The organism is Sphingomonas paucimobilis NBRC 13935, assembly GCF_000739895.2.
GTDB lineage: Bacteria > Pseudomonadota > Alphaproteobacteria > Sphingomonadales > Sphingomonadaceae > Sphingomonas > Sphingomonas paucimobilis.
In genome coordinates, this window is sequence record NZ_BBJS01000012.1 from 1 (window position 1) to 115,343 (window position 115,343).

General features: G+C 64.8%; 95 protein-coding genes, 3 tRNA genes and 1 pseudogene (1 of these 99 running past the window's edge). 53 read left to right on the forward strand and 46 right to left on the reverse strand.

All coding sequences use genetic code 11. The features are described 5' to 3' along the window. The 4 genes from SP6_RS03430 to SP6_RS03445 all read left to right on the forward strand — a co-directional run. Positions 1-2,083 (forward strand): TonB-dependent receptor (locus SP6_RS03430; protein ID WP_042468551.1); only part of this gene is annotated, 2,083 nt, incomplete at its 5' end. 186 nt (positions 2,084-2,269) lie between these two features. Then, the gene (locus SP6_RS03435; protein WP_007404206.1) at positions 2,270-3,658 is read left to right on the forward strand and encodes a zinc-binding metallopeptidase family protein; all 1,389 of its coding nucleotides are present in this window, start codon (positions 2,270-2,272) and stop codon (positions 3,656-3,658) included. Between the two features lie 4 nt (positions 3,659-3,662). Further along, positions 3,663-5,267, forward strand: coding sequence for a long-chain-fatty-acid--CoA ligase (locus SP6_RS03440; protein ID WP_227876646.1), 1,605 nt, complete (start codon positions 3,663-3,665; stop codon positions 5,265-5,267). Beyond that, the gene (locus tag SP6_RS03445; RefSeq protein ID WP_007404106.1) at positions 5,264-6,838 is read left to right on the forward strand and encodes a hypothetical protein; all 1,575 of its coding nucleotides are present in this window, start codon (positions 5,264-5,266) and stop codon (positions 6,836-6,838) included. Before SP6_RS03440 ends, SP6_RS03445 begins: the two co-directional genes overlap by 4 nt. Before the next feature lie 504 nt (positions 6,839-7,342). Here SP6_RS03445 and SP6_RS03450 read toward each other — a convergent pair. From SP6_RS03450 to SP6_RS03460, 3 genes are read right to left on the reverse strand one after another with little or no spacing between them, the layout of a single operon-like run. Continuing rightward, on the reverse strand, positions 7,343-8,773 hold the full coding sequence (locus tag SP6_RS03450; RefSeq protein ID WP_007404173.1) for an efflux transporter outer membrane subunit: 1,431 nt from the start codon (positions 8,771-8,773) through the stop codon (positions 7,343-7,345). Next, complete coding sequence (locus tag SP6_RS03455) at positions 8,766-11,843, reverse strand: efflux RND transporter permease subunit (protein ID WP_007404181.1); 3,078 nt, start codon at positions 11,841-11,843, stop codon at positions 8,766-8,768. Before SP6_RS03455 ends, SP6_RS03450 begins: the two co-directional genes overlap by 8 nt. 5 nt (positions 11,844-11,848) lie before the next feature. Then, positions 11,849-12,985, reverse strand: coding sequence for an efflux RND transporter periplasmic adaptor subunit (locus SP6_RS03460; RefSeq protein WP_227876645.1), 1,137 nt, complete (start codon positions 12,983-12,985; stop codon positions 11,849-11,851). Between the two features lie 93 nt (positions 12,986-13,078). Between SP6_RS03460 and soxR the strand changes: the two genes are divergently transcribed. Further along, on the forward strand, positions 13,079-13,540 hold the full coding sequence (soxR, locus tag SP6_RS03465; protein WP_037567951.1) for a redox-sensitive transcriptional activator SoxR: 462 nt from the start codon (positions 13,079-13,081) through the stop codon (positions 13,538-13,540). Here soxR and SP6_RS20245 read toward each other — a convergent pair. From SP6_RS20245 to SP6_RS03495, 6 genes and pseudogenes are all read right to left on the reverse strand, one after another. Continuing rightward, positions 13,537-14,174 (reverse strand): annotated as a pseudogene (locus tag SP6_RS20245) (transposase). The gene soxR and the pseudogene SP6_RS20245 sit on opposite strands and share 4 nt — an antisense overlap. Before the next feature lie 136 nt (positions 14,175-14,310). Further along, positions 14,311-15,165: a DMT family transporter gene (locus SP6_RS03475; protein ID WP_007404113.1), complete on the reverse strand. Its 855-nt coding sequence runs from the start codon at positions 15,163-15,165 to the stop codon at positions 14,311-14,313. Between the two features lie 317 nt (positions 15,166-15,482). Further along, positions 15,483-16,088: a DNA-3-methyladenine glycosylase I gene (locus SP6_RS03480; RefSeq protein WP_007404041.1), complete on the reverse strand. Its 606-nt coding sequence runs from the start codon at positions 16,086-16,088 to the stop codon at positions 15,483-15,485. Beyond that, positions 16,085-16,378 (reverse strand): YciI family protein, encoded by a 294-nt coding sequence (locus SP6_RS03485; protein WP_007403960.1) that lies wholly within the window; start codon positions 16,376-16,378, stop codon positions 16,085-16,087. Before SP6_RS03485 ends, SP6_RS03480 begins: the two co-directional genes overlap by 4 nt. Positions 16,379-16,391: 13 nt before the next feature. Further along, a complete protein-coding gene (locus tag SP6_RS03490) occupies positions 16,392-16,973 on the reverse strand; it encodes a TetR/AcrR family transcriptional regulator (protein WP_007403986.1) in 582 nt (193 codons plus the stop codon). A 237-nt stretch (positions 16,974-17,210) separates the two neighbouring features. Further along, positions 17,211-18,521, reverse strand: coding sequence for an SLC13 family permease (locus tag SP6_RS03495; RefSeq protein WP_037567949.1), 1,311 nt, complete (start codon positions 18,519-18,521; stop codon positions 17,211-17,213). Positions 18,522-18,621: 100 nt separating this feature from the next. Here SP6_RS03495 and SP6_RS03500 point away from each other — a divergent pair, with 100 nt between their 5' ends. After that, positions 18,622-19,530 (forward strand): LysR family transcriptional regulator, encoded by a 909-nt coding sequence (locus SP6_RS03500; RefSeq protein WP_042468554.1) that lies wholly within the window; start codon positions 18,622-18,624, stop codon positions 19,528-19,530. A 559-nt stretch (positions 19,531-20,089) separates the two neighbouring features. Further along, a complete protein-coding gene (locus SP6_RS03505; protein WP_037568140.1) occupies positions 20,090-20,842 on the forward strand; it encodes an SDR family oxidoreductase in 753 nt (250 codons plus the stop codon). A 465-nt stretch (positions 20,843-21,307) separates the two neighbouring features. On the opposite strand, the gene SP6_RS03510 is transcribed toward SP6_RS03505, so the two are convergent. The 3 genes from SP6_RS03510 to moaA form a co-directional block, all read right to left on the reverse strand. After that, positions 21,308-21,382 (reverse strand) — tRNA-Asn (locus SP6_RS03510). 111 nt (positions 21,383-21,493) lie between these two features. Further along, on the reverse strand, positions 21,494-22,273 hold the full coding sequence (locus SP6_RS03515; protein WP_007404406.1) for an NAD kinase: 780 nt from the start codon (positions 22,271-22,273) through the stop codon (positions 21,494-21,496). Beyond that, entirely contained in the window at positions 22,270-23,283 is a 1,014-nt protein-coding gene (gene moaA, locus SP6_RS03520; RefSeq protein WP_037568141.1) for a GTP 3',8-cyclase MoaA, read from the reverse strand. Before moaA ends, SP6_RS03515 begins: the two co-directional genes overlap by 4 nt. A gap of 179 nt (positions 23,284-23,462) precedes the next feature. Here moaA and SP6_RS03525 point away from each other — a divergent pair, with 179 nt between their 5' ends. Both SP6_RS03525 and SP6_RS03530 read left to right on the forward strand, forming a co-directional pair. After that, positions 23,463-25,076 carry a putative bifunctional diguanylate cyclase/phosphodiesterase gene (locus SP6_RS03525; RefSeq protein WP_161797728.1) on the forward strand — a complete coding sequence of 538 codons (1,614 nt, stop codon included), beginning with the start codon at positions 23,463-23,465 and terminating at the stop codon, positions 25,074-25,076. Then, positions 25,064-25,489, forward strand: coding sequence for a YybH family protein (locus SP6_RS03530; protein WP_037568144.1), 426 nt, complete (start codon positions 25,064-25,066; stop codon positions 25,487-25,489). The genes SP6_RS03525 and SP6_RS03530 overlap by 13 nt, the downstream gene beginning before the upstream one ends. Positions 25,490-25,533: 44 nt before the next feature. Here SP6_RS03530 and mfd read toward each other — a convergent pair whose 3' ends face one another. Both mfd and SP6_RS03540 read right to left on the reverse strand, forming a co-directional pair. Continuing rightward, positions 25,534-29,001 (reverse strand): transcription-repair coupling factor, encoded by a 3,468-nt coding sequence (gene mfd / locus SP6_RS03535; protein WP_007404482.1) that lies wholly within the window; start codon positions 28,999-29,001, stop codon positions 25,534-25,536. Positions 29,002-29,138: 137 nt separating this feature from the next. Then, positions 29,139-29,405 carry an FAD assembly factor SdhE gene (locus tag SP6_RS03540; RefSeq protein WP_007404480.1) on the reverse strand — a complete coding sequence of 89 codons (267 nt, stop codon included), beginning with the start codon at positions 29,403-29,405 and terminating at the stop codon, positions 29,139-29,141. A 75-nt stretch (positions 29,406-29,480) separates the two neighbouring features. On the opposite strand from SP6_RS03540, the gene recG reads away from it, so the two are divergent. Beyond that, the gene (gene recG / locus SP6_RS03545; RefSeq protein WP_007404473.1) at positions 29,481-31,535 is read left to right on the forward strand and encodes an ATP-dependent DNA helicase RecG; all 2,055 of its coding nucleotides are present in this window, start codon (positions 29,481-29,483) and stop codon (positions 31,533-31,535) included. 34 nt (positions 31,536-31,569) lie between these two features. Further along, positions 31,570-32,010: a DMT family transporter gene (locus SP6_RS03550; protein WP_007404314.1), complete on the forward strand. Its 441-nt coding sequence runs from the start codon at positions 31,570-31,572 to the stop codon at positions 32,008-32,010. Here the strand turns inward: SP6_RS03550 and SP6_RS03555 are convergent. From SP6_RS03555 to SP6_RS03590, 8 genes are all read right to left on the reverse strand, one after another. After that, on the reverse strand, positions 32,007-34,304 hold the full coding sequence (locus SP6_RS03555; protein WP_007404306.1) for a family 43 glycosylhydrolase: 2,298 nt from the start codon (positions 34,302-34,304) through the stop codon (positions 32,007-32,009). The two genes, SP6_RS03550 and SP6_RS03555, sit on opposite strands and share 4 nt — an antisense overlap. Continuing rightward, positions 34,301-35,944: a family 43 glycosylhydrolase gene (locus tag SP6_RS03560; protein WP_007404418.1), complete on the reverse strand. Its 1,644-nt coding sequence runs from the start codon at positions 35,942-35,944 to the stop codon at positions 34,301-34,303. The genes SP6_RS03555 and SP6_RS03560 overlap by 4 nt, the downstream gene beginning before the upstream one ends. 202 nt (positions 35,945-36,146) lie before the next feature. Next, positions 36,147-36,533 carry a response regulator gene (locus SP6_RS03565; RefSeq protein WP_007404435.1) on the reverse strand — a complete coding sequence of 129 codons (387 nt, stop codon included), beginning with the start codon at positions 36,531-36,533 and terminating at the stop codon, positions 36,147-36,149. Next, the gene (locus SP6_RS03570) at positions 36,526-39,942 is read right to left on the reverse strand and encodes a CheR family methyltransferase (protein ID WP_037568145.1); all 3,417 of its coding nucleotides are present in this window, start codon (positions 39,940-39,942) and stop codon (positions 36,526-36,528) included. Before SP6_RS03570 ends, SP6_RS03565 begins: the two co-directional genes overlap by 8 nt. Positions 39,943-39,988: 46 nt before the next feature. After that, on the reverse strand, positions 39,989-40,549 hold the full coding sequence (locus SP6_RS03575; protein ID WP_037568147.1) for a PAS domain-containing protein: 561 nt from the start codon (positions 40,547-40,549) through the stop codon (positions 39,989-39,991). Positions 40,550-40,684: 135 nt separating this feature from the next. Further along, positions 40,685-42,547, reverse strand: coding sequence for a M61 family metallopeptidase (locus SP6_RS03580; protein ID WP_007404475.1), 1,863 nt, complete (start codon positions 42,545-42,547; stop codon positions 40,685-40,687). A 136-nt stretch (positions 42,548-42,683) separates the two neighbouring features. Beyond that, positions 42,684-42,757 (reverse strand) — tRNA-Cys (locus SP6_RS03585). Positions 42,758-43,216: 459 nt separating this feature from the next. Continuing rightward, a complete protein-coding gene (locus tag SP6_RS03590) occupies positions 43,217-43,423 on the reverse strand; it encodes a hypothetical protein (protein WP_007404302.1) in 207 nt (68 codons plus the stop codon). 225 nt (positions 43,424-43,648) lie between these two features. Between SP6_RS03590 and SP6_RS03595 the strand changes: the two genes are divergently transcribed. The 5 genes from SP6_RS03595 to SP6_RS03615 all read left to right on the forward strand — a co-directional run bounded on the left by SP6_RS03595 (position 43,649) and on the right by SP6_RS03615 (position 50,874). Next, positions 43,649-44,317 (forward strand): protein-L-isoaspartate O-methyltransferase family protein, encoded by a 669-nt coding sequence (locus tag SP6_RS03595; protein WP_007404390.1) that lies wholly within the window; start codon positions 43,649-43,651, stop codon positions 44,315-44,317. After that, positions 44,317-45,843: a TolC family outer membrane protein gene (locus tag SP6_RS03600; protein WP_007404389.1), complete on the forward strand. Its 1,527-nt coding sequence runs from the start codon at positions 44,317-44,319 to the stop codon at positions 45,841-45,843. The genes SP6_RS03595 and SP6_RS03600 overlap by 1 nt, the downstream gene beginning before the upstream one ends. A gap of 50 nt (positions 45,844-45,893) precedes the next feature. Next, the gene (locus SP6_RS03605; protein ID WP_007404394.1) at positions 45,894-46,457 is read left to right on the forward strand and encodes a DUF2497 domain-containing protein; all 564 of its coding nucleotides are present in this window, start codon (positions 45,894-45,896) and stop codon (positions 46,455-46,457) included. 73 nt (positions 46,458-46,530) lie between these two features. Next, on the forward strand, positions 46,531-48,156 hold the full coding sequence (locus SP6_RS03610; protein ID WP_050794139.1) for a histidine kinase famiy protein: 1,626 nt from the start codon (positions 46,531-46,533) through the stop codon (positions 48,154-48,156). 45 nt (positions 48,157-48,201) lie between these two features. Then, positions 48,202-50,874, forward strand: a complete 2,673-nt coding sequence (locus SP6_RS03615) for a valine--tRNA ligase (RefSeq protein ID WP_007404338.1) — start codon at positions 48,202-48,204, stop codon at positions 50,872-50,874. Between the two features lie 40 nt (positions 50,875-50,914). Here SP6_RS03615 and SP6_RS03620 read toward each other — a convergent pair whose 3' ends face one another. Beyond that, positions 50,915-52,693, reverse strand: coding sequence for a cation:proton antiporter domain-containing protein (locus tag SP6_RS03620; protein WP_007404323.1), 1,779 nt, complete (start codon positions 52,691-52,693; stop codon positions 50,915-50,917). A 133-nt stretch (positions 52,694-52,826) separates the two neighbouring features. Here SP6_RS03620 and SP6_RS03625 point away from each other — a divergent pair, with 133 nt between their 5' ends. After that, positions 52,827-53,255: a c-type cytochrome gene (locus tag SP6_RS03625; RefSeq protein WP_007404455.1), complete on the forward strand. Its 429-nt coding sequence runs from the start codon at positions 52,827-52,829 to the stop codon at positions 53,253-53,255. A 293-nt stretch (positions 53,256-53,548) separates the two neighbouring features. Here the strand turns inward: SP6_RS03625 and SP6_RS03630 are convergent, their stop codons facing one another. After that, positions 53,549-54,769 carry an NADP-dependent isocitrate dehydrogenase gene (locus SP6_RS03630; RefSeq protein ID WP_007404436.1) on the reverse strand — a complete coding sequence of 407 codons (1,221 nt, stop codon included), beginning with the start codon at positions 54,767-54,769 and terminating at the stop codon, positions 53,549-53,551. Positions 54,770-54,911: 142 nt separating this feature from the next. On the opposite strand from SP6_RS03630, the gene SP6_RS03635 reads away from it, so the two are divergent. The 16 genes from SP6_RS03635 (at position 54,912) to SP6_RS03710 (ending at position 70,656) form a co-directional block, all read left to right on the forward strand. Next, a complete protein-coding gene (locus tag SP6_RS03635) occupies positions 54,912-55,634 on the forward strand; it encodes a phosphatidylserine decarboxylase (protein ID WP_007404274.1) in 723 nt (240 codons plus the stop codon). Positions 55,635-55,637: 3 nt separating this feature from the next. Continuing rightward, on the forward strand, positions 55,638-56,450 hold the full coding sequence (pssA, locus tag SP6_RS03640) for a CDP-diacylglycerol--serine O-phosphatidyltransferase (protein WP_007404420.1): 813 nt from the start codon (positions 55,638-55,640) through the stop codon (positions 56,448-56,450). A 543-nt stretch (positions 56,451-56,993) separates the two neighbouring features. Further along, the gene (gene rpsB, locus SP6_RS03645) at positions 56,994-57,803 is read left to right on the forward strand and encodes a 30S ribosomal protein S2 (RefSeq protein ID WP_007404486.1); all 810 of its coding nucleotides are present in this window, start codon (positions 56,994-56,996) and stop codon (positions 57,801-57,803) included. Positions 57,804-57,962: 159 nt separating this feature from the next. Beyond that, on the forward strand, positions 57,963-58,898 hold the full coding sequence (gene tsf / locus SP6_RS03650) for a translation elongation factor Ts (RefSeq protein ID WP_007404374.1): 936 nt from the start codon (positions 57,963-57,965) through the stop codon (positions 58,896-58,898). 351 nt (positions 58,899-59,249) lie between these two features. Continuing rightward, entirely contained in the window at positions 59,250-59,975 is a 726-nt protein-coding gene (pyrH, locus tag SP6_RS03655; protein WP_007404426.1) for a UMP kinase, read from the forward strand. 3 nt (positions 59,976-59,978) lie between these two features. Continuing rightward, positions 59,979-60,536, forward strand: coding sequence for a ribosome recycling factor (frr, locus tag SP6_RS03660; RefSeq protein ID WP_007404456.1), 558 nt, complete (start codon positions 59,979-59,981; stop codon positions 60,534-60,536). Between the two features lie 41 nt (positions 60,537-60,577). Further along, positions 60,578-61,294 carry an isoprenyl transferase gene (locus SP6_RS03665; protein WP_007404387.1) on the forward strand — a complete coding sequence of 239 codons (717 nt, stop codon included), beginning with the start codon at positions 60,578-60,580 and terminating at the stop codon, positions 61,292-61,294. Between the two features lie 65 nt (positions 61,295-61,359). Beyond that, positions 61,360-62,127, forward strand: coding sequence for a phosphatidate cytidylyltransferase (locus SP6_RS03670; protein WP_007404450.1), 768 nt, complete (start codon positions 61,360-61,362; stop codon positions 62,125-62,127). Beyond that, the gene (gene dxr / locus SP6_RS03675; protein ID WP_037568149.1) at positions 62,127-63,284 is read left to right on the forward strand and encodes a 1-deoxy-D-xylulose-5-phosphate reductoisomerase; all 1,158 of its coding nucleotides are present in this window, start codon (positions 62,127-62,129) and stop codon (positions 63,282-63,284) included. Before SP6_RS03670 ends, dxr begins: the two co-directional genes overlap by 1 nt. Next, complete coding sequence (gene rseP / locus SP6_RS03680; protein ID WP_007404282.1) at positions 63,281-64,417, forward strand: RIP metalloprotease RseP; 1,137 nt, start codon at positions 63,281-63,283, stop codon at positions 64,415-64,417. Before dxr ends, rseP begins: the two co-directional genes overlap by 4 nt. Before the next feature lie 70 nt (positions 64,418-64,487). Continuing rightward, complete coding sequence (gene bamA, locus SP6_RS03685; protein WP_037568150.1) at positions 64,488-67,220, forward strand: outer membrane protein assembly factor BamA; 2,733 nt, start codon at positions 64,488-64,490, stop codon at positions 67,218-67,220. After that, positions 67,220-67,894, forward strand: a complete 675-nt coding sequence (locus SP6_RS03690; protein ID WP_037568152.1) for an OmpH family outer membrane protein — start codon at positions 67,220-67,222, stop codon at positions 67,892-67,894. Before bamA ends, SP6_RS03690 begins: the two co-directional genes overlap by 1 nt. A gap of 32 nt (positions 67,895-67,926) precedes the next feature. Then, positions 67,927-68,376: a 3-hydroxyacyl-ACP dehydratase FabZ gene (gene fabZ / locus SP6_RS03695; protein ID WP_037568154.1), complete on the forward strand. Its 450-nt coding sequence runs from the start codon at positions 67,927-67,929 to the stop codon at positions 68,374-68,376. Between the two features lie 110 nt (positions 68,377-68,486). Then, positions 68,487-68,717, forward strand: a complete 231-nt coding sequence (gene rpmE / locus SP6_RS03700; RefSeq protein WP_007404343.1) for a 50S ribosomal protein L31 — start codon at positions 68,487-68,489, stop codon at positions 68,715-68,717. 137 nt (positions 68,718-68,854) lie between these two features. Next, a complete protein-coding gene (locus tag SP6_RS03705; protein WP_037568155.1) occupies positions 68,855-69,169 on the forward strand; it encodes a PilZ domain-containing protein in 315 nt (104 codons plus the stop codon). Positions 69,170-69,252: 83 nt separating this feature from the next. Next, positions 69,253-70,656: an L-serine ammonia-lyase gene (locus SP6_RS03710; RefSeq protein ID WP_007404304.1), complete on the forward strand. Its 1,404-nt coding sequence runs from the start codon at positions 69,253-69,255 to the stop codon at positions 70,654-70,656. On the opposite strand, the gene SP6_RS03715 is transcribed toward SP6_RS03710, so the two are convergent. The 5 genes from SP6_RS03715 to SP6_RS03735 all read right to left on the reverse strand — a co-directional run bounded on the left by SP6_RS03715 (position 70,657) and on the right by SP6_RS03735 (position 76,186). After that, the gene (locus SP6_RS03715) at positions 70,657-71,451 is read right to left on the reverse strand and encodes a ThuA domain-containing protein (RefSeq protein WP_232252406.1); all 795 of its coding nucleotides are present in this window, start codon (positions 71,449-71,451) and stop codon (positions 70,657-70,659) included. A gap of 163 nt (positions 71,452-71,614) precedes the next feature. Then, the gene (locus tag SP6_RS03720) at positions 71,615-73,171 is read right to left on the reverse strand and encodes a DHA2 family efflux MFS transporter permease subunit (protein ID WP_007404393.1); all 1,557 of its coding nucleotides are present in this window, start codon (positions 73,169-73,171) and stop codon (positions 71,615-71,617) included. Then, complete coding sequence (locus SP6_RS03725; RefSeq protein ID WP_007404403.1) at positions 73,171-74,340, reverse strand: HlyD family secretion protein; 1,170 nt, start codon at positions 74,338-74,340, stop codon at positions 73,171-73,173. The genes SP6_RS03720 and SP6_RS03725 overlap by 1 nt, the downstream gene beginning before the upstream one ends. After that, positions 74,337-75,740 carry an efflux transporter outer membrane subunit gene (locus SP6_RS03730; RefSeq protein ID WP_007404413.1) on the reverse strand — a complete coding sequence of 468 codons (1,404 nt, stop codon included), beginning with the start codon at positions 75,738-75,740 and terminating at the stop codon, positions 74,337-74,339. Before SP6_RS03730 ends, SP6_RS03725 begins: the two co-directional genes overlap by 4 nt. Next, positions 75,737-76,186 (reverse strand): MarR family winged helix-turn-helix transcriptional regulator, encoded by a 450-nt coding sequence (locus tag SP6_RS03735; RefSeq protein WP_232252405.1) that lies wholly within the window; start codon positions 76,184-76,186, stop codon positions 75,737-75,739. Before SP6_RS03735 ends, SP6_RS03730 begins: the two co-directional genes overlap by 4 nt. A 148-nt stretch (positions 76,187-76,334) precedes the next feature. Here SP6_RS03735 and SP6_RS03740 point away from each other — a divergent pair, with 148 nt between their 5' ends. Both SP6_RS03740 and SP6_RS03745 read left to right on the forward strand, forming a co-directional pair. Beyond that, positions 76,335-77,882 (forward strand): alkaline phosphatase D family protein, encoded by a 1,548-nt coding sequence (locus tag SP6_RS03740; protein ID WP_007404292.1) that lies wholly within the window; start codon positions 76,335-76,337, stop codon positions 77,880-77,882. A 265-nt stretch (positions 77,883-78,147) separates the two neighbouring features. After that, a complete protein-coding gene (locus SP6_RS03745) occupies positions 78,148-80,286 on the forward strand; it encodes a TonB-dependent siderophore receptor (RefSeq protein WP_007404332.1) in 2,139 nt (712 codons plus the stop codon). Between the two features lie 42 nt (positions 80,287-80,328). Here the strand turns inward: SP6_RS03745 and SP6_RS03750 are convergent, their stop codons facing one another. Together SP6_RS03750 and SP6_RS19970 are read right to left on the reverse strand one after the other, a co-directional pair. Continuing rightward, positions 80,329-82,815 carry a glycoside hydrolase family 9 protein gene (locus tag SP6_RS03750; protein ID WP_007404286.1) on the reverse strand — a complete coding sequence of 829 codons (2,487 nt, stop codon included), beginning with the start codon at positions 82,813-82,815 and terminating at the stop codon, positions 80,329-80,331. A 324-nt stretch (positions 82,816-83,139) separates the two neighbouring features. Continuing rightward, positions 83,140-83,778: a tetratricopeptide repeat protein gene (locus tag SP6_RS19970; protein WP_007404279.1), complete on the reverse strand. Its 639-nt coding sequence runs from the start codon at positions 83,776-83,778 to the stop codon at positions 83,140-83,142. Positions 83,779-84,017: 239 nt separating this feature from the next. On the opposite strand from SP6_RS19970, the gene SP6_RS03760 reads away from it, so the two are divergent. Continuing rightward, positions 84,018-84,710, forward strand: coding sequence for an Npun_F0296 family exosortase-dependent surface protein (locus SP6_RS03760; protein ID WP_007404336.1), 693 nt, complete (start codon positions 84,018-84,020; stop codon positions 84,708-84,710). 123 nt (positions 84,711-84,833) lie between these two features. Next, positions 84,834-85,514 (forward strand): Npun_F0296 family exosortase-dependent surface protein, encoded by a 681-nt coding sequence (locus tag SP6_RS03765; protein ID WP_158005304.1) that lies wholly within the window; start codon positions 84,834-84,836, stop codon positions 85,512-85,514. A 286-nt stretch (positions 85,515-85,800) separates the two neighbouring features. Here the strand turns inward: SP6_RS03765 and SP6_RS03770 are convergent, their stop codons facing one another. The 6 genes from SP6_RS03770 to paoA all read right to left on the reverse strand — a co-directional run bounded on the left by SP6_RS03770 (position 85,801) and on the right by paoA (position 92,425). Beyond that, positions 85,801-87,165, reverse strand: a complete 1,365-nt coding sequence (locus SP6_RS03770) for a cation:proton antiporter (RefSeq protein WP_007404373.1) — start codon at positions 87,163-87,165, stop codon at positions 85,801-85,803. Between the two features lie 73 nt (positions 87,166-87,238). Further along, entirely contained in the window at positions 87,239-87,679 is a 441-nt protein-coding gene (locus SP6_RS19975; protein WP_007404464.1) for a Rossmann-fold NAD(P)-binding domain-containing protein, read from the reverse strand. Positions 87,680-87,919: 240 nt separating this feature from the next. After that, complete coding sequence (locus SP6_RS03780) at positions 87,920-88,393, reverse strand: DUF6265 family protein (protein ID WP_050794140.1); 474 nt, start codon at positions 88,391-88,393, stop codon at positions 87,920-87,922. A 203-nt stretch (positions 88,394-88,596) separates the two neighbouring features. After that, on the reverse strand, positions 88,597-90,816 hold the full coding sequence (gene paoC / locus SP6_RS03785; protein WP_007404316.1) for an aldehyde oxidoreductase molybdenum-binding subunit PaoC: 2,220 nt from the start codon (positions 90,814-90,816) through the stop codon (positions 88,597-88,599). Then, positions 90,813-91,763 carry an FAD binding domain-containing protein gene (locus SP6_RS03790; protein ID WP_007404396.1) on the reverse strand — a complete coding sequence of 317 codons (951 nt, stop codon included), beginning with the start codon at positions 91,761-91,763 and terminating at the stop codon, positions 90,813-90,815. The genes paoC and SP6_RS03790 overlap by 4 nt, the downstream gene beginning before the upstream one ends. Next, a complete protein-coding gene (gene paoA / locus SP6_RS03795) occupies positions 91,760-92,425 on the reverse strand; it encodes an aldehyde dehydrogenase iron-sulfur subunit PaoA (protein ID WP_086011106.1) in 666 nt (221 codons plus the stop codon). The genes SP6_RS03790 and paoA overlap by 4 nt, the downstream gene beginning before the upstream one ends. Before the next feature lie 374 nt (positions 92,426-92,799). On the opposite strand from paoA, the gene SP6_RS03800 reads away from it, so the two are divergent. The 7 genes from SP6_RS03800 to SP6_RS03830 all read left to right on the forward strand — a co-directional run bounded on the left by SP6_RS03800 (position 92,800) and on the right by SP6_RS03830 (position 99,191). Continuing rightward, positions 92,800-93,144 carry a hypothetical protein gene (locus SP6_RS03800; protein ID WP_126053334.1) on the forward strand — a complete coding sequence of 115 codons (345 nt, stop codon included), beginning with the start codon at positions 92,800-92,802 and terminating at the stop codon, positions 93,142-93,144. Positions 93,145-93,397: 253 nt separating this feature from the next. Then, entirely contained in the window at positions 93,398-94,999 is a 1,602-nt protein-coding gene (locus SP6_RS03805) for a DUF5597 domain-containing protein (protein WP_037568163.1), read from the forward strand. 108 nt (positions 95,000-95,107) lie between these two features. Continuing rightward, positions 95,108-95,197, forward strand: a tRNA-Ser gene (locus SP6_RS03810). A 126-nt stretch (positions 95,198-95,323) separates the two neighbouring features. Next, positions 95,324-96,340: a lytic murein transglycosylase gene (locus tag SP6_RS03815; RefSeq protein ID WP_007404319.1), complete on the forward strand. Its 1,017-nt coding sequence runs from the start codon at positions 95,324-95,326 to the stop codon at positions 96,338-96,340. Next, a complete protein-coding gene (locus SP6_RS03820) occupies positions 96,324-97,007 on the forward strand; it encodes a septal ring lytic transglycosylase RlpA family protein (RefSeq protein ID WP_007404407.1) in 684 nt (227 codons plus the stop codon). Before SP6_RS03815 ends, SP6_RS03820 begins: the two co-directional genes overlap by 17 nt. A 31-nt stretch (positions 97,008-97,038) precedes the next feature. Then, a complete protein-coding gene (locus SP6_RS03825; protein ID WP_007404423.1) occupies positions 97,039-98,211 on the forward strand; it encodes a D-alanyl-D-alanine carboxypeptidase family protein in 1,173 nt (390 codons plus the stop codon). Between the two features lie 5 nt (positions 98,212-98,216). After that, positions 98,217-99,191 (forward strand): DNA polymerase III delta subunit-related protein, encoded by a 975-nt coding sequence (locus SP6_RS03830; protein WP_007404347.1) that lies wholly within the window; start codon positions 98,217-98,219, stop codon positions 99,189-99,191. 110 nt (positions 99,192-99,301) lie between these two features. On the opposite strand, the gene SP6_RS03835 is transcribed toward SP6_RS03830, so the two are convergent. Continuing rightward, positions 99,302-100,009 carry an SDR family NAD(P)-dependent oxidoreductase gene (locus SP6_RS03835; protein ID WP_007404400.1) on the reverse strand — a complete coding sequence of 236 codons (708 nt, stop codon included), beginning with the start codon at positions 100,007-100,009 and terminating at the stop codon, positions 99,302-99,304. Further along, the gene (purF, locus tag SP6_RS03840) at positions 100,009-101,460 is read right to left on the reverse strand and encodes an amidophosphoribosyltransferase (protein ID WP_007404378.1); all 1,452 of its coding nucleotides are present in this window, start codon (positions 101,458-101,460) and stop codon (positions 100,009-100,011) included. The genes SP6_RS03835 and purF overlap by 1 nt, the downstream gene beginning before the upstream one ends. A 144-nt stretch (positions 101,461-101,604) precedes the next feature. Here purF and SP6_RS03845 point away from each other — a divergent pair, with 144 nt between their 5' ends. From SP6_RS03845 to SP6_RS03860, 4 genes are read left to right on the forward strand one after another with little or no spacing between them, the layout of a single operon-like run. Beyond that, the gene (locus tag SP6_RS03845; protein ID WP_007404445.1) at positions 101,605-101,856 is read left to right on the forward strand and encodes a DUF7218 family protein; all 252 of its coding nucleotides are present in this window, start codon (positions 101,605-101,607) and stop codon (positions 101,854-101,856) included. Positions 101,857-101,898: 42 nt separating this feature from the next. Next, positions 101,899-102,261 carry a phosphoribosyl-AMP cyclohydrolase gene (hisI, locus tag SP6_RS03850; RefSeq protein WP_007404284.1) on the forward strand — a complete coding sequence of 121 codons (363 nt, stop codon included), beginning with the start codon at positions 101,899-101,901 and terminating at the stop codon, positions 102,259-102,261. 29 nt (positions 102,262-102,290) lie between these two features. Next, positions 102,291-102,767, forward strand: a complete 477-nt coding sequence (locus tag SP6_RS03855; RefSeq protein ID WP_007404440.1) for a hypothetical protein — start codon at positions 102,291-102,293, stop codon at positions 102,765-102,767. Between the two features lie 32 nt (positions 102,768-102,799). After that, complete coding sequence (locus tag SP6_RS03860) at positions 102,800-103,210, forward strand: MerR family transcriptional regulator (RefSeq protein WP_007404337.1); 411 nt, start codon at positions 102,800-102,802, stop codon at positions 103,208-103,210. Between the two features lie 5 nt (positions 103,211-103,215). On the opposite strand, the gene SP6_RS03865 is transcribed toward SP6_RS03860, so the two are convergent. The 3 genes from SP6_RS03865 to SP6_RS03875 are packed head-to-tail and all read right to left on the reverse strand — an operon-like array spanning position 103,216 to position 106,762. Further along, positions 103,216-104,496, reverse strand: a complete 1,281-nt coding sequence (locus SP6_RS03865) for a cell wall hydrolase (RefSeq protein ID WP_007404365.1) — start codon at positions 104,494-104,496, stop codon at positions 103,216-103,218. Continuing rightward, positions 104,493-105,413, reverse strand: a complete 921-nt coding sequence (gene cysK, locus SP6_RS03870; protein ID WP_007404288.1) for a cysteine synthase A — start codon at positions 105,411-105,413, stop codon at positions 104,493-104,495. Before cysK ends, SP6_RS03865 begins: the two co-directional genes overlap by 4 nt. Continuing rightward, on the reverse strand, positions 105,410-106,762 hold the full coding sequence (locus tag SP6_RS03875; protein ID WP_007404422.1) for an MFS transporter: 1,353 nt from the start codon (positions 106,760-106,762) through the stop codon (positions 105,410-105,412). The genes cysK and SP6_RS03875 overlap by 4 nt, the downstream gene beginning before the upstream one ends. A gap of 171 nt (positions 106,763-106,933) precedes the next feature. Between SP6_RS03875 and pdhA the strand changes: the two genes are divergently transcribed. The 4 genes from pdhA to SP6_RS03895 all read left to right on the forward strand — a co-directional run bounded on the left by pdhA (position 106,934) and on the right by SP6_RS03895 (position 110,940). After that, entirely contained in the window at positions 106,934-107,977 is a 1,044-nt protein-coding gene (pdhA, locus tag SP6_RS03880) for a pyruvate dehydrogenase (acetyl-transferring) E1 component subunit alpha (protein ID WP_037568169.1), read from the forward strand. A gap of 1 nt (position 107,978) precedes the next feature. Beyond that, positions 107,979-109,409 (forward strand): pyruvate dehydrogenase complex E1 component subunit beta, encoded by a 1,431-nt coding sequence (locus tag SP6_RS03885; RefSeq protein ID WP_007404366.1) that lies wholly within the window; start codon positions 107,979-107,981, stop codon positions 109,407-109,409. 88 nt (positions 109,410-109,497) lie between these two features. Then, the gene (locus tag SP6_RS03890; RefSeq protein ID WP_007404377.1) at positions 109,498-110,190 is read left to right on the forward strand and encodes a squalene/phytoene synthase family protein; all 693 of its coding nucleotides are present in this window, start codon (positions 109,498-109,500) and stop codon (positions 110,188-110,190) included. 258 nt (positions 110,191-110,448) lie between these two features. Then, positions 110,449-110,940, forward strand: a complete 492-nt coding sequence (locus tag SP6_RS03895; RefSeq protein WP_037568170.1) for an EF-hand domain-containing protein — start codon at positions 110,449-110,451, stop codon at positions 110,938-110,940. On the opposite strand, the gene trmFO is transcribed toward SP6_RS03895, so the two are convergent. Then, entirely contained in the window at positions 110,849-112,243 is a 1,395-nt protein-coding gene (gene trmFO, locus SP6_RS03900) for a methylenetetrahydrofolate--tRNA-(uracil(54)-C(5))-methyltransferase (FADH(2)-oxidizing) TrmFO (RefSeq protein ID WP_007404439.1), read from the reverse strand. The genes SP6_RS03895 and trmFO overlap by 92 nt on opposite strands. Before the next feature lie 74 nt (positions 112,244-112,317). Here trmFO and SP6_RS03905 point away from each other — a divergent pair, with 74 nt between their 5' ends. Further along, positions 112,318-112,755 carry a DUF488 domain-containing protein gene (locus SP6_RS03905; protein ID WP_037568172.1) on the forward strand — a complete coding sequence of 146 codons (438 nt, stop codon included), beginning with the start codon at positions 112,318-112,320 and terminating at the stop codon, positions 112,753-112,755. Positions 112,756-112,768: 13 nt separating this feature from the next. Here SP6_RS03905 and SP6_RS03910 read toward each other — a convergent pair whose 3' ends face one another. From SP6_RS03910 to gyrA, 3 genes are all read right to left on the reverse strand, one after another. Then, positions 112,769-114,055, reverse strand: coding sequence for a methyl-accepting chemotaxis protein (locus SP6_RS03910; protein WP_007404461.1), 1,287 nt, complete (start codon positions 114,053-114,055; stop codon positions 112,769-112,771). 77 nt (positions 114,056-114,132) lie between these two features. Beyond that, positions 114,133-114,483, reverse strand: a complete 351-nt coding sequence (locus tag SP6_RS03915) for a DUF952 domain-containing protein (protein ID WP_007404434.1) — start codon at positions 114,481-114,483, stop codon at positions 114,133-114,135. Then, positions 114,480-115,343, reverse strand: partial view of a DNA gyrase subunit A gene (gene gyrA, locus SP6_RS03920; RefSeq protein WP_007404437.1) — the end only. 1,887 nt of this gene lie beyond the right edge of the window; 864 of the gene's 2,751 nt are visible here — the last part of the coding sequence; the start codon falls outside the window, past its right edge — the gene reads right to left on this strand; the stop codon is at positions 114,480-114,482. Before gyrA ends, SP6_RS03915 begins: the two co-directional genes overlap by 4 nt.

Below are 115,343 nucleotides of genomic sequence, written 5' to 3' on the forward strand. Positions count from 1 at the left end.
GGTTCTAAGCAACCCGACCGTGCGCGGACAGCTCATCTTTCGCGACGACGTGCGTGCGGCGACCGGCTCGCCTGGCGGACTAATCCTGAGCGGTCCGCTGGCGCTCCAGCAGTTTGCCCCGGGCGGTACCCTCGTGCCGTTCTCGCGGGGATCGGTCCAATCCGGTCTGGTACAGGTTGGAGGTGACGGCGCGCAGATATTCAGCAATCTGTCTGCCGCCATTCGCACGCAGAGCTACTACACGCATGCGGAATACGATCTCACGCCGTCCTTGACCGTATTCGCGGAAGGGAGTCTGGCGCTGGCTCGTAACCATTACAATCAGGTACAGCAGTTCAATCTGGTCGGCTTCAACGGCTTCACCATCTACAGCGGCAACGCCTTTCTCAATCCGGCCGTCCAGCAGATCCTCACCAACACTAACACGCCGGCGTTCGCAATGGGACGCGTGAATTTTGATTTTGGTGATCCCGCTAACGCGACGGCGAACGCCCGAACCACCGACATCAAGGCAGGCTTCCGCTACTCCGGCGGAAAGGCGTTGGAAGTGGAGGGCTATTTCAGCCGCGGACGGAACCGTACCAATATCCGGACCGATAACAATATCATACTCGAGCGACTATACGCCGCAGTCGATGCGGTGCGGAACCCCGCGACCAACGCCATAGTCTGCCGGGCGACGCTGACCAATCCCGGACTGTACCCAGGTTGTATCCCGATCAATCTCTTCGGAGTGGGGGCGCCCTCGCGCGAGGCGATTAGCTATGTCGAAGGGAGCGCGGCGTTTCAGACCGTCTTCAAGCAGGACGTCGCGGATTTCACGATCCGTAGCCAGCCGTTCGCGACGTGGGCCGGTGACGTCTCTCTTGCAGCCGGTGGCCAGTATCGGCGCATCAGGCTCGATCAGACGTCTGACGACATTGCGACAAGCATCAACGACGCGACAGGTTTGCGCGGTTTCCCAGCCGCCTATCAGAACCAGCGGGGTGGATATCTGCTAACGAACGTCTCCCCGGTGTCGGGCGGCTATCATCTATGGGAAGTCTTCGGAGAGGCTGCAGTTCCACTTGCTCGGAACCTGCCGTTCTTCGATAAGCTCGATCTGAACGCCGCAGTTCGCTATACCAAGTACAGCACCAGCGGCGGCGTGACCACGTGGAAGGCGGGCCTTGTCTGGCAGCCGATCGAGGATGTTCGGCTTCGCGGAACGGTTTCCCAGGACATTCGTGCGCCGAACGTACCGGAATTGTTCGCCGGAACGGTGCAGAATACCGGATCCGTCGTCGAGAACGGCGTAACCGTGCCGATCATCCAAGTGACGCGCGGTAATGCGGCGCTGAAGCCGGAGCGGGCGAAGACCTATACTGCGGGCATAGTCGTCGTCCCGCGTGCGGTTCCCGGCCTGACGATGTCGGTCGACTATTACCAAATCGATCTGAAAGGGGTGATTTCGTCGCTGACGCCGCAGATCACGCTCGATCAGTGCCTCGCTGGAGCGGCCAGCCTGTGTACCAACATCCTGCGCAATTCAGCCGGGCAGATCACGCGGATCGAATCGCCGACGCTCAACCTCAATCGCCTCAAGACCGCGGGGATTGATTTCGAGGTCGGTTATCGTCCTTCATCTCCGATACTTGGCGGCAGGATGGCGGTTCGCGCGGTGGCGAGCTACCTCGAGGAGCAGCGGCAAGATATCAGCGGCGGTACATCGATTGATCGAGCGGGCGAGGTGGGGCTGACCGCGAACCCGCATTGGTCGGCGACGGCCAATATCAACTGGGCAAGCGGCCCGTTCGAACTCTTCGCGCAGGAACGCTTTATCAGCGCCGGTACGTATGACGTGACTCGTATCCAGCCTACGACGATCGAGAACAACAGGGTTAGACCGGTGTTCTATACGGACGCAACCATGTCGTTCCGGGTGGAAAAGTCTTTCCGACTGTTTTTTACCGTCAACAATATTTTTGACCGCGACCCGCCGCTGGCGCCCAATGGTGTGCTCTCAACGTTCACGCCGACAAATCCAGCGCTTTACGACGTCGTCGGCCGTCAGTTCACCGCAGGCGTCGATGTCAGTTTTTAAATCGCAATAGGTTTTGCTTGGAGATACTCCATGTCCGCTTCCTCCATCCTGTCGCGTCGGTCCGCCTTGCTGATGGCAGCGATTTCCGCGACTGCCCTCAGTTCGGCCGGGCGGGCGTTCGTCCCGGCGTCGCGTGCGCCCGTACCTCTGCCTTCGCCGGACCAGATCAGGCGGGATTACCAGACAATGGTCGATTTCGGCCCGCGGTTGCCCGGGAGCAAGAACCATCTCCGCTTCGTCGATTGGCTCGCGCGGGAGTTTCGCGCGGCCGGGCTCTCAACGGGCCCATGCGAGAGCTATGCCTATACGCGCTGGGAGCCGAAGCGTTGGGGGCTCGACATCCTCGAAACTGATGACACGCGTAGCGTTCGCGACGTGGCCTATTTCGTCCGTTCGAAGCCGACCGGATCGGCAGGGGTCGAGGGGCCTTTGGTCTATGCTGGGGACCTCAATCCGCAAGGCCCCGCGCACATGCCGGACTTTGCCAAGGGAAGCATCCTCGTTTTCAACGCCCGCCTGCCTCAGAAGACGCTGCATGACATCGTCCGTCCGCACTTCATTCATTTGCGTGATGAACGCGAAAGCGACGTACTCGACGTTCCCTATCATCGACTATGGACGATGCCGTCCTTTCAGATGGACGAATTGGCGGCGCGGGGGGCGGCCGGGGCAGTCATCGTTATCGATGCGTCATCGGCGATGATCGCTGGCAATTTCTCGCCGCACGCTTCTTCATATAAATCGCAATTGCCAGCTCTATTCGTCGGCGAAGATCAAGGTGATTGGGTCCGATCGGCGGCGAAGGCCGGACGGACGGCGCGTTTCACGCTCGACGCACAATGGATCGACGGAGTCGTACCGCAGATCACCGCCGTGTTACCTGGCGAAACCGACGAGATCGTAATCGTCGACAGCCATACGGACGGCCAGAATTTCATCGAGGAGAATGGTGCGATCGCCATGCTCCAGTTGGCGCGGCATTTCGCGAGCTTGCCAGTCGGGCAGCGTCTTCGTCGAACCCTCGTGTTTGGGGCTTGGCCCGGTCACATGAGCGGATCACTCCCGGAAGCACCGGGATGGGCGCGGGCGCACCCCGAACTGATGCGGCGGGCGGCGGCGGCATTCACGATCGAGCATTTGGGCGCGAGTGAATGGGCCGATATCCCGGGCAAGGGGTATGCCGCGACGGGCCACAACGAATATATGAACTGGCCGGCCACCGCAGGGCCTCTCACTGAGCTACTGATCGACGGGATCAAACGGCACGATCTGCTCCGTCATGCAGTCGAGGCTGCACCCGGCTATACGACCGGCCGCGTCTTTCACGAAAGCGGCATCCCGATGATCGCCTGCATCGCCGGCCCCAATTATCTTCTGAGTGTGGCGCCGAACGGTCACATGGACAAGCTCGACGCTGGGCTCGCATCGCGCCAAACCGCGATGATAGCGGAGATCATCAAGGCGATCGATACGCTCTCGATAGCGGAGCTCAGACGGGCGGACGCCAGCTTGGGTGCCAATCCCGTCTCCGGACCGAGCGGCACCCGCTCGGCATCCTGCACCAAAATCGGGTGATTGCATGACCATGTCTACCGCCAATGGGACATTAGCTGCATTGCCTCGTTTTGTTGATGTACCGGCCGCCCAGGCTTACTCCTATCCATTGTTGATCCGCCACCTCCTTGCCAATGCCAGTAGTAGCGATGCGGTGATCGTCAGCGGCGCCCACCGATTGACCTACCAAGACCTGGCAGACCGCATTGCACGGCTCGCGTCGCTGCTGGCGGCCAAGGGGGTCAAGCCAGGGGATACCGTGGCGGTGATGGACTGGGACAGCCATCGCTATCTCGAGTGCTATTTTGCGATCCCGATGATGGGAGCCGTGCTGCAGACCGTAAATGTGCGCCTCTCACCCGAGCAGGTCGTCTTCACGTTGCGGCAGTCAGAGGCGTCGCTGCTACTGTACAATACCGACTTTGATGACCTCTGCGCCGATCTCCTGCCCGCGCTATCGACCATTCGCGCCACGATCCGGATGACGGACGCGGGTGGCGAGGACGATTACGAAGCGAACCTCGCCGAAGCCTCGAATCAATTCCAGTTTCCCGATTTCGACGAGAATGCGGTCGCGACCACCTTTCATACCACCGGTACGACCGGCGATCCCAAACAGGTGTTTTTCACCCACCGGCAGCTGGTTTTGCACACGCTGGCGCTCTCCTCGGCACTGGCCAACCAGCCTGACGGGCAGGGGATGCGTCGATCAGACGTCTACATGCCGATGACACCGATGTTTCACGTCCATGCCTGGGGCATGCCATATGTGGCGACGATGCTGGGGCTCAAGCAGGTGTATCCGGGTCGCTACGATCCACGCCGATTGCTGGCGTTGCGCCATCGCGAGGGTGTAACCCTTTCGCATTGCGTGCCTACGATTCTGCGCATGCTGCTTGATGCCAACCCGGGCGAGCAACTGTCGCCCTGGACAATCATCATTGGCGGTGCCGCGCTTCCCGAAGGCCTCGCACGCGATGCCGCCGAGGTCGGCATCGTCACGGTGGCGGGATATGGCATGTCGGAGACCGGGCCCGTCATCGCGCTCGCGCGTTCCGGCGACAGCAGGGGTGGAAAAGGTGGTACGACCGCACAACTCTCCCGCGCCGGCTTTCCCATTCCCCTCACTTATGCACGCGTCGACCCGCGCAACGGCAACGAACTGCTCCTGCGAGCGCCATGGCTAACCCAGGGCTATTCGGATCCCGTCGCGTCGGACGATCTTTGGGCAGGTGGTTGGCTGCACACCGGGGATGTCGCCTCAACCGATGCCGAGGGCGCATTGCATATCGTCGATAGGCTGAAGGATGTCATCAAGACCGGAGGCGAATGGGTGTCTTCCGTCGCGCTGGAGGCCATGCTGGCGGCACAGGACGAGATCAGTGAGGCGGCAGTGATCGGTGTGCCCGACCAGAAATGGGGTGAAAGGCCGTTCGCCTTCGTAGTTGCGACGGATAATTTTGATCCCGCCAGGACGAGTGAGGTGTTGCGCCGAGAGGCCGCAGAGGGGCGGCTTAGCCGTTACGCTATTCCGGAACATATCGTCCGCCTCGACGCGATGCCGCGGACGAGCGTCGGCAAAGTCGACAAGAAGCTTCTGCGCCTCCGAGCGGGCGCCCGGTCGCTATGACTCGCGAGACTTCGGGCACCGGGATCGGCCGCCGGACCTTGCTGTGCAGCGGGCTAACCGGCGTCGCCGCGCTTGGTGGATGCCACCTGATCCGGAATCACCGTCTCGCGCCGCTTCCGCCGGTGGACGGTTCCTGTCCTATGCCCGAGGCACCCAAGCTATGGCAGCACATCGAGCGGCTGAACGCCTTCGGACCGCGTCTTACCGCCAGCCCAGCGCATCAGCGTGCGGTGGATTATATTGCCACGGAACTGGAAGCACTGGGATTTTCCGCGCAGCGCCAAACCCATCGCATTCAGCGCTGGACGCCGAAGCGGACCAGCCTGACCTTGGATAACGGGACGGCCATTCCCGTCGCTGCACCTTATCCCTATTCGGGCCGGACATCGTCCGCAGGGGTCAGCGGAGAGCTTGTCTGGTTCGATGAACCGCCAAAGGATTTTTCAAAAGCCCGCGATCGGATTGCGGTACTTCCCGTGAAACCCTTCGATCTCACACGATTCAAAGCGTGGATGATGTTCGAACGGAAATCACGCCTGCCGGATGGGAACTCCGATTTCGCTGAAGGCGAGGCACTTCCCCTGCTGGGGCCGTTGACAACGATCTTCCTGCCTCGCGCTCGCGCGGCGGGCGTTCGCGGCGTGATTTGTCTGTTCGATGGAATGTCGGAAGAATTGGCTCGAGGTCAGGTGCTACCGTTCACCACGCCCTATGCGGATATTCCCGCCTTGTGGGTGGCAAGCGATCAGGAGGCCCTATTACGCGATGCAGGGGGCGGGGGAAGATCGGCGACGCTGGTACTCGACGCTGCGCTCGAGATGGCCGAAACCGACAGCATCCATGCGGTCCTGCCCGGGAGGGTTCGGGACGAGACGATCATCGTCAACACCCACACCGACGGGCCGAATGCGTGCGAGGAGAACGGAGCTGCAGGATTGCTTGCGCTGGCCCAGGCCCATCTGCAGCGCAAGGAGAGACGGCGCTCGATTGTCTTTGTGTTCTCGACGGGACATTTTCAGATACCCCAGATCGTCAAGGGACACGGGCAGGCGACGCTGGCATGGCTGCAGCGCCATCAAGAATTGTGGGATGGAAAGGAGGGTCACGCGCGCGCAGTCGCCGGACTGACGCTCGAGCATCTCGGATGCCTCGAATGGAAGGACCACGGTCAAGTGCAGCGACCGCAACCGACCGGACGACTGGAGCGCGAGATCGTCTATACGACCAACCCGGTCATGGAACAGATTTACCGGGCGTCGGTGCAGGGGCGCTCCAAGTTGCGCAGCCTGACGGTTGCGCCGCGGCTGAGCGGTGTTTTCCTGGGAGAAGGCGCTCCGCTGTATCAGTGCGGCATACCGTCGATATCGCTGGTCCCGGGGCCGGACTATTTGTGCCAGGAACTGCCGAATGGCGGCATCGACAGGATCGATCGCGATTTTGCTTATCAGCAAGTAAGTAGTTTTTCCAAGGCCCTGACGATCCTCGATGCTCTGACGGCGGAGCAGATCGGCAACATCTCTCCCTCGGTCAATCAGATCGGAAGACAAGTGCGCGGCCTGCTGGGCCTATGAGTGTAGCCGGTTCTCGCTCGATCGGGGCGTGGCGACGATGGCGGGTGTCATTTGGTTCCGGAGAGGTGCCGCGTCGCGACGCTGATACGCGGATGCAGGTCTGGATTTTGATCCTAGCCTGCTGCCAGTCGATCTGACCTGGAATTGTCGTAGGGCGGTGGCCACGGAACCAATGCCCGGACGCATCGGCTCGCATGGCCTCGGTTGAGCGCAACGGCAAGCAGCTTCGCATCCCGGTCGCGCTTGCGAGGCGCGTGTAACTTACCCCGAGTGATAGTGATAAAAGGCCGACGTCTCCCAAACATGGATTAACAGCAGCCCGCCTCTCCTCGTTTCACCGGTGGAAGTGGAGTACCCCGGCTGCAGGTGTTTCGTTGGAAGTCATTCGCATATGCTCTGCATGTCGCCGATGCCGATCAACGTCCTTGCTCTCTCGCACCTGCTGTTGAGTGAACGCTTCGCGTGGCGGAGCGGCCTATGCCGCCCCGCCAGACGCTAAATCACCTATTGCGCTGGCGCGCTCCGTGACGACGTGTTGATCGGCGCGGATTGCCAGCCTCCTCCCAGTGCCTTGAACAGATCGACGCGCGTAGAGCCAAGCGTCTGGATCGCCTCGCTCCGCGCACTCTCATCGCTGACAAGTTGACGCTGGCTGTCGAGCAATTCCAGGAAGGAGATCGCCCCGGCCCGATAGCGCCTGTCCGCGAGCCGGTAGGCCGCGTCGGCGCGGCGCACGGCTTCGTCCAGTGCCTCGGCGCGTCGCCCGGCAGCGGCATAGGCGGCAAGCGCCTGCTCGACCTCCTTGAGCGCCGTCAGCATGATGCCATCGAACCGGGCCAGCGAGCCTTGCGTCTGGGCCTCAGCCTGCGCGATGCGCGCGCGGGCCACCGCGATGTTGGGGAAGCTCCACGAGAGCAGCGGGCCGATGGAGAAGCTGAACGAGTCGCTGCCCTTTACCTGATCGTTGCGGAAAAAACCGCCCGATCCGCCCAGCGAGATGCGCGGGTAGAGATCGGCGCTCGCTACCCCGATCCGTGCGGTATCGGCCGCCAGTTGCCGCTCGGCCTCGCGCACGTCGGGCCGGCGCGCAAGCAGTGCCGCGCCATCACCCACCGGAATGGTGGCGACGGGCGCAGGCGGAACGACACATCGCCTTGCGTCCTCGGGCACCTGCGCCGGCGGCAGGCCGAGCAGCGCCGCGAGTTCGAACAGTCGCGCCTGCCGCCTGCCGGTGAAGACGGGTAGGGTCGCCCGCGTCTCGGCCAATGCGGCTGCCGACCGTTCAACATCGAATTGGGTCGCGGCACCCGCCCCTTGTCGCGTTTCCGTCAGGTCCAGCCCTCGTTGCGCGATCCCGATCGAACGGCGCGCCACCTCCTCCGCCTGGGCGAGCGCGCAAGCATCGGCATAGGCGCGCGCGGTCTCCGCCGCGATCGTCACCGCGACCCGGTTTTGTGCTGTCGCGCTCGCCTGCGCATCGGCGCGGGCGGCCTCGATCGAGCGACGGATACGACCGGACAGATCGACTTCCCATGCGACGTTGAGCGCGGCGTCATACGACCATTGCGCATGGCCGCTACCGCCCTGTCCGGGAACTGCATCGCCATGGGAGACGCCTCCGCTCAGGCTTGTGGAAGGCAGGCGGGCCACGCCCGCTTCCCGCAACACCGCTTGCGCCCGGTCCAGATTGGCGGCGGCAATCCGCAGGTCGGTGTTGGCGGCGAACGCCTGTCGGACAAGCCGATCGAGCACCGGATCGTCATAGAGCCGCCACCATTGATCCTGTGCCGGACGGGAGTCCGTCCCGGCTGCGGCGGACACGAAGCTTCCCGCGGACGAATTCGCCGGAAGGGCGGGCGGGCGATAGTCCCGACCCACCGCGCAGGCGGCGAGCAGCAGCGGCAGTGTCGCTGCGTGCAGGTTGGGCTTACGCATGAGCGATCCCTCCTTCTTCGATCTGGAGCGCCTGCTCTTCCTCGGTCGCCGCGCCATGGTCACGCGCGACGAAGCTGTAGATGGTCGGCAGCACGAACAGGGTGAACAGCGTGCCGATCAACATCCCCATCACAACGACGATGCCGATGGCGAAGCGGCTTGCCGCCCCCGCGCCGCTGGCGAACAGCAGCGGAACCAGGCCCGCCACCATCGCGGCGGTGGTCATCAGCACCGGCCGCATGCGGATTGCGGCCGCCTTGCGGATCGCGGCGATCCGATCGAGGCCCTCGCGGTGCTGGATCTCGTTGGCGAACGACACCATCAATATGCCATGTTTCGAGATCAGGCCGATCAGCGTCACCAGCCCGATCTGCGTATAGATGTTGAGGGTCGCATAACCGAGATAGAGGGGCAGCAGAGCGCCGCAGATGGCGAGCGGGACCGTCACCAGGATGACCAGCGGATCGCGGAAGCTCTCGAACTGCGCGGCAAGCACGAGGAAGATCACGACTAGCGCGAAACCGAAGCTGATCGTCAGCCGGTTGCCCTCATGGACATACTGACGGCTGTCCGAAAGCCAGTCGATCGTCATGCCGGGCGGCAGCGGCTGCGCCTGCAGGAAGGCCACCGCCTCACCCATGGTGACGCCCGGGGCAAGCACTGCCGACAGTGTCGCTGCGTTCATCTGGTTGAACTGCGGCAGCCGGTTGGCCTGGGGGCGCATGTCGATGCTGACCAAGGTGGCGAGCGGCACCTGCACGCCGGACGCGGCCTTCACATAGAAGCGCCCCAGACTGTCGGGCGTCAGCCGGCGGTCGCGCGGCACCTGCGCGATCACATCATAGGACCGGTCGTGCCAGTTGAAGCGGTTGACGTAATTCTCGCCGACAAGGGTTGCGAGCGTGTCGGCGATCGCAGCCATCGATACACCCATCTGGCCTGCCTTGGCGCGGTCGATCGCGATATGCGCTTCCGGGCTGTCGAAGGCGAGGTCGCTGTCGACGAAGACGAACAGGCCGCTGCCCCACGCCGCGCCCTTGATTCCCTCCAGCGCGCGGTAGAGTGCCGGGAAATCGTCGGGTGAGCGGATCACCATTTGCACCGGCAGCCCGCCGCTGCCGGCGGGCAGCGGGGCGGGCTGGAACGCTGTGGCATAGACGCCGGTGATATCGCCGCCCTTCGTATTGAGTTCGGCCTGGATGGTATCGGCGGTGCGCGCGCGCTTTCCCCACTCCTTCAGGATGACGCCGCCGAACCCGTTGTTCAGACCGTCCATGCCGTTGCCGAAGAAGGAGCCGGTATATTCCGGCAGCGATCGGAACATCGCCTCCACGGCATGCGCATAGCGCGCCGTATAGTCGATGTTGGCATATTGCGGACCCTTGGTCTGGACATAGACATAGCCCTGATCCTCCTGCGGTGCGAGTTCGCGCCGTGCGCCTGCGAACAACAGGACGATCCCTGCCAGCACCGCCACGCCCAGCAGTAAGACCGCACCGCGTGCCGCGAGGGTACGTCCAAGTAATCGGTCATAACCCGCTGTGATCCGCGCCATGTTATGCTCGATCGCTTGGGATAGCCGCCCTTCGGTCAGTTTCGCGTTGAGCAGATACCGGCTCATCATCGGCGACAGGGTGAGCGCGATCATGCCCGAGACGATCACTGACCCCGCCAGCGTGAAGGCAAACTCGCGAAACAATGCCCCAGTCAGCCCGCCCATCAGGCCGATCGGCGTGTAGACCGCCGCCAGCGTGATCGTCATAGCGATCACCGGCCCGACGATCTCCCGCGCGCCCTGTATCGCCGCCCGGAACGGCGACAATCCTTCCTCGATATGGCGATGGATATTCTCAACCACGACGATCGCGTCGTCGACGACCAGCCCGATCGCCAGCACCATCGCCAGCAGGGTGAGCAGGTTGAGCGAGAAGCCGAAGGCCAGCATCAGCGCCGCCGTGCCGATCAGCGACAGCGGTATGGTCACGACCGGTATGATGACGGCGCGCAGCGACCCGAGGAACAGGAAGATCACGATCACGACGATTACGATCGCCTCGGCCAGCGTGTGGATCACCTCCTCGATCGAGGCGTTGACGAAGTGTGCGACATCGAACTGGTTGATGACAGTGACGCCTGGCGGGGCGACACGCTGGATACGCGGCAGCAAATCGTTCACCGCCTTCACGATCGTCAGCGGGTTGCCGTCCGGTGTCGGAGCGATTGCGACATAGACGGTGGTATGGCCGTTGCGCAGCGCACTGGCGTCGTAATTCTGCCCGCCCAGTTCTACCGTCGCGACATCTTGCAGTCGGACGATACCGTCGGCGGCAGACTTCAGCACCATGTCGCGAAATTCGCCGACATTTCGCAGATCGCTCGCCGCGGTAATGTTGATGGCGGTGTCACTGCCCTTCAACTGGCCCGGCGCTGACTGCACATTGTTGCTGCGCAACGCCTGCGCCACATCGTCGGCGGACAGGCCGCGCGCGGCGAGCTTGTCGGGATCGAGCCAGATGCGCATCGCCAGCGTCTGGCCGCCCATTATGTTCGCCGATGCGACCCCGGGCACAGCCGTGATGAGCGGCTGCGCGACACGGGAGACGAAATCGGTGATCTGGGGGATCGACAGCGTGTCGCTCGTGAAGGCGACATACTGGATTTCCGAGGCGCCGTCGGTGATTTTGGTGATAACGGGATCGGTGGCGCCGGGTGGCAGGCGGAACTTCACCTGCTGCACCTTGGCCAGCACTTCCGTCATCGATCGGTCGGCATCGGCATTGAGCACCAGCTTGGCCTTGATCTGGCTGCGTCCCTGTGTGGAGGTCGAGGTGAGATATTCGATGCCACTGGCCGTCGCGATCGCCTGCGCGATCGGCGTGGTGACGAAGCCCTGCATCACGTCCTGCGTCGCGCCCGGATAGGCCGTGTCGACGACGATCGTTGCGCTTTGCATCTCGGGATACTCGCGCACCTGGAGCAGGACCAGCGAGGCCCCGCCGACCAGCAGGATCAGCAGACTGACGACGATCGACAGGATCGGGCGGCGGATGAAGAGATCGGTGAACCGCATGGCCGTCACACCCCCGATGCCTGGATCGTCGCCGAAACGAGCCGGACGACGCGCACCTGCGCGCCGGGCTGCACGCGAAGCTGCCCTTCGGCCACCACCACGTCGCCCGGCCTGATGCCGCTGGTCACAATGACGGAATTGCCAATCCTGCGTCCGATCACGACCGGTACGATCTCCGCCTTGCCGGCTCTGCTTGGCACATGCCCCCGGATCACCGTCACGCTGTCACCGGATGCCGATGTCTGGATCGCGGTTGCGGGGACCACAAGCGCATTGGACCGTGGCGGAAGTTCCAGCGCTGCCGTCACATACATTCCCGGGCGCAGTGCGCTGTCGGAGTTGATGACGAGCGCCTGCACCATGACGTTGCGGCTGTCCTCACCGATGCGCGGTTCGATTGTCGTCACCCGACCGCGAAAGGTGCGACTAGGCCATGCATCGGTGGTGAGACGTACGGTCGCGCCGAGCCTGAGCTTGCCCAGATCCTGCTGGGGAACGGTGAAATCCGCATAAAGCCGATCGATCGCCGTCAGCGTGGCAACCGCATCGCCGGGATTGAGATACTGCCCCAGGTTGATCCGGCGAATACCGATCTGTCCGCTAAAAGGTGCCCTGATGCGCTTTTGCGCAATCCGCGCGTCGAGTTGACGCACGGCGGCGGCGGCCTGGTCATACTCCGCTTGACGCTGCTGCAGCAGCTCCTGCGATTCCGCTCCGCCCGGGACCAGTGAGCGGGTGCGGGCCAGTTGGGCGGCGGCGAGCTTCATCCGGGCGAGTGCCGCGACGCGATCGGCCTGCTCCGGTGCATCATAGAGCTGCACCAGTGCGGCGCCGCGCGACACGCGCACGCCGGGTTGAAGGGCAATGGCCGTAACGCGACCGGCAACTTCCGGCGCAAGCGTCACTTCCTGCACTGCGCGGAGCGAGCCGACGGCTTCGAGGGCGCTTGGCACCTCACGGGGGGTCACCGCCGTCGCGACGACCGCGACCGCGGGTGGTGCCGCCTGGGGAGGAATGCCCACGCGTAGCCAACGCCATCCGAAGAAAAGCCCGAATGTCAGGCCGACGATTGCCAAGGCGATCAACGCCTGACGCCATGACAAGACCTGACTGTCGCCCGTCCTTTCCGTCGCATCGTTCAAGAAACTGCTCCCCGTTATGATTCCGGAAAGCTCCCCTATAGAACCTCAACCATTGTTGAGGTAAAGGGGTTTTTGAGAGCGAATCGCAAAACATTGGAGCAGGCCGTGGATGGCGAACGGCAGACTGAACTTAGCGTAGGGGAGGTGGCGCGCCGCGCTGGCGTGCCCGTCTCGACGCTGCACTTCTACGAAGCGCAGGGGCTGATCGAAAGCCGTCGGACCAAGGGCAACCAACGGCGCTATGTCCGTTCGGTACTGCGCTTGATCGCGATCATTCGCGTCGCGCAGCGTGCCGGTGTTCCGCTCGCCCGCATCCGCGCACGCCTCGATCGATTGCCGAGAGATCGACCCGTCACGACCGCCGACTGGTCAATGCTGTCAGCTGACTGGCGAGCCGAACTCGACGAGCGGATCAAACTGCTTTCCCGATTACGCGATCAGATGGACTCGTGCATCGGTTGCGGCTGCCTTTCCATCTCGGAATGCCCCCTACGCAATCCCGAGGATATCGCCGGAAACTATGGGGCCGGCGCAAGGGCATTTGACCTTAGTTAGGTTGGGGACTCATTTGAGTCACTCGGCGACGGTGGCAACGAACGCGATGGCGGCAGGTAGTTGCTGGCGTGACGGTCGTATCGGGTGGCGATGCGCCGCCAATTCTTGAACCGACAAAACAGCCGCTCAATGACGTTCCTGCGGCGGTAAACGCGTCTGTCGAGCGGGTAAGGGGTGCGATGCGCGGCGGTGGATGGGATCACGGCCCCGACGAGTCGGTCGGCAAGCCAGCGGCGTAGAGTGTCGGCATCATCAGCTCTGTCGGCGATGAGGCGGCGGGCTGGCGTGGCGACGCTCAGCAGTGGAATGGCCATGCTGATATCGGCAACGTTGCCGGGTGTCAGGGCAAGGGCGAGCGGTCGGCCGCGATCACCGGCCAGGCGCCAGCGATCTTCTCGAACAACCGCTGCCAGATGCCGCGCGATGCCCATCGGTTATAGCGATTGTAGATGGTGCTCGGCGGTCCATAGGCCGCCGGAACATCGCGCCACCGGCAGCCTGTCTTGAGCACATCCATAATGCCTGAAATCACCGTCCGATCATCGACGGGAGGCTTGCCGGGACGGCCATGGGGCAGATGTGGCCCGATCGCGGCTCGCGCCTCGTCAGATAGCCAAAACAGATGCCGTGCCATAGCCGTTCCTGTCAAAACCTATCAGCCGCGCCAGTTTAAAACATTCCATCAACAACTTGTATAGGTTCCCAACCTAGTTGTTCCCATACGGCAATATGGGCTTGGCTGCGCCACGCGCGTATTGCCGAATTCTGGATCAGCCAGCTCGATACCGAAAGACGATCAGTAGACCGACGATGACCAAAGCAAGGCCACCCATCATCAGTGCGGACATGGGATTACCGAGGAACGCCCAATCCATCGCCGCAGTGACACCCGGCACAAGGTAGAACAGGCTGGTGACGTTGACGAGGTTGCCGCGTGCTATCAGTCGGTAGAGCAGGAACGTGGTGCCGACCGAAATGACGAGGCCGAGCCACAGAACCGGCAGCATGAAGCCGGCATCCCAAGATGCCCTGAACTCACCGAGCGGTGACACTGCGACCGTGAATGCGAGTCCGACAGCATACTGCATTGGTAGCACCACCCACGGAGCTTGCTTTTCTTGCTTCTGGAGGATCGATCCCGCCGTGATCCCGGCAAGCGACAGTCCGACGAATGCTAGCCCCAGCAGATCGAAGCGCATCGAGGCGAGGCCATCCGATACGACGAGCGCGAGTCCGACCAGTGCGCATGTCAGCCCCAGTAGACGGGGGCCAGTGGCGCGTCGTTCGGTGAGGAAGATGGTCAGGATTGGTTGGACACCTAATAGGGTCGCCAGCGCGCCGGGCGTAATGCCCTTGTCCAGTGCCAGAAGGTAGCAGGGGGAATACAACCCCGCGATCAGGAAGCCGATGAGCGCGTTGCGACGGCGGGTTCCCCGTTCCGGCAGCAGCATGCCGTTCCAAACCGCAAAGGCCGATAGGACCGTGAAGGCGAGGGCATAGCGCAGGATGAGCAGCGCAAAAGGAGAGCCGTGCTGTAGTCCGATTTCGGAAACGATGGCCCCGCTGCTCCACAGCAGGACGAACGCAGTCGTCGGCAGCAGCGCCGACGCATGACGATAGAACATGAAATTTCACCTGAAAGACGTTGAGACGCCCGCGACGCACACGGGCAAGCCTGCCGGCTGTTAGCCGACGACGATCGACACCGGTGGGGGCGGTGCCCCGACACGGCCGATCCGGTCAGTCAGATGAGGCGGGGGAGATGCTGACGAGATGCGCTCAACCATGCCAGCTACGGCACTTTCATGGTCAAGGCAGTTGATCCCGAGCATCATGGCATGAATACTCCGCTTCATCATTGCGGGCAAGCACACCAGCCGATGGCAGCGACGGATTCTCGAAATGCCATCGAATTTTGAGAATCTGCCAGATGGGCGAAGCTCTATATGGGGCGCGTCATCGCGTTGCGGGCCAGTTCTGCTTTTTCACGCATCACGCAGTCCTCGACGTGATCGTTGATAAGACCCATCGCCTGCATGAACGCATAGACGGTCGTCGGCCCGACAAACTTCCACCCTTGTTTGCGCAGGGCTTTCGACAAGGCTTCGGATGCGGGAGAGGTCGACCGACCGTGCGGCGGGGAAGGATCGTCGACGGGCTCGAAGCGCCAGATGAAGGCTGCCAGAGAACCTTCGCGGTCGGCCAATTCACAAGCGCGCCCGGCATTGTTGATGACCGCCTCGATCTTGCCGCGATGGCGGACGATCCCCGCATCGTTGAGCAGCCGTGCAACATCATCATCTCCAAACCGGGAGACCTCGTGAAAATCGAAGCCGGCGAAGGCCGCCCGGAAGTTTTCGCGCTTTGCGAGGATCGTTCTCCAACTCAGACCCGACTGGAAGCTTTCGAGGCACAGCTTCTCGAACAGCCGGACATCGTCGGTGACCGGATAGCCCCATTCATGGTCGTGATAATCGATGAACGCCGGCGCGGCCGCGCACCAGCGGCACCGCTGTTGTCCGTCCGGCCCCGTCATGATGGCACTCATGCCAAGGCCTTGAGGTGATCGAGAGCCGGGATCGCCCGTTTCACATCGAACGCACGGGTTTCCACGGTGACGATGCCATGCACGACAAAGGGGTCTGCCTTCAGGCGTGTCTCATGCGATGCATGGCTCGCCTCGATTGAGACGATCGCACCACCGGCACCGTCGTACAGCGATCCCACGCAGAGGAATACACCGTCGGCAAATCCTTGTGCGATCCAGGCATTGTGCTCCGCCATGAACCGAGGAGCGTCCTCGCGGCGCTCGGTGAATGTCAGAAAGGTGACGAACATGATCCCTCCCGCGTCAATCGGACGTTGAATGATAAGGTAGTGCTGCCAGCCATGCTTCGGTCGCGGCAACCTGTTGATGGATCACGGCCTCATCCTGAAACGTGACGGCCAGGATCGCCAAGCCTTGTGCCCAGCCCAGCAAGTGAACCGCGTGTTCCTCGGATGCCTCGCCCGCCCCAAGCGCCTGAAACTGCTCGGTCAGCCAATCGCGGAACAGCCCCATGATGCCCCTCGCGCGATGCTTCGCCCCATGCTGCAGCTTCGCCAGTTCGGTGCAAAGCGTTCCGACCGGACAACCGAAGGCCATGATCTTCGTGCGATTGACCACCAGCAACCGCACGAACGAGGCGATGCGTTCCTGCGGCCCGGCCCCGCACCCGTGCCATGCGTCAAGCATGGCACGGGTGCGGGCTATCCGCTGCGTGATGACGGCATCGAGGATATCATCCTTCGTCTTGAAATGATGATAGAAATTGCCCCGAGAGATGCCGAGCGATGCCGCAATGTCTGCAAAGGAGGTGGCCTCGTATCCGCCTTCGTAGAACATTCGATCCGCGGTTTCGACGATCAGTTCACGCGTTTTCGATGTCGGCATCGCTATCGGCTCCATGACCAAGGTCTAGGACAGTTGACCTAGTGCGTCAACGATCGGAAACCCTGTCCCGGCCCATGATAGGGACGAACCGAGCCGTCTCCAGAATGATCGCTTAGCGAGGCGGCAGGGACTTCCCTTTAGATCGCTGACCATGCGGAACCGACGTCGCAGATTCTATTGCGCACCGTGCCGATGTAGCCTTGGGGCATGGCTCGTGACAGTCAGCGACCGTTCCGGTCACGGGATCCAGTTCAGAAGCCTGAACCAGGCATAATATAATGGCAGGAGCAGCCCGAATGTGGCCACCGCCATCGTAAGGCAAAGCCTTAGGCCGTCGCGCGCCGGCACCTTTTCCATGCCCATCGCGACAACGATCGGCGACGCCTGATACGGCAGCAACGGTGTGGCGTAACCGATGACTTGCAACATCAGAACAGTTAATAGTGGCATGCCGCTTCCCTCCGCTAGGCTCCGGGCAAGCGGAGTAAAGAGCGCCGGCACGCCGTTGGCAGTGACGATGAAGTTCAGCAGCGTCGGAAGGGCAGCAAGTGTGGCGAGGCTCGCGCCAGGGCTCGCCGGGTCCAGCGGAAGCCAGGGGAGCAGGGCCTTGCCGATAGTGTTCCCAAGCCCTGAGTTGACCACAACTGCTGCGAGACCAAGGATTCCGGCAATGTACAGGCATGTCCGAATGTTCACCTCCGCCGCGAATTCATCACTGTTCAGGAAGCCGACGCCCGGCAGCAGACAGAAACAAGCGGCCGCAAGGCCGATCCAGGCTGGCTGGATACCGTGCCATGCGTCTGTCATCCAGAAGAGCAAGGTCACGCCTAGCACCAAGGCCATGCGGCGTTCAGCAATACTCCAAGGCTTGGCCTTTTCAACGTCTGTCGAGGGCAAGGGTGCTGCAGGAAAGAGCCTGACGATGCACACGGTCAATATGAGCCCCTTGAGTATGCCAAGGATCGGAGCTTGCAGGACGAGGTATGAGAGATAGGTGAGGTGGACGCCATATGCCCGTTCCGCCGCCCCGGCCATCACCAGGTTGGGTACGTTGGCCGGCAAAATGCTGGCCGACAGCTGGAACGTGCCGAACCCGACCGCAAGCGCAAGGCCGATTCGCCCGCGACTGCCTTCGACAAGGCCGGTCCGGTCCGCCAGCGCCATGACCACCGGCATCAACAAGGTGATCCGTCCCATGTTGGAAGGCATGACGAAAGCCAGGAGGTAGGTCAGCAGTATGACGCCGCCGACCATGCGGGGCCAGGAATCAGAAAGATGCGCCGCCAGTAGGCGAGCGGTTCTGTCCGCCAATCCAACTTTCCGGATAGCCACGCCGAGGACGAAGCCGCTCAGCACTAGCCAGAAGGCTGCGGACAGGAAGCCGGAAAAGACAACCTCAGCAGGGGCGATGGCCAGGACCATAGCCGCCGCGAAGAAAAGCAGGGCCGTCAGATACTCAGGAAGCCTAGCATTCGCCCATAGCCCGATCGTTGCGATAGTCAGCAGGGCGGGCGCTGCCAATTCACTCCAGGCTCCAAGCAACCCCATATACGCTCTCCTTTCGGTAGATGCTAAGGAAGCGGAGGTGCGGTGTGGCGAAAAGAGGCAATATTCGTTAGGTATCCTTCTCTTCTGAAGAAGGGTCGGTATGAAGCGCCTCAACTTTTCCGATCTTCGCCTATTTTGTCAGGTGGTAGAAGGAGGAAGCATCACCGCCGGAGCGACACGCATGAATTTGGCCCTGTCCGCCGCCAGCACCCGGCTGCGCGATATCGAGGCGGAAGTCGGTACGACCTTGCTGGTGCGTAGCCGATCGGGCGTCGTTCCCACACCGGCGGGCGAGGCCCTTTTGGCCCATGCGCGCGGGCTGCTGGCTGGCGCGGAGCGGATGCACGAGGAGTTGAGCTCCTATGTTGGAGGGACGGCCGGGCATGTCCGGCTGCTGAGCAACACGAATGCCCTGACCGAATTCTTGCCGGATGTGCTCGGTCGGTTCCTTGCCGCCCATCCTGGAACGACGGTGGATGTGCAGGAGCGTTTGAGCGACGAGATTGTGGGCATGATCGCGGAGGGGGCGGCCGAGATCGGGATCGTTGCGGGGACGGTGGACACCGGTACTTTACAGTCCTTGCCTTTCCGTACCGATCGCTTCGTGCTGGTGGCATCGCATAGCCATGCTCTGGCCAAGCAAACGGGCGTCGCCTTCTCGGATGTTTTAGGCGAGGATTTTGTCGGGTTGGACCGAGCCAGTGCATTGCAGCGCTTCCTGGCAAACCGGGCAACGCGTGAAGGAAGGCGTCTCAGACTTCGCGTTCAGCTTCGCAGCTTTGATGCCATATGCCGCCTGGTCGAGGCCGGCGTGGGTGTCGGCATTGTTCCGGCAACGACGGCCCATCGCGCTGCGCGTACCACAGCCATTTCCATCGTGCCGCTCTTGGATGCGTGGGCGCAAAGGGATCTTCGCGTTTGCCTGAGGAGCTTGACATCGCTTTCTGTTCGCGCACGGCAACTTGCAAACATGCTGGCAGAGGGCTGGGCGGAAACGACCCCGGACTGATGTTCTCCTTAATGGGGGTCGGTATTTCTTTCGCACTCTCATTCCATGAGCAATCGCGCTCGCCGGCTCTTTGCTTTTTGCTGGGTGCATGTCTTCCTGCATGGAAGATCGACTGAGAGGTTTCTGGGCAGTCTCGATAGTGTTTTGGGAATGCAAAGTCGGGCTGTTCGGCCAAAATGCTTTATGAGACGCTGGTTCCAGTCGATCTGGCTCGCCGTTCCAAGCGCGAGTGAGTCAGAGGACCACTGCCTGCCCACGACTTCCAGTTACAGTCCGCCAGTTTCTGCCCGGTCCCCGACTTTGGTTCAGCATTCCTGTATGCCCATTACTCCATGCCCAACGGATCATTTCGGGAAAAAGGCATTCGGGAATATGGGTCGGAAAAACCGTCCCCGTGGAACGGATGCGGCGTGGCCGGCGGTCTCAATCGAGCCGTCAACGGCTCCCAACCGGGGCAGTTCATCCAGCACAGAGTCGCCTAATCAATTTGATGACAAGGAACGGGACGCGCGCGGGGGAAAGGGTCGTTAGCTGATTGCCTCCATCAAGGAGCCAACCAATGAAACTGCTGAACGGCAAGATTGCAATTATCACGGGTGCCAGTTCCGGCATCGGAAAGGCGGCTGCAAAAATATTCGCCGCACACGGTGCGTCTGTGGTGCTCGTCGCCCGGCGGGAAGCGTCGCTGAAATCAGCGGTCGACGAAATCGAAGATCAAGGTGGTCGCGCTCTCGCCATCGTTGGAGACGTTACGGAAGCGGGCACGCACGATGAGGCGGTCGCTGCCGCGCGTACGACGTTTGGCGGCTTGCATATCGCCTTCAACAATGCGGGCTTGGTTGGGACCACCGGGCCGCTTGCCGAGATTCAGCCTCGCCAATGGGCGGAAGTGTTGGCGGTAAATTTGACTGCGGCTTTTCTCGGCGCCCGGGCCCAGGTTCCTGCCATGATCGAGCAAGGGGGCGGCTCGATCGTTTTCACGAGCAGCTTCGTCGGTAACAGCGTGGGGTTGCCGGGTATGGGCGCGTATGGCGCAGCCAAGGCGGGCCTCTTGGGGTTGGTCAGAGGCATCACGGCCGACTATGCCTCAGCCGGCATTCGCGCCAACGCCCTCCTGCCCGGCGGCACGGCCACAGACATGGCCGGCGATGACGCCCAGCGCGAGTGGGCTGCCGGTCTCCACGCGATGAAACGGATCGCTCAACCCGAGGAAGTCGCTCAAGCGGCGCTGTTCCTCGCCAGTGATATGTCGAGTTTCGTCACAGGCTCGGCGCTTTGGGCAGATGGCGGCAATGCCGCCGTGAAACTTTAGCCAGCCCACATAATCGGTGGCCTTCAAGTGCAACAGTTTGGAAGCCACCGATCATTCCCGAAACTCGATCCCAATTGGAATGCACCGGCCGTCTCGCTGGATGTTTTCAATCGGGAATTTGATGCGCCATGTTGCTGTCAGGTGATGGGCGCGGCATTTTGGATGCCAAGGGTATGCGCTGCCCGGAGGGTCGCGACGCGATGGCGGACGGCGCGTGAACGCGCCCGATCTGGCGGCGCTCAACTGGCCGCTCAAGTTTCTCGGGATGCACGGCATGTTGGATGAAGATGCCGTAGACCAGGTACGAGCAGACATAGCTCGGCTTCGCACATAACCCCCTCGGGGGGCCTTAGCCCCGCCCTACCATGACACTAGGGTGCTTCAACGGAAGGGCGCACAAGTGTGGGACCCGCAACCGGAGATTGCTAAAATGTCTAATGATTTCCTGGGGTTCTACAGCGCCGGTGGCTCCCTGAGTAGGATTCGAACCTACGGCCGCTCGATTAACAGTCGAGAGCTCTACCGCTGAGCTATCAGGGAATGTTCCGGCGCTGTGGAGGGGCTCTATATAGGGCTCGAAAAAAGCCGCAACCCCTTTTTTGACGGTTTTGCGTATGTCCCGCCGCCAAAGCTGTGGATAACCTTGGGTCGTCAGGCGACGAACTGTTCCATGGTGATGCGGTCGTCCAGCGCGTGTTCCGGATCGAACATCAGCGTCAGTTCGCGGGAGCGATCCATGCAGATGTCGACCTGCGCCACGTCGCGCACCTCGCGCTGATCGGCGACGGCAGAGACGGGGCGCTTGCCCGGATCGAGGACGCGGATCGAGATGCGCGCCTTGTCGGGCAGGATCGCGCCGCGCCAGCGTCGTGGACGGAACGGGCTGATCGGCGTCAACGCGATCAGCGCCGAGCCGAGCGGCAGGATCGGCCCTTGGGCGGAGAAATTATAGGCGGTTGATCCGGCGGGGGTCGCGGCCAGGATGCCGTCGCAGGCAAGTTCGGGCAGGACGATGCGGTCGTTGACCAGCACCTCCAGCTTGGCGGTCTGGCGGGTCTCGCGCAGCAGCGATACCTCGTTGATGGCAGGCAGGGTCTGGACGCGACCGTCGATGCCGGTCGCGGTCATTTGCAGCGGGGTAACGCGGAACGGCTTGGCGCGGGCCAGCCGGTCCTCCAGCCCATAGCTGCGCCATTCGTTCATCAGGAAGCCGACGGTACCCAGGTTCATGCCGAACACCGGCACTGGCCCACGCCGCCGTTCCAGCATCCGGTGCAGCGTCTGCAGCATGAAGCCGTCGCCGCCGAGCGCGATGACATAATCGGCTTCGTCGAAATCGACCCAGTCGGCGCTCTGCGCCAAGTCCTCGGCGGCGGTCTGTGCCGGTGCGGTGGGCGAGGCGACGAGCGCTCGCCGAATGGGCGCGCTCATCCGCCCGTCACGCTCATATGGCGGCCGACGGCCGGGGCGGCGCCCGCTTCGATCCGGAAATCATGCCGCGCCGGTTTGGCCGCGAGCCCCGCGTCGATCGCCGCATCCAAGGCTGCGACGCCGCCGTCGCGCAAGGCCGCCTTCAAATCCACCTGATCCTCATGGCCCAGGCACATATACAGCTTGCCCTCGGTCGTCAGCCTCACCCGGTTGCAGCCGTCGCAAAAATTGGCGGTCAGCGGCGAGATAAGGCCCAGGCGGGTGGTCGTGCCCTCCACCTGCCAATAACGCGCCGGGCCACCGGTGCGATGACCGGCGCGAACCAGCGGAAACTCGGTCGACAGCCGGTCGAACACGGTCGTCAGGGGGAGGAAACGATCGATCCGATCCTCATCGATCGTGCCCAGCGGCATGGTCTCGATCAGGGACAGGTCCAATTGCTCCGAAATGCACCAAGACAGCATCGAAGCGATCTCGTCTTCGTTCAGCCCCTTGAGCGCGACCATGTTGATCTTGATCATCAACCCTGCATCGCGTGCGGAGAGGATGCCATGAATGACCTGTCCGACATCGCCGTGCCGGGTGATGTAGCGAAACCGCTCCGGGTCGCGGCTGTCCAGGCTGACATTGATTCGCCGGATACCCGCACTGGCCAACGTGTCGGCATGCTCGGCCAGACGCGTGCCGTTGGTCGTCATGGTGAGCTCGTCCAGCCCATGGCCGACATGGGTGCCCAGCCGCCGGACCAGATCGGCGACATCGCGCCGCACCAGCGGCTCGCCACCCGACAGGCGGATGCGCGTCACGCCGCGTGCGATGAAACGCTCGGCGATGATCGCGATTTCGTCCAGGCTCAGCAGCTTTGCACGCGGCAGGAACGTCATCTGTTCCGCCATGCAGTAGCGGCAACGCAGGTCGCAACGATCGGTGACCGAAATCCGCAAATAACGAATGGTGCGACCATGCTGGTCGATCAGCGACCGCCCGGTCGGATTTTCAGCATTGACCATCGTCAAAAGGGTAGACCCATGACGGGACGCCAGCAAGGCCGATTGGCATTGGTGATCCCCGTGACGGCGGATAGGATGCGTGCATGACGCAGGATGAATTCGGATTTAACGCCCACCATGGTGGAACGGCGGTGTTCACGCTTTCGTTCCGACATCCTGCAATGTTGGACGAAGCGGTCATGCGCGCCGGCTGGGCGATCTGGTCGATGGCGCCGCGCGATGGGGAGCCGCCGGCGGGCGATACGCTGGTCGCGTCCTTCCTGGCCAGCGAGGCGCGCGTGGCGTTGATCGATGCCCGGGGCGCCGCTGACTCTGCTCTGCGCGCCGCCCAGGCGCTGGGGGCGGTGATCGCGGCGACCGGTGCGGCGATGCTGATCGCCTTGCCCGATGGCGCGCCCGAAACGCTGCGCGCCTTTCTGGCCGCCGGGGCGACGCATCTGCTGCCGGTGGATGCGGATGCGGCGATGATCCACGCCTCGATCAAGCTGGCCGAGCGTCATGCGCGTCGAACGCTCGATGTACGGCGGCGGCGCACCCATGCCGATGGCGAGGTGGGGGAAATCCATCGCTGGATCGCCGATGTCGTCGATCGGGACAAGCCGTGCATTGCCATCATCGTCGCGCTGTCACGGCTCGACCTGATCAACGCCGCGCACGGCCGGCCTGCGGGCAATATGCTGTTGCGCGGGGTCGAGGCGCGGATGCAGGCGGCGGCCGCCGAGGCCTTTGGCGATGTGGCGATCGTCGCGCGCGCCGGCGGGGCCGAGTTCGTCATGGCGGGTGTTGCCGACAAGGATCGCGCACGGGGTATCGCCGAGACGCTGGAGGCGCTGCTGGCGGCCCCCTTCCAGGCGGGGGCGGTGCCGATCCGCCTGGGTGTGCGCCTAGGGCTTGCCGTTCATCAGCCGGGCGAGGGGCCATCGGACCTGCTGGCGCGTGCGGGTGAAGCGCTGGGACAGGCGCGGGCTAGCGACGGCGCGATGCTGCGCTTTGCCCATCCGGGCAATGTCGCGCCGCTCGACCTGCTGGGCGCCGACCTCCATCATGCCATCGAACGCGGTGAGATCGATATCGTGTTTCAGCCCCAGGTCTCGATCAAGACCGGCCGGATCACGGGCGTCGAGGCGCTGGCCCGCTGGCGGCATCCGACGCTGGGGGTGCTGGGGGCCGATCCGCTCTTCGCGGCGGCCGAGCGCGCCGATCTCGGGTTGGCGCTGTCCGATCATATCCAGCAGATCGCATTGCAACGCGCCGCGCGCTGGCCTGCCGACCTGTCGCATCTGCGCCTGTCGATCAACGTCACCGCCGCCGATGTCGCACGGGCGGGGTTCGCGCAGCTCTTCCTCGACCGGGTGGCGGCCAGCGGTTTTCCGATCGAACGCCTGACCGTCGAGATTACCGAGACCGGGCTGATCTCCGAACTCGATCGCGCTGCGACCGTGCTCGACCTGTTGCGGCAGGCGGGGGTGAAGGTGGCAATCGACGATTTCGGCACGGGCTATTCCAGCCTGGCCTATCTGACGAGCCTGCCGATCGATTACATCAAGATCGACCGGGCGCTGGTGTCCGATGTCGACGGATCAGAGCGCGACCGGATCGTCGTGCGCGGCGTCATCCATATCGCCGGACAGCTCGGATTGGGCATCATCGCGGAAGGGGTGGAGACGCCCGAACAGGCGCAGTTGCTCGGCCAGCTAGGCTGCGAGACCTATCAGGGTTTTCTGCGCGCCGGCGGGCTGGAAGAGGAGGTGCTGGTCGCGATGGTCGAGGAGGAGATGCAATGCGCGGCGTGACGGTGGCGGTAATTGCCCTGACGTGCGTAGCGGCTCAGGCGGCACCGGCCGCCGATCCGGCGGAGGCGGGTATCCGCACCGCCATGCTCGCAAGCGCGGCGGGGTGGAATGCAGGTGATTTGGAGCGCTTTACCGCCATCTATGCGCCCGATGCGGTCTTTGTCGGCAGGAAAGGTCTGATCCGCGGCCGCGCGGCGATCGCCGACAATTACCGGCCGAGCTTCGTGGCGGGCGGCAATAATCGCGGGCGACTGCGCTTCGAATTTCTCGGGCTCAAGCCGATCGGCGAGCGCCGTATCCTGTTCGCCCGCTGGATCCTGTCGGGTGGCGCGGAAGAGGAAAGCGGCATGACGACGCTGGTCTTCGAGCGTCGCGCCGATGGGTGGAAGATCATATCCGACCATAGTAGCTGACAACGGGGCCGCCGACAGAGGTCCGGCGGCTCCGTTGGCAGGTCCTATCCCGCCGACTTGGCCAGCCCTTTCGACAATTGCAGCGCGCCGTGCAGCCGAGCCTTGGCATCGGGCCAGGCGCGGTTGAGCACCAGCTTGCCGTCGGGGCGCAGCTTGGCGAGTTCGCCCAGCCGCTCGACATAAGCAAACAGCCTCTCGACATTGGCGGGCCGATTGTCGTGGAAGGTCACCAGCACCCCGCGCGGGCCCACATCCATCTTGGCGATACAGGCCTTTTTGGCGTTCAGCTTGATCTTGATGACCTGGATGAGATTGTCGGTCGGCTCGGGCAGGGGGCCGAAGCGGTCGATCATCTCGGCGGCGAAGGCCTCGACCTCCTGGTTCTTTTCCAGATCGTTGAGGCGACGATACAGCCCCATGCGCAGGTCGAGATCGGGGACGTAATCGTCGGGGATCAGGATCGGCGCATCGACGGTGATCTGAGGGCTGAAATCGCGCTTGGGCTCGAACGCGCCGCCGGCCTTGGCCTCCAGGATCGCCTCTTCCAGCATCGACTGGTAGAGTTCGTAGCCGACCTCCTTGATATGCCCCGACTGTTCGTCGCCGAGCAGATTGCCCGCCCCGCGAATATCGAGGTCGTGACTGGCCAACTGGAAGCCTGCGCCCAGCGAGTCGAGGTCGGACAGGACCTTCAGCCGCTTCTCCGCCGCCTCGGTCATCATCCGCTCGGGCGGCGTGACCATATAGGCATAGGCGCGCGTCTTCGACCGGCCGACGCGGCCGCGCAACTGATAGAGCTGGGCCAGGCCGAAACGGTCGGCGCGGTTGACGATCATCGTGTTGGCCGAGGGAATGTCGATGCCGCTTTCGATGATGGTGGTCGATACCAGCACCTCGAACTTGCGGTCGTAAAAGGCCGACATGCGCTCTTCGACTTCCGTAGGCGACATCTGGCCGTGCGCGACGACATAGCGAACCTCGGGCACCTCTTTCCGCAGATATTCCTCGATATCTGGCAGGTCGGCGACGCGCGGGGTGACGAGGAAGCTCTGCCCGCCGCGATAATGCTCGCGGAGCAAGGCTTCGCGCAGCACCACCGGGTCCCAGGGCATGACATAGGTGCGCACCGCGAGGCGGTCGACCGGCGGCGTCTGGATCACCGACAGTTCGCGCAGACCCGACATCGCCATTTGCAGCGTGCGCGGGATCGGCGTCGCGGTCAGCGTCAGCATATGAACGTCGGCCTTGAGCGCCTTCAACCGTTCCTTGTGCGTCACGCCGAACCGCTGCTCCTCGTCGACGATGACGAGGCCCAGCCGCTTGAACTCGACATTCTTGGCGAGCAGCGCATGGGTGCCGACGACGATGTCGATATCGCCCGAGGCCGCGCCGTCCTTGACCTTCTTCGCCTCGCTCGCGGTGACGAGGCGGGAAAGGCGGCCGATCTTGATCGGGAAGCCCTCGAACCGGGCCAGGAAATTGTTGTAATGCTGGCGGGCGAGCAGGGTGGTCGGGCAGACCACCGCCACCTGCATCCCCGCCATCGCCGCGACGAAGGCGGCGCGCAACGCCACCTCGGTCTTGCCGAAGCCGACATCGCCGACGACCAGCCGGTCCATTGGCTTGCCCGCGGTCAGGTCGCCCAGCACATCGTCGATCGCCCGGTCCTGATCGTCGGTTTCCTCGTACGGGAAGCGGTCGACGAATGCCGGATAGCCCGCGCTGTCGGGCTCGGCCACTTCGCCGGGGCGCAGCGCGCGTTCGGCGGCGGTGGCGATCAGCTCACCCGCGATCTCGCGGATGCGCTCCTTCATCTTCGACTTGCGACGCTGCCACGCCTCGCCGCCCAGACGGTCGAGCGTCGCCCCGTCCTCGCCCGAGCCATAGCGGGTCAGGACTTCGAGGTTTTCGACCGGGACATAGAGCTTGTCGCCGCCCGCATAGGATAGCGCGACGCAGTCATGCGGGCTCTTGCCGACTGGGATCGAGGTCAGCCCCTCATAACGGCCGATACCATGGTCGGAGTGCACCACCAGATCGCCGGGCGAGAGCGTCGCCAGTTCGGCCAGGAAGGCATCGGCTGATTTGCGCCGCTTCTGTCGCCGGACCAGCCGGTCGCCGAGCATGTCCTGCTCGGTCAGCACCGCGATTCCGGGCGCGGTGAAGCCATGGTCGAGCGGCAACACGACCAGCGCGACACCGAAGCTCTTCGACGTATCGGCAATGCCCAGCGCGTCCTGCCAGGTCTCGGCGGCCTTCGCGCCCTTCAGGCCATGGTCCTTGAGCAGGCTCCCCAGACGCTCGCGCGCGCCGTTGGAATAGCTGGCGAGGACGGGCTTGCGACCGTCCTTGCGAAGCGCCTCTACATGATCGACCACCGCCTCATAGATATTGGCGTGCGCCGCGCGTTCGGGGGCGAAGTCGCGGGCGCCGTCCACCTCGAAATCGAACACGGTGGCGCTTTCCGGTTCGTGGAACGGCGACACCAGATGCGCGGTCGCGGCCTCCAGCCCGGCATCCCATTCCTTGGGCGTCAGGTAGAGCGACTTGGCGGGAAGGGGGCGGAAGCTCCCCGGTTGCGCCGCCTCGGCGCGTTTGCGGTTCTCATAATAGTCGGCGATCGCATCGAACCGGCCGCTGGCCGCCGCCGCGACGCCATTGTCGCGCACGACCACCGCACCGTCGCCGAGATGGTCGAACAGCGTCGAGAGCTTGTCCTCGAACAGCGGGAGCCAATGCTCCATGCCCGCCATGCGCCGCCCCTCCGAAACCGCCTGATAGAGCGGGTCGCCGGTCGCGGTCGCGCCAAAGGTCTCGCGGTAGCGGGTGCGGAAGCGCTTGATCGATTCCTCGTCGAGCAGCGCTTCGGAGGCGGGGAGCAGGGTGAAGCCGTCGATCCGCCCCGTCGTCCGCTGGTCGGAGGGATCGAAGGTGCGGACGCTCTCAATCTCGTCGCCGAAGAAATCGAGCCGCAACGCCTGTTCCTCGCCGCTGGGGAACAGGTCGACCAGGCCGCCGCGCACCGCGAATTCGCCTTGGTCGTGGACCGTCTCGGTGCGGACATAGCCGTTGGCCTGGAGCAGCGTTGACAGCTTCTCCAGTCCGATCCGCTCGCCGGGTGCGAGGCGGGCGACAAGCTGGCGAATGCGGAACGGCGTCAGCACCCGCTGGGTCGCGGCATTGGCGGTGGTCAGGACGAGCTGCGGCGTCTTGGGCTTGGCCTGCAACCGGTGCAGCCCCGCGATCCGCTCCGCCATGACGCGCAAGGTCGGCGAGGCGCGGTCATAGGGCAGGCAGTCCCAGGCGGGGATCTGCAACACCTCCAGCTCGGGCGCGAAATAGGTCGCGGTCGAGGCGAGTTCGCGCATCTGCGCTTCGTCGGCGCAGACGAAGACCGCGCGCGTGGTCGCGGCGCGCGCCAGATCGGCGAGCAGCACGGGCAGGAACCCTGCCGGAACGCCCGACAGGGTCAGCGGGCTCTGGGCGGTCAGGATCGTCTTGATATCGGGCATGGGGTTCCGGTTTGGGCAATTCCGTCATTGCGAGCGGAGCGAAGCAATCTAGGGCCAATAGCCCGGACGCTCTGGATTGCTTCGCTCCGCTCGCAATGACGGAAGATACATCGGTCGAACGCTTGTGGCGGCTTAAGTTACCGGGCGATCGGTACGAAATTCAGCGCACGCATCCGCTGCATCACCGGGCCGTCCCACTGTGGCGGACAGGGCTGCGTGCCGATGGCCCAGGCCATGATGTCGACATCCTGTTCCTCCAGCAGCGCCTCGAACCAGTCGAGTTCTTCCAGCGACAGCGTTTCGTGATGCGCATCGAAAAAGCCGCCGATCATCAGATCGGCTTCCTTGGTGCCGCGATGCCATGCGCGGAAGCGAAGGCGCTTGATACGGGTTTCGTGGTCCATGGGGCTCCGATCGGACGAGATTCTCCGCACGCTCTGGCGACATGCGGCGGGTAGGCTATACAGACCAATCTAGTCATGCGTCCCGATATCCTCAATCCGCTGTTCGCCGAGGTCACGTCGCTGAAAGGCGTCGGGCCGGGGCTTGCCAAGCCGCTCGAACGCCTGCGCATCGCCCGCGTGGTCGATGTCGCCTTTCATCTGCCGACCGGGCATATCGACCGTTTCCCGCGCGACGAGTTGATGGTGTCGGACGCGGGACGGGTGATCGCGATTTCGCTGACGGTGAAGGAGCATCGCGTCTCGTCGTCGCCGCGCGGACCGACGCGGGTGCGGGCCGAAGATGCGCGCGGGAATAGTGTGGCGCTCGTTTATTTCGGCGGCAATTCGGGTTGGGTGAAGAAGCTGCTGCCGGTGGGCGAGACCAAGATCGTGTCCGGCCGCCTGGACCTGTACGGACAGGATTTGCAGATCGTCCATCCCGACCTGGGCGACAGCACCGAGGATTTCCGCGAGCGGGAGGCCATTTATCCACTGTCGGAAGGTATCACCTCGCGGCGCTTGGGGGCGCTCGCGGCCCAGGCGGTGGAGCGCGCGCCGGAACTGCCCGAATGGATCGAGCCCGGCCTGAAGGCGCAGCGCGGCTGGCCCGACTGGAAGGACGCCTTAGCCCGCATCCATGCCGACCCCGCCGATGCCAAGGCGCGCGAGCGGCTGGGCTATGACGAGGTGTTCGCCAACCAGCTCGCCATGACGCTGGTGCGCGCCGATACCCGCAAGCGGCGGGGACGGGCGCTGAACGGCGACGGGCGCTTACGCGACATGCTCAAGCTGCCCTATACGCTGACCGGCGCGCAGAGCCGGACGGTGCGCGAGATCGAGGGTGATCTGGCGCAGGACGCGCCAATGTTGCGGCTGCTTCAGGGTGACGTGGGCGCGGGCAAGACGCTGGTCGCGGCGATGGCGATGCTGATCGCGGTTGAGGCAGGTGCGCAGGCGGCGATGCTGGCCCCGACCGAAATTCTGGCGCGCCAGCATTATGAGACGCTGCGCAAGACGCTCGCCGGGCTGCCGGTCGAGATTGCGGTGCTGACCGGCCGCGACAAGGGCAAGGCGCGCGAAGCCACGCTGATGGCGCTGGCGGCAGGGGAGATCGACATTCTCGTCGGCACCCATGCGATCTTCCAGGAAACCGTGACCTACCGCGATCTCGCGCTGGTGGTTGTAGATGAACAGCACCGCTTCGGCGTGGCGCAGCGGATGATGCTGTCGGCCAAGGGTAAGGCCCCGCCGCATCTGCTGGCGATGACGGCGACGCCGATCCCGCGCACCCTGACGCTCGCCAATTATGGCGAGATGGACGTCAGCCGGTTGGACGAAATGCCGCCGGGCCGCCAGCCGATCGAGACGCGCGTCGTCTCCGAAGATCGGTTGGACGAGGTGGTGAACGCGCTGGGCCGTCACCTGTCTGACGGGGGGCAGGCCTATTGGGTGTGCCCGTTGGTCGAGGAGAGTGAGAAGTCCGACCTCGCCGCCGCCGAGATGCGTGCCGAAAGCCTGCGGGCGCGGTTCGGTGAGCGCGTGGGACTGGTGCACGGCAAGATGAAGCCCGCCGAGAAGGACGCGGTGATGGAGGCGTTCGCGGGCGGGCGGCTGGGCGTGCTGGTCGCGACGACGGTGATCGAGGTGGGGGTGGATGTGCCCAACGCGACGCTGATCGTGATCGAACATGCCGACCGCTTCGGCCTGGCGCAGCTCCACCAATTGCGCGGGCGTGTCGGGCGGGGCGGGGGGCTGTCGCGCTGTCTTCTACTGCGCGGGAGCCACCTGTCGGAGACATCGCGGGCGCGGCTCGCCCTGATGCGTGAGACCAATGACGGCTTCCGCATCGCGGAGGAGGATTTGCGGTTGCGCGGGGCCGGCGAACTGCTCGGCACGCGGCAATCGGGGGAACTGGCGTTCCGCCTCGCCACGCCGGAAAACATGGCCGACCTGATGCAATGCGCGCAGGACGATGCGCGGTTGCTGATCGACCGTGACGGCGGGCTCGAGGCGCCGAGAGGGCAGGCGGCACGGACCGCGCTCTACCTGTTCGAGCGGGATGCCGGGGTGGCGCTGTTGCGATCGGGCTGAACGAAGTAGCGCTCCCAGCGTTGGGTGCGCCGATATGGCCGCGATCTTTCCGCTCATTCTCGTCCTGGTCGCTGGGCTTGGCCTGGCCGTCCAGCCGCCGACCAATGCGGCTTTGGCCAAGGCGTCGGGTTCGGTGGTGCTGGCGGCGTTGACGTCGTTCCTGATCGGCACCGTGGTCCTCGCCATCGCCTGGGCGACGATCGACCGGACCAGTCCGGCGGCGCTGAAGGGTGCGCCGGGCTGGGCGTGGCTGGGTGGCTTTTACGGGGCCGAGTTCGTCGCGGTGCTGGCATATGCCGCGCCGCGCCTCGGCATTTCGGTAGCGCTGACGGCGGCGATCGCCAGCCAGTTGGTGGCGGCGTTGGTCGTCGACCATTTTGGCCTGTTCGGCGTACGGGTCGAACCGGTAACGATCGGCAAGCTGGCCGGCGTCGCGCTCGTCATTGCCGGCGCTGTTCTCGTCCGGCGGGGCTAGGGCCGCCGGACGGTGACCTGCATGGTGACCTGACGATTGCGCGGCGCGACTTCCTCATCCGCCGTCATGTCGAGCACCGGATGGCCGTCTGCGGCCCAGTGAACGCGCCGCACCCGCGTGTCCCGGCCATTGCCGCCCACGCCGTCCCCCCATGTATGATAGACATAGAGGAGGTTGCCATCCTCGTCCGTGGTGAAGGCGCCGTGTCCGACACCTTGTTCATAGTTGCGATAGTCTGTGACACCGGGTGGCATCGGCTCGCTATGCTGAAGCGGGGCGGTCCATTTGTGCCAATTGTCGATGTTGGTCAGGTCCGTGCCCTCGCGTGCCCAGGCACCGCCGACGACATAGGTCGGGCTGACCCCCGAACTGGAATAGATCAGGTGGATGCGCCCGTCGTGATGGACGGCAAAGCCGCCCTCGGACAAATTCTCCTCGAACGATCGTGTCGGCGCGATGATCGGCCGGGGTTCGGATATCAGGCGCGTGGGATGTGCCGGGTCGACGCGCGCGGTCCAGGTCAGCGGATCGCCGATCGGCCCGGTATCGGTCAGATAGCGCTGCGACCAGGTGTAATAGGCCTGCCCACGGGATTCGAAATAGGACATGTCGAGGCTGATATTGCGGGGAAAGCCCTCGCGGCCCAGCGAGGTGCCGTCACGCTTGAGGATCGCGGCAGGGCGCGACCAGTCGGCTGGATTGGCCGGATCGCCACCGGGGCGAAGCTGCATGATATGCGAGGTCACCGTATCCCAGCTACCATCGCTATTGGCCTGGTTGTCCTTGGGGTTGAAGCAGGGCGCGAACAGGATCGAGAGGCGACCGCCAATCTCGTGCAACTCCGGCGCCCAGTAGCATCCGGCGATGACACGCCCCTCCACCGTGCGATCCCGGCGGGTCACGCGGTTGAGCAGATCGACCTCACGCGCGCGGCCGCCCTCATCGTCGGCCAGCGCGGCAAGGCTGTCGGCGACGCGGAGTGGCAGATGCGGCGACCCGACATTGTTGTTGCCGGTATCGTCGGTCGCGATGAACAGATAGCGAGTGCGCCAGTTTTGGGTATAGCGATAGATCACCGGATCCGCGCGGTTATAGGCGAAGATCGTGGGATAGCGCCGCTGGCGTATCGTGCCATGCACCGTGTAGGTGCCGGGCCCCATCGTCCGAAGCCGCGCTAGATCGGCCGGGTTCCAGTCGACCGCGCGGCTTGCCGTCGATCCGTCGGAATAGGCGAGATGGGCGCGTACGCCGCTCAGGTCGGCGCCCTTGGTCACGGTCTGCGGATCGACCGAGCTGTGGACATTGGTGATGCGGCCATAGCGCGCGGCGAGGGCGGCGGCGGTGTGCGCGTCGATCGGTACGGTATCGGGGAAAACGAGCGGCATGCCGGCTTGGGACGCACCGACATTGCCCGTCGAAAGAATCCGCGACCGGCAGCCACCCTGCTCGGGATAGAAGGGGGTGGCGATCCGCTCCGTGCGCGCCAAGTCCTTGACCGTCGTCCAATGCGGTGCGCCGGCATCGTCCTGCCAGGCGACCAGATAGCGCTGGGCAGAGGAATCCCACACAGCGCGTGGCGCGACGATGCCATCGGTGGTCCGCAGATCGATCAGCCCCAGCTCGATGAAATCGGCGGGGCTTGCCGGATCGCTTTTGAAGACGAGGGCACTCGACGCCTGCGAGCTGTCCGGCTTGCCGTCGAGATCGACACGGGTGGCAATGATGCCTAGGCTGCCATCGGCGAAGTGAAACAGCGAAGGCTTGGACAGGCCGCGATGCTCGATGCGGTCGATGCCGACATATTCGCCGATCGGAAAGACGATGCCGTAATCGCCGTTGAGCGGTGCGGGCTTGTCCGCACCACGACCCATGGCGAGGTGAAGAGCGCGCGCGATGATCGGCTGGTTGGCGTCATGGGCGCTGGTCGGAGTGCGGGTATAGGCCTGCAGCCGGCTCGCATCGCGGCCCATCAGGGTCACCGTAAAGCGCTTCGTGATCGGCCGACCGGTGGCGGCGATCCGTCGTCCCGTCAGGTGGACGACGATCGGTCCGCTGGTCGGATTGACCAGTTGGTTACCCTGCAATGCGGGCCCGTCGGCCGACCACTGGATCGGCGCCCCCGATGGTGCGGGCAGGCGCGTGCCCGATGCGACGACTGGCGGGACGATCCAGCTATCGGTGAAGAGCGCGTCCGTCTCGCTGGCGGCATGGGCCGTGGCTGCGCTGATGGAAGGTCCGGCTGCGGCAGCAAGGGCCAGGGTGAGGGCAGAGACAAGGGAGAAACGCCGGTTCATCGGGACGCTCCGACGGTGATCCGCGCCGTCGCCGGGGTGGCGGCCGAATTGGCGAGCTGGCCCTGCACCGTCACGCTGTCGCCGATCCGCTTCAGCCGCGATCGATCGGGTGTCTGCCAGGTGATGCCGACTGGGGCGACGTGACCGTCGGCAAAGGTCGCGTCCACCGTCTTGGGCAGGGTGATCGACGGCTGGGCGCCCGGCAAAGTCACTATCGTCGGCGCAACCGATGTCACCAGCAGGGCCCGGTTCCACCGCGCGGCCAGCGCATCGCGTTCCCGCGCGGTAATCGACAGCACCGATCCGTGACGCGGCGAAACGGGCAACTGGAATTTCGCCGGATAGGTCCAGGCGATAGGGACGTTCAGCGAATGGGTCGCGAGCGGGATATACCCCTTGCCGCCATAGTCATCGACCCAAAGATAATAGCGGAAGCCGCTGGTGTCGCCGGGATTGGCGGCGAAGACGCTCGGCCCTTCCACTTCGGGTGTGCCGGCGCGGCGGCCGATGCAGCGGTCGATCACCTCCCATGCGCCAGACTCGGTCGTCGCGCGCAGCGAGCGTGACCGCTGGCCCATGATATCGGACGATGGGCAACCCGACGCCTCCGACACCTTGGTGAAGCGGTAATAATAATCCCCGTCCTTCAGCACGGTCGAATCGATCATCCCCTTTTCCTTGACTAGGAAGGGCAGGTCGGCGGCCTTGAACCAGGGGCGGGGCATGGTGAAGTGGCGGAAGTCGCGGGTGATCGAGGTCAGGATCTGCGGGCCGTTCCCGTCATTCTCTTTGTGCGCGGCGTCCCGGAACAGGGTGGAGGTCCAATAGACGACATAAGCGTCGATACTGGGATCATAATGCGCCTCGGGCGCCCAGGTCATGCCGGCGGCGGGGGTGTTGACCTTGACGTGCCGTTGCTCACCCCAATGGATGAGGTCGGTCGACTCCCAGATCTCCAGATACTGGCTGCCATGATCGGTCGCACCGCCCCAGCCGGTCCGCCCGGCTGACAAGTCGGTCGCCAGCAGGAAGAACCGGTCGCCCTCGGGCGATCGCAGGATGAACGGATCGCGCAAGCCCCGCGTGCCCATCGTCGATTCCAGGATCGGCTGCGCGTCGTTCAGGTTCTTCCATTGCAGCGCATTGTTTCCGTCCGAGGTGGCGAAGCGCAGCTTCTCCCCCTCGATCGTGTCGGCGGTGAAATAGACGAAGAGATAGGCTTGTTTGGGATCGGACGTCACCTTCGCCGGCACGCGCAGATCGAACGGCACGGTAACGGGAGCGGCACCGGGGGCAGTGATCGTGGCGGTCAACCGGACCATCTGGTCGCGGTCGCCGCGTCGGACCGCGCCTTTCCTGACGATGTCCTCGCCCTTGCCGCGATCACGATCCGACAGGATCGCCGGATCGGACGATCGCCAGCCTATGGAAACGTTTTCGGTGCCTGCCATAGGAGCGGTATCAGACAGATCGGCGGCCGTCTCGGGCAGCGTGATACTGCCGCGCAGGGGCGCGTTCAGAACAGGGTCGTGACGGAGCCTGTCCGCTATGGTCCGCGTAACATCAGCCGAGGGGGATTGCGCAATTGTCGGACTGTAGCTCGCCATGGCGAGCCCCAGCATCGCGACCGACCATCGCATGCCAGGCATCCGCCGACCGGTGTTACGACCTTTATCCTGGACGTACATCGCCCCTCCCATTCCATTTCCTTATGGGCGAAGTGTCCGCGATAATGTCCTACAAGTAAAGAGCCATGGCGGCATCGCCATGAACTTGTGGAAAATCAGATAGATGGAGGGCTATGGCGCAATATTCGCGCCGCTCGACCATGGCGAGGCGCGCTTAGCTTGCCGCGCGATCGGCCTCGTCCGGGCCGGCGACGGCCATGGACAGCGTGCGGCGGAGAAGCGTTGGCGAGCAGGGTTTCCCGCACACCGCCGCGCCCGGATAGCGCGATTGCAGCGCACGTTCATCGGCATGGCCCGAATGAAAGATCAGCGGCACGCCGGCATCGTGCAGCCGCTCGGCCGCGGGAAAGACTTCGCCATCGCGCAGGCGAACGTCCAGAATCGCGCAGGCCAATTCCGGCTGATCGCCGTCGAGATGGTCAAGCACCTCCTGCACGCTGACATAGGGGCCGTCGACCGCATAGCCGCCGTCTTCGATGATCGTCTGAAGGTCGAGGGCGACGAAGAACTCGTCTTCGACCAGCAATATCTTTTTAGTCATGCGATAACACCGTATCCGGCAAAACGAGGCGGAGGAGATAACGCCCTTGGCTGGCATCCCGCTCCAAGGATGCGCCCAATTGTCGCGAGGACGTCTGCACCAGCAAGGTGCCGAAGCCCTTGGCGGGCTCGGCATCGGCTGTCGATCCGCCGGTTTCCGACCATTCGAGCTGGATCTGGCCGTCGTAGAGGAGCCAACTGATCGCCAACACGCCACGATCGCTCGCCAGCGCGCCATATTTGACCGAGTTGGTTGCCCATTCGTGCAGGATGAGCGCCAGCGGCGACAAGCAGCGCCGATCGACCAGCAGGCGCGGGCCGTCCATCGTGATGCGCGACTGCCCCTTATAGGGCGCGATCGTCGCCTCGACGAGCGCGCCCAGCTCGATCGCCTGTTGCTCGCCGGCGGGCGAGGCGAGCGAATGCGCTCGGCCGAGCGTCGCGATCCGTTCACGCACATCCTCGGCCATTTCGGCGACATCGTCATGCGAGCGCGAGGCGGCGGACACGATGCCGGAGATGATCGCGAACAGGTTCTTCACCCGGTGGTTCATCTCGCGCAGCATCAGCTCGCGCGTCTCGGCAACGGCATATTCGGCCGTCACGTCGATCGACACGCCGACCATTCGGTGCGGCGGCGCATGGGTGATGACGCGGCCGCAGCCCTTGATCCAGCGTTCCTTGCCATCGGCGGTGATGCGGAAGGTCGTCTCGAAATCGCCCCGCGCCGCGATCGCCTCGGCCAGTGCGAGTTCGACGGCCTCGCGATCTTCGGCGACGATGCGGTCGAACAGACGCCGGGAATGGGCATCCTCATCGGCGGTGACGCCGAACAGCTCGCGACAAATATCGTCGAGAATGGATTCGCCCGTATCCGCCCGATACTCCCAGACGCCGATACCGCCCGCCTTGATCGCCAGGTCCAGCCGCTCGCGCTCCGCCGCCAGGGCACGTTCCATGCTCAGCGCATCGGTGATGTCGGTCAGCACCAGCGTCGCGCCGTCGATGCCGTCCCCTTGCGTGCGATAGGGCAGGATGCGCAGCGACAGCGTCCGCGCGCCATCGCGGGTCATCACCCGCTGTTGCATCGGCGCCCCGCCGCTTGCGACGGAGGCCGCGTCGTCGAGGTAATCGGTGTTGGCCAGCCGTGTCGACACATCCGCCAGCAACCGCCCCCGGTCGCTGGGCTGGAGCGGGAAGATCGAACGGGCCGCCTCGGTATAGCTGCGCACCCGCAGATCGCTGTCGAGCACTACGACCGCCAGATCGGTCGATTCGAAGAAGTTGCGCAGATCGGCATTGGCGATGGTGAGCTGGTCGACCTTGGTCTTCAGCTCGTCATTGACCGTCGACAATTCCTCGTTTGTCGATTGAAGCTCCTCGTTCATCGACATCATTTCTTCGTTGGAGCTCTTCAGCTCCTCATTCGCGGTCTCCAGTTCCTCGACCGTCGAGCGCAGACGGTGGCGAGTCAGCCGCAATTCGTCTTCCAGCGCCTCGATATGATCGTCGCCCGGCTCCAGATCGGCGAGGTCGCTTTCCTCGACCGGGCTGAACGGTGCGGAATCGCGGAACAGGAACAGCAGCGATCCATCGGTCAGCGGGTCGCAGATCACCTCGATCCGCTGCACGCCATATTCGGTGGTCACCGCGACATCGCGCGCGGCGATCCGTTTGCGCGCGTCGCGGGCCTGGCGGAGCATCGGGCCCATCACCTCGCGCAGGCCGCTGCGCGCCAGCGTCATCGCGCTGGAGCCGCCGGCCCGCGTCACGGGGAAGTTGAAATAGCGGCTGAGCTTGCCGAACGCCGCCAGGATGCCACCGTCTTGATCGACGATCATGCTGGGCGGAGCATAGCGATCGACGATGCGCCGCACCGCCACGCTCTCATCGCCCAGCGTCGGGCCGTCCTCACGCTCGCCCCTCTCCCCGCGTCGGCGGGGGCGGTGGTGCGCTGCCCCAGGCAGGTCGATGGGGTAGGAGGGCGAACCCGGCGACCGTTCGAACAGCCGGGCATGGCCGTCGATGGCGGGGAACAGATGGTCGAACCGACCGACGCTTTCCGACGGCCCCAGGAACAGATAGCCGCCCGGCCGCAGCGCATAATGGAGCAGCGGCAGCACCGATTGCTGCAACCGATCGTCGAAATAGATCAGCAGGTTACGGCACGACACGAGGTCGATCCGCGAGAAAGGCGGATCCTTGACCAGGCTGTGGTTGGAGAAGCGGATCATGTCCCGGATCTCGCCCGAGATGGTGAACCGCTCCGCATGCGGTATCGTATAGCGTTCGCGCAAGGGTGCCGGGATATCGCCCAAGGCGGCCGCCGGATAGCTGCCCTCGCGTGCGATCTGCAGCATCTGTTCGTCGATATCGGTCGCGAAGATCTGCACCGCCAGCGGCTGCCCCGCCTCGCGCAATTCCTCGGCGAACAGCATCGCGATGCTATAGGCCTCTTCGCCGCTGGAGCAGCCTGGGACCCAGATGCGGATATCCTCGTCCGGGTCGCGCGCACGGATCAGCGGCTGGATCGCCTTGGTTCGCAACGTTTCGAACAGTTCGGCATCGCGGAAGAAGCGGGTGACGTTGATCAGCAGGTCGCGGAACAGCGCTTCGCACTCGTCCGAATCGCCCTTGACCCGCGCCAGATAGGCCGAGCCCGTCGGGATGCCGAGCACATGCATGCGCCGCTCGACCCGGCGGACCAGGGTGGTGCGCTTATAGCCTGAAAAATCATGGCCCACAGCGTTGCGTAGGACGCGGCACAGATCGTCGATATGATCGGCGACGACCTCGGCCTCGTGGTGCTTGGGCTCGCCCGTGCGGCGCGTGAAAAACGCTCGCAGGCAATCGACGATTTCGCCCGCCGGCTTGACGAAATCGACAAGACCGGTGCCCACTGCCGACAAGGGCATGCCGTCATAGCGCGCGCTTTCGGGCCGCTGCACCACGCTGACGCCGCCATTTTCCTTGATAGCGCGCAAGCCCGTCGTTCCATCCGCGCCGGTGCCCGACAGGATGACGCAGGCGGCATTGGCCTGTTGATCGCTCGCCAGTGACAGGAAGAAGTCGTCGATCGGCCGACGCAATCCGCGCGGCTGGACGAAATCGGTCAGTTCCAGCACGCCGCCGCGAATGGCGAGGCCCCGGCCCGGCGGGATGATATAGACATGGTCGGGCTCGATCCGCTCCGACCCTTCGCACTGCCGCACTTCCAGATTGGTGTGACGGTCGAGCAACTGGGCCAGCATGCTTTCGTGATTGGGGTCGAGATGCTGGACCACCACAAAGGCCAGGCCGGTCGGCGCGCGCGCGGGCGTCAGCATCTCGCGCAACGCCTCCAGCCCGCCGGCCGACGCGCCGATGCCCACCACCGGCACCGGTGCGATGTCGTGCTCAACCTCGCTCATGCGGTCTGGTCCTGGTCAGAATGGTGGGGCGACAGCCGCGTCGCTCTCACGGAAAGGCGGCTCGGTCGAGGTCGGACAGGGTCAGCTTGGCTTGCGCGATCGTCGCGGCGGTATTGGCGATGGCGGTCAGCGACCCTTCCAGCACCATGCCGCTTTCGGCCAGGATCGGGGTCAGTCGGCCGAGCGTACGCCCCAGTTCCGCGTCATAGGCGGACAGGCGCTCGGGCTGCGAACGGCTGACGTCGAACTGCGAGGCGAAGATATAGGGCATGTGACCGCCCAATTGCCGCAGCTTCGACATGTAAAGCAGGTTGACGAAGGGCGAGCCGTCCTTGCGGAAATTGATCAGCGTCGTGCGGACATTCAACTGGCGGTCATTGGTCAGGAATTCCCGAATGCGATCGCGCGCCTCGACATTGTCGGCGTCGCGCTGCAGCATCCGACAATTCCGCCCGATCATCTCCTCGCTGGTATAGCCGGTCAGTTCCCGGAAACCATGATTGATGAAAATCAAGGGGTTGTCGTCATTCGCATCAGCCAGGGCCAGTGCGATGGGTGATTTATCCAAATACGCGGCCAAATGACCCGGAATAGCAAGATCGTGCACTGAACAGGCTCCCTGACGCGCATTCGCATGGCTCCCCCCATGCCGCAAGGGCGGATCATCCGGTTGGGCCCCAAAAATCTGACCTATATCAACACGCGCGCCGATCATCACGTTCCCGTGCCGATCGGTGATCGATCAGGACGGGGAGGGCACCTTGCTACCCAGCCAATTGTCGCGGAAGCGACGCTGCACGGCGGTCAGTGGCTGGCCGATCTTCTCATTGGCCACGATCTCCATCTTCGGATCGGCGGTGAGCGTCAGCACCGCCTGTCGCTCCCCGGTACGGCCGCGATAGATGATCGGCAGGCGGTCGCCGGGCACGTGACGGTCGAGCAGTACGGTCCAGGCTTCGACGGTCGGCATGGGCTGTCCGTCCAGGCTGACGATCACATCATCCTTGTCCAGCCCCGCGTCATAAAGCGCGGTGCCCGGCCGGGTAGGCGCGGAGACGGTCAGCTTGCCGTCCTGCACCGCCGGTGCCGCACCGGCCCAGGCGGCCTGGGGATGCGCGGCACGCAGGGTGAATCCGGCCTGGGCGAGGAGTGGGGCGAAGTCGGGCAGGCCGCTCGCCGTCACGCTGCGGGCAAAGAAGCCATCGGCAAAACCCTGGTCGCCGGTCAGTTGCGCCAGGGAGCGGCGCAGATCGTCGGGGCGATAGGCGCGTTCGGGCTGGCCATAGTCGCGCCAGAGCTGGCGCATATAGGCGTCGAGCGAGAGCGCGGGGAAACGCTGGCGCAGTTCCAGGTCGAGCGCGAGCGCGATGATCGCGCCGTAAGGATAATAAGAGACGTAGATGTTGGGATTGGTCGGATCAATCGACTGGGCCGCGTCGACGAAGGGCGCGCGCAGGCTCATTTCCTGCGGATCGCCATAGCGTCGCGCCGGGGTGGTGAGCAGCGAATTGAGCGTCCGCGACAATTGCTCGACATAGGCGTCGAGCGTCATTTCGCCGGCGCGCAGCACTGACAACGGCCCATAATATTGGGTGAACCCCTCGGCCAGCCACAGCGAGGGCGTGGCATTGGCGCGGGTGAAGTCGAACGGCTCCAGCTCGGCCGGGCGGATGCGCTCGACATTCCAGGCGTGGAAGAACTCGTGCGCCAGCGTCTGGATCTGCTGAAACTTCGCATCGGCCAGCGACCTGGGGGTGCTGATCACCGTCGAGTTGCGATGTTCCATGCCATCACCGCTGATCTGCGGCATATAGTCGGCCAGGAAGGTGTAGGTGCCATAGTCGAAGGGCGGCGGGGCGCCGAAGACGGCGATTTCCTGCGCCACGACCTTCTGCGCCATGGCGGCGAAGCGATCGAGGTCGGCTGACGTGCCCTCATGATGCACCGCCAGCCGGATGGTATAGCGTTTCGCGCCGTCCGCGACGGTCCAACTGCGCATGTCATGCGCCGACAGCTCGACCGGGCTGTCCATGAAATACTGCAGATCGCGCGCAGTGAAGACGTTGGGATCGGTCGTCGGTGCCAACTGCGTCGCGATCTTCCAGCCGGTGGCAGGGTGGAAGCGGACCTGGATCGGGCGCTGATCCTGCCCGACCGCCCAGAGAAAGGTGGCGGGGGTGTTCAAATGAGCATGGGTCGGATCGATCTGCGCATAGGTGCCGTCGCCGCGATCGCCGAACAGCGTGTAGCGGACGGTGACCGTGCCGTCGTGACGCTCTACGCCCCAGCCATAGGGATCGCTGCGCGTCACCGCGAGCGGGCGGCCCGTGCCGTCGGTCGCCGACACCGAATAGACATTCTTGGCGAACTCATGGAGCGCGTAGCGCCCCGGTGAGGAGCGCGCCATCTGGAACCGCACCGGCCCGGCCGGCAGCCCACGATAGGTGACGCTGACCTGTGCCTCATGATGTTCAGGATGCGGAAAGGCGATGTCATATTCGACCGGCGCGCCCTGTGTCGGGGGCGTGGCCGTCGTCTGGCCCCATGCCACCGAGGGGGTGGCGTTCAATAGAGCCAAGACCGCCGTCATCGTCATCGCGCGCATCCGCATCCCCTTCCTCACTACCGAAGGGTCGGACTTACGCGGTCCAAGAGGTTGGGGTCTATCGCTTTTCGTGAGTGTGTCGGGATCGATTCGGCTTTGCGCCGCAAGCCAGATGCGATCGATCCGCTCGAAAATCTGGAGGCGCGACCGGGAATCGAACCCGGGTGCAAGGATTTGCAGTCCTCTGCGTCACCACTCCGCCATCGCGCCTCGATGCGTGGGAGGCGGGCATTTCTGCGGTTTTTGTCCCGCTGTCAACAGCGAGTGTGCGGTGGATCAGAAAACTACGCGCTGTTCCTGTTCCGGTCTCGCGGGAATCAGGCCTGGCGGCGGGCGATTGAGGAAGCGCTCACAGGGTTGTACAGCATATCGAAGCGGCAACGTCCTGCCTGTGTTTTGGAAGGACAGATGACACGGCTCTGGTGAGTCTTGTTCCGGGCCATCACAATGGTGAGGCCTCGCGATCCCGCGCAATATACTGTCCAGCCGCGTCAGTCTGAATTGGCCCGATCGTTTTCAGGCGTTGGGCTGCCATCTGCGGGGGCTGGGTAGGGTGCCACCGCCGCCCACCGATCTGTAGAAAAAAGCGGGCCATCGCTTTGCATTAGGGCGGCTATCCACCTCCCGATCAACTTTAAATCCCCGACCAAAGCCCGCCATGTCCGGGCTTTATTGCACTGCCGTCTCCGCCACCGCTACGGCCGCCGCTCTACCCCGCCGCCGTTCCATTTTCTGCGCCTCGGATACGCCTTGTCCGAATGTCGCGACTGCGGGCTGTGCGTTCAACCTCTGCTCCAGATAGCCGGCGGTGATCGATCCGCCCAGGACAGCGGCGCCGATAATGCCGGCACCAAGAAAGCCTGTACTCCGTTTCATGGGGCTACTCCAGAATGAGCCGAGTGGCGGGAAGCGCCGGAATGCCGGTGAAACGGGAAGGCGTGCGATTGGCTCCTCCTGTCACATTTTGTCGCAAAGCGGACGCCGATCGGGTTCGCCAGCCGGCATCCCTCCGCTTGGCGGAACCGAGTGGGCGCGATAGAAGCGGCGGGAACCAAATTAGTGTATTGCACAACTAAAACGGCTGTGCGACAGGGATGGGCCATGATGACGACCAGCAACGAATCCTCGAATTTCGACGCCATGCGCCACGCAATGGTGGCGAGCCAGTTGCGTACTACGGCGGTCAACGACCAGCGGGTCGTGGCGCAGATGGCGCGCGTTCCGCGTGAGGCGTTCGTGCCCGAAGGCCTGCGCGAAGTGGCTTATCGTGACGGCACGATCGACCTGGGGCAGGGGCGTGCGGTCAACCTTCCAATGGCGACCGGCCGTCTGCTGACCGAGGCCTATCTGGAAGCCAATGACCGCGTCCTGCTGATCGGTGCGGGCACCGGCTATACGGCCGCCTTGCTTGCCGGGATCGTGGCCGAGGTCGTTGCGGTCGAGGAGAGTGCCGAGCTGCTCGCCGCCGCTCGCACCGCGCTGGCCGGCGATGCCAAGGTCAAGCTGATCGAGGCGCCGCTGACCGCCGGCTATCCGGCCGAAGCGCCCTATGACGTGCTGGTCATCGACGGCGCGGTCGAGGAAATCCCCTCCGCATTGATCGAGCAGGTGCGTGTCGGCGGTCGTATCGTCACCGGTCTGGTCGACAAGGGCGTGACCCGTCTCGCCAGCGGTCGTCGGACCGAGGGTGGTCACGGCGTGCGTCCCTTCGCCGATGCCGAATGCGCCATCCTGCCGGGCTTCGCTCGCCCCCGAGCGTTCCAGTTCTGATGTCGATGCGTCCGTCCCTGACCTCTGGCGTCCTGATCGGTTCGGCGCTGCTGCTGGCCGGGTCCGCTTCGGCGGAAACGCTGCGCGAGGCGATGGTGCGGGCGTATCAGAGCAACCCGACGATCACCGGTCAGCGCGCCGCCCAGCGCGCGACCGATGAGAATGTGCCGATCGCACGGTCCAACGGCCTGCCGTCGCTCCAGTCGCAGGCGCAGTTCACCGACAACGTCATTGTCGCGAACAACAACTTCCTGAACCCGGAACGGGTGGCGACGGGTGCGCTGCAATTGTCGGTCCCGCTTTATCAAGGCGGCGCGGTCAAGAATGCGGTGCGCGCGGCGGAGACGCGGGTCGATGCGGGCCGGGCGCAGCTCCGCGGGGTCGAGGCCAATTTGTTTACCAATGTGGTGGCGGCCTATATGAACGTCATCCGGGACGAGGCGATCGTCAACCTCAACACCCGGAACGTCAACGTGCTGGAGACCAATTTGCGCGCCTCGCGCGATCGGTTTCAGGTAGGCGATCTGACCCGTACCGATGTGGCGCAGTCCGAGGCGCGGCTGGCGCAGGCGCGCGCGCAGTTGCAGTCGGCGCAGGCCAATCTGATTTCCAGCCGCGAAAATTATGTCCAGGTGGTGGGCGTCGCGCCGGTGGGGCTGGAACAGCCGCCCGCGCTCCCCGCGCTGCCGGCCTCGCCCAACGAGGCGGTGGGCGTCGCGCTGGAGCAGAACCCGCAGTTGATCGCGGCGCGACGCAACGCCGACGCGGCTCGCTACGACATCAATGTCGCGCGCGCCAACCGGCTGCCGCGTATCGCGGCGGTGTCGAGCGGAAACTATTTCAACTATCTCGGCTCGATCAACGTGCCGGCGGGCGCAGGCAACGTGCCGACCTCGGGCGTGAACGCCACGGTGGGCGCGCAATTGACTATGCCGCTGTTCCAGGGCGGTCGTCCGGCGGCGCAGGTCCGCCAGGCCGAGGCGCTGCGTGGCCAGGCGCTGGAAAACACCACCGCGACCGAGCGGCAGGTCGTGGCGCAAGTCCGCTCCGCCTATGCCGTCTGGCAATCCTCGCAGGAGGTGATTGCCTCGGCCGAATCGGCGGTGCGCGCCAACTCGCTGTCGCTGGAGGGCGTGCGCGCCGAGAACAGCGTTGGTACCCGCACCGTGCTCGACATCCTGAATGCCGAGCAGGAATTGCTGAACAGCCAGGTCACGCTGGTGACCGCGCGGCGCGATGCCTATGTCGCGGGCTTCGCGCTGATCGCGGCGATGGGCAATGCCGAGGCGCGCGACCTGGGGCTGGACGGCGGTTCGCTCTACGATCCGGTGACCAATTACAAGCGGGTGCGCAACCGCATCAATGACTGGGACGGCGATGGTGAGCCCGCGCCGGTGGCCAGCACCACCGCCGGAACCCCGGCGCAAACGGCGGCGATTACCCGTCCGCTCGATGCCGATGTGAACGCCCCTGTTGACAGAAGCCCCGCATTAACCACAGGTGCTTCGTCACCGAACCGGCAATAACGCCGGTCACAAGGCTTGGGGGCCTGGGGGCTTCAATGGGGATTGCGGTCATGGGTGAGATCAGCGCCGAACCGTCGATGGAGGAAATCCTTTCCTCGATCAAAAGGATCATCGCCGAAGAGGGCGAAGTGCCGACGCGTCAGCGTCGTCAGCCGCGCCCCGTGCCGTCGCCAGTCGCCGAGGATGACGAACCCGAGATCCTGGAGCTCAGCGATCCCATGCCGCTGCGCATGAAGGTCGAAGCCGCTGCCGCGCGTGCCGCCGAATCGGCGTTGCGCAGCGCGCCCGAGCCGATGCCGGCTGCCCCGGAACCCGTGGCACCTTCGCCGGCTCCGACCGCAGCGGCCCCGGTCGCGCCGGCCGAGCCCGTCCATGCCTCGGAAAATGAAGAGGCGATCGTGTCGCCCCGCGCCGCGGAGGCGAGCCGCGGCGCTTTGGAGTCGCTCAGCCGGATGATGGTCAAGCCCGAACCCAGCAGCGACGGCACCTTGGAGGGGCTGGTCCGCGAGATGCTCCGCCCGATGCTGCGCGAATGGCTCGACGCGCATCTGCCGGAGATGGTCGAGGCGATGGTGGCCAAGGAAATCGCCCGGATCACACGCGAAGGGCGCTGATGCCGCTGGCGGGGAATCCGTCGGGCATGACTGTCATGGTGGAACCCGCGTCCCATCGCCGGGTTCGTTGGCCATGACCGCGATCGACAGGCCCGCTGATACGGACAAGGCGAAACACGCGCCGGTGTCGTCGCCGCCCATTGCGGACGCGCGCCCGCCGCATTCGGGCCAGTCGGACATCTTCTTCGCGGCGGTGAAGACCACGCGGATGCCGATGATCGTCACCGATCCGCGCCAGCCCGACAACCCTATCGTCTTCTGCAATGAAGCCTTCAGCTTCATGACCGGTTATTCCGAGGACGAGATTCTCGGCACCAATTGCCGGTTTCTGCAAGGTCCGGAGACCGATCGCGACGTTGTGGCGCAAATCCGCGCGGCGGTGGAGCGGCGTGACGAGATCGCGGTCGAACTGCTCAACTATCGCAAGAACGGCTCGACCTTCTGGAACGCGTTGTTCGTGTCGCCGGTCTATGACGATGCGGGCGAACTCGTCTATTTCTTCAGCAGTCAGCTCGACATTTCGCGCCGGCGCGAGGCCGAGGATGCGCTGCACGAGGCGCAGAAGATGGAGGCGGTCGGCAAGCTGACCGGCGGCATCGCGCATGACTTCAACAATCTGCTCCAGGTCATCATCGGCTATTCCGACATATTGGATGCACGAATCGATGCCGGCGACCGCAGCGGGCGTCGCGCGGTCGAGGCGATCGGTGCAGCCGCCGCACGAGGCGCAACGCTGACCCAGCAATTGCTTGCCTTCGCCCGCAAGCAGGAACTGCGTGACCGGCTGCTCAACTTCAACCAGTTGATCGAGGATTTCCGCCCCATCCTCAACCGGACCGCGGGCGAGGGGATCGTTCTGCGGCAGCGGCTGGAGGAGAATCTCTGGAACTGCCGGATCGATCCTGTCCAGGCGGAGATGGCGCTGCTCAACATCGTCAACAATGCGCGCGAGGCGATCGTGCGCAAAGGCGATCAGGGCGTCGTGACCATCTCGACCCGCAACATGATCCAGTCCGCCGATCAGCCCGAAGGCCCGGCCAATCTGGAGGCCGGCGAATATGTGATGGTGCGGATCGCCGATGATGGTCCCGGCATCGATGCCTCGATCGCCGACAAGGTGTTCGATCCCTTCTTCACCACCAAGGAAATGGGGAAGGGGGCGGGACTGGGCCTCGCCATGGTCTATGGCTTCATGCGGCAGTCGGGCGGACTGGCGACGGTCGATCCGGAGGCCGAGGGTGGAGCGGTCCTGTCGCTCTATTTCCCACGCGCGGCCGGCGTGACCGAACGCCGGGCCAGCCCGGTGCAGCCCGCGCGCAAGGGCGGGGCCGAGCGCGTGTTGATGGTCGAGGATCAGGAGGATGTCGGCGATCTGGGTCGATCGATGCTCGAGGATCTGGGCTATGATGTCGTCCTGACACGCAGCGCGCGTGAGGCGCTCGATTATCTCGCGGGCGATAGCGATTTTCAGTTGCTCTTTACCGACATTCTGATGCCCGGCGGCATGAACGGCGTCGCGCTTGCACAGGCGGTGCGGCGTGACTACCCCCGCCTGTCGGTGCTGCTGACCACCGGCTTTGCCGATGAGGCGATCGATGAGGGCGCGCGCTCCTACGAGTTGATCCGCAAGCCCTATCGCCGCGCCGACCTCAACGAGCGGATTCGCGCGGTGCTCGATCGGCCCGGCGCCAGAACCTGACGGCAGCATCTGGCGCAAGCCGACGCGGCTGATTAAGGCAGCGTCATGACTGAGCTGCCCAAGACGTTCGACCCCGCCGCAATCGAAGCCCGCTGGTATGGCCATTGGGAGGAAAAGGGCCTGTTCCGCCCCGACCGCCCGAACGCCGAGCCCTGGACGATCGTCAACCCGCCGCCCAACGTCACCGGCAACCTGCATATCGGCCACGCGCTCGACAACACGTTGCAGGACATTCTGGTCCGCCATGCCCGATTGAAGGGAAAGGATGCACTGTGGGTCGTCGGCACCGATCATGCCGGCATCGCGACCCAGATGGTGGTCGAGCGCCAGATGAATGCGCGCGGCGAGAAGCGCACCGACTTCACCCGCGACCAGTTCCTGGAGAAGGTCTGGACGTGGAAGGCGGAGAGCGGCGGCCAGATCACCGGCCAGCTGCGGCGTCTGGGCTGCTCGATGGACTGGGCGAACGAGCGGTTCACCATGGACGAAGGCTTCAGCAAGGCGGTGCTGAAGGTTTTTGTCGACCTTTACCGACAGGGTTTGCTCTATCGCGACAAGCGGCTGGTCAACTGGGACGCCGGGCTGGGCACCGCGATCAGCGACCTGGAGGTGGAGACGCGCGAAGTGAAGGGCAGCTTCTGGCGTCTGCGCTATCCGCTCGCCGACGGATCGGGTTTTATCGAGGTTGCGACGACCCGGCCCGAGACGATGCTGGCTGACATGGCGGTCGCGGTCCATCCCGAGGACGCGCGCTACACCGCGCTGATCGGCAAGCAGGTGCGTCTGCCGATCACCGGCCGCCTGATCCCGATCGTCGCCGACGAACATGCCGACCCCGAACTGGGTTCGGGCGCGGTCAAGATCACGCCCGGCCATGACTTCAACGACTTCGAGGTCGGCCGCCGTGTGGGCATCGAGGCGCGCGATATGCTCAACATGCTCGATGCCAAGGCGTGCATCGTTCAGACTGCTGACGGGCTGATCCCCGACGCGTTCGTCGGCCTGTCGACAACCGAGGCGCGCAAGGCCGTTGTCGCGCGGCTGAAGGATGAGGGCGTCCTCATCCCGCATATCGACAAGGACGGCACCGAGTACGATGCCGAGCCGCGCACGATCCAGACGCCTTTCGGTGACCGTTCGGGCGTGGTGATCGAGCCGTGGCTGACCGACCAATGGTATGTCGATGCCAAGACGCTGGCCCAGCCCGCGATCGAGGCCGTGCGCTCGGGCAAGATCAAGATCGTGCCGCAGGCTTGGGAAAAAACCTTCTTCAACTGGATGGAGAATATCCAGCCCTGGTGTGTCAGCCGCCAGCTCTGGTGGGGCCACCAGATTCCAGCGTGGTTCGCCGAGGACGGCCGGGTGTTCGTCGCCGAGAGCGAGGAAGAGGCGCAAGCCGAGGCAGGCGAGGGCGTGACCCTGACGCGCGACCCGGACGTGCTGGATACGTGGTTCTCGTCCGCGCTCTGGCCCTTTGCGACGCTGGGCTGGCCCGATAATGGCGACAAGACGCTGGCGGGCCGCTACCCGAACGACGTGCTGATCTCCGGCTTCGACATCCTGTTCTTCTGGGACGCGCGGATGATGATGCAGGGCATCCACTTCATGGAAGATGTGCCCTTCAAGACTTTGTATCTCCACGGTCTTGTCCGTGCCGCCGACGGCTCAAAAATGTCGAAGTCGAAGGGGAATACGGTCGATCCGCTGGGCCTGATCGACCAGTATGGCGCCGACGCGCTGCGCTTCTTCATGGCGGCGATGGAGAGCCAGGGCCGCGACATCAAGATGGATGAACGCCGCGTCGAGGGCTATCGGAACTTCGCAACCAAGCTGTGGAACGCGGCGCGCTTTGCCCAGGCGAACGGCATCGGCGCCTCGACCATGCTGGAGGCTCCCAACGCCACGCTGGCGGTCAACAAGTGGATCATCGCCGAGACGGTGAAGACCGTACAAGCGGTCGACCTCGCGCTGGCCGATTATCGTTTCGACGGCGCGGCGAACGCGATCTATCAGTTCGTCTGGAGCCGCTTCTGCGACTGGTACCTCGAACTCATCAAGCCTGTCCTGCAAGGCGGCGAAGAGGGCGGCGAGGAAACCCGCGCCGTCGCGGGCTGGGTGCTCGACCAGATCCTGGTCCTGCTCCACCCCTTCATGCCCTTCATCACCGAGGAACTGTGGCATGCCATGGGCGCGCGCGATCATGACCTGATCGTCGCCCATTGGCCGATGGCGGATGCGCGCGCGCTCGACCGCGAGGCGGAGCGCGAGATCGACTGGCTGATCCGTCTGGTCAGTGAAATCCGCGCCGCACGGACCGAGCTCAACGTGCCGCCTGGCGCGCGCCTGCCGATGCATGTCCGTGACGCCAATGACGCGACCAAGGCGCGTCTGGAGCGGCAGGCCTCCGCATTGGCCCGTCTCGCCCGCGTCGAGGCGGCGGACGGCGAAGCGACCGGCGGTGCCGCGCAGGTGGTGGTCGACGAGGCGACCTTCGTCCTGCCGCTGGAGGGGGTGATCGACCTCGACGCCGAGCGCCAGCGCCTGACCAAGGCGATCGCCGCCGTCGAGAAGGAGCGGGACGCGCTGGGCGGGCGACTGGGCAATGCCAGCTTCGTCGAACGCGCCAAGCCCGAAGCGGTGGAAAAGGCCCGCGCCGACCATGCCGACAAGATGGCCGAAGCGGCACGGCTTCACGCGGCGCTCGGCCGCCTGGGCTAATCGCTATTCCGCCCCATGCTGAAGCATGGGGCGGATTTGCTCAGCCCTGTTCCCCCAACCGTCGCAGCCGCCGGATACGCGGCTCGCGCTGCAACTGCGCCTCGCGCCGGATGACCTGCCGCAGTTCGTCGCGCTTCTCGTGGATCGAGGCGATCACCGGCCCCATCGCCACGCCCAGATCGACCAGCACCGCCTCGGACAATTGCAGCGAGCTTTCCAGCGTTTCGGGCACCGCCTCGCTGACGCCCGCGCGGTAGAGTTCGGTCGCATGCGCCATGTCCCGCGCGCGCGCGATGATCGGCAGGTCGGGGGCGGCCTGTCGGATGCGACGCGCCAGCCTTACGGTCAGCACCGGATCGTCCATCGTCAGGATGAGGGCACGGGCGGCGGGCAGGTGCAGCCGGTCGACCAGTTCCGCCCGCGCGACATCGCCGAAGAGCACCGGATAGCCAGCGCGCCGGGCTTCACTGACCGAATCGATATCCGCTTCGACCGCGACATAGGGCTGGCCATGGACGGTCAGCATGTCGGCGATCATCTTGCCGACGCGGCCGAAGCCGATGATGACGGTGCGTCCCGCATCGGCCTCCAACTCCGGCGCGGCGGGGCCATCGCCGCTGCGCGCTTCGATCCGGCGCGAAATGACGCGCCCGGCCTTGGCGAGCAGCGGCGTGATGGTCAGGCCGATCGCGGTCACCGTCTGCCAGAAGCTGGCGGTCGAAGGCAGGATGAGCTGCGCCTGGGCGGCGGTGCCCAGCACGATCAGCGTCGTCTCTGACGGGCTGCCCATCAGCAACCCGGTCTCCGCCGCCACGCCTCGCCGGGCATGCGCGACGCGCAACAGCAAATAGGTGACCACCGCCTTCACTGCGACGACGCCGACCACCGCGAGCAGTAGCATGTCCCAATTTTTGGCGATCAGCCGCAGGTCCAGGCTCATGCCGACGGTGATCAGGAACACGCCCAGCGCCAGCCCCTTGAAGGGGGCGGTCATCACCTCGACCTCCGAATGATATTCGGTTTCCGCGATCAGCAGTCCGGCGAGAAGCGCCCCGACGATCGGCGACAGCCCGGCGGCGGTCGTGGCGACGCTGGCGACGATGACGACGAGCAGCGAGGCGGCCAGGAACAGCTCCGGGCTCTTGGTCCGCGCCGCCTGGGCGAAGAGGCGGGGGAGGACGAACTTGCCGCCGAGATACATGGCGACCACGGTCAGGCCGCCGCGCAGCGCCACGCCCGCAATCCCGACCCAGCCTTCATCGGTCGCGGTCGGCGCCATGGCACCCAGTGCGAAGATGATGGGGACGAGCGCGAGATCCTCGAACAGCAGCATGGCGAAGGCACCGCGTCCCACCGGGCTGGTGGTGCCGACCAAGGGGAGCACCAGCGCGGTCGAGGAAAGGGTCAGCGCCAGCCCGAGCCCGATCGCGCCCGCCAACCCCTGGCCCATCAAATGCAATGCCCCGCCGATCAGGATCGCCGAGCCGAGCAACTCGGCCGCGCCGGTACCGAACACCAGCCTGCGCATCGCCCAAAGCCTACGAAAAGAAAGCTCCAACCCAATGGAAAACAGCAATAATATGATGCCGAACTCGGCGAAGGGTTCGATCGATTCCGGATTGGAGATCGTCAGATAATAGAGCCACGGCGCATGGGGGACGAGCGATCCGAGCCCTGCCGGCCCCACCAGCAATCCCACCAGGATGAACCCGATGACCGGGCTGACGCGGAAGCGGGCAAAGGCCGGGATGACGATCCCCGCCGAACCGAGGATGACGAGAGCGTCGGAGAAACCTTGATTGTCGAGCCGTAATGCCATGGTGACAGACTAACCCGGCTTTGACCTGCTTGTCAGTCCGTTATTCCCGCGAAACGAGGATGAGACGATCGGTCCACTGACCAAGGGTCGGTGGCGGGGCTAGGGGGCGGCCATGAATGGCCTGTCTCGACGCATGATATTCCCGCTTTTGTCGATGCTGGCGTTGGCCGGCTGTGGGGATGGCGACCGGGCGGCGCGGCTGAAGGCGGCGGGGCCCAATCCCTCGCTGGACGCCCTGATGAAGGTCGCCGATGCGGATGCCGGGGCACGAACCTTTGGGCAATGCTTGGCGTGTCATACCATCGGCAAGGGCGAGTTGGATCGGGCAGGGCCCAATCTCCATGGCATCATGGGCAAGCCGGTAGCAGGCGGCAGTGCGCGTTATGGCTATACCGCCGCGCTAGAGCGGGTCGGCGGGCATTGGGACCGGGCGACGATGAATCGCTGGCTGACCTCGCCACAGCGCTTCGCACCGGGTACGAAAATGACTTTTGAGGGCTTGCCCGATCCACTCGCGCGGGCGGACGTCATTGCGTATCTGGAGCGGGAAGGGCGGCAATAGGCCGATGGGCGTAATGGCTCGTTGAACGGCGGGAGCGGGGTGTGCGCTTCGACTTCGCTCATCATGACGCCTTGGGGGCGCATGGCCTTACGCCCGTTGCAAAGTTGAAAAAGTATAATCCCATCCCCCGTTCAGCCTGAGCGCAGTCGAAGGCCTAGGGATTCCGGTTCGCTCTGAGGGAGATGGGAGAGGTTTCAGCGTAGCCTTCGACTTCGCTCAGGCTGAAGGCAGGTCTAAAAAAGGGCCCGGAGACTGGCGCCTCCGAGCCCCTTCTTCACAATTTTGCGACAGAATTACTGCCAGTTGCCCATTTCGGTTTCGAGGTTCACGCGGATCGCCTCGAAGAACTGCTCGGTGGTCATCCAGGGCTGGTCCGGGCCGATCAGGATGGCGAGGTCCTTGGTCATCTGGCCGTTCTCGACGGTCTTGATGCAGACCTTCTCCAGCGTCTCGGCGAAGCGGACGACGTCGGGGGTGTTGTCGAACTTGCCGCGGTACTTCAGGCCGCCGGTCCAGGCGAAGATCGACGCGATCGGGTTGGTCGAGGTCGCCTTGCCCTGCTGATGCTGGCGATAGTGACGCGTCACGGTACCGTGCGCTGCTTCCGCCTCGATCGTCTTGCCGTCCGGGGTCATCAGGACCGAGGTCATCAGGCCCAGCGAACCGAAGCCCTGTGCGACCTGGTCCGACTGCACGTCGCCGTCATAATTCTTGCAGGCCCAGACGAACTCGCCGTGCCACTTCAGTGCCGAGGCGACCATGTCGTCGATCAGGCGGTGCTGATACTCGATGCCCGCCGCCTTGAACTGGTCGGCGAACTCGGCGTCGTAGACTTCCTGGAAGATATCCTTGAAGCGGCCGTCATAGGCCTTCAGGATGGTGTTCTTGGTCGACAGATAGACCGGCCAGCCGCGGCCTAGGCCATAGTTCATCGAGGCGCGTGCGAAGTCGCGGATCGATTCGTCGAGATTGTACATGCCCATGGCGACGCCCGAGCTGGGGAAGTTGAACACCTCCTCCTCGATCGTCTCGCCATTCTCGCCTTCCCACTTCATGGTCAGCTTGCCCTTGCCGGGCACCTTGAAGTCGGTCGCCTTATACTGGTCGCCGAAGGCATGACGGCCGACGACGATCGGATGGGTCCAGCCCGGGATCAGGCGGGGCACGTTCTTGATGACGATCGGCTCGCGGAACACCACGCCGCCCAGGATGTTGCGGATCGTGCCGTTGGGCGACTTCCACATCTTCTTCAGGCCGAATTCCTCGACGCGCTGCTCGTCGGGGGTGATGGTCGCGCACTTGATCGCGACGCCATACTTCTGGGTGGCGTGGGCGCTGTCGATCGTCACCTGGTCGCCGGTCGCATCGCGATTCTGGACCGACAGATCGTAATAGGCCAGCTCGATATCGAGATACGGCTTGATCAGGCGTTCGCGAATCCATTCCCAGATGATCCGGGTCATTTCGTCGCCGTCGATCTCCACGACGGGGGTATTTACCTTGATCTTCGCCATATGCGCATCCTTCAGATTAGGCTGGTTTGCCACGCGTCTAGGGGAGGGGGCGCGGCGGATCAACCACCCCTCGGGATAGGCGAAAGGGCCGGGGCGAACCGAAAAGATTGTGCGATGGCCGGTGGACAGGTAGACAGGCCCGATGCCTTCGCTTGAAAAGCCTCCCATCGCCACCACCACGGTCAAGTGGCGTTTTCCCGCCGTCCATCCTGAAGGGCGCAAATATGTGCTGATCGGGGCGGGTCTGACCCTGCTCGCCACGCTGATCACCAAGATATTGTTCTGGCCGTTCGTCGGCCTGTGCATCTGGATCGCGGCGTTCTTCCGCGACCCCGTGCGTACCACGCCGCAGGGCGACGACCTGATCGTCGCACCCGCCGATGGGTTGGTCACCATGATCCAACGCGTGCCGATCCCGCGCGAACTGGTCGGCGAACTGGGCGAGGCGCCGCTGGTCCGCGTGTCGATCTTCATGTCGGTGTTCGACGTGCACATCAACCGCACACCGATCGCGGGCGTCATCCGTCAGGTCGTCTATATCTCGGGCAAGTTCCTGAATGCCGATCTCGACAAGGCGTCGGACGAGAATGAGCGCCAGCATTTCGTGGTCGAGGGGCGCGATGGCCGCAAGATCGGCTTTACCCAGATTGCCGGCTTGGTCGCGCGCCGCATCGTCGGTTTCGTCAAGCCGGGCGACATGGTCGCCGCCGGTCAGCGCGTCGGCCTCATCCGCTTCGGCAGCCGCGTCGACGTCTATCTGCCCGATGACGTCACGCCGCAGGTGTGCCTGGGCCAGCGTTCGGTGGCAGGTGAGACCGTGCTTGGCCGTGTTGGCGGCAGGCCGATGACCGGCATCGCGCAATAATCCATGGCGATTTCTCCCCGTTTCGCGCGTCGCGGTCCGCCGCGTGGTTTGCCCCTCCGGGCGATCGCCCCCAATGCGGTGACGGCGCTCGCGCTATGTTCCGGTCTGACGGGCGTGAAGTTCGCCATCGCCCAGTCCTGGGAAGCGGCTGTCACCATGATCATGGTGGCGGCGGTGCTCGATGGGCTGGACGGGCGGATCGCGCGCTTGCTGCGGGGGGAGAGCCGTTTCGGGGCGGAGCTGGATTCGCTCTCGGACGCCATTTCCTTTGGCGTCGCGCCGGCGTTGATCCTGTATCTCTGGTCGCTATGGACCTTGCCGCGCATCGGCTGGATCGCGGCCCTATTGCTCGCGGTATTCTGCGCGCTTCGCCTTGCGCGGTTCAATTCGCAATTGGATGTCGTTGATCAGCCCCGCAAGACGGCCGGCTACTTCACCGGTATTCCCGCGCCGGCGGGTGCAGGCTTGTCGATGCTGCCGCTCTATCTCTGGTTCTGGACCGGCGAGCCGTTTTTCGCTTCGCCACTGCTCGTCGCGCCTTGGGTGACGCTGATCGCGCTGCTCATGGTGTCGAGCGTGGCAACTTTTTCATGGACCTCATTCCGCCTCCGTCGCAACGTCCGGTTCGAGGTCTTGGCGATCATCGTACTAGTAGGGGCCGCGCTGCTGTCAGCCCCTTGGCATGCCTTAACGGCGCTTTCGCTGGCCTATTTGGGCAGCATCCCGTTCAGCATGATCGCCTATGGTCGGGTCAAGCGGCTGCGCGGCGGCGCCACGCCATCGCGGGGGCTGGCGAGCCCGCCGCCCAGCGCCTGACGGCGATACGACGCTCGGCTACGACCAACGTAGCCAAGGGGGTAAAGGCTGGCTCCACATGGCCGGTGGCCAAGTGAAGGATGCGGCGCCACTGAGGGGCGATCATCATCGCGATGGTGGCGATGGCGGCGACCAAGGCGCCCGTGAAAATCAGAACACTCACCACGATCATCATGATGTCTGCCTCCTGCCTTACCATATAGTCCGGCATATTAACCGGGCTGTAACCATTGGAATTTTTGATCAGTTCCGTCGCTATCACCGCAACAACAGGATGAGTCGTGCCAACGCAGCGACGTTGCGTTGGCGATTCACCGCTATCAAGTCATGTTCCCTCTTGCGATCATCTTATGTTCCACCCTTGTTCCTGAGTCAATGGGGCTTAGAACAAAAGTGAACGGGTGTTCGCGCTTGCATTCCCATCCGTCGTTCGCTAAGGGCGCGCTCCTCAACACCGCATGGGAAGCATCATATTTCGGTGCGCATGGGCTTTGCCCGCCGCGTCATCCGCTTCCCAGAGGCATAACCGGAAGGAATTAGATTATGGCGGCACCCGTCGTCACCATGCAGCAGCTGGTCGAAACCGGCGCGCACTTCGGCCACCAGACCCACCGCTGGAACCCGAAGATGAAGCCCTACATCTTCGGCGATCGCAACGGCGTCCATATCCTTGACCTGTCGCAGACCGTGCCGCTCTTCGCGCGCGCTCTGGAGTTCATCAGCTCGACCGTCGCGGGCGGTGGCAAGGTTCTGTTCGTCGGCACCAAGCGCCAGGCGCAGGAGCCGGTCGCCGAGGCCGCGCGTCGTGCGGGCCAGCATTTCGTCAATCACCGCTGGCTGGGCGGCATGCTCACCAACTGGAAGACGATCTCGAACTCGATCAAGCGCCTCAAGACGCTCGAAGAGCAGCTCTCGGGCGACACGCACGGCCTGACCAAGAAGGAAGTGCTGAACCTGACCCGCGAGCGCGATAAGCTCGAGCTGTCGCTGGGCGGCATCCGCGACATGGGCGGCGTGCCCGACGTGATGTTCGTGATCGACGCCAACAAGGAAGAGCTGGCGATCAAGGAAGCCAACACCCTGGGCATCCCCGTCGTCGCGATCCTCGATTCGAACGTTTCGCCCGACGGCATCGCTTTCCCGGTTCCGGCGAATGACGACGCCAGCCGCGCGATCCGCCTGTATTGCGAAGCCGTGGCGATCGCCGCGACCCGTGGCAACAACGAGCAGCAGCGCCGCAGCGGCGCGGATTTCGGCGCGATGGCCGAGCCGCCCGTGGAGGAAGCGCTGACCGTCGCTCCGACCGAAACCGCCGAACAGGCCGTCGAGGCCGAGCGCCAGATCGACGCCTAATCGCGTGACAAGGCCCCGCGGTGCGGGCGGGGCGATCATCGACCGGGCGGGGCAACCTTTCGGTCGGTGACATCGGCTTGACATGCAAGCCGTGCTAAGGGCCGCCTCCGATGGGGCGGCCCTACCCGCATCCCCCTTTTCAGACAGAGGATTGAGACAATGGCCGATATCACCGCAGCGATGGTCAAGGACCTGCGCGAAAAGAGCGGCGCGGGCATGATGGACTGCAAGAAGGCGCTGGCCGAGGCGAATGGCGACATGGACGCCGCGCTGGACTGGCTGCGCACCAAGGGCCTGGCGGCCGCGCAGAAGAAGTCGAGCCGTACCGCCGCCGAGGGTCTGGTCGGCGTCGCCACCAGCGGCACCGTCGGTGCCGCCGTCGAAGTGAACTCGGAAACCGACTTCGTCGCCAAGAACGACCAGTTCCAGGCGTTCGTGAAGGACGTGACCGCGATCGCGCTGAAGACCAGCGACGACATCGAGGCGCTGAAGAACGAAGCGATGCCGCAGGGCGGCACCGTCGCCGAAGTGCTGACCAACAACGTCGCGACGATCGGTGAGAACCAGTCGCTGCGTCGCGCCAAGCGCCTCGCAGTGTCGAAGGGCGCGGTCGTGTCCTACGTCCACAACCAGCAGGCACCGGGCCTGGGCAAGATCGGCGTGCTGGTCGCGCTGGAGTCGGAAGCCGCCGACGAGACGCTGCAGTCGCTCGGCCGTCAGCTGGCGATGCACATCGCCGCTGCCTTCCCCAAGGCGCTGAACGAGGAAGACCTGGACGAGGCCGAGATCGAGCGTGAGCGCGCGATCGCGACCGAAAAGGCCGCCGAGTCGGGCAAGCCTGCCGATATCATCGCCAAGATGGTCGAAGGCTCGATCGCCAAGTACCGCAAGGAGCACGCGCTGGTCAGCCAGCTGTTCGTGATCGACGGCAAGACCAAGATCAGCGACGTTGTGGCGAAGGCCGGCAAGGACGCCGGTGCCGAAATCAAGCTGGTGGACTATGTCCGCTTCCAGCTGGGCGAAGGCATTGAGAAGGAAGCGTCGGACTTCGCAGCAGAAGTGGCCGCGGCTTCGGGCGTTCCGCAGAAGGCGTAATTCCTGCGTCGTCCCGTGATGGGACGATGAGGCTAGGGGAGCGGCTGCCGGAAGGTGGCCGCTCTCTTTGCATATAGGGGGCGGTGATCTCCCCACGCTGGGTTTGAACGGGGCGGGCTCTCCCATCCTCCGTTCACCCTGAGCGAAGTCGAAGGGCACGCGATGAACGGAGTCCCATGGGCTTCGACTTCGCTCAGCCTGAATGGGGGCAGGGGAGTTTGAAATGCCAAGTCGTTTTCGTGAGACACTGCGCCCCCACGAAATTCCCCGCAACCCGCCGCTCTACGGTTGCCCGCTGCCCGGACGCCGCCTAAGGTCCGCGCCACTTTCATGACCAAGATCCGAGAAACGATGACCACCCCGCCCTTCAAACGTATCCTCCTCAAATTGTCGGGCGAGGTCCTGATGGGCGAGGGGGGCTTGGCCATCTCGCCGGAGATCACCGCGCGCGTCGCGCAGGAGATCGCCGACGTGCGCGCCAAGGGCTATGAGCTGTGCGTCGTCGTCGGTGGCGGCAACATCTTCCGCGGCCTGTCGGCAGCGGCCAAGGGCATCGAGCGGGCCACCGCCGATTATATGGGCATGCTCGCGACCGTGATGAACGCGCTGGCCGTCCAGAACGCGTTGGAGCAGATCGGCGTCGACACCCGCGTTCAGTCTGCCATCCCGATGTCGAGCGTCTGTGAGCCCTTCATCCGCCGCCGTGCCGAACGGCATCTGGAAAAGGGCCGCGTGGTGATCTTCGCCGCCGGGGTCGGCTCGCCCTTCTTCACCACCGATAGCGGTGCCGCGCTGCGTGCCGCGGAGATGAAGTGCGATGCGCTGTTCAAGGGCACCAGCGTCGACGGCGTCTATGATGCCGACCCGAAGAAGGTGCCGACCGCGACCCGTTACGAGACCGTCAGCTATTCCAAGGTCCTGTCCGATGACCTGAAGGTCATGGACGCCTCGGCCATCGCGCTGTGCCGCGACAACAATATCCCGATCGTCGTCTTCAATATCCGCGAACATGGCAATTTCGGTGCCGTGCTGGCCGGCGAAGGCGTGTCGACGATCGTCCAGAACCAAGGAGCGTAAACCATGGCCGCGTATGACAAGTCCGATCTCGAACGCCGCATGCAGGGCGCGGTCGAATCGCTGAAGCATGATCTGAACGGCCTGCGCACGGGTCGCGCATCGACCGCGTTGCTCGATCCGGTCACCGTCGAAGTTTACGGCAGCCACATGCCGCTGAACCAGGTCGCGACCGTCTCCGCGCCCGAGCCGCGCATGCTCTCGGTGCAGGTGTGGGACAAGTCGAACGTGTCGTCGGTCGAAAAGGCGATCCGCTCGGCGGGTCTGGGCCTGAACCCGATCAATGACGGCCAGACGCTGCGCCTGCCGATCCCCGACCTGACCGAGGAGCGCCGCAAGGAGCTTGCCAAGCTCGCGAACAAGTATGCCGAGAGCGCGCGCATCGCGGTGCGCAATGTGCGCCGCGACGGCATGGATAGCCTGAAGACCGACGAGAAGAAGGGTGTGTTCGGCGAGGACGAGCGCAAGCGTCACGAGACCGAGGTGCAGAAGCTGACCGACGCGACCATCGCTGAGCTGGACGCTGCGGCCGCGGCCAAGGAAAAGGAAATCCTGGGCAAGTGAGTCCTCCGGCCGCCTCGGCCCAGACGGCTCTGGGGTCGCTGGTGGCCGTGCCCGATACGGGTGCGGTCCCGCGTCACGTCGCGATCATCATGGACGGCAATGGCCGCTGGGCCAAACGCCGTCTGCTGCCCCGCTTCGCCGGTCACAAGGCCGGTGTCGACGCCGTGCGCCGTATCGCGCGCGCGGCACGGGCGATGGGGATCGAGGCGCTGACGCTCTATGCCTTCTCTTCGGAGAATTGGCGGCGGCCCGAGACCGAGATCAGCGACCTGATGGGCCTGTTGCGCATCTTCCTGCGCAAGGACCTGGCCGAGCTGGTATCGGACAATGTCCGGCTGCGGGTGATCGGCGATTATCGCCGCTTCCCGGCCGATCTGGTCGCGATGATCGACGACGCGATCGCGCGGACCTCGGCGAATACCGGTCCCATCCTCGCGATCGCGCTGAATTATGGAGCCCAGGCCGAACTGGTCGAGGCGGCCAAGCGGCTGGCGCTCAAGGTCGCGGCCGGCGAAATGGATGCCGAGGCGATCACCCCGGACGCGATCGAAGGTGAGCTGCAGACGAACGGCCTGCCGCCGCTGGACCTCGTCATCCGCACGTCGGGGGAACAGCGTCTGTCCAATTTCCTGTTGTGGCAGGCGGCCTATGCCGAATTGCTGTTCGTCGACACGCTCTGGCCCGATTTCGACGATGCGGCGTTGGTCGATGCGGTGGCGGAGTTCGGCCGACGACATAGGCGTTTCGGCGGCCTGTGACCGAATCCCAATCTGATCCTGCCGGTGCGCCTGTCGAGCCGCCGGCAAAGCCCCCCGCCTCCGGCATGTCCAACCTGACCAAGCGGGTCTTGGCGAGCATTGTGATGATCGCGGTGGCCAGCCTGTGTCTGGCGCTCGGCGATCTGGCCTTCTGGCTGCTCGCGGTGGTCGTCGCGCTGTTCATGATGGCCGAATGGTCCGACCTGCTGAAGGTGGATCGTTCGCGCAAACGGCTGGCGCAGTTCACCCTGTCGGTACCTCTGGCGATCATGGCCCCCGGCCTGGCCGCCGGGCCGGGCTTCTTCGCGCTGGGCCTGATCGCGGCATCGTTCTTCTTTCTGACCATCATCTCGCGGCGGCCCGAATATGGCGCCGGTGCCCTCTATGTCGGTCTGCCCGTCCTGTCGCTGCTCGCTATTCGGCTGCACGAGGATGGGCTGGCATTGTCGCTCTGGGCGATGGCGTTGGTTTGGGCCTGTGACAGCGGCGCGTTCTTCGTTGGGCGGCAATTTGGCGGGCCCAAGCTCGCTCCCACGATCAGTCCGGCCAAGACCTGGTCCGGCCTGATCGGCGGCGTGGCGGCCGCGACCTTGCTCGCCATGGCGATGCGCTGGGCGCATGGTCTGCCGCTGCATCTGGTCGTGGCGACGCCGTTCCTGGCGGTATTGGCGCAGGGCGGCGATCTGTTCGAAAGCGCCCTCAAGCGGCGCGCCGGGGTCAAGGACAGCGGCAACGTCCTGCCCGGCCATGGCGGCGTGATGGACCGGCTGGACGGCATCGTGCCAGTCGCGCCGGTTGCCGCGCTTTTGATCTTCCTGCCGGACCTGTTCTGATGCGTAGCGTGACGATCCTGGGTGCTACCGGCTCGGTCGGCACCTCGACCCTGGATTTGGTCGAGCGCGAGCCGGACCGTTACTATGTCCGCGCACTGACCGCCAATTGCGACGTTGCCAAGCTGGCGGCGGCGGCGAGACGCACCAATGCCGAATTGGCGGTGGTGGCCGATGAAAGCTGTCTCCCAGACCTGCGTGAGGCCTTGGCCGGTACCGAGACCGGTGTGGCGGGTGGCCGCGCGGCGGTGATCGAGGCGGCGGCGATGCCGGTCGACTGGACCATGGGCGCGATCGTCGGTTGCGCGGGCCTCGAACCCGCCATGGCCGCGATCGCCAATGGCGGCACGGTGGTGCTGGCCAATAAGGAGCCCTTGGTCTCGGCAGGCGAGGTGGTGCTGGCTGCCGCGGCCCAGGCGGGCGCGACGCTGCTCCCGGCCGACAGCGAGCATAACGCCATTTATCAGTGCTTCGACTTCGCACGGCCCGAGCGGGTCCGCCGGATCGTGCTGACCGCCAGCGGTGGGCCGTTCCGGGAATGGTCGACAGAGGACATGCGCCGCGTCACGCCGGAGCAGGCGGTGGCGCATCCGAACTGGTCGATGGGCGCTAAGATCTCGGTCGACTCCGCGACGATGATGAACAAGGGGCTGGAACTGATCGAGGCCGCGCGGCTGTTCCCGGTCCCCTCCGATCGAATCGAGATCGTGCTGCATCCGCAATCGGTCATCCATTCGGCGGTCGATTATGTCGATGGCTCGATGCTGGCGCAGCTCGGGCCGTCGGACATGCGGGTGCCGATCGCGCATTGCCTGGCCTGGCCGGACCGGATGCCGACGCCGATGGCTCCGCTCGACCTCGTCGCGCTAGGAAGGATGGACTTTGATGCGCCCGATCCGGTGCGCTTCCCGGCCCTTCGACTCGCTCGGGCCGCGCTGGAAGCGGGCGGAGCAGCGCCGGCCATTCTGAACGCCGCCAATGAAGTCGCCGTGGCGGCTTTTCTTGCGCGTCGTATCGGCTTCCTCGAAATTGCCGCAATCGTCGAGGATGTTCTCCATCGCTACGACCCGGCCCCGCCGGAAACGCTGGACGCGGTGATCGCGATCGATGCGGAGGCGAGGGTCTTGGCGGGTGAGCGCGTAGAGGATTGCATCGTTTGATCGAAACCCCCGGCCTGTTGCTGACCATCCTGGCCTTTGTTTGTGCGCTCGGCCCGCTCGTGTTCGTTCACGAGATGGGGCATTATCTCGCCGGCCGCTGGTTCGGGGTGAAGGCGGATACGTTCTCGATCGGGTTCGGCCGGGAGATGGCCGGTTTCACCGACCGGCGCGGTACCCGGTGGAAGATCGGCTGGCTGCCGCTGGGCGGCTATGTGAAGTTCGCCGGCGACATGAACCCGGCCAGCCAGCCCGACGCGGCATGGTTGTCACTGCCGCCCGAGGAGCGCGCGCGGACATTCCAGGCCAAGCCCGTCTGGCAGCGCGCGATCATCGTCGCGGCGGGCCCGGCGATCAATTTCTTCGCCGCCATCCTGATCCTGGCCGGCTTTGCCTATGCTTATGGCGAAGTGGTGATCCCGCCGGTCGTCGGACAGGTGATGCCGGGCAGTGCGGCCGCCGCGACCAGCCTGAAGCCCGGCGACCGGGTCACCGCGATCGATGGCCGTGCGGTCACCGACTTTGCCGATATCGCCCGCTATGTGCAGATTCGCGCCGGTGAGCCGGTGACGATCGCCGCTACCCGGAACGGCACGCCCTTCACCACCTCCACCACGATCGGCAGCGAGCAGCAGCGCGATCGCTTCGGCAACCAGTATCGTGTCGGCCGCCTGGGCCTGCGCGGGGCGGGCACGATCGATGTCCAGCCGGTCAGCCTGTTGCGCGCGCCCGTGGTCGCGGTCGAGCGCACCGGCGAGATCGTCCGCATGATGGTCGAAACGCTGGGCCAGGTGATTTCGGGCCGCCGTTCGGTCAAGGAACTGGGCGGTCCCGTCTCGATCGCGAAGGTGTCGGGCGAGCAGATGTCGCTGGGTATCGACGCCTTTGTTTTCTTCGTGGCGCTGGTGTCCATCAATCTGGGGTTCATCAACCTGTTGCCAGTGCCGATGCTGGATGGCGGTCATCTTCTTTTCTATGCGATCGAAGCGGTGCGACGGCGTCCCCTGGAGCCGGTGGCTCAGGAATGGGCGTTTCGCGGCGGTTTGCTCGCAATCCTGGCCCTGATGCTCTTCGTGACGTTCAACGATCTGGGCAATTTGGGGCTCTGGAAGAATATCGCTGGCTTGATCGGGTGACGCCGATGGGGCAGGGCGCGAGAACGACAGGGGTCGGTTCGACTTTTCTGGGGTGGGTTTGGTGACAGCAATGACGGGTATGAAGACTGTGCGCGCGGGCGCCATGCTGCTGGCGGGCACGATGCTGTCGGGTGTTCCCGTCATGGCGCAGGTCGCGCCGGCCGGTGCCGCGCCGCAAACGACCGCGACCCCGGTGGTCGCGCCGGCACCGGTGCGGACGATCAAGACGCTGCGGGTCGAGGGCGCACAGCGCATCGAGCCGGAGACGGTGCTCTCCTATACCAAGCTGCGGGTGGGCATCCCCTACACGCCCGAAACGCTCGACCAGGCACTGAAGGACCTTCAGGCGTCGGAACTGTTCGCCGATTATTCGATCTCGGGCGTCGAGACCGGCGACATCGTCCTGCGCGTGCGCGAGAACCCGATCATCAACCGGGTGATCCTGGAGGGCAACAAGCGCCTGAAGGACGACAAGATCAAGAAGGAGATCAAGCTCGCGCCGAGGCAGATCTTCACCCGTACCGCCGTCCGCCAAGACGTGGCGCGTATCGTCGAACTCTATCGCCGCCAGGGCCGTTTCGGCGCGGTGGTCGAGCCGAAGATGGTCAATCTCGACCAGAACCGCGTCGATATCGTGTTCGAGATCAGCGAGGGGCCGAAGTCCAAGGTCCGCCAGATCAACATCATCGGCAACGAGAAATTCTCGGACGACGAACTGCGCGGTGCGATGTTCACTAAGCAGTCGCGCTGGTTCCGCTTCCTGTCCTCGGCGACCAGCTATGACCAGGATCGCCTGGCCGCTGACCAGCAGAAGCTGCGCCAATTCTATCTGACCAACGGCTATGCCGATTTCCGCGTGACCAGCGCGGTCGCCGAACTGACGCCGGACAAGAAGGACTTCATCATCACCTATGTGGTGGAGGAAGGTCCCCGCTACAAATTCGGTGATGTGAAGGTCGACAGCCAGATCCGCGACTTCGACAATGCCAAGCTCGCCGCCTCGCTGCCGATGAAGAAGGGCGACTGGTATAACGCCAAGCTGGTCGAGGATTCGATCGACAGCCTGAGCCAGACGGCGGGCCTGTTCGGTTACGCCTTCACCGATGTGAACCCCGACTTTCAGCGTGACAAGGACACGCTGACCATGTCGATCACGTTCAACATCGCCGAGGCGAAGCGCACCTATATCGAGCGCATCGACATCAACGGCAACACGCAGACGCAGGACAAGGTCGTCCGCCGCGAAATCCGTGTGGCCGAGGGCGACGCCTTCAACAGCTTCCAGGTCCGCCGCAGCCAGGATCGCATCAACTCGCTCGGCTATTTCCAGGAAAAGCTGGAGATCAAGCAGAACCCAGGCTCGACGCCCGACCGCATCGTGCTGGAAACCAATGTCGAGGAGCAGTCGACCGGCTCGCTCCAGCTGTCGGCAGGCTATTCGTCGCTCGAACGCTTCATCATCCAGGCGAACATCACCCAGCGCAATTTCCGCGGCAAGGGCCAGGAACTGCGCGCCGGCGTGAACTATTCGGCCTATTCCAAGTCGATCGAACTGGGCTTCACCGAACCCTATGTGTTCGACAAGAATATCGCGCTGGGTGTCGACGTATTCCGCCGCGACTTCAACTCGTTCAACTATCTCGGCACGACCCGCCAGACGACCTACAGCCAGGTATCGACCGGCTTCCAGGTCCGCGCCGGCGTGCCGCTGACCGAATATTGGTCGCTGTCGGGTCGCTATGGCCTCAGCTATGACGAGGTCGGCCTAGCGTCGTCCTTCTTCAACGCCGATGGCACTTGTAATTATCAGAGCGCGGGCCGCTATCTTTGCGACTCGATCGGCAATCGCTGGACCTCATCGGTCGGCTACTCGCTGATCTATGACAGCCTGAACAGCCGCCTGCGCCCGACCGCCGGCCATCGTTTCTCGTTCAGCCAGGACTTTGCCGGTTTGGGCGGCGACGTGAAGTACATCCGCACCCGTGCGGAAGGCGCCAAGTTCATGGGGCTGGGCAAGGGCTTCGTCTTCTCGGTGCTGGGCGAGGGCGGCTATATCCACTCGCTGGAGAAGAGCCGTGGCCCGGGCATCGATCCGGTCCGCATCGTCGACCGCTTCTATCTGGGCGAGCCGCAATTCCGTGGCTTCGACATTCGCGGCGTCGGTCCGCGCGTGCTGCGCATTCCCTATGTCATCGGGGCCGATGGCAGCCAGAGCAAGCAGACCGATCGCGATCAGATCGTCGACGACTCGCTGGGCGGCCGCGCTTATTATCTGGCGCGCGCCGAGCTCGAACTGCCTTTGGGCTCGGGGGCCCGCGAAATGGGCCTGCGCCCGAGCATCTATGTCCAGGCCGGCAGCCTGTGGGGTATTACCCGTCCGCTGCCCTCGCTCAACTTCCCGCAGGCGAAGGACGCCAACGGCAATCCGCTGTTCAACAAGGACGGCTCGCCGACGCTGGCGCCGGTCGCCGCGACCGACGGGCAGGGGCGTCCGATCTATGTCGTGCCGACCTCGACCACCGATCCCAATTCCGGCCTGCAGACGATCTGTCCGACCGGCTATGCGCCGCTGGGTAGCAGCACGGCCTGTTCCGGCTCGTCGGCCAACACCGCGCTCCAGAATACCAGCTATGCCATCGAGCAATTCTACGGCGGCACGTGGAAGCCGCGTGTGTCGATCGGTATCGGTGTGAACTGGAATTCACCATTTGGTCCGCTTCGCATCGACCTTGCCAAGGCATTGGTCACGCAAGCTGGCGACGACCCCAAGCTCATCACTTTCAACGTAGGGACGCAGTTCTGATGAAGACGATTTCCAAGCTCCTCCTCGCAGCGGCCCTGGTGGCTCCGGCCGCCACCGTCGCGACCAGCGCGCAGGCGCAGGTGAACGGCGTCGCCGTTGCCGATCCGCAGGGCGCGATCGCCGGTTCGCGTGCCTGGGCCGCTGCCCGCCAGCAGATCGAAACCACCTACAAGACCCAGCTCGACCAGGCCGAGACGCGCCGCACCGCGCTGACCCGCGAACTGGAGCCGCTGGTCCAGGCGTTCCAGACCGCGCGTTCGCAGCCCAATGCCAACCAGGCGACGCTGCGCACCCAGGCCGAGCAGATCGAAAGCCGCCAGCAGGCCGCCAATCAGGAACTGCAGCGCCTGACCCAGCCCGCCGTCCGTGCGCAGACCTATGCGGTCGAGCAGCTCCAGGCGCGTCTGGGCGAAGCGGTGCAGAACGCCGTTCGCGCCAAGAATGTCAGCCTGCTGGTCAGCCCGCAGGCGGTGCTGTTCATGCAGCCGACCGCCGACATCACGTCGGCCGTGACGGCGGAACTGGACAAGCTGGTCCCGACCGTCAGCATCACCCCGCCCGCCAACTGGCAGCCGGGTCAGGCCGGTCAGCAGGGTGCGGCGCCCGCCAACGCGCCGGCCCCCGCCGCGACCGCTCCGGCTGCCCCGGCGCGTCGTCAGAACAGCGGCCGGTAATAGCCGCCGTGACTGACGAAGCGAAGACCGTCATGGGCCCGATGGACGTTACGCGGGTCATGGCGGCGCTGCCGCACCGTTATCCGATGCTGCTGGTCGATCGTGTCGAGGAGATCATCCTCGACACCTCGATCCGCGCGGTGAAGGCGGTGACGATGAACGAGGGCTTTTTCCAGGGGCATTTCCCTGGCCGTCCGATCATGCCGGGCGTGCTGATCGTCGAGGCGCTGGCACAGGCCGCCGGCGTACTGGCGGTGGAAAGCCTGGGCCTCGCCGGTTCCGGCAAGCTCGTCTATTTCATGGCGATCGAAGGTGCCAAGTTCCGCAAGCCTGTGGAGCCGGGTGTCCTCCTCCATCTGGAGGTCGAGTTCGTCCAGAAGCGCTCGAGCGTGTGCAAGTTCGCCGGTGTGGCCATGATCGACGGCGTCGCGGTGGCGGAGGCGAATTTCACGGCGATGATCGCCGATCCGCCCAAGGCCTGACGATCCATCACGGTCGCCACGCCTGTTTTGACTAAAGGAGCGCGGTCCGCTATGGGCCGCGCTTTCCCGCTTTCAGGCTGGTCGGAACCAGCCATTTCCGGAGCAATATCATGAAGACCGATACGCACCCCGACTATCACATGATCAAGGTGCAGATGACCGACGGCACCGTGTTCGAAACCCGCTCGACCTGGGGCAAGGAAGGCGACACGATGCAGCTCGACATCGATCCGCTGGCGCACCCGGCCTGGACCGGCGGTCGTGGCCAGATGCTCGACACCGGCGGCCAGGTCGCGCGCTTCAACAAGCGTTTCGGTGGCGGTCTCACGCTCCGCAAGTAACGGATCGACACGCTTCCCGGCGTGGTCTCGACAAGGGCCCGGTGCTTCCTCGCGGAAGCGCCGGGCCTTTTCCATAAATCGTTGAGGATGCGCAATTCCTTAGCGATGTGTTAACCAGGCTGCTTTAGCATCAGGCCATGTTCGCTGCTGAATTCGAACCTTTGGAACCTCCCAGCCGCCGCCGGTCCCGGCGCGCAGCCGTGGCGGTCGAGGCCGAATATGAAAGCGACGGTCTGACCCGCGCGCTGTGCAAGGTGCTGGATATCTCGGCGCATGGCGCACGGCTCCAGACCTATACCGAGTTGCAATGCGGCATGACGATCGGTCTGCGACTGCCCAAGGTGGGGCAGGTGATCGCCCGAGTCGTCTGGGCAACCGATTTCGCCGCAGGTTGCCAGTTCCATACGCCGCTCGATCAGGAATCCTTCGCGATCCTCGCGCCTTTGGCCTGAGCGGCTCTTCCCATTGTAACGGGTGGTCAGCGCGCTGAGCATGAGCTAGTCATGCCGGGCAACTCGTAACAAATGGAACGATCTTGACACTGCCCGCCATCCCCGCCGCCCCGGCCCTCCGGGCGGACGACAGCATCGCCGCAGTCAGCGTGACCGAGCTTTTCACCATCGGCATTGGTCCGTCGAGCTCGCATACGGTGGGGCCGATGCGCGCGGCCAAGGCCTTTGCGAGAGAGATGCTCGACACCGGGCTGATCCCGGACCGGGTCCAGGCCGAGCTGTTCGGTTCGCTGTCGCTGACCGGGCGGGGGCACCATAGCGACCGCGCCGTACTGCTGGGGTTGGCGGGGGAAACGCCCGAGACGATCGATCCCGATGCGATCGAGACCATGCTGGCGGACATTCGCGACTCGGGGCGGATCATGCTCGACGGGCGGCATCCGCTGGCCTTCCATCACGAGGACGACCTGCTGTTTCGCCCAGGCTTCCTGCCGGCGCATCCCAACGGCATGGTGTTCACCGCTTTTCTGCCCGATGGTAGCGCGGTCGTCCGGCGCTTCTATTCCATCGGGGGCGGCGCGATCCGGATGGAAGGTGCCGAGCCGATGAAGACCAATCGGCGGCTGGCCCATCCTTTCGCCTCAGGCGCCGAATTGCTGGAACGGACGGCGGAGACGGGGCTGTCGATCGCTCAGCTGGTCCGCGCCAATGAGGCGGCGTGGCGGGATGACGCGGAGACGGATGGCTTTCTCGACCGCGTGCGCGATGCGATGGTGGGTGCGATCGAGCGGGGCTGTTCGGCTTCCGGCATCCTGCCGGGCGGGTTGAAGGTCCAGCGTCGCGCCCAGGCGATCAAGCAGAAGCTGGTCGATCGGGGGCCGCGTACCGACCCCAGCCTGGTGTTCGAATGGGTCAGCCTCTGGGCGCTGGCGGTCAACGAAGAGAATGCGGCTGGTGGCCGGGTCGTCACCGCGCCGACCAATGGGGCGGCCGGGGTCATTCCGGCGGTGTTGCGCTATTATGAGGCGTTCGTCCACGGCGCGACGCGCGACGGCGTCCGCACACTGTTGCTGACGGCGGCGGCGGTGGGGATGCTCTACAAGAAGCGGGCCTCCATCTCGGCGGCGGAGATGGGCTGTCAGGGTGAAGTGGGCGTGGCCTGTTCGATGGCGGCGGCCGGGCTGGCGGCGGCGCTCGGTGGCTCGCCCACGCAGGTCGAGAATGCCGCCGAAATCGGCATGGAGCATAATCTGGGGCTGACCTGCGACCCGATCGGCGGGCTGGTGCAGATCCCTTGTATCGAGCGCAATACCATGGGCGCTATCAAGGCGATCAACGCCGCCTATCTGGCGCTCCACGGTGACGGCAAGCACATCGTCAGCCTGGATCAGGTGATCGAGACGATGCGCCAGACCGGCGAGGACATGAAGTCGCAATATAAGGAAACCAGCCTCGGCGGCCTGGCGGTCAACGTCGTCGAATGCTGATCACTTCGCCGCGGCCCAACGGATCGCGTTGGTCAGGATGCGGCGATAGGCGGGATCGTCGTAAAGCTGTGGCTCATGGCCCAGCGCGGAATAGAAGACCCGCCCCTTGGAGTGCGGGTTGATCCACATGACGGGATGCTTGCCCATGGTGAGTTTCCCGCCGGGGCGATAACTGGCCTCGTCCACCTCGGCGAGCACGGTCATGCCGCGTGTCGCGGGGTTCCGGTCGAAGCTGTACCATTCGTCGCGGGCGAGCCAGGGCAGGGCGACGCCGGTCAGGACCGGATGGCGGGGCTGCACGGCGACGACCTTGGCCGTCTGGATATGGTCGGCGCCACCCGGATGGCCGATAAAGGTCGTGCCGATAATCGTGTCGCTATACCAGGGCTCCTTATGGCTATCGTCGCCGGCCGCATGGAGCGCGACGACACCGCCCCCACGCGCCACGAAGCGGGCGAAGGCGGCCTGCTGCTCGGGCGTCAGGAAATTGCCGCTGGCGCTGTTGAGGACGACCACCGAGAAGTGCGCCAGTTGCGCGTCGTTGAACACAGCGGCGTTTTCGGTCGTGAAGCTGGGGCGTCCGAGTTGGCGGCTGATGTCGGCGAGGACCGTATTGGAATGCGGTATATGCTCGATATGTCGCCAGCCATTAGTCTTGGACATGATCAGCACGCCGCGCTGGATATTGGCGGGGAGGGTGGGGGCGACGGTATCGACGATCTTCGACGGTAGATGCGGGTCGTAAGGCGCCTGCGCCACCGCGACCAGCGCCGTTATCATCAGCGTTTTCAGCATCATCCGTCTCCCTTTTTCGGGAGCGTAGCAAATCCTCCCCGGCACGGGGAGGGGGACCATGCGGAGCATGGTGGAGGGGGCTTCCTCATAGGGCATCCCTTTGCGGAAGCCCCCCTCCGTCAGGCTCGCGGCCTGCCAACTCCCGTACCGGGGAGGATAGTCATCAATCCGCCGCGATCGGGCCGTCATGCGGCTTGGGTCGCCGGGTGAACCAGGTCAGCGCTGCCAGCACGATGCACAGCCAGGCCGACACATAGAAGATGTCGGTTGAGGCGAGCAGATAGGCTTGGCCCACCATCTGCCGGGTGACGGCGGCGGCGGCCTGAACATCCGTCAGGCCAAGATGCCCGAGGCCGTTCTTTGCCATCTGCCATACCGGCCCTTGTCCGATTGCTTCGGACAGATGCGCCTGGTGCAGAGCCTCGCGCCGGTCCCACATCGTCGTGGTGAGCGAGGCGGCAAAGCTGCCCGCCGTGATACGCGCGAAGTTGGAGATGCCGGTGGCCGACGGGATCCGGGCCTGCGGCACACCGTCGAGCGCAATGGTCAGCATCGCCAGGAAGAAGGTGCTCATCGCGATCCCCTGCACCATCAGCGGCAGGACGAAGTCGCTGAAGCTCGCCTGGGTATTGAGCCCCGAGCGCATCCAATAGGACACGCCGAACGCGGCGAAGGCGATGGTCGCCATGATCCGCGCATCGACCTTGCCTGACAGCCGCGCGACGATGGGGGTCAGCACCACCGCTACTGCGCCGCTGGGGGCGGCGACGAGGCCCGCCCAGGTCGCGGTATAGCCGAGCTGTGTTTGCAGCCATAGCGGCAGCAACAGCGTATTGGCAAAGAACACCGCATAGCCGAGGCAGAAGGCGAGCGTCCCGATGCTGAAATTGCGTCCCTTGAACAGCGACAGGTCAACCGCCGGATTGGCGTCGGTCAACTCCCAGATCAGCCAGGCGATGAAACCGACGATCGCGATCACCGTCATCACGACGATCCGGGTCGAATGGAACCAGTCGTCATTCTTGCCCAGGTCGAGCATCATCTGAAGCGCACCGACCCAGACGACCAGCATGATCAGCCCGACCTTGTCGATTGGCAGGTTGCGGGTCGGCGTCTCACGGCTCGACAGCCCACGCCAGCACACGCCCGCACAGAAAAGGCCGACCGGCACGTTGATCAGGAAGATCCAGCTCCAGTGATAATTGTCGGAGATGTAGCCGCCTAGGATCGGCCCCATGATCGGCGCGACCAGCGTCGTCATCGACCAGATGCCGAGCGCGGTCGAGCGCTTTTGCGGTGGGAAGATGGAGATGAGCAGTGCCTGGCTGCCTGGGATCATCGGCCCCGACACGGCGCCCTGCAGCACGCGGAAGCCGATCAGCGAGGAAAGGTTCCACGCGATGCCGCACAGGAAGGAGGCGATGGTGAACAATAGCACCGAGACGCAGAAGGTGCGCACCACCCCGAACTTGCCCATCAGCCAGCCGGTCAGCGGCACCGCCACACCGTTGGCGACGGCAAAGGCGGTGACCACCCAGGTCGAATTGTCCGAACTGACGCCCAGATTGCCCGCGATGGTGGGCAGCGAGACGTTGGCGATGGTCGAATCGAGCACCTGCATGAAGGTGCCCAGCGCCAGCGCGAAGGCGACGAGCGCCAGCGCCGGACCTTTCAGCGGCGCCGGGCCTGCCCCCGCACCTTGGGAAGGGGCGCCGGCCATCAGCGATTGGCCGCGATGATCTGCGCGATCCGCGCCTCGACCGCGGGGTCGTTCGCATCGGTGGCGGGGGTGCGATAGGCCTGGGTCGCGGTGGTTCCGATACGCGGGCCGCGCTGGTCGGCGGTGTCGACCGTCACGGTCGCGGACAGGCCGACGCGCAAGGGATTCTGGCGCAGCTCATTGGCGTTCAGGCCGATCCGCACCGGCACGCGCTGGACGATCTTGATCCAGTTGCCGCTGGCATTCTGCGGGGGCAGGAGCGCGAAGGCGTTGCCGCTTCCCGCGCCCAGGCCGATGACCTTGCCATGATAGACGATCTTGCCGCCATACATGTCGGCGGTGATCGTCGCGGGCTGGCCGATGCGGATATCCTTGAGCTGGGTCTCGCGGAAATTGGCGTCGACCCACAGGCGATCGAGTGGCACCACCGCCATCAGCGGGGTTCCCGCCGCGACCTGCTGGCCCACCTGCACGGTGCGCTGGGCGACGACGCCGTCGATCGGGGCGATGATGTGCATATGGTTGCGGGTGATCGCGGCACGGCGATAAGCGGCGATGGCGGCCATCACGGCGGGGTTGTTCCCGACCTGCGTACCCTGCACGGCGGTCCGCGCCTGGGCAGCCTGCGCCCGCGCCAGGTTCAGATTGGCGGTCGCGACCTTCACCGCATCGGCGGCGTGCGAGAGTTCCTCCCCCGAGACCGCCCCTTCGGCGGCGGCGCCCCGGCGGCGGGCATAGTCGGACTGGGCGCGGGCCAGTTCGGCCTGGGCCTGGACGATCGCGGCGCCACTCTGGTTGACCTTGGTGAAGTCGGCACGGGTCGAGCGGACCGCCTGCGCCAACTGCGCGGCGGCGGAGGCGAGCCCGACATCGGCGGTGGCCGGGTCGAGGTCGAGCAGCGGCGCGCCGGCCTTCACCGTCTGGGTATTGTCGGCATGGATGGCCAGCACCGTGCCCGGATCGCGCGCGGTGATCGATACCACGTCACCCGCGACATAGGCGTCGTCGGTCTCCTCCTCGGGCTTGGCGAGCAGGAAGTGGAACACCGCCCACACGATCGCGGCCAGCACGACCACGATCACCAGGATGGTCAGCCCCATGCGGCGGGCCTTGGGCTTGCCCCCGATCGAGGATTGCATTGCGGGGGTGGCGGCTTCGGTGTCGCTCATTGCGTGATACCTTGCGAAGAAGAGGAGAACCCACCGCCCAGGGCGACAGCCAGCGCGATGCGCGCCTGGACCGCGTCGGCGGCGAGATTGATGTCGGCCTGCTCGGCCTCGAGCTGGCGGATGTCGGGATCGATCAGGCCGAGTTGTGATTGCAGACCGCTCGACACGCGAATGGCGTTCAGCCGGCGGGTTTCGGCCAGGCCGCGAACCACGTCACGCTGCCGGCTGCGCTCGGTGGCGATGGCCCGGCTGCGTGTCACGGCATCGGCCGCCTCGCGCACCGCGCCGACCACCCGGTCGTTATAATCGGCCGTCGCTAGATCCAGCGCGGCGGTCGCCCCTGCCAAGCCCGCGCGCAACCGGCCGCTATCGAAGATCGGCAGGTGGATGGCAGGTCCGGCACCGATCGTCCCGGCGTCAGCCGTGAGCAGATTGCCAAGCCCGACCGCCTGGAATCCTGCCAGCGCCATCAGATTGACATTGGGCAGGAACGCCTTGCGCGCCACCTCCTGCCCGGCATTGGCCGCCTCGATCCGGGTGAGCGCGGCGGCAATGTCTGGTCGGCGTGACAACAGGTCGGCCGGCACCGTCGCCGGCATGGGCAGCGCCGTGTCGAAGGTCAGGTGCGTCGGTGCGATCGTCGCGGGATAATCCAATCCGCGTCCGGCCAGCGCGGCCAGAGCGTTGCGCGACAGGGCGGCCTGCGCCTCGGCACGGGCGAGCGCCACCTGCGCCTGAGCCAGCAGCGTCTGGGCGCTGGTGGCATCCAGGCGGCTTGCGAGGTTGTTGCGGATACGCGCCTGGGTCAGCGACAGCGAATTGGTGCGCGTCGCGATGGTGCTGCGCGCGATCGCGGCCTGGCGTTCGGCGCGGGCGAGCTCGACATAGGTCTGTGTGACCGAACTGGCGATGGCCAGCCGTGCCGCCGTCACGTCGAGCGCCGCGGCGCGCGTGGAGGCGCGTGCCGCCTGGATCGCGGCGGCCTGTCGCCCGAACAGGTCGATCGTCCAGTTGAGATTGGCCTGTGCCTGACCCAGCCACTGGGTCGTGCCGGCAAAGGGCGGCGGGATCGTGTAGCGACCCGAGATGCGGCTATATTGCTCCTGCGCGTCCAGCGAGACATCGGGGCCATTGTCCGCGCGGCGGCTTGCCAGCACCGATTCCGCCTGTCGCACCCGCGCCAGCGCGACATCGAGCGACGGATTGCCCGACAGGGCGTCGGCGACGATCCGGTCGAGTTGCGCATCGCCCAGGCCACGCCACCATTCAACGGCGACCATTGGTGCCTGGGCATTGCCCAGGCCCAGCCGGTCGGGCGCGATGGGTGCGATGGCAGGATGCGTCTGCGGCACCGAACAGCCGGCCAGCAATAGGCCGATCGCAAGCGCGAACCGCTTCATGCCACCGTCTCCAGCTTGTTGCGCAGCCGCAGGAGATAATCGACAAATTGGTCGACATCCTCGGGCGCCCAGTCGGACAGCCAGATATTCCACTGTGCCACCACCTTCTCCTTGCAGCGATGCGCGACCGCGCGGCCATGGTCGGTCAAGGACAGCCGCACGACTCGCCGGTCGTCAGTGCAGCGGCACCGTTCGATCAGACCCAGTTCCTCCAGGGCATCGACGATCCGGGTCGTCGCGCCGGTATCGTGACAGAGATGGCGGGACAGCCCCGCCGCCGTGTGCTCCAGGCCGTACAGCAACGCCATCAGTGCGCTCCACTGCACATGGGTCACTTCTTCATTCTCGAAGACCGGCTCCATGCCGATGCGCGCGAGCTGATACGCGCGTTTGGTCAGATAGCCGACCGAGCGTTCGGGATCGAATTCGTCGGGATGCTGAGTCACCATATCGCTGCCTTGGCAATGGTTGCTTAAGCAGTCAATTCGTTCGTGGGATCATGACGTATTTGTCACGATGAGGCCGCCACTCCTGTCATCGTCAGGTAACATCATATCCTGTAAGCCATGATTTTGAGGGTTGGAGTATAGCCGAATGACCCTGTTCACCCGTCGCCATGTGCTGGGCAGTGCCATCATGCTCGGCGCCGCGCCGGCGATATTGCGGGCGCAACAGCTTTTTGCGGCCTATCCGTTTCGACTGGGGGTGGCGGCGGGTGATCCGGCGGCGGACGGCTTCGTCATCTGGACGCGGTTAGCCCCCGATCCGCTGGCCGAGCATGGCGGGATGCCGATGGCGCCGATCGAGGTCGAGTGGCAGGTCGCCCGGGACGAATGGATGCGCGATGTAGTTGCCAAGGGGACGGCGCTGGCGCGCCCCGAGCTGGCGCATTCGGTCCATGTCGATGTGAACGGTCTCGAGCCAGCGCGGCCCTATTGGTATCGGTTCCAGATCGGCGGCGAGCGTTCAGCCCGGGGCATGGCGCGTACCTTGCCGCCTGCGGGGACGCCGCTGGACCGGTTGCGCTTCGCCGTTGTCGGATGCCAGGATTATCAAGCTGGCCTCTATACCGCCTATCGGCATATGGCTGAGGAGGCGCCGGACTTCGTCTTCCATTATGGCGATTACATTTATGAGGATCGCGATTCCCCGCTGGCCTTCGGCTATGATGGCAAGCTGCGGCGTTTCGTGCGCGAGCATGTCGGGCAGAAGCTATACGACCTTGCCGATTATCGTCGCCGCTATGCCCAGTATAAGATGGACACTGATCTCCAAGCCGCGCACGCCGCCGCCGCCTGGTTCCCGACCTTCGACGATCACGAGGTCGAGAATAACTGGGTCGGCCTGATCGATCAGGAACAGACCCCTTCCGAGGACTTCGCACTCCGCCGCGCCATGGCGCTCCAGGCTTGGTATGAGCATGTGCCGGTGCGGCGCGCCTCCATGCCGACGCCATCGGGGATTACCGCCTATCGCCGTGCGCGGATCGGCGATCTGCTCGACCTGCATCTGCTCGACACCCGCACCTTCCGGAGCGACCAGCCCTGCGATGACGGCTTCAAGCCCGTCTGCGCCGGCGTGCGCGATCCGGCGGCCCAGGTGCTGGGGGCGGCGCAGGAGAAGTGGCTGGCGGCCAATCTGGCGCAAGGCAAGGCGCGGTGGAATGCGATCGCCCAGCAGGTGATGGTCATGCCGCTGGATCGCCGGACCGACGACGCGCCGGCGGCGATCCGTAATATGGACAGTTGGGGCGGCTATGATGCGCCGCGCGAAAGGCTGCTGGCGATGCTGGGAGGACGCAATGCGGTGGTGCTGACCGGCGACGAGCATCAGACCTTCGCGGGCGAGTTGCGGAGCAATGGCGGCAACGGCCCGGCCAAGGCGGTCGAGTTCGTTACGACCTCGATCTCGTCCGGAGGGGACGGCGCGGATGTCCGGAAGGGCAATGACCGGATCATGGCGGACAATCCCTATCTGAAATATACGGCCGACCGGCGCGGCTATTCCATATGCGAGGTCGGCCGCGATGCCTGGCAGACGCGGTTTCGCGCGTTGCGTAGCGTATCGACGCCCGATGCGCCGGTCGTGACGCTGGCCACCGCCACGGTGGCGGCGGGAGAGCCGAAGCTATCGATCGGGTAGGGGCGAGTATTGTCTTAGCGACCCGCGACTGAAAGCCTTTGTCAAGAGCGCAGCGAAGCCATCCGGAACGCATCTGCCGCATTCTAGATAGCTTCGCCGTGCTCAAATGACGGAGTGGTCTGGCGACACGGCAAGGATTTCGGATGCTTCAAAGACTGCAAAAGTCACGATCGTCAGAGCATAATTATGCGATTGATTATCATTATTGCTATCATTAAAGCCGCTGCCCAACGCCCATCGGGCGAGGGACATCAGCGGAGGAAATATGAAGCGCAGTCTGGTCACTGGCCTGCTGTCCGGTGTCGCATCGGCCGTGATCGGTTCGCCGGCCCATGCCGTGGACACGACCCCGGCCAACGATCCGCAGCGGGACAATGACATCGTCGTCACCGGTGCCCGCGTCGCGCAGGCGGGGGATCAGCAAAGCGCTTCGCCGACCGGCCTGTCGCTGTCGCTGCGCGAAACGCCGCAGTCGGTGACGGTGATCGACCGTCAGCGGATCGAGGATTTCGCGCTGACCAATGTCCAGGACCTGTTGACCCAGACGGTCGGCATCAATGTCGAGCGGACCGAGACCGACCGGACGGAGTTCAACTCGCGCGGATTCGACATCACCAATTTCCAGTTCGACGGCATCGGCCTGCCGCTATTCTACAGCATCCAGACCAGCGACCTGGACACCGTGCTGTTCGACCGGGTCGAGGCGGTGCGCGGTGCGAACGCGATCATGACCGGGGTCGGCAATCCGTCCGCGACGATCAACTTCTTGCGCAAGCGGCCGACGACCGGCTTCCAGGCCAATGGCTCGGCCTATCTCGGCTCGTTCAACATGTGGCGGCTGGAAGGCGATGTCTCGGGGCCGTTGACGACGAACGGTGCGCTGCGGGCGCGCGTGATCGGCGCGCATGAGGAGCGCGACAGCTATCTCGACTATAACCACGTCAATCGCGACGTGATGGCGGGGCTGCTCGCCTGGGACGTGACCCCGGCGCTGACCGCGACGCTCGGCTATTCGCGACAGGACAATCGTTCGCGCGGGGTGCTTTGGGGCGCGTTGCCGCTGACCTATTCGGACGGGACGCGGATCGATTACGCCCGCTCGGCTTCGACCTCGGCCGACTGGACCTATTGGAACACCATCGACCAGACCGCCTTTGGCGAGTTGGCGTGGAAGCCGGGCGGCGACTGGGCGGTGCGCGGTGTCGTCACCTATCGCCGGTTCGAGGAAAGCGCGCGGCTGCTCTATGCCTTTGGCCTGCCCAACCGGACGACCGGGCGGGGCATGCAGGGGCAGACCGGGCGGTACGACTCCAACTACGACCAGCTCTTGTTCGACGGTTATGCCTCGGGCAGCGTGTCGCTGTTCGGGCGCGATCACCAGCTGGCCTTCGGCGTGTCAAACGGACGTTCGGACGGCGAGCAATATGCCGGCAACGGCCTTGCCCTTGTCGACTATGGCGATGTTCGCGACCTGGCCAATTTCCGCGCGCCGCAGATCGGCTATACGCCGATGGCGCAACGGGCGGACACGCGCGACCTGCTCACCCGCGCGTACGGCGCGATGCATCTGAACCTGACCGACCGGCTGAAGAGCGTGGTCGGCGCGACCGCGATCTGGCTGAAGAGCTCCGGCCTGTCCTATGACGTGGACCAGTCGCGCAAGAACAGCCGGGTCAGCCCCTATGTCGGTCTGCTCTACGACCTGACCCAGCATCTGACCGCCTATGCCAGTTATACCAACATCTTCAATCCGCAGAGCGAGGTCGACATCACCAACCGCCGCCTCGACCCCGCCAGCGGCACGAGCATCGAGGCGGGCCTGAAGGGCGAATGGTTGAATGGCCGGCTCTACGGTTCGGCGGCGGTGTTCCGGGCGAAGCAAAAGGGGCTCGCGCTCTTCGCCGGGCAGTTCAACGGCACCAACGGGCCCTTGGGCAACAGCTATTATACCGGGCAGGATTCGGTCTCGAAGGGGTTCGAGCTGGAGGTTTCCGGGCGGATGACCGACCGCTGGCTGGTTTCGGGCGGCTTCACCCATCTCCAGATCGAGGATGGCAACGGCACCCGTGCGCGCCCCTTCATCCCGCGCGACACCTTCAAGCTGGCCGCCACCTATAGCATCGAGCAGTTGAACGACCTGAAGCTGGGCGGCCAGTTCCGCTATCAGAGCCGGATCAGCAACGATAGCGGCGCGTTCAACGCGGCCGGGCAGGCGATCCCGGTTGTGCAGGACGCCTATGCCACGCTCGACCTGCTGGGCAGCATCCGGCTGATCGATCATGTCCGCGCCAGCGTGAACCTGCGCAACGTGACCAATGCGAAATATCTCGGCACGTTGAAATACGGCCAGGCCTTCTACGCCGCGCCACGCAGCATCATGGCGACCCTGCGCTTCGACTACTGAAAGGGACGGGGCGAGACGATGCCGTCTCGCCCCGCTGCCTGATTAGCGATCTTCCTTCGTCGCCTCGATCGCGGCGTTGGCGGCCAAGATATAGGCCGAGGTGGTCGCGACCGTATATTCGTTCTCGAACCACAGAAACGGCCAGTCGGTCTTCAACTCGGGGAAGTCGGGCTTCACGATCAGCACGCCCGGCACCAGCCCGCCTGGGATGAAGCCATAATCGGCACGGTTATGGCCATAGCCGACCAGCTTGGACGCGGTGCCCACGGTGGAGACCAGGGACAGATTGTTCGCCGGATGCCGCCCGAGCACATAGTCAATCGCGTTCAGCGTATAGTCGGTGCCGATGATCTCCGGAAACGCCTTGTGCATCAGGAACATGGTCGATCCGAACTCGACCACCTGATGCGATCCGGCCCAATTGGCCTCGCTGATCGGCACACCGAAGGGGTTCTTGCCGACTTCCGCATCCATTTTCGCTTTGGCCTGGCGGACCAGGGGCACCAGCGCGGCGCGGTATTTTGCATCCATATAGGGAATGGCGCGGATCGCCGAGGCGCCGACCCAGGCGAAGCTCTTGGTGATCACCGGCATCAGGCTGCGCAGCCGGTCGGCATACACCTTGTCGCCCTTGCTGGTGATCAGCAGTTCGACCGTCGCGCCGACATTGGCGCCGTCCGCCGACCAGGGCGAACCGGAATCGTCGCGGCCGTCGCCCGCCTTGATCTTCCCCTTTTGCTGGCGAGCCCATAGCGTCTTGGCGGCCTCCAGCGCTTCGGCGGCCATGGCGGGATCGCTGTCGGCGAGCGAGCGGGACGCGGCGGCGAGCGCGCCCGCCACCGCCAGATTGTTGGCGGGCAGATCGGTGGTGAAGGCCCAGCGATCATCCTGGGCCCCCGACGACCCGCCCTTGCGCTCGCTGGCCCCCAGCGCGGCGTCATAGGTCAGATTGTCGGTCTGCGATCCCGCATCGCCCAGATGGGCATATTGGCGCTGGACCGGATCGATGATGCCGACGATCGCATGGCCGAACACCTTGTACTGGGCGAGCAGTTGCAGCACACCGTGGCGGATTTGCTGGATCGCGTCCTGCTTGCCGTCGGGCTTGCGGATTTCGACCGCGCGAGCGGCCTCGTCCACGCTCGTCTCGTCCCAGTCGAGGCCATAGAGTTCGCGCCCCCAGACGAGATCGCGGACGACGGCGGCGTTTTGCGGCGTCTGGATGTCGTAGTCGCCGGCATCCTGGAACCCGCCGACATTCAGGCCGGGGATATGCTCGCCGGGCTTGAAGGGGGAGTCGAGGTTCGGCCCCATCTTATAGCCATCGAAATGGACATGGTTGGGCGGCGCCTGGCGGGCATCGTCCAGATGCGAGGGCGCGGACCAGACGCGATATTGCTCGCGAATGCCGACATGGTCCATCTGCTCGGCGATGAATGTGTCGAGCGAGGTCTGCCAGATCCGGTCATAGGCGTCGGCGGCGATGCGGAACGGGTTGGTGACCTGTCCGCCGTAAGCGATGGCATAGACGCCAGGCTCGCGCACATTCGAGAAGTCGAACGCGGCATAATTGTAGCGCATCCAGCGCCCGCGCGAGGTGACGGGCGCGCGCAACACCGATTGCCGGGTGCCGTCGGCGGCGAGCTTGACCAGTTCCGCCTCGGCAGGGGCGGTCCCGTGCGGATCGGTCTCGATCAGCGCGATCTTGGGGCGGCCAGGGGTATAGCCCGCCTGGTTGAACGATACGACCGGCGGGCGGACCCAGTTCTTCACGATATTGGGACGGACATGCCAGACGACGGCATTCTCCCTGGCCCCGACCGCGATCTGCGAGCGGACGACGAACCAGCCATTTTGCGCCCGGTTGCGCGCGTCATAGAGCTCGAGCGCACCGGCGTCCGAGGTGATGGTGACGCGGGTGAGCGGGTCTTCGGGCGAAAGCGTGATCGACTTGCCGCCCGCCGCCAGCGGCATGGGATCGCCCGAGCCATCCTTGGCCATCGGTCCGGTCGCATGGCGCGGGAAAAGGCCGGGCGCCGTATCCATCAGATAGGTCTTGCCGAAATAGCTGGTCGGCAGGAAATCCAGGTTGAACCCAGCCTTTCCCGCCAGGCTGGCGGGGAGCGGCTGGTCGAGGTCGACCGCGATGCGAAAGCCGTCGCCCTCGGCGGTGACCTTCACCTTATAGTTCAGCCCGACATCCTTATAGGCGGATCGGACCACGATCTGATTGGCCTCAGGCCCGCGGGTGCGGCCGAGAAAGGCGGGGACGGGGTCCCATTGCTCGGGTGTGCGGTTGAGTCGGACCGCGCCGTCGGTGGCGATCCGTTCGCCATGCAGCACGATCTGGATGCCGGCATTCTTCTCATCGAAGAAGATCGGACTGAATTGATTCTGGTCGACCATCACGGTCAGCCCTTGAGTCTCCAGCGTTTCGGCCGGCGTGACCGTCAGCGATTGGGCCAGGGCATGGGCGCTGGCCAACAGGCTGGCCGACGTCAACAAGGTAAACCCTATCCGTTTCAGCATTACCCCTCCTTGTACGCGATAGCGCTATCATTTTTATAGGCGGGAACGGCGCAAAAAAGCTTGGCGCCTAACGCTTCGCCAACCCACCTATACGGGGCGGCTACCGCCTCCGATAACGGTCAATCTGGGCCGAAATTTTGGATTAAACAATGAAAAAATAGGGGTTTGCTTTAGATCAACGTCAGCGGTCCGGCTATGGCAGGGGCCAGAAGAGAGGCCATCGGTATACCGCTCACATGAGACGATTGGCGGCAGATCATGGAAGACATGAAAAAGGGCACGGACGGATGACCGCCCGCGCCCTTTTGGCCAATCAGGATTCGATCAGGACTTGGTGGACTTGTAACGCGGCTGGGCGCGGCCGGCCTCGTCGGCGGCCTGACGGATCAACTGGATGTTACGCTTGATCGAGGCGGCAAGGGTGGAGCGGATCGCCTCGTCGGCGTCCGAGCCGGCCGGCACTTCGCGCAGCAGTTGCAGCCATTCGCCGATCGCCTCGTCATGCTGACCCTTGAAGTCCTTCTCCATCGCGAAATAGAAGCGCGCCCGCGCGTCGCGCGGATCGAGCGCCAAGGCCTTGCGGAAAGCATCGGCGGCCTGCGGGGGCAGGTTGACGTCGCTCGACTTCGTCGTCTGCATCAGCGTTTCGCCCAATGCCGACCAGGCCGTCGACTGGTTGGGATCGATCGCCAGCGAGGCGCGATAGGCCGTCGCCGCCTCGTCGAAGCGGCGCTTGGCGAGGAGCGCGTCGCCGAGCTGCTTCTGCGCGGCGGCGTCGCCCGGTGCCTTGGCGGCGGCGGCCTTGGCGACCGTCGGATCGGCGGCGGGAGTGGGGCGTTCGACAAAAACCGGCGTCACGACCGGCTTATCCGCCGGACGTCGCAGCAGCGCCATCGCGATGAAGGCCAGAACGGCCAAGACGAGCACGATGCCCGCGATGACGAAGAATTTACGCCGTTTCATTGATCGATCCCTGCTCATTGGTCGGCAAAGCCTATCCTGCGATTCGCCTTGCCATAGCGTAAAAGGGGGAAATCACCCGAAAATCCATGTCTTATCTTGGAACAGATTCTGGCAAGCCGCTGACGCGGAAGGTTATTGTCCGGATTTTTACCGGGTGCGATAACAATGGGGTGCGCGATATAACGGCTTCATCATGATGGTGCCGAGTCGCCTATGGTTTAAGTTTCGAAGGACGATCGATGCTCAAGTTCACCACCTTCCTGCTTTCGGTCGCCGCCGTCGCTCTCGGCGCGACTTCGGCCCAGGCGGCACCGGGCACGGTAACCAGCACGGCCAATGACTTTTATACGGCGCAGCGCAATGTGCCGGCCGGCTCGACGGTGGTGACGTTCGACAGTTCGCAGTTGCCGAACGGCTTCTCGCTGCAAGGTGGTACGATCGCGACCTCGTCGGTTTGGGACCCCAGCATCGGCAACTGGAAGTATCTGGCCCCGGCCGGAGACTCGACCAACTTCCTGGCGACCCTGCCCAATGCCTCGACCACGCTGACCGCCGACAAGCGCTTCGGCTATGGCAGCGTCGGCCTGAACTGGGGCTCGATGGACACCTCGAACGTCCTCGATGTTCTGGACATCTTCGGCAACGTGATCACCTCGATCACCGGCTCCAACCTGCTGTCGAACCGTTCGCTGCTCGACTTTAGCACGAACCGCTACGTCACCTATTCGCTCGACCCCAATAGCGGTCAGCAGATCGGCGGCCTGCGCTTCACCTCGCCGAACAGCAATGGCTGGGCGTTCGAGGTCGACGATATTGCATTCAGCAATGCCTCGCCGGCGGCGGTGCCGGAACCGGCCTCGATCGCACTCTTCGGCGCGGGTCTGGCGGGTCTGGTCGGGGTGGCGCGTCGCCGCCGCCGGCAGGCCGCCTGAAGGAAGCGCCTCGCGCCGTTACGATCGTAGCGGCGCGGATCGAGATGATGGCCGGGCGTGCGTGACCGGCCTGCCATCCAGGACGATCTGGGTCGGGTTTGACAGATAACAGGGAGAACGATGATGGCGGGTATGATGAAGAAGATGGCGGCGGCGGGCATCGTGGCCGGCGCGCTGGTATCGACGGCGGCGACGGCCGGCATGACCAATGTCGCCTATGACCAGCCGGCCCCGGCGGGCGCGACCCTGGTCGACTTCAACAGCAACGGCACTCCTGGTGCGACCAACCTGCCGACCGGCTTCTCGCTGGTGGGAGGTCAACTCGTGACCGGCGCGGCCAATGGCTACAGCCCCCCCTTGGGCGACACGACCCAGTATCTCATGGTCAACGCCAATCAGAGCGCGACGCTGAAATCGAACAATTCGGTCGGTTATGACAGCGTCAGCCTTTATTGGGGTTCGGCCGATACCTTCAACACGCTCAACGTGCTCGATACCGCCAACCGGATCATCAAGACGATCAGCGGCCTGGATTTCGCGGCACCCGGGGCCAACAACTCCTTCAACGACTATAACAATCCGAAGTACAACCAGTACGTCACCTACACGCTGGACAGCCTGACCGGTGCACGGATCGGCGGCCTGCAGTTCCTGTCGACCGGGACCGCTTTCGAACTCGACAATGTCGCCTTCTTCAACTCGCACCCGACCTCGGTGCCGGAGCCGGCGACGCTGACCCTGTTCGGCGCTGGCATCGGTGGCCTGATCGCTGCCTCGCGCCGTCGTCGCAAGAAGGCGGCCTGATCCTTCGCGGATAGCGGCACCGGTCGATCCGATCGGTGTCGTTTCAGCAAAAGGCGGCTTCGGCCGCCTTTTTTATTGGCGTGCGTTTCGGGACATTGAGCGCCAAATCGGATCCGTCATCCCAGCGGGGCTGGGCATTCAGCTTTAACTACTCAGCGACCCAGCCTGCGTTGGGGTGACCATCAACGGAACCGCCCGATATGCTCTCATCGACTGGTCGGGGGCGACGTATGCAATGACGTCATCAGCTTTCAGAGGGGGGCGTCCCGATCTGTCCCCGCCCGGATCAGGTGGCAGCCGAGCCCAGCGCTTCCATCTCGCCGACGACGCGGGCCTTTCGTCCATAGACGAGTTCGAACAGCGGACTGGCCATCATGGTGGTGACGATCGCCATCAGTACCAGCATGGAGAATAGCGTCGGCCCGATAATGCCCTTCTGCAACCCGATATTGATGATGATGAGTTCCATCAGGCCCCGCGAGTTCATCAGCGCGCCGATCCCCAGCGCCGTCCGGTTGTCCTCGCCACATGCGCGCGCGGCGAGATAGCAGGCGCCGAACTTCGCCGCGACTGAGGCGATCAGGATGACGATCGCGATCAGCAGCAGCGGTGCCGAATTGACCATGTCCATCCGCGTGTTCAGCCCCGAATAGGTGAAGAACATCGGGAGCAGCAGGACGACCGCCAGCGGCTCGACCTTCTTCTTCAACTCGGTGACGAACAGCCCGCGCGGCATGAAGACGCCGAGGATGAAGCCGCCGAAAATGCCGTGAACCCCGATCGCGTCCATGATGAACGCCGACACGCAAAAGGCCATCAACGTGATGGCGAGGACGTTGGTCGACATCTCTCCCCGCGCCTCGACCGCGCGGCCAAGCGGGGCAAAGAGGCGGCGGCCGAACAGCAGCAGAAAGCCGACATAGAGAATTGCGCCGCCGATCGCGAGGATCGCGACGCCGCTGCCCCCGCCGAAGGTGGCCAGCACCACCGCCAGCACGCACCAGGATGCGGCATCATCGAACGCCCCTGCCGCCAGCGACAGCGTGCCGAGCGGACTGTTCGCGAGCCCGCGCTCGTTGATGATCCGCGCCAGCATCGGAAAGGCGGTCAGCGCGATGCAGGCACCCATGAACAGCGAGGCATTGGCTTGGCTGATTCCCGGCGCGAACAGCCCGGGCACGGTCAGCAGCCAAGGCGTGATGAGCAAGGCTATCAGGAAAGGCGCGACGACGCCCGAGGCCGATACGGCCATGGCACTGCGCGCCTTGGACTCGAAATGGTCGAGCCGTAGCGTCAGGCCGACCAAGAACATGTAGAGCGCCACGCCCAATTGCGCGCCGGCGTAAAGGACGTTGCGCGTCTCCTTGGGAAAAATCGCGCCCTGCAATTCGGGCCAGACCAGTCCGAGGAGCGAGGGGCCAAGTACCACGCCGGCGATCATCTCTCCCACCACCGGCGGTTGCGCGAGGAATTTCTGCCCCAGCCAGCCGACGATGCGGCAGGCGAACAGGATCACCGCCAATTGCAGGAAGAAATGGATGCTGTAATCGCCTGGTACGTAGCTGGACGCGGCACCCGCAGTGGCGGGACCATGGGGCGACAATATTGTTGTGGCGGTCCGCCAGAAGCTGTCGAACGCGTCATGGATCACCGCAAATTTCCCCCTCGACCCGGCGCCGATAAGTGGTCCGGGAAGACGATGCCCACATCATCGCCCTATCCTGCTATCCAATCTGTTTGCCGGGGGATTTTTGTCGGAGCAAGCGGGAAAAAGCTTGCCGGGCGAAACCCGCAGCATCCGCGAACATGGGTAAAATCCCAATCAAATCTGCGTTATAGCCTGGGGCGGGCAGACCATGGCTGGATCGGCCGGCGGCTCCTGCTCCCCGGGGGCATTTTCGAGGCAAAGCGCTGATTGGATAGGGGGTGAGCAGCGCCCAGCGGCATTCTATCTTCATCGCATCGCGCTTCTGATCGGCCCATCCTAAATTATCGTCGTCCAAGAACAGCGGCGTCGGCGGGGCCTCGGCCTCGATCAGAGCGAGCAGCGCCTGCGCCGCCTTGGCCGGAACGCCCGGATGGTTTCCGCTCTTGATCTGTCCGGCCGTGTGGAGCGGATCCATCACGGCGTCATAGTCGCCAATGCTGTGCGGAGTGCGGTTCATGGAGCGTTTCGCCCCATTGGTGCGGAATTAGCCGGGTGCCAGCGCAGTGCCGTGCGGGTAGGCCGGGCAGGATCGCCTTGATCCCCGCGAGAGACCCGAGCACAGCGATCTCGCTTTTCGCGGTGCATCGTACTTCTGGTCGAGGAACGGGCTATCCGATGCGAAACTCGCTCCCGCAGTTCTCGAAATTGCCGATCCTCTACGGCGTCTAGCGGTCTTGAGGATAAGCGCCGATCGAGGTCAGTGCAGCGGCTTGTCCAGAAGAGGATCGGCGGGACAGGTCGCGTTGAGCGGCGAAAGCCGGTAATGCCATTCGGCGGCGCGCTGTTTGCCCTCGGCGATCCCCTCGATCCGGCCGGTCAGATTGTCACCCTTACGGATGTAGATAACCCGTTGCGGAAAATCATGATCGAGATTTTCGAACACCGCTTTTCCCTTGGCGATCGCCACCGCCTTGAAGGCCGTGGGCTGCTGCCCTTGGGGACTGGCCAGGAATGCAATCCCTTCCGGTGTGCGATCGATGCGGGACCATTCCCAACTGGTACGGCCATTGCGGATCGATTTGCTGATGCCCAGCATCACCCCGCCGCGATCGTCGGTCCATGTCTCGGCTGCTTCGCCGCGAGGGGAGCATTCCAGCCAATGGCCCGCCATCCAAGACAGGTCAGCAACCTGCGTTGCAGAGGCGCTTTTGCTCGCGCCGAGGATGGCCATAGCCATAAGGGCTTGGCCAAAGACACGTCGTACAACATGACCAGGCATGATGAACCTTCCGCGCGATAGGGATCCTTGCACGGCGGCATATCCCAAGCGATACTGGTTCGTCAGCATTCCAAAGCCCAGCCTCGGGGAAGACGGGCCGTTGATAGACGGCCGGTCGAGCAGGCCTCACTCAGGTCCACTCGACCAGATCAGTGTCAGGCCATCTCCGGCAGGCGATCTAGATGCTTCTCCAGCGTCAACGGATAGTCCCGGATGCGCACGCCCGTGGCGTTATACACGGCATTGGCCACCGCCGCGCCGACACCGCACAGCCCGAGTTCGCCCACGCCCTTGGCCTTCATCGGATTGGCCTTGTCATCGGCTTCCTCCAGGAAGATCACCTCCTGATGTGGGATGTCGGCATGGACGGGGACTTCGTAGCCGGCGAGATCATGGTTGACGAAGAAGCCGAAGCGCTTGTCGACAGCCAGTTCCTCCATCAACGCCGACCCGACGCCCATCGTCATCGCCCCGATCACCTGGCTGCGCGCCGCCTTGGGGTTGAGGATACGCCCGGCGGCGCATACCGCGAGCATCCGGCGTAGACGCACCACGCCGGTATAGGCATCGACGCCGACTTCGACGAAATGCGAGCCGAAGGTCGATAGCTGATAGGTCTTGCCCAGATCGCCAAATTCGATCTTGTCCTCGGCGGTCAAGGGGCCGGACGCCACCGCCTCGCGCAGGGAAACGGCGCGGTTGCCGCCGGAAACCTGTCCATCGGCAAAGGCAATATCGGCCGAGTTGAACCCCAGCTTCTGCGCCACCGCCTCGCGTAGGCGGACACAGGCCGCATAGACGCCGGCGGTCGCGTTGGCGGCGCCGAACTGGCCTCCTGATCCGGCCGACACCGGATAGGCCGAATCGCCCAACCGCACCTCGACCTGATCGAGCGGCACACCCATCATCTCGGCGGCGGTCTGCGCGATGATCGTATAGCTGCCCGTGCCGATATCGGTCATGTCGGTCTCGACCAGAACATGACCATTGGGCTGGAGCGTCACCCGCGCGCCCGAGCGGCGGTTGATATGGTTGCGAAAGGCCGCGGCCATGCCCATGCCGACCAGCCAACGCCCGTCGCGAACCTGGGCCGGCTTGGCATTGCGACGCGACCAGCCGAAACGCTGGGCGCCTTCCTCCAGACAGCGGACGAGCTGGCGCTGCGAGAAGCGGCGATCGGGCTTTTGTGGATCGACCTGCGTGTCGTTCTTCGCGCGGAAGGCGACGGGGTCCATGCCCAGCTTCTCGGCCATTTCGTCCATCGCGATCTCGAGCGCCATCATGCCGGGGGCCTCGCCCGGCGCGCGCATTGAATTGCCCTCGGGAAGGTTGAGCACCGCCAGCCGCATCGCGGTCAGCCGGTTGGGGCCGGCATAGAGAAGCTGCGTCTGATTGACAGCGGTTTCGGGGCCGCCGCCGGGCAGGTCGCCTGAGCCGCTCTCATGCGCGATCGCCTGGATTGTGCCGTCCTTGGCGGCCCCGATCCGGATACGCTGGCGGGTGGCCGGGCGGTGGGTGGAGTTGTTGGCCATCAACGGCCGCTGCATCGCGACCTTGACCGGACGCCCGACTTCGCGCGCCGCCAAGGCCGCCATGATCGCATCGGCGCGCAGGAACAGCTTTCCGCCAAAGCCGCCGCCGACATAGGGCGACATGAAGCGGATCTTGTCCTTGGCGATGCCCAGCGTCTTGGCGAGATCGCCGCGACCCCAGTCGATCATCTGGTTGGACGTCCAGATCGACAGCTCATCGCCCTTCCACATGGCGGTGGAGGCGAAGGGCTCCATCATCGCATGGCTGTGGTCGGGCGTGGTATAGTGCGCGTCGAGCGTCACCGGCGCGGCGGCAAAGGCGCGTTCGAAATCACCCACCCGGTCGGCGGCGGGGGCCTTGCTGCCCTCGTTGCTGTCGCCGCCGACAAGCGGCGCAGTCTTCAGCGCGGCGTCGAGGTCGTAGCTGCCAGTCGCACGATCATAATCGACCCGAATCAGGTTAGCGGCCGCGCGCGCCTGTTCGAAGGTCTTGGCGACGACGATCGCGATCGCTTGGTGATAATGGTCGATCTCGGGGCCGCCGAGCAGCTTGGCGGTGTTGAAATTGCCCTTGCCCAACGGCCCGGCATTGGCGGCGGTGACGATGCCGAGCACACCCGGCGCGCCGCGCGCATCGTCCAAGTTGATGCTGCGGATACGCCCCTTCGCAATGGCCGATCCGATGATCCAGCCATAAGCGGCGTCGGGCGCATCGGCATGGCGTTCATAGGCATAGGGCGCGGTTCCGGTGGTCTTGCGCGGCCCGTCGATCCGGTCCTGCGCGCGACCGACCACGGTCATGCGGTCGATGGGGTTGGTGCCTGCCGGCTCGATGAATTTCATGCGGTCTTCGCCTGGCTGATAACGGCCGCGATCGTCCGTTCGACGAGCGGGACCTTGAATTGATTATCCTCGGTCGGCTTGGCATCGGCCAACAGCCGGGCCGACACGGCCTTGGCGCCATGGGGCAGGGCCGTATCCGCCGCTTCGACCCGCCAGGGCTTATGCGCGACCCCGCCGACCGCGACGCGGCCGCTGCCGCCCTTCTGGACCACCGCCGCGACTGACACCAAGGCGAAGGCATAGGAGGCGCGGTCGCGAACCTTTTCATAGAAATGCTGGCCACCCAGCGGGCGGGGCAGGGCGACCGCTGTGATCAGCTCGCCCGGCTGAAGCACGGTTTCAATATGTGGCGTGTCGCCGGGCAGGCGATGGAAGTCGGCGATGGGAATGGCGCGGGTCTGTCCGTCCGGGATCACCGTCTCCACGCGCGCGTCCAGCAACCGCATGGCGACCGCCATGTCGCTGGGGTTGGTCGCGATGCAATGGGAACTGGTGCCGACCACCGCGAGCTGGCGCGAATAACCGCCGATCGCGCTGCATCCCGAACCCGGCCGGCGCTTGTTGCAGGCCATGTTGGTGTCGTAGAAATAGGGGCATCGGGTTCGCTGGAGCAGATTGCCCGCCGTCGTCGCCTTGTTGCGCAACTGCCCGCTCGCCCCCGCGACGATCGCGCGCGACAGCACGCCATAGTCGCGCCGGATCCGCTCATCTGCGGCGAGGGCGGTGTTGGTGACGAAGGCCCCGACCCGCAGTCCGCCGTCGTCGGTCTTGCTGATCCGATCGAGCCCCAAATCCTGGACATCGATCAGATGCGTGGGCGTCTCCACCTCGATCTTCATCAAATCGAGTAAGTTAGTCCCGCCGGCCAGAAATTTGGCACCCGGCCGCGTCGCGGCGCGCGCCGCGGCTACCACATCCTTGGCGCGCTCATAGGTGAAGGCCTTCATGCCTTGGCTCCTGCGACCTTGGCCCCCGCCACTTCTGTCATGGCCTCGGCAATGTTGGAATAGGCGCCGCAGCGACAGATATTGCCGCTCATCCGCTCTCGCATCTCGATATCGCTGGGGCGAGGCTTGGCCATCAAGTCGGCCTGGACGTGGCTCGGCACACCGGCGCGGATTTCGTCGAGCACGGCGACCGCCGAGCAGATCTGGCCGGGGGTGCAATAACCGCATTGATAGCCGTCATGCCGAACGAAGGCCGCCTGCATCGGATGGAGCTTCTCGGGCGTGCCGAGCCCTTCGATCGTGGTGATCGCGTCGCCGTCATGCTGAAGCGCCAGGCTGAGGCAGCTATTGATCCGTTGCCCGTTCACCAGAACGGTGCAGGCGCCGCATTGTCCGTGATCGCAACCCTTCTTGGTGCCGCTGAGATGAAGATGCTCGCGCAGGGCATCGAGCAGCGTCGTGCGGGGATCGACCACAAGCCGCCGATCCTTGCCATTCACCTTCAATGCGACGGGCATGGTGGCGGGATCGGGTGGCATGGCTGTCTTTCTGGTCTGGGCATCCGACGGGGTCGAGGCCGCCATGGCGGTGGCGGCACCACCGACCATGACTCCGCGCCGGGAGAGGGAAAAGTCCTTATTTTTCGATGTCTCGTCGGCCACCCGCTGGCTCTCCCTTGGTTGGTAGCGTTACACCCGTCATCGGCGTGTTTTCCGTCGATCAAGCCGTCGGGGGTACACAGGACCAAGGGGTTTGGCGTCATTCTCCGCGATAACGCGCGCCCGCCATTTTTGTGTCAGATTATTCATGTTAGCGGCAAATTTCCGCGCGTCCGGGCCTTGGGAGAAAATCGGCGACGGCCTGAGCCGCCTGTGCTACCCCGCTTTATCGCCGGTTTGACGACCGCAAGCGCTGGCGACTGAGAGACCCATGTGCTCCCGCTTGTCCGCCGGAGCATCAGGATGCAGTCATTCGATCGTCATCGACGAGGGTGCCTTTGCGCCAGCCTTCAACCATGGTGAGCGCGCAGGAACGGATGCGAACGCACCGGGCGCTGATGGATGGTATCGGTGCATTGGAGGACCGGATCGCCCCCTTATGGGCCGCTGATCGCCCGCCCGTCTCCAGCTTGCACCGTGCGGTCCGTGCCCGCGTCACATCGAATGGCTTTCGCGAACTCGATGTGCTGCTGGCACATTGGGTGGGCCTGATGAACGGGCGGCCGGTGCGGATGGACGATGCCGATGGCTGGCGCGAGGGTGGCGCACACGAATACCCGTTCGACGCCGTCTTCACCCCGTCCGACATCATGCGGATCGCGGCGGATTATCGGCTGGCGGCTCTGCCATCGGCCATCGCGGATCGCGAGCTGGCCGCCTGACGTCACGAAACGGGTGAGCGGGTTTTTTTCGGGAACTGTCTGCCGGCTCGTGCATCGGTGTTCGAGCGGCGACGAAGACCCGGAGGGGACATAAGCACGGATAGCCGCCATCGGCGTGGTGATCCCGCGCGTCGCAGGATTGAGGCTTCCCACAAAGCGCCGTGGTTGATCGGCGTCACGGTCGCGTGCACAGAGCGATCGGGGCATCGCGAATGCCGATCAGGGGAGGGACGGGGCTGTGCGTCTGGCAATCATGGGCGTGCTCGCCACGCTGGGGCTGACGGGGCCTTGTCTGGCGCAGGCGGCCGAGGTTCCGCATATCGTCTCACGCGGTGGCCGCCATGCGCTAATGGTCGATGGCCAGCCCTTCCTGATGCTGGGCGCGCAGGTCAACAATTCCAGCAACTATGCCAGCGCCTTGCCACAGGTCTGGCCCGTGCTCGACAGGCTCCACGCCAACACGATCGAAATCCCGGTCGCCTGGCAGCAGATCGAGCCGCGCGAAGGGCAGTTCGATTTCGGCTTCGTCCAGACCCTGCTCGATCAGGCGCGCGCGCATGACAAGCGGGTGGTGCTGCTCTGGTTCGGCACTTGGAAGAACACCTCGCCCGGCTATACCCCCGATTGGGTCAAGCTCGACAATCGCCGCTTCCCCCGGATGAAGACACGCGATGGCAAGGATCATTATGTCCTGTCGCCGATGTTCCGATCGACGCTGGAGGCGGACAAGCGGGCCTTTGTGCGGCTGATGACCTATCTGAAGGAGCATGATCCGCAGAACACCGTCATCATGGTGCAGGCGGAGAATGAGGTCGGCAGCTATCGCAATCCCCGCGATTTCGGGGAGCGGGCGCAGGCGCTGTTCGCGGGGCCGGTTCCGGGGGAACTGATCAAGAAGCTGGGCAAGCCACCGGGCACCTGGTCGGCAGTATTCGAGGCCCAGGCCGACCGGGCCTTCAACACCTGGTACACCGCACGCTTCGTCGATGAGATCGCGGCCGCCGGCAAGGCGGTGAAGCCGCTGCCCATCTATGTCAACGCCGCGCTGGCGGGACCCTCCAACGTGCCCGACCCGGACGGCGTCGCCAGCGGCGGGCCGCAACAGGATGTGCTCGACATCTGGAAGGCGGCGGCTCCCGCGATCGACGCCGCCGCGCCCGATATCTATGACCGCGCCAGCGGCAACGTCGCCCTGTATCTGAAGGCCTATGCGCGTCCCGACAATCCGCTGCTGGTGCCGGAGATCGGCAATGCGCGGGACTTTGCGCGCTATTTCTACGAAGCGCTGGGGCACGGCGCGATCGGCTTTGCGCCGTTCGGCATGGATGACACGGGCTTCTTCAACTATCCGCTCGGCGCCAAGGCGCTGGATACAGAGACGTTGGACGCCTTTGCCAAGCCCTATCGGGCCATGACCGGGGTGATGCGCGACTGGGCCCGTTTGTCCTTCGCGCACGAGAGTTGGGGCTCCGCGCGGCCCGATGATGGGTCGGACCGCCAGACCGTGATGGGCGACTGGAGCATCCGCGCCAGCTTCGGCGAGTGGCAGTTCGGGGAGAAGAGCTGGAGTTGGCTGAAATCGGAACCCGCCCCCTGGGCGAAAGAGCCGATCGGTGGCGTCGCGGTGCTGCATCTTTCGACGAGCGAGTTCCTCCTGATCGGCGACCATGTCCGGGTGCGCTTCGAGCCCGCCAAGCCGGACCCCAGCGCCATGGTCGTGCGTGTGGAGGAAGGCCATTTTTCGGGCGGCGGCTGGGTGATGGAGCGCGTGTGGAACGGTGACCAGACCGATTACGGCATCAACATCGTGGATCGCCCGGTCGTGCTGAAGGTGACGATGGGCCGCTATCGCTAGCGGGAACGGTGTTCGAAAGACCGCACCCCCCTTATCTCCGCGCTGGAAACTTGAAGGTCTGGGGACTTGAAGAAGCGCCGTTTCTTGCGCATGGGAGCGCGCACGGACGGGTGGATGGCCGAGTGGTTGAAGGCTCCAGTCTTGAAAACTGGCGAACGGGTAACCGTTCCGTGGGTTCGAATCCCACTCCACCCGCCACCGGCGCCAAGCGATCCCCTCCAGACCAGCGGCTGATCGTGCCTTCGTTGCGGTGACGTGAGGTTCCGGATGCGGCCTCGCTATGGCAAACACCGTCGCATGTGGGGGGACCTTACCCGGCGCGGGATGCGCCTTGGCATTTTTTCGACTTTGGCGCTGCTGATCGGCAGCACGCCGGCGTTCGCGCAGGATGAGGCCGGCTTCCAAAGCTATCTGCAACAGGTCCGCTCGACCGCACTGGCGCAGGGTGTCAGCCGCGCGACGCTGGATTCGGTGCTGCCGACACTGACGTTGAATTCGCGGGTGATCGAGCTCGATCGGCGTCAGCCGGGCGGCCCCGCCAATAGCGGGTTCAGCCCGTTTGCCCCTTATAAGGCCGCGCATGTCGACGCCGCGCGGATCAGCCGGGGGCGGAGCAAATATCTGGCGCAGCGTCCCCGTCTGTCGCGGATCGAGCGCGATACGGGGGTCCCCGAATCGATCATGGTTGCGATCTGGGGGCATGAGACCAATTACGGCTCTTATACCGGCAATTTCGACCTGATCCGCTCGCTGGCGAGCCTGGCCTATGAAGGCCGCCGCCGCCCGCTGTTCGAGGGTGAGTTCATCGCCGCGATGAAGATGATGGATCGCGGCGTTTCGCGATCACAGCTGAAGGGCAGCTGGGCCGGGGCGACGGGCAATCCGCAGTTTCTGCCCTCCATTTATCTGCGCCTGGCGCGCGACGGCGATGGCGATGGCCGCGCCGATATCTGGAACAGCGAGGCCGATACGCTGGCCTCGATCGGCAATTATTTCGTCAATGCCGGCTGGCGGGCGGGACAGCCCTGGGGCTTTGCGGTCACCGTGCCCGCCGGCTTCAATCGGTCGATGGTCCAGAACCGGCTGGTCAGCCCGCGCTGCCCCCGCGTGTTCGAGCGGCATAGCAGCTGGCGCACCATGGCCGAGTGGCGTGCGCTGGGCATCGTGCCGCAGGGCGCGGCCTGGCCCGGCGACAATGTGCTGGCCACGCTGATGGAGCCTGATGGCCAGGGGGCGACCGCCTATCTGTTGACCGGCAATTACCGGGTCATCCTGGATTACAACTGCTCCAATTTCTACGCCCTGTCGGTGGGGTTGCTGGCCGATGCGATTGCGGGTTGAGCCTATCCTCGTCGCGGCGCTGGCCGCGATACTGGCGACGCCGGCCGCAGCGACCGGCGCGGATGAGGCTCCGGCGGCGCGCTATGGCAGCTATCAGGCGACGGGCCGCGCGAGTTGGTACGGGCATGAACTGGCGGGCCGGCGCACGGCGACCGGCAAGCGGTTCAACCCGGACGATGTGATGATCGCGCACCGGACGCTACCGCTCGAATCGATGGTCGAGGTGACGGACGTCGATACCGGCCGCACCATTGTCGCGCGTGTCGGCGACCGGGGGCCGGGCCGCGCGGACCGCGTGGCCGACCTGTCGCTGGGCGCGGCGCGGCTGCTCGGGACCAATCGCCGCGCGGTCGCCAATATCCGGCTCCGCGCGCTGAAGCCCGGCACCGACAATCCCGGCCTGATCCTGGCGGGCGCCAGTGCGGTGCCCCCCGTCGCCAAGCCCATCAAGCTGGATGCCGCCGGCACCTACCGCGTTCAGATCGCCAGCTTTACCAGCCAGGTGCGCGCCCAGGCGCTGGCCCACCGGTTCGATGCCCGTGCCGAGCATGTCGGCCGGGTCTGGCGCGTCGAGCGGGCGTCGCTGGATGCGAATTCGGCAAAAGCGCTGCGTGACGCGGCCGTGCAGGCGGGCTATGACGATGCCTGCGTCCTGCATCAGGATTGACCTCCTCCCGCCCTTTGGTCACGGAACACCCATGAAGACGTTGTTCGCATCGCTCGCCGCCCCGCTCGCTCTTGTCGCGCTGGCCCATCCCTCGATCGCCGCTGCCCCGGAATTTCAGACGACCGCGCCCGTCGCGTTCATGAAGGACCTGTCCTCGGGCGCGATCCTGTTCCAGCGCGATGCCGATCGCCGCATGCCGCCTGCCTCGATGGCGAAGATGATGACCGTCTATGTTGCCTTCGACCTGATCAAGAAGGGGCAGCTGAAGCTCGACGACATGGTCACCGTCCAGCCCGAAACCTGGGCCAAGTGGCATGGGCCCCAGGCCGGATCGACCATGTTCCTGTCGCCCAACGAACAGGTCAGCGTCGCGAACCTGTTGTACGGCATCGTCACCCTGTCGGGTAACGACGCCTGTGTCGTGCTGGCCGAGCATATCGCCGGCACCGAGCAGAATTTCGTCGAGCGGATGAACCGCACCGCCAAGCAGATCGGCTTGGCCAACAGCCATTTCGGCACTTCGAATGGCTGGCCCGACGGCGGCGTCACCTATGTGACCGCGCGGGATCTGGCCGACCTGGCCGAGCACACGATCCAGGACTTCCCCAAGCTCTACAAGCAATTCTATTCGCGCCGTGACTTCACCTGGGGCAAGACGATGGGCGGCAACGCCATCACCCAGGCGAACCGCGATCCGCTGCTGGGTCGCGTGGCGGGGGCCGATGGTCTGAAGACGGGCCATACCGAAGAGGCCGGCTATGGCTTCACCGGTTCGGCCGAGCAGAATGGCCGTCGTCTGGTGATGGTGATGGCCGGGCTGACCAGCTCGAACGCGCGTGCCGAGGAATCGGTCAAGTTCATGAACTGGGGCTTCCGCGCCTGGCAGGCCAAGCCGGTCGTGGCACAGGGCAAGAAGGTCGCCGATGCGGAGGTCCAGATGGGATCGTCGAGCAGCGTCGGCCTGGTCGCCCCGCGCCAGCTGACCGTCACGCTGCCCGCCGGCCTCGACCCGCAGATGAGCGCCAAGGTCGTCTATCAGGGCCCGATCAAGGCCCCGATCAAGGCCGGCCAGCATATCGCCGACCTCGTCATCAATTCACCCGACATGCCCGCACAGCGCCTGCCGCTGGTGGCGGACAAGGATGTCAGCGAAGCGGGCTTTTTCGGCCGAGCCTGGTCCGGGCTGACCTCGCTGTTCGGCTGAAACCCGTGAACCTGCCGGTCGGCAATGACGCAGGCCAGGCCGCTTTTGCCGCCGCGCTGGGGGGTGCCAAGCTGCACCATGCCTGGCTGATCGCCGGACCGGAAGGCGTGGGCAAGGCGAGCTTCGCGCGCGCGGCGGCGACGCGGCTGTTGGCCAGGGCGAGCGGGCAGGGGGGCTTGCCCCCCGGTCTGGCCGTGCCGGCCGATCATCCGACCGCCCGGTTGATCGAGGCGGGATCGCATCCCGATTTTCGCGTGCTCGCGCGTCTGCCCAAGGATGTGGAGAAGCCCGATCAGGATCTGGCGCGGTCGATCACCATCGCGCAGGTCCGTACGCTGCAACCCATGTTCGCTACCGCTCCCGCCATGGGGCCGGCGCGGGTCGTGCTGATCGATGCGATCGATGATCTGGAGCGGGGTGGGGCGAACGCGCTGCTCAAGAATCTGGAAGAGCCGCCGGCGGGAACTGTGTTCCTGCTGGTCAGCCATGCGCCGGGGCGGTTGCTGCCGACCATTCGATCGCGGTGTCGGTTGCTACGCTTCGAGCGCTTGTCGGATACCGATGTCGCGCACGTGTTGCGCCAGCAACTGCCCGAGGCGGATGAGGGCGAGATCGCCGCACTGGTCGCGGTCGCCGAGGGCGCGCCGGGGCGGGCCTTGCGCTTTGCGGGGTTGGATATCGCCGGGTTGGATACAGCCATCGCGCGGATCGCCGAGAGCGGCGACCCCGGCAATGCCGAGCGGGTCAAGCTGGCCAAGGCGCTGGCGGGCAAGGCAGCGCAGGCGCGGTATGAAGCGTTTCTGGACCGGGTGCCGGCATTCATCGCTGGTCAGGCGCGCGGGCGTTCGGGAACGAGGCTGAAGGTGGCGCTGGAGGCCTATGCGGCGGCGCAGGATTTGGCGGGCGCGGCGCGGGGGTTATCGCTCGACGCACAGGGTACGGTGTTCGAGATGGCGGGGATCATCGCGACGTTGCGGTGAGGGTTTCCCTTGGCCTTCGACTTCGCTCAGCCTGAACGGGGTTTGGGGTGTAGGGCTTCTCCCTCCAGCCGTTCAGGCTGAGCGAAGTTGAAGCCCAGGCCCCAACGCTTTCACCCCACCCGCTCGAAATGCCCCGGCGCAAAGCCTTCGATCGCGAGCGCGGTGATCCGTTCCGCCACCACTTCGGGGGCCTTGACGGACGCGGGATCTTCCCCGGGATAGGCCTTGGCCCGCATCTGGGTCCGGGTCGCGCCCGGATCGACGATAGCGGTGCGGATCGCGCTGATGTCCGCCGTTTCATCTCCATAGGCGCCGAGCAGCGTCTCGAACGCCGCCTTGGACGCGCCATAGGCCCCCCAATAGGCGCGCGGATTGCGGCCCACCGATGAGGTCACGCCGATGACCCGTGCCCCGGCCGAACGGCGCAGCATGGGGTCGAAGGCGGCGATCAACGCACCCTGGGCGCTGACGTTCAAGGTCAGGACGCGGGCGAATTCCTTGGGGTCGATCGCCGGCACGGCGGCCAGCGATCCCAGCATCCCGGCATTCAGCACCATGATGTCCAGTGCCTGCCAGCGCTCGCCGATCGCGCCGGCCAACCGGCCGATCGACTCATTCTCCGTCAGGTCGAGCGGTGCGATGGTGGCGGCACCACCGGCGTTGAAGATGGTCTCCTCAACCTCTTCCAGCCCCTTCGGCGTCCGCGCGGTCAGGACGACATGCGCGCCTTCCGCCGCCAGAGCGATGGCAGTGGCAGCGCCGATCCCCCGGCTGGCGCCGGTCACGAGCGCCAGCTTGCCGGCAAGCGCGCCCGCCATCAGGCGACGCGCTCCGCCAGCATCTGGAACTGGTCGACCGTGGCGGTTTCGTCATGGTCGGTCAGCGTGGTCGGATAATCGCCAGTGAAGCACGCATCGCAATAGCTCGGCTTTTCCCCGCGCGCGGCGTTCAGCGCCTTGTACAGGCCCTCGATCGACACGAAGGACAGGCTGTCGGCATGGATGAAGTCGGTCATGCCACCCAGGTCGAGCTTGGCGGCGAGCAGCTTGGCGCGCTCGGGCGTGTCGACACCGTAGAAGCAGCTATGCCGGGTCGGCGGGCTGGCGATGCGCATATGCACCTCTGCCGCGCCGGCCTCGCGCATCATCTGCACGATCTTGAGGCTGGTGGTGCCACGCACGATCGAATCGTCGATCAGCACGACCTTCTTGCCCTGGATCAGCGCGCGGTTGGCATTGTGCTTCAGCTTGACGCCAAGATGGCGGACCTTGTCACCCGGCTGGATGAAGGTGCGGCCGACATAGTGCGAGCGGATGATGCCCAGCTCGAACGGAATGCCCGATTGCTGGGCATAGCCGATCGCGGCGGGGACGCCCGAATCGGGAACGGGAATGACCAGATCGGCGTCGACCGGCGCTTCGATCGCCAGCTGCGCACCGATTTCCTTGCGCACCGAATAGACCGACTGGTCGCCCGCGATCGAATCGGGTCGGCTGAAATAGACCCATTCGAAGATGCAGGGACGGGGGCTCACCGCCTGGAAAGGGTGGATCGAGCGGATTTCGGTGCCCTGAACGATGACCAGTTCGCCCGGCTCGACCGCGCGCTCGAAGGTCGCACCGCACACGTCGAGCGCCACCGTCTCCGAGGCGAAGATCACCGCGCCGTCCAGGCGACCCATGACCAGCGGGCGGATGCCCAGCGGATCGCGGCAGGCGATCATGCCCTCGGGCGTCATCACGATCAGCGAATAGGCGCCTTCGACCTGCTTGAGGGCGTCGATGAAGCGGTCGAGCAGCGTGCGGTAGTTGGACGTCGCGACGAGGTGGATAATCGTCTCGGTATCGCTGGTCGACTGGAAGATCGAACCGCGACGCACGAGCTCGCGACGCAGCTTCATCGCGTTGGAAATATTGCCGTTGTGCGCGACGGCGAAACCGCCGGTCGAAAGGTCGGCGTAAAGCGGCTGAACGTTGCGCAGCGCAGTTTCGCCGGTGGTCGAGTAGCGGACATGGCCGCAGGCGACATCGCCCGGCAGGCCACGGATCACGTCGTCACGGTCGAAATTGCCCGCGACATGACCCATGGCGCGGTGGGTATGGAACAGCGTACCGTCGAAGCTGGTGATGCCGGCGGCTTCCTGCCCGCGATGCTGGAGCGCGTGGAGACCCAGCGCGGTCAGCGCGGCCGCGCCGGTCGCGCCGGACACACCGAAAATGCCGCATTCCTCGCGGAGTTTGTCGTCGTCGAAGGGGTTGGTGGTCAGCATGGGAGAGGCGCTCGCAACGTTCGCAACTAAGGGGCAGACGGGGCGCATATAGGAATGTGATCCGCGTTTGTCGCCTGTTTGTCATCATGTCCGGGATCATTTTCGCGAAGGCCGCGTTTCGGATCCGAAAGCAGGAGATGCCATATGGCGCGCGATCACGGGGCCCAGATCAAGGATGACGGGCTGTATGAGGAACTGCGCGAGCAGGGCCAGTCCAAGGAGAAGGCGGCCCGCATCGCCAATGCCAAGGCGAAAGGCAGCCTAGATCACCGCTCGACGCATCTGGAGGATCGGACGAAGGGCGATCTTCTGAGCGAAGCGCGCAAGATCGGTATCGAGGGCCGGTCGAAGATGAATAAGGACGAGCTGATCAAGGCGATTCGGAACCACGGTTAGCCGAGACTTGGAAGGCGCGGCGGTTGCGATTAGACCGCCGCCATGGCCGACCAACGCGACACCGGGCTGACGCTCGACCCCAAATTCGATGACCAGGGTTTGCTGACGGCGATCGTCACGGATCGCACCACTCGTGAAATCCTCATGGTCGCGCATATGAATGCCGAAGCGCTGACGGCGACGCGCAGCACGGGGCAGGCGCATTTCTGGTCACGCAGCCGACAGCGTTTGTGGAAGAAGGGCGAAAGCTCCAACAATGTCCTGAACGTCGCCGAGATTCGGATCGATTGCGATCAGGATGCGGTGTGGCTGATCTGCGATCCGGCGGGCCCTGCCTGTCACACGGGCGCACGAACCTGCTTCTTCCGGCGGATCGAGGGCGACGGGCTGGTGCCGGTGGCGTGAGTGCATGCCGGCTTATCCTCATAGGGGCCTTGTCGCTGACCGCTTGCCAGCCTTCGGGTGATTCGATCGACAATGCCGCGGGCGAGCGGCTGGAAGCGGCCAGCATCGCGACCGGGCTGGTCGCCGATCCCGCGAGCATCCCGCTCGACGGCATCTGGGCACGCGATTCGGATCGCATGTGCATTTTGCCGGCGTCGGGTGGCGGCAGCGATGGGCTCCGGCGCGTCGGCGTGGTGCTCGATTATGGCGAGGGGCAGGGGTGCACCGCGCGTGGAACGCTGGCACGATCGGGACGAACGCTGGAGATCACCCTGGGGACCTGTCGCTTCTCGGCGCGACTGGATGGCGACAGCATCCAATTTCCCGCTGGTTTGCCAGCGGCTTGCAGCACCGTATGCACCGGGCGAGCCAGCCTGTCGGCGCTGATCGTTGAGCGGGTCAGTGCATCGGTGGCCGAGGCGCGAACCCTGCGCAGTCCGAACGGCGCAGCGCTTTGCACCGATTGACGTTGACGTAAAGGGTATTTAGCGTCGCGACCATGACCAAGGTCGCCGCCTATGCTACTGTTCCCCTGAAGGGTGAACGGGATGATTACACGATCACCGAACTGTGCGGCGAATTCGGCGTCACGGCGCGCGCGCTGCGCTTCTACGAAGACGAGGGCCTGATCCAGCCGGAGCGGCGGGGCACACAGCGCATCTATTCGCAGCGCGACCGTGCCCGGCTTGCCTGGATTCTGCGGGGCAAGCGGGTGGGGTTCAGCCTGGCCGAGATTCGCGAGATGATCGACCTCTACGATCTGGACGATGGCCGGCGCCAGCAGCGCGAGGTGACCGTCGCACGCTGCACCGCCAAGATCGATGCCCTGCAGGCGCAGAAGCGCGATATCGATGCCGCCATCGCTGAGCTGACCGAGTTCGTCGATCTGCTGAACGCCAACCGCGACTGACCGGCTCAGGGCTGGGGCTTGGCCTCGACGGGAGCGGCGCTGGCGCGGCGGATGCCGGCCAGGTCGCCGAAGGCGGGCGTCGGCGCGGCATTGGGCTGCGTGGTCATGCTCGGCGTGATGGGCAGCACGGTCAGCGTCTGACGCTTCATGCAGCGCGTGCCCTTCATCGCCGGATAGAGCGTGCAATTCCACAAGGTGCGCTCGATGCCCGTCTCGGGGTCGCGCAGATAGCTGAACGCCATCGTTTCCATCTGGACCGGGGTCAGCGGCACCGCCTCGGGCGTCGCGGCGGTGTCGCGCCACGCCATGACGGTGCAGTGGGCGCGGGTGCCGCACAGGCCGAGCGCATAGGCCGCGAACCCCTCGGGGGCCAGGCCGCCGGGCAGGGTGATGAGAAAGGTGTCGGTGTCGTTTGGCAGCGGCGTGGCGGTGCCGGTGACGGCGGCCCCTTCGGCCAGAGCGGCACCCGCCTCGGCGGTTCCTTCCACCCCGGCCCGATGGGCGGGGGAGAAGGGGGCGAGCGATGCGATGACGGGCTCGCCGGGCACGATATGCCGGTTGAAAGCGGGTGGCGTTCCCCACCAGCCCGACCAGCGGAAGAACAAGTGGCTTCCGACCGCCGCGACCTTGTCCAGGCTCGCCTGCCAATAGGGGACGACCCAATCGGTATGGTAATGGGTCGCATGGCCGACGGGGCGGAAGACTTTGCCGTTCAGCGCCATCGCCGCGATCTCGCGGGCCCGGCTCCAGGCGGCTTCGGGCGGCTGCCATTTGGTCAGTGCGCCATCGCACGAGAAGGTGAACTGGCAACCGGTCGTGCGTTCCTGCCCCTCGAACACGACGCCGCAGACCGTCTTGGGAAAGGCAGGATGACGGAGGCGATTGAGCACGACCTGCGCGACGGCCTGCTCGCCCTTGGCATCGTCGCCCGCCTCATAGAGCACGCCCGCCGCCAGACAGTCTAGCGCGCGCGCCTTGTCCTCCGCCGATCCCCGAAAGACGAAGGGGCGGGCCGCCGGGTTGGGATCGGTGGAGAAGGGAATGCCCGCATTATAGGCGCGCGCTTCGTCCGGGCTCATGTCGACAAAGGCGACCGGCTCGACCGGCGGGATTTCGGCCGGTGGCACGACGCGCGGCGTTCGCGTCGGCCGTTGGTCCGACCCGTGCCGGGCATGGGGAATGGCGGGCGCATTCGCCACGAGCAAAGCCGGCACGACGCTCGCCGTGCCGGCTATGGCGATCAGCGCCGCGCGGATGCCGCCGCGCGGCCGAGATGGATCGCTCACTGTTCGGGCAGGAAGTCCGGCACCGACAGATAGCGCTCGCCCGTGTCATAGTTGAAGCCGAGCACGCGCGTGCCATCGGGCAGGTCGGGCAGCTTCTGGAGGATCGCAGCCAGCGTCGCGCCGGACGAGATACCCACGAGAATGCCCTCTTCGGTCGCCGAGCGGCGCGCCATGTCCTTGGCGACATTGGCATCGACCTCGATCACGCCGTCGATCGCCTGGGTATGAAGATTGGCAGGGACGAAGCCGGCGCCGATGCCCTGGATCGGGTGCGGACCCGGCTGGCCCCCCTGAATGACCGGCGAAGCGGCGGGCTCGACCGCATAGACCTTGAGCTCGGGCCATTCCTTCTTCAGCGTCTCGGCAACGCCAGTGATGTGGCCACCGGTGCCGACGCCGGTGATGATCACGTCGATCGGCGAATCGCGGAAGTCGTTCAGGATTTCCTGTGCGGTCGTGCGCACATGCACGTCGATATTCGCGGGGTTCTCGAACTGCTGGGGCATCCAGGCACCGGGCGTGTCGCGCACGATTTCCAGTGCACGCTCGATCGCGCCCTTCATGCCCTTCTCACGCGGAGTCAGGTCGAAGGTCGCGCCATAAGCCAGCATCAGGCGGCGGCGTTCCAGCGACATCGATTCGGGCATGACCAGGATCAGCTTGTAACCCTTGACCGCCGCGACCATCGCGAGACCGACGCCGGTATTGCCGCTGGTCGGCTCGACGATGGTGCCGCCGGGCTTCAGATCGCCCTTGGCCTCGGCCGCCTCGATCATGGCGAGCGCGATACGGTCCTTGATCGACCCGCCGGGGTTGGATCGCTCCGATTTGATCCAGACCTCCGATCCGGGGAACAGCCGCTGGAGCTTGATGTGCGGCGTGTTGCCGATCGTTTCCAGGATGGTGTTGGCCTTCATGGCTTCGCTTCTCCGTGCTGAGGTTCGGTTTCGAGGATCTCGGGAGGGTCAAAGGTTCGCGCGCGCCGGAGTTCCGGGAACAGCCGCGACCAGAGCAGGGTGACGCCGATCGCGCCCAGGCCGCCGAACACCACCGCGCCGACCGGACCCAGAATCGAGGCCATCACCCCGCTTTCGAACTCGCCCAGTTCGTTGGAGGCGGAGATGGTGAGTTGCGACACCGCACTCACCCGGCCGCGCATGACGTCGGGCGTGTGAAGCTGAATGAGGGACTGGCGGACATAGACCGAGACCATGTCCGCCCCGCCAGCGCAGATCAGCGCGACGAGGCTGAGCAGGAAGGCGGGGTGGACGAAGATGCTGGATCCGCCCAGTCCGACCGTTCCGCTCGTCAGCCCCAGCGCGCCGGTAATATGGCTGGCGACGCCGAAGGTCAGGATCGACAGGCCGAAGACGACCACCGCCGCCAGCATCTTGACCCCGACATTGGACTTCATCGGCCGGAACGAGAACCAGATGGCGGTGGTGGCCGCACCGATCCCCATGCCCGCCGCCAGCACGCCCAGCCCCTGCGACCCGACATGCAGGATATCACGCGCATAGACCGGCAGCAGCGAGGTCGCCCCGGCCAGCAGCACCGCGAACAGATCGAGCGTGATCGCCGCCTGCACCAGCCGGTTGCGGCGGACATAGCTAAACCCCTCGACGATGCGGGTCAGCGGACGGCGATCGCTTTGCGCGGGGGGCTGTGGCACCGGGCCTATCAGGGAGATGCAGAGCAAGGCGATCGTGAACAGCGCGGTGGCGACGCCGTAAGCGAATTCGGGATGGACGGCATAGAGGAGGCCGCCGACGCTCGGCCCTGCGATCGTGCCCACCTGCCACGCGATCGAGCTGACCGCGATGGCGGTCGGCAGGCTTTCGCGCGGCACCAGATTGGGCGCCAGCGCCGAATAGGCGGGGCCCGAGAAAGCGCGCGCGATGCCGAACGCGACGGCGGCGGTGAAGAGCGCGCCCAGCGTCAGATGCCCCGACCAGGTCAGCAGCCATAGCGTGGCGGCGGTCAGGACGAGCAATGCGGTCGTCCCCCGCACGATCCACCGCCGGTCGACGCTGTCGGCGACCAGGCCGGTGATCGGGGTCAGCAGGAACAACGGCACGAACTGCGCAAAGCCGATCATGCCCAGCATGAAGGCCGCCTGCCGCACATCCATGGTTTCGCGCGCCAGATTATAGACCTGCCACCCGATGACGATCGACATGGCCGAGACCGCGATCGTGCCGCTGAAACGGGACAGCCAGTAGCTACGGAAATTGGCGATGCGAAAAGGGTGAAGGGGTCTATCCATGGTCGGCGTGCGTTGTAGGCTTCGGTTCGCCGCCAAGGCAACCGAGGCAAAGCTATTCCCCCCTAAAATCCCGCTGTCCCGCTGGGAATTAAGAGGGGGAATTGAGTTTCCTGACAAAGCGCGCCAATAGGCGTCGATCCTTCCCTAACGGAAACAAAGGTGTTCCCGACTGTGGCAAAAGCTCCAAGCCGTACCAGCGAGCCCCCCATTCCCAATCGGGAGCGTCCCGCCGAACCGCAACCGTTCCAGGCTACCAAGGAACAGTTGCTGGATTTCTACAAGCAGATGCTCCTGATCCGCCGCTTCGAAGAAAAGGCGGGCCAGCTTTACGGCCTCGGCCTGATCGGCGGTTTCTGCCACCTCTATATCGGCCAGGAAGCCGTGGCGGTGGGTCTGCAGTCGGCGCTCGACGGCGACAAGGATTCGGTGATCACCGGTTACCGCGACCATGGCCATATGCTGGCCTATGGCATCGATCCCAAGGTCATCATGGCCGAGCTCACGGGGCGTGCCGCCGGCATTTCCAAGGGCAAGGGCGGGTCGATGCACATGTTCTCGACCGAGCATAAATTCTATGGCGGCCATGGCATCGTGGGCGCGCAGGTGTCGCTGGGCACCGGCCTGGCGTTCGGACACAAGTACAGCAATGACGGCGGCGTCTGTCTCGCCTATTTCGGCGACGGTGCTGCCAATCAGGGCCAGGTGTACGAGAGCTTCAACATGGCCGAGCTGTGGAAGCTCCCGATCATCTTCGTGATCGAGAACAACCAGTATGCCATGGGCACCAGTGTCAACCGCGCCTCGTCCGAGGATCAGCTGTATCGCCGTGGCGAGAGCTTCCGCATTCCCGGCATCCAGGTCGACGGCATGGACGTGCTGGCCTGTCGCGGTGCGGCCGAAGAGGCGCTGGCCTGGGTCCGTGCGGGCAAGGGTCCGGTCATCCTCGAGATGAAGACCTATCGCTATCGCGGTCACTCCATGTCGGACCCAGCCAAGTATCGCAGCCGCGAGGAAGTGCAGGGCGTGCGCGACAAGTCGGACCCGATCGACCACGTCAAGAAGCTGCTCGAAGCGCAGGGCGTGACGGAGGCCGATCTGAAGGTCCTGGAGCAGGAGATTCGCAAGCAGGTCAACGAAGCGGCCGACTTCGCCGAACAGACCCCCGAGCCCGATGTGGCTGAACTCTACACTGAAGTGCTGGTGGAGCGTTACTAAGATGGCGATCGAGATCAAGATGCCGGCCCTTTCGCCGACGATGGAAGAGGGCACGCTCGCCAAGTGGCTCGTGAAGGAAGGCGATGCGGTCAAGTCCGGCGACATCATGGCCGAGATCGAGACCGACAAGGCGACGATGGAATTCGAGGCCGTCGATGAGGGCGTGATCGCCAAGATCATCGTCGCCGAGGGCACCGACAATGTGAAGGTCGGTACCGCCATCGCGCTGCTGGCCGAAGAGGGCGAGGACGTTGCGTCTGCCGCCGCGTCGGGCTCGCGTTCGGGCGAGGCCGCCAATGCCGCGCCGAAGAACGAGGCGACCGACCAGAACGCGCCGCCGATGCCGGAAGGCGCGGCTGCGGCCGAGCAGGAAAGCGGCACGCAGAAGCTGGTCGCCGCCGCCGAGCAGGAAGCGCCCGCCTCGCCGGAAATCCCGGAAGGCACCGAGATGGTGAAGCTCACCGTCCGCGAGGCGCTGCGCGATGCGATGGCCGAGGAAATGCGCGCCGACGACCGCGTCTTCGTGATGGGCGAGGAAGTCGCCCAGTATCAGGGCGCGTACAAGGTGACGCAGGGCCTGCTGGACGAATTCGGCGATCGTCGCGTTATCGACACGCCGATCACCGAGTACGGCTTCGCCGGTGTCGGCACCGGTGCCGCGATGGGCGGCCTGCGCCCGGTTATCGAGTTCATGACGTTCAACTTCGCCATGCAGGCGATCGACCACATCATCAACTCGGCCGCCAAGACCAACTACATGTCCGGCGGCCAGATGCGCTGCCCGATCGTGTTCCGTGGCCCTAACGGTGCCGCCAGCCGCGTCGGCGCGCAGCACTCGCAGAACTATGGCCCCTGGTACGCCTCGGTCCCCGGCCTGATCGTGATCGCGCCCTATGACGCGGCCGATGCGAAGGGCTTGCTGAAGGCGGCGATCCGTTCGGAAGACCCGGTCGTGTTCCTCGAAAACGAGCTGATGTACGGCCGTTCGTTCGACGTGCCCAAGCTCGACGATTTCGTCCTGCCGATCGGCAAGGCGCGGATCATGCGCGAGGGCAAGGACGTCACGCTCGTCTCCTACTCGATCGGCGTGGGCGTCGCGCTCGAAGCCGCCGAGAAGCTGGCCGCCGAGGGCATCGATGCGGAGGTCATCGATCTGCGCACGCTGCGTCCGCTCGACACCAAGACGGTGCTGAAGTCGCTCGCCAAGACCAACCGTCTGGTCGTGGTCGAGGAAGGCTGGCCCACCTGCTCGATCGCGTCGGAAATCACCGCCGTCGTGATGGAGGAAGGGTTCGACGACCTCGACGCGCCGGTGCTGCGCGTGACCAACGAGGACGTGCCGCTACCTTATGCCGCCAACCTCGAAAAGCTGGCGCTGGTCGACGCGAACAAGGTCGTCGCGGCGGTCAAGAAGGTGACCTATCGCGGCTAAGCCTTGGATATCCTTGTGATATGAAGGGGGCCTTCCGGAAAACCGGGAGGCCCTTTTTCATGCGCATTACCTGTGCGAAGGGCAGGGGATGATCGACACCCCCGCCGCCGCCACGCCCCCGCCCGCCATCGAAGCGGTGATGCGCGAACAGGCGCTGGCGGTGGGTTACGCGTCCGCCTCGGCGCGGGAGGGTTTTGCAGCACTGCTCGACCTCGATCACCAACTCGCGTCGATCCTGCAAAGCACCACCGAACCGATGATCGGCCAAATGCGGCTGACCTGGTGGTATGAGGTGCTGGAGAAGCTCGACCGCGAGCCTGTGCCCGCGCATCCGGTGTTGCAGCGGCTGGCAGCTTCGGTGCTGCCCAGCGGGGTGCGGGGGGCAGACCTGGCGCCGATGATCGAGGGGTGGGAGGCGCTGCTGGACGACGGCGAACCGCTGGATGACACGCGCGTCGAGCGTCATGCCGAGGCGCGGGGCGGGGTATTGTTTGCGTCCATCGGGCGGTTGCTGGGGCAGGCGGGGATGGCGCCCTTGGGGGCGGCCTGGGCCAAGGCCGATCTGGCGCAGCATGTCTCCGATGTTGCAATCCGCGCGCGAATCGGGACGGCGGCTTCGTCGGAATTGGACGCAGCGCTGACGGAGAAGGCACCCAAGACGGTTCGCGGTTTGAGCGGCCTGGCCGTTCTGGCGCGCGAAAGCCTTCGTCACCCGGACCGTCTGCCCGGCCATCCTCTACGTGCCGCGCGGCTGGCATGGCATGGCCTGACCGGGCGCTGAATTCAGAAGCGTCATCCATCCCGGCGAAGGCCGGAGGTATCGCCAGTGCCGGAACTTTGCCTCCCCCGTCTGTCCGTAGCGCATCACGAGCCGCACAGAAACTGGACCCCGGCCTCTGCCGGGGTGGAGTGAAGGGGGGAGTCAGCCCACACCCAACCCCCGTCCAGTCTGAGCGAAGCCGAAGGCCACGGGAAAACCTTGCCGCCTATGCCTAACCCCGGTTAACCATAACTTCGTCGAACGGGGGGGACGGGACCGATGTGGCGCTATCTGGCCGGTGGGTTGGGCACGCTTGTGCTCGTGGGCTCGGGGCTGTTCCTATGGGGCAGCCGACCCGACATGCCATCCCCGCTCCCCGCCGCGAATGCTGCTGCAGTGGCCACACCGCAGACCGCTGATGACGACACTCCACTCCCGGAAGCCTCCGCCCGCACCCGCGAGCAGAAGCGCTTCGACCGCTACGACAAGGATCGCGACGGCACGATCACCCGCGAGGAATATCTCGCCGCGCGGCGCAAGGCTTACGCCAAGCTGGACCGCGACGGCGATGGCAAGCTGAGTTTCGACGAATGGGCTATCAAGGCCACGACCAAATTCGCCACCGCCGACCAGGATAAGTCGGGCACGATGAACGCGGCCGAGTTCGCCACCACCGCCGTCAAGCGTCGACCGGCTGTTCGGCGGGACTGTCCGCCGGCACGAACGGCACCGGCTGAGGCACCGGAGGGGGCCCCGGCGGAAGAGAGTTGAGCCAGCCGGGCAGCGCCTCGCGCGCGCGGTCGGTGTACATCTTCTTGCGGTCGGCCTTCTTGGTCCGGCCGGGGATGGGGGGGAATAGGCCGAAATTGACGTTCATCGGCTGATAGGTCTCGGCCTCGGCCAGCCCGGTGATGTGACCCAGCAATGCACCCAAGGCCGTTTCGACCGGCGGCGGGGCGATGGTCTTGCCGGTCAGCTCAGCGGCAGCGAAACGCCCCGCGAGCAGGCCGATCGCGGCGCTCTCGATATATCCCTCGCACCCCGTGATCTGGCCCGCGAAACGCAGGTTCGGCCGCGACTTCAGCCGCAGCGTCGCGTCGAGCAGTTCGGGCGAACGGATGAAGGTGTTGCGGTGAAGCCCACCCAGTCGCGCGAACTCGGCCTTCTCCAGACCCGGGATGGTGCGGAAGATGCGAATCTGCTCGGCATATTTCAGCTTGGTCTGGAAGCCCACGATGTTCCACAGCGTGCCCGCCGCATTGTCCTGCCGCAACTGGACAACGGCATAGGGCCAGCGCCCGGTACGTGGATCGTCGAGCCCGACGCCCTTCATCGGGCCGAAACGCAGCGTCTCGACTCCGCGCTCGGCCATCACCTCGACGGGCATACAGCCGTCGAAATAAGGTGTGTCCTTTTCCCACTCGCGGAATTCGGTTTTCTCGCCGTCGAGCAGGGCCTGATGGAAAGCGTAATATTGCTCCTTGTCCATCGGGCAGTTGATGTAATCCTTGCTCGTGCCCTTGTTCCAGCGGCTCTGGAACCAGGCGACGTCCATGTCGATCGACTCGCGGTGGACGATGGGGGCGATCGCATCGAAAAAGGCCAGCGCCTCCGCGCCCGTCGCCTCACCGATACCGCCGGCCAGCGACGGCGCGGTCAGCGGGCCGGTGGCGATGATCGCAGGCCCCTCGGGCAGGGCATCGATACGCTCGCGGACGATGGTGATGTTCGGGTGTGCCTCCAGCGCCGCCGTCACCCCGCCCGAAAAGCCATCGCGGTCGACGGCCAAAGCCGACCCCGCGGGCACCGCATGGGTGTCACCCTTGGCCATGATGATCGAGCCGAGCGCCCGCATTTCCTGGTGCAGCAGCCCGACCGCATTGGAGGTCGCGTCATCCGAGCGGAAGGAATTGGAGCAGACCAGCTCGGCCAGATCGCCGCCATGATGGGCCGGCGTCGTATCCGCCCCGCCGCGCATTTCCGACAGGCGTACCGTCAGCCCCGCCTCGGCCAACTGCCACGCGGCTTCCGATCCGGCCAGCCCGCCGCCGATCACATGAATGTCATAGTTCATGAGGCGGCCTTAGACCTGGAAGTCGTCGGGTGGAAGGACTTGCGGCGGGCGGGCACGACCGCCACCTCTGGTCCATGACCACCATCTATACCATCGGTTATGAAGGCGCGACGGTCGACGGCTTTCTGGCAACGTTGAAACAGGCGGGCGTCGAGAGGCTGATCGATGTCCGGGCATTGCCATCGTCGCGGCGCCCGGGTTTCTCGAAGTCGCCCCTGGCCGCCGCGCTCAGCGAGGTCGGGATCGAATATGTCCATCTGCGCGATCTGGGTACGCCGAAGCGCGGACGCGATGCCGCCAAGAAGGGCGATGTCGCCACGCTGCGCGCGGTTTACGACGAGCAACTGGAACTGGACGAGGCACAGGTGGCCGCGCACAAGATGCTCGATCTAGCGGCCGAACGTCCCAGCGTGCTGCTTTGCTACGAGCGCGATCCTTGCCACTGCCATCGTACGCTGCTGCTCGAGGCGGTGGGGCAGGATATGACGGTGGTGGACCTGTATGTAGAGTAAGCCCCGCCGGGGATCAGGCGGCGACGAGATACACGAACTGGCTTGTCCGTTCGCGCAACTCGCCGATCGTACGGGTCAGCGCGGCGGCGAGGCGGTGGAGCGTCCCCGCATCCTGATCGATCCGTGCGGCACCGTGCTGGATATGGTCGACTTGGCCGGCGATGTTGCGGGCGGCGGTGACCGACTGATCGACATGGGCGGCGATCGCGGTGGTGGAGGGGCCTTGGGCCGCGACGGCCTGATCGATCGAGCGGGAGAGGCGGCCGATTGCCTCGACCGCATCATGCAATTCCCGTTGATCCGCGACCAGTTCGTGCAGCGCCGACGTGATCGCGCCGACATTGATCGTGGCGTCGCGTGCAGCGTCGCGCGTCTGTCGGGCCAGGGCCTTGACCTCATGAGCGACCACCGCAAAGCCGCGCCCGGCATCGCCTGCGCGCGCCGCCTCGATCGCGGCGTTGAGCGCGAGCAGGTTGGTACGGGTCGCCACCCCCTCGATCAGCGCCAGCATGGTGTCGATGGCGGTCGCGCTGTCGGTCAGCACCTGGGCGCTGCGTTGGGCGCGGCCGATCTTGTCCTGCACCTGTTCGCGGATCAGGCGCGCCTGCGTCATGTCATGGGTGATGGCGACAAAGGCAGCGGCGAGCGCATGGCCACGCTGGGCGATGTCGCTAAGCGCAGTGCCGGTCTCACGTGTCGTCTCGGCGACATGTTGGGCGCCGGCATGCGCGCTGGCGGCGTGGTTGGTCAGGTTCACGGCGGTGTCGCCGATATCCTCGATCGCGCGGGCCAGCGTGTCGGATAGGGCGGCGACGTCCGATGTGAAGTGGCGAGTCTCACGGTCGACCACGCGGGCGCGTGCCATTTGCTCCCGCGCCAGGGCCATTTGCGCATCCGCCGCCCGCCGGGCGATGATCGCCGCGCCCAGCATCCCGGCATAGCGGCCATTTTCGGTCAGGATCAGCGCATCGGGTGCGCCCCAATCGGCATGGATGGCCAGTTGCTCGCCGATCGGCGCGCTCGCCTCGCAAGCGGGGTGGGGGCGGACATAGCCGTCCAGCGCCGCGCCGAAATCCGGATTTTGTAGAAGCGCATGGCCGAACGGATTGTAGAGAAGCGCTTTCAGATCCGCCTCGCGGATCGCGCCGACCGGCCGCCGATCATCATCGAGGACCGGCAAAAGCCGCAGGTCGGGATGCCGTCGAAATAGCGCGACCGCCTCGGTCAGCGACGCACCGATATCAATCACCGGATCGTCGTCGCCAGCGGCGGACCATGCGGAGAACTGGGGCGGCTTCATGCCCCATCCCTAACGCCGTAATCGTAAATGCGGCGTTAGGGATTTATGACGTTTCCGTGACGACAAAAGGATCGGCTTTACCCGGTAATGGGCAGTTTAACCGTTCCGTCTTCGTCGCGCTTCATCGGGCTGTAAGCCACCACGGCCGTCAGCGGCAGCGGTGCGTAAAGATGTGGGAATAGCTGGCCGCCCCGGCTTTCCTCCCACTTCACCGCTTCGCCCATCGCCTCCAGATCGACCGCCGCGATGTGCAGGTCGGTCTGGTTGGCGAAATGCTTGTCCACCGTCTCGGTCAACTGGGCGGCGGTGGACAGGTGGATATAGCCATCGGCGATATCTACCGGCGCGCCCGTAAAGACGCCCTCTTGTTCCAGCGCCGCCATCTGTTCGGCAGTCAGCACCTTATAGGCGGTTGCGGGGTGGGTCATTCGCCATCCTCCGGACCAGCGGCCAGATTCTCGCCCACTTCCGCATCGGGTTCGGGGGCGATTTCGGCGGTGCCGTCGGCCAGGTTCATCTCGGCATCTTCCTCGGTCTCCTCGATGCGCGCGGCCGAGACGACATGCTCGCCCGGTGCCACGTTGAAGAGCCGCAGCCCCGCCGAGCCGCGCCCGATGACACGCAGGCTCGCCAACGACATGCGGATCAGCTTGGCCTGATCGGTGACGAGCATCAATTGATGCCCCTTCGATGCAGGGAAGCTTGCCACGACATCGCCGTTGCGGGCGATATTGTCGATATTGGTGATGCCCTGACCACCACGACCCGTGCGCCGATATTCATAGGCGGAGGACAGCTTGCCATAGCCATTGGCGCAGACGGTCAGGATGAACTGCTCGCTCTCACGCAGTTCCTCATACCGCTCGACCGACAGCTCGGGCTCGCCTTCCTTCTCGCCCTTCCAGGGAGCAAAGCGCAAGTAAGCCTCGCGCTCCTCCTGGGTGGTGCCGACGCGGTGCAGGACCGAGAGCGAGATGACCTCGTCCTCGCCCTTAAGCGCGATGCCGCGCACGCCGGTCGAGGTGCGGCTCTGGAACTCGCGCACATCGTCCGCGGCGAAGCGGATCGCCCGGCCGCAACGGGTGGCGAGCAGCACATCGTCCTCCGCGCCGAGCAGCGCGACGCCGATCAGCCGGTCCTCGCTCTCGTCGTCGAAGCGCATCGCGATCTTGCCGTTCGAGGGAACGTTGGTGAATGCGTCCATCGAGTTGCGGCGCACGGCACCCTTGGCGGTGGCGAACATGACGTGGAGCTTGCCCCACTCCGCCTCGTCCTCGGGCAGGGGCAA

Bases quoted from the DNA above. Each gene is read 5' to 3' on its own strand.
- SP6_RS03765 (WP_158005304.1), top strand. From the start codon at position 84,834: ATGGCGGGTATGATGAAGAAGATGGCGGCGGCGGGCATCGTGGCCGGC.
- SP6_RS03480 (WP_007404041.1), bottom strand. From the start codon at position 16,088: ATGAGTGCCATCATGACGGGGCCGGACGGACAACAGCGGTGCCGCTGG.
- SP6_RS03590 (WP_007404302.1), bottom strand. From the start codon at position 43,423: ATGAAACGGAGTACAGGCTTTCTTGGTGCCGGCATTATCGGCGCCGCT.
- SP6_RS03550 (WP_007404314.1), top strand. From the start codon at position 31,570: ATGGCCGCGATCTTTCCGCTCATTCTCGTCCTGGTCGCTGGGCTTGGC.
- SP6_RS03440 (WP_227876646.1), top strand. From the start codon at position 3,663: ATGACCATGTCTACCGCCAATGGGACATTAGCTGCATTGCCTCGTTTT.
- SP6_RS03905 (WP_037568172.1), top strand. From the start codon at position 112,318: ATGACCACCATCTATACCATCGGTTATGAAGGCGCGACGGTCGACGGC.
- SP6_RS03820 (WP_007404407.1), top strand. From the start codon at position 96,324: ATGCGATTGCGGGTTGAGCCTATCCTCGTCGCGGCGCTGGCCGCGATA.
- SP6_RS03505 (WP_037568140.1), top strand. From the start codon at position 20,090: ATGAAACTGCTGAACGGCAAGATTGCAATTATCACGGGTGCCAGTTCC.
- SP6_RS03780 (WP_050794140.1), bottom strand. From the start codon at position 88,393: ATGGCCATCCTCGGCGCGAGCAAAAGCGCCTCTGCAACGCAGGTTGCT.
- SP6_RS03690 (WP_037568152.1), top strand. From the start codon at position 67,220: ATGAAGACGATTTCCAAGCTCCTCCTCGCAGCGGCCCTGGTGGCTCCG.
- SP6_RS03750 (WP_007404286.1), bottom strand. From the start codon at position 82,815: ATGCTGAAACGGATAGGGTTTACCTTGTTGACGTCGGCCAGCCTGTTG.
- SP6_RS03890 (WP_007404377.1), top strand. From the start codon at position 109,498: ATGATCGACACCCCCGCCGCCGCCACGCCCCCGCCCGCCATCGAAGCG.
- SP6_RS03805 (WP_037568163.1), top strand. From the start codon at position 93,398: ATGGGCGTGCTCGCCACGCTGGGGCTGACGGGGCCTTGTCTGGCGCAG.
- SP6_RS03860 (WP_007404337.1), top strand. From the start codon at position 102,800: ATGACCAAGGTCGCCGCCTATGCTACTGTTCCCCTGAAGGGTGAACGG.
- cysK (WP_007404288.1), bottom strand. From the start codon at position 105,413: ATGAAGGCCAACACCATCCTGGAAACGATCGGCAACACGCCGCACATC.
- SP6_RS03910 (WP_007404461.1), bottom strand. From the start codon at position 114,055: ATGAAGCCGCCCCAGTTCTCCGCATGGTCCGCCGCTGGCGACGACGAT.
- fabZ (WP_037568154.1), top strand. From the start codon at position 67,927: ATGGGCCCGATGGACGTTACGCGGGTCATGGCGGCGCTGCCGCACCGT.
- SP6_RS03630 (WP_007404436.1), bottom strand. From the start codon at position 54,769: ATGGCGAAGATCAAGGTAAATACCCCCGTCGTGGAGATCGACGGCGAC.
- SP6_RS03605 (WP_007404394.1), top strand. From the start codon at position 45,894: ATGGGTGAGATCAGCGCCGAACCGTCGATGGAGGAAATCCTTTCCTCG.
- SP6_RS03475 (WP_007404113.1), bottom strand. From the start codon at position 15,165: ATGTTCTATCGTCATGCGTCGGCGCTGCTGCCGACGACTGCGTTCGTC.
- SP6_RS03490 (WP_007403986.1), bottom strand. From the start codon at position 16,973: ATGCCGACATCGAAAACGCGTGAACTGATCGTCGAAACCGCGGATCGA.
- SP6_RS03760 (WP_007404336.1), top strand. From the start codon at position 84,018: ATGCTCAAGTTCACCACCTTCCTGCTTTCGGTCGCCGCCGTCGCTCTC.
- purF (WP_007404378.1), bottom strand. From the start codon at position 101,460: ATGCTGACCACCAACCCCTTCGACGACGACAAACTCCGCGAGGAATGC.
- SP6_RS03540 (WP_007404480.1), bottom strand. From the start codon at position 29,405: ATGGACCACGAAACCCGTATCAAGCGCCTTCGCTTCCGCGCATGGCAT.
- SP6_RS03815 (WP_007404319.1), top strand. From the start codon at position 95,324: ATGCGCCTTGGCATTTTTTCGACTTTGGCGCTGCTGATCGGCAGCACG.
- SP6_RS03895 (WP_037568170.1), top strand. From the start codon at position 110,449: ATGTGGCGCTATCTGGCCGGTGGGTTGGGCACGCTTGTGCTCGTGGGC.
- SP6_RS19975 (WP_007404464.1), bottom strand. From the start codon at position 87,679: ATGAACCGCACTCCGCACAGCATTGGCGACTATGACGCCGTGATGGAT.
- pssA (WP_007404420.1), top strand. From the start codon at position 55,638: ATGGCGATTTCTCCCCGTTTCGCGCGTCGCGGTCCGCCGCGTGGTTTG.
- SP6_RS03705 (WP_037568155.1), top strand. From the start codon at position 68,855: ATGTTCGCTGCTGAATTCGAACCTTTGGAACCTCCCAGCCGCCGCCGG.
- SP6_RS03620 (WP_007404323.1), bottom strand. From the start codon at position 52,693: ATGGCATTACGGCTCGACAATCAAGGTTTCTCCGACGCTCTCGTCATC.
- SP6_RS03485 (WP_007403960.1), bottom strand. From the start codon at position 16,378: ATGTTCGTCACCTTTCTGACATTCACCGAGCGCCGCGAGGACGCTCCT.
- trmFO (WP_007404439.1), bottom strand. From the start codon at position 112,243: ATGAACTATGACATTCATGTGATCGGCGGCGGGCTGGCCGGATCGGAA.
- rpmE (WP_007404343.1), top strand. From the start codon at position 68,487: ATGAAGACCGATACGCACCCCGACTATCACATGATCAAGGTGCAGATG.
- SP6_RS03635 (WP_007404274.1), top strand. From the start codon at position 54,912: ATGCCTTCGCTTGAAAAGCCTCCCATCGCCACCACCACGGTCAAGTGG.
- SP6_RS03615 (WP_007404338.1), top strand. From the start codon at position 48,202: ATGACTGAGCTGCCCAAGACGTTCGACCCCGCCGCAATCGAAGCCCGC.
- SP6_RS03435 (WP_007404206.1), top strand. From the start codon at position 2,270: ATGGTCGATTTCGGCCCGCGGTTGCCCGGGAGCAAGAACCATCTCCGC.
- SP6_RS03875 (WP_007404422.1), bottom strand. From the start codon at position 106,762: ATGGATAGACCCCTTCACCCTTTTCGCATCGCCAATTTCCGTAGCTAC.
- SP6_RS19970 (WP_007404279.1), bottom strand. From the start codon at position 83,778: ATGAAACGGCGTAAATTCTTCGTCATCGCGGGCATCGTGCTCGTCTTG.
- SP6_RS03825 (WP_007404423.1), top strand. From the start codon at position 97,039: ATGAAGACGTTGTTCGCATCGCTCGCCGCCCCGCTCGCTCTTGTCGCG.
- SP6_RS03560 (WP_007404418.1), bottom strand. From the start codon at position 35,944: ATGCGATGGTCGGTCGCGATGCTGGGGCTCGCCATGGCGAGCTACAGT.
- SP6_RS03450 (WP_007404173.1), bottom strand. From the start codon at position 8,773: ATGCGTAAGCCCAACCTGCACGCAGCGACACTGCCGCTGCTGCTCGCC.
- SP6_RS03495 (WP_037567949.1), bottom strand. From the start codon at position 18,521: ATGGGGTTGCTTGGAGCCTGGAGTGAATTGGCAGCGCCCGCCCTGCTG.
- paoC (WP_007404316.1), bottom strand. From the start codon at position 90,816: ATGAAATTCATCGAGCCGGCAGGCACCAACCCCATCGACCGCATGACC.
- SP6_RS03595 (WP_007404390.1), top strand. From the start codon at position 43,649: ATGATGACGACCAGCAACGAATCCTCGAATTTCGACGCCATGCGCCAC.
- SP6_RS03845 (WP_007404445.1), top strand. From the start codon at position 101,605: ATGGCGCGCGATCACGGGGCCCAGATCAAGGATGACGGGCTGTATGAG.
- frr (WP_007404456.1), top strand. From the start codon at position 59,979: ATGGCCGCGTATGACAAGTCCGATCTCGAACGCCGCATGCAGGGCGCG.
- SP6_RS03790 (WP_007404396.1), bottom strand. From the start codon at position 91,763: ATGAAGGCCTTCACCTATGAGCGCGCCAAGGATGTGGTAGCCGCGGCG.
- hisI (WP_007404284.1), top strand. From the start codon at position 101,899: ATGGCCGACCAACGCGACACCGGGCTGACGCTCGACCCCAAATTCGAT.
- SP6_RS03720 (WP_007404393.1), bottom strand. From the start codon at position 73,171: ATGGCCGGCGCCCCTTCCCAAGGTGCGGGGGCAGGCCCGGCGCCGCTG.
- rpsB (WP_007404486.1), top strand. From the start codon at position 56,994: ATGGCGGCACCCGTCGTCACCATGCAGCAGCTGGTCGAAACCGGCGCG.
- SP6_RS03580 (WP_007404475.1), bottom strand. From the start codon at position 42,547: ATGCGCGCGATGACGATGACGGCGGTCTTGGCTCTATTGAACGCCACC.
- recG (WP_007404473.1), top strand. From the start codon at position 29,481: ATGCGTCCCGATATCCTCAATCCGCTGTTCGCCGAGGTCACGTCGCTG.
- tsf (WP_007404374.1), top strand. From the start codon at position 57,963: ATGGCCGATATCACCGCAGCGATGGTCAAGGACCTGCGCGAAAAGAGC.
- pyrH (WP_007404426.1), top strand. From the start codon at position 59,250: ATGACCACCCCGCCCTTCAAACGTATCCTCCTCAAATTGTCGGGCGAG.
- SP6_RS03525 (WP_161797728.1), top strand. From the start codon at position 23,463: ATGCGCGCCGGCTGGGCGATCTGGTCGATGGCGCCGCGCGATGGGGAG.
- SP6_RS03885 (WP_007404366.1), top strand. From the start codon at position 107,979: ATGGCGATCGAGATCAAGATGCCGGCCCTTTCGCCGACGATGGAAGAG.
- SP6_RS03565 (WP_007404435.1), bottom strand. From the start codon at position 36,533: ATGACTAAAAAGATATTGCTGGTCGAAGACGAGTTCTTCGTCGCCCTC.
- SP6_RS03715 (WP_232252406.1), bottom strand. From the start codon at position 71,451: ATGCTGAAAACGCTGATGATAACGGCGCTGGTCGCGGTGGCGCAGGCG.
- moaA (WP_037568141.1), bottom strand. From the start codon at position 23,283: ATGGTCAATGCTGAAAATCCGACCGGGCGGTCGCTGATCGACCAGCAT.
- SP6_RS03455 (WP_007404181.1), bottom strand. From the start codon at position 11,843: ATGCGGTTCACCGATCTCTTCATCCGCCGCCCGATCCTGTCGATCGTC.
- SP6_RS03725 (WP_007404403.1), bottom strand. From the start codon at position 74,340: ATGAGCGACACCGAAGCCGCCACCCCCGCAATGCAATCCTCGATCGGG.
- bamA (WP_037568150.1), top strand. From the start codon at position 64,488: ATGACGGGTATGAAGACTGTGCGCGCGGGCGCCATGCTGCTGGCGGGC.
- SP6_RS03835 (WP_007404400.1), bottom strand. From the start codon at position 100,009: ATGGCGGGCGCGCTTGCCGGCAAGCTGGCGCTCGTGACCGGCGCCAGC.
- SP6_RS03570 (WP_037568145.1), bottom strand. From the start codon at position 39,942: ATGAGCGAGGTTGAGCACGACATCGCACCGGTGCCGGTGGTGGGCATC.
- SP6_RS03730 (WP_007404413.1), bottom strand. From the start codon at position 75,740: ATGAAGCGGTTCGCGCTTGCGATCGGCCTATTGCTGGCCGGCTGTTCG.
- mfd (WP_007404482.1), bottom strand. From the start codon at position 29,001: ATGCCCGATATCAAGACGATCCTGACCGCCCAGAGCCCGCTGACCCTG.
- dxr (WP_037568149.1), top strand. From the start codon at position 62,127: ATGCGTAGCGTGACGATCCTGGGTGCTACCGGCTCGGTCGGCACCTCG.
- SP6_RS03530 (WP_037568144.1), top strand. From the start codon at position 25,064: ATGCGCGGCGTGACGGTGGCGGTAATTGCCCTGACGTGCGTAGCGGCT.
- SP6_RS03625 (WP_007404455.1), top strand. From the start codon at position 52,827: ATGATATTCCCGCTTTTGTCGATGCTGGCGTTGGCCGGCTGTGGGGAT.
- SP6_RS03600 (WP_007404389.1), top strand. From the start codon at position 44,317: ATGTCGATGCGTCCGTCCCTGACCTCTGGCGTCCTGATCGGTTCGGCG.
- SP6_RS03800 (WP_126053334.1), top strand. From the start codon at position 92,800: ATGCGAACGCACCGGGCGCTGATGGATGGTATCGGTGCATTGGAGGAC.
- SP6_RS03915 (WP_007404434.1), bottom strand. From the start codon at position 114,483: ATGACCCACCCCGCAACCGCCTATAAGGTGCTGACTGCCGAACAGATG.
- SP6_RS03500 (WP_042468554.1), top strand. From the start codon at position 18,622: ATGAAGCGCCTCAACTTTTCCGATCTTCGCCTATTTTGTCAGGTGGTA.
- SP6_RS03740 (WP_007404292.1), top strand. From the start codon at position 76,335: ATGACCCTGTTCACCCGTCGCCATGTGCTGGGCAGTGCCATCATGCTC.
- SP6_RS03745 (WP_007404332.1), top strand. From the start codon at position 78,148: ATGAAGCGCAGTCTGGTCACTGGCCTGCTGTCCGGTGTCGCATCGGCC.
- SP6_RS03670 (WP_007404450.1), top strand. From the start codon at position 61,360: ATGTCCAACCTGACCAAGCGGGTCTTGGCGAGCATTGTGATGATCGCG.
- SP6_RS03445 (WP_007404106.1), top strand. From the start codon at position 5,264: ATGACTCGCGAGACTTCGGGCACCGGGATCGGCCGCCGGACCTTGCTG.
- SP6_RS03555 (WP_007404306.1), bottom strand. From the start codon at position 34,304: ATGAACCGGCGTTTCTCCCTTGTCTCTGCCCTCACCCTGGCCCTTGCT.
- SP6_RS03515 (WP_007404406.1), bottom strand. From the start codon at position 22,273: ATGAGCGCGCCCATTCGGCGAGCGCTCGTCGCCTCGCCCACCGCACCG.
- SP6_RS03610 (WP_050794139.1), top strand. From the start codon at position 46,531: ATGACCGCGATCGACAGGCCCGCTGATACGGACAAGGCGAAACACGCG.